This is a genomic window from Amycolatopsis sp. NPDC098790, assembly GCF_044759945.1.
Lineage (GTDB): Bacteria > Actinomycetota > Actinomycetes > Mycobacteriales > Pseudonocardiaceae > Amycolatopsis.
On the sequence record NZ_JBIWAI010000001.1, the window covers coordinates 1 to 109,969 of the forward strand.

113 protein-coding genes and 1 pseudogene are annotated in these 109,969 nt (G+C 70.9%); 48 read left to right on the plus strand and 66 right to left on the minus strand.

Annotated elements, in window-relative coordinates:
- Window positions 1–275 precede the first annotated feature (275 nt).
- Window positions 276–1,082: a uroporphyrinogen-III synthase gene (locus tag ACIQWX_RS00005; protein WP_400863389.1), complete on the minus strand. Its 807-nt coding sequence runs from the start codon at window positions 1,080–1,082 to the stop codon at window positions 276–278.
- A complete protein-coding gene (locus ACIQWX_RS00010; protein WP_400863392.1) occupies window positions 1,075–2,043 on the minus strand; it encodes a helix-turn-helix transcriptional regulator in 969 nt (322 codons plus the stop codon). The genes ACIQWX_RS00005 and ACIQWX_RS00010 overlap by 8 nt, the downstream gene beginning before the upstream one ends.
- Before the next feature lie 63 nt (window positions 2,044–2,106).
- Here ACIQWX_RS00010 and ACIQWX_RS00015 point away from each other — a divergent pair, with 63 nt between their 5' ends.
- Window positions 2,107–2,502, plus strand: a complete 396-nt coding sequence (locus ACIQWX_RS00015) for a DUF3224 domain-containing protein (RefSeq protein ID WP_400863395.1) — start codon at window positions 2,107–2,109, stop codon at window positions 2,500–2,502.
- A gap of 9 nt (window positions 2,503–2,511) precedes the next feature.
- The gene (locus tag ACIQWX_RS00020; protein WP_400863398.1) at window positions 2,512–3,615 is read left to right on the plus strand and encodes a DNA glycosylase AlkZ-like family protein; all 1,104 of its coding nucleotides are present in this window, start codon (window positions 2,512–2,514) and stop codon (window positions 3,613–3,615) included.
- Between the two features lie 3 nt (window positions 3,616–3,618).
- Here ACIQWX_RS00020 and ACIQWX_RS00025 read toward each other — a convergent pair whose 3' ends face one another.
- The 12 genes from ACIQWX_RS00025 to ACIQWX_RS00080 all read right to left on the minus strand — a co-directional run bounded on the left by ACIQWX_RS00025 (window position 3,619) and on the right by ACIQWX_RS00080 (window position 18,327).
- On the minus strand, window positions 3,619–4,284 hold the full coding sequence (locus ACIQWX_RS00025) for a DUF4097 family beta strand repeat-containing protein (RefSeq protein WP_400863401.1): 666 nt from the start codon (window positions 4,282–4,284) through the stop codon (window positions 3,619–3,621).
- A gap of 98 nt (window positions 4,285–4,382) precedes the next feature.
- Window positions 4,383–5,486: a uroporphyrinogen-III synthase gene (locus ACIQWX_RS00030; RefSeq protein ID WP_400863404.1), complete on the minus strand. Its 1,104-nt coding sequence runs from the start codon at window positions 5,484–5,486 to the stop codon at window positions 4,383–4,385.
- Entirely contained in the window at window positions 5,483–5,824 is a 342-nt protein-coding gene (nirD, locus tag ACIQWX_RS00035; RefSeq protein WP_400863406.1) for a nitrite reductase small subunit NirD, read from the minus strand. The genes ACIQWX_RS00030 and nirD overlap by 4 nt, the downstream gene beginning before the upstream one ends.
- Entirely contained in the window at window positions 5,821–8,343 is a 2,523-nt protein-coding gene (nirB, locus tag ACIQWX_RS00040) for a nitrite reductase large subunit NirB (protein ID WP_400863408.1), read from the minus strand. Before nirB ends, nirD begins: the two co-directional genes overlap by 4 nt.
- 1 nt (window position 8,344) lies before the next feature.
- Window positions 8,345–9,736: a nitrate/nitrite transporter gene (locus tag ACIQWX_RS00045; RefSeq protein ID WP_400863411.1), complete on the minus strand. Its 1,392-nt coding sequence runs from the start codon at window positions 9,734–9,736 to the stop codon at window positions 8,345–8,347.
- A complete protein-coding gene (locus ACIQWX_RS00050) occupies window positions 9,733–11,160 on the minus strand; it encodes an FAD-dependent oxidoreductase (RefSeq protein ID WP_400863414.1) in 1,428 nt (475 codons plus the stop codon). The genes ACIQWX_RS00045 and ACIQWX_RS00050 overlap by 4 nt, the downstream gene beginning before the upstream one ends.
- Entirely contained in the window at window positions 11,157–13,199 is a 2,043-nt protein-coding gene (locus ACIQWX_RS00055; RefSeq protein WP_400863417.1) for a molybdopterin oxidoreductase family protein, read from the minus strand. The genes ACIQWX_RS00050 and ACIQWX_RS00055 overlap by 4 nt, the downstream gene beginning before the upstream one ends.
- A 194-nt stretch (window positions 13,200–13,393) precedes the next feature.
- Window positions 13,394–13,819 carry a hypothetical protein gene (locus ACIQWX_RS00060; protein ID WP_400863420.1) on the minus strand — a complete coding sequence of 142 codons (426 nt, stop codon included), beginning with the start codon at window positions 13,817–13,819 and terminating at the stop codon, window positions 13,394–13,396.
- A gap of 51 nt (window positions 13,820–13,870) precedes the next feature.
- Window positions 13,871–14,668 carry a TIGR02569 family protein gene (locus tag ACIQWX_RS00065; protein WP_400863422.1) on the minus strand — a complete coding sequence of 266 codons (798 nt, stop codon included), beginning with the start codon at window positions 14,666–14,668 and terminating at the stop codon, window positions 13,871–13,873.
- A gap of 132 nt (window positions 14,669–14,800) precedes the next feature.
- The gene (gene moeZ, locus ACIQWX_RS00070) at window positions 14,801–15,976 is read right to left on the minus strand and encodes an adenylyltransferase/sulfurtransferase MoeZ (protein WP_400863425.1); all 1,176 of its coding nucleotides are present in this window, start codon (window positions 15,974–15,976) and stop codon (window positions 14,801–14,803) included.
- 93 nt (window positions 15,977–16,069) lie between these two features.
- Window positions 16,070–17,233, minus strand: coding sequence for a DUF3152 domain-containing protein (locus ACIQWX_RS00075; protein ID WP_400863428.1), 1,164 nt, complete (start codon window positions 17,231–17,233; stop codon window positions 16,070–16,072).
- A gap of 80 nt (window positions 17,234–17,313) precedes the next feature.
- Window positions 17,314–18,327 (minus strand): alpha/beta hydrolase, encoded by a 1,014-nt coding sequence (locus ACIQWX_RS00080; RefSeq protein ID WP_400863431.1) that lies wholly within the window; start codon window positions 18,325–18,327, stop codon window positions 17,314–17,316.
- Between the two features lie 77 nt (window positions 18,328–18,404).
- On the opposite strand from ACIQWX_RS00080, the gene ACIQWX_RS00085 reads away from it, so the two are divergent.
- Window positions 18,405–19,031, plus strand: a complete 627-nt coding sequence (locus ACIQWX_RS00085; RefSeq protein ID WP_400863433.1) for a TetR/AcrR family transcriptional regulator — start codon at window positions 18,405–18,407, stop codon at window positions 19,029–19,031.
- Window positions 19,032–19,087: 56 nt separating this feature from the next.
- On the opposite strand, the gene ACIQWX_RS00090 is transcribed toward ACIQWX_RS00085, so the two are convergent.
- Together ACIQWX_RS00090 and ACIQWX_RS00095 are read right to left on the minus strand one after the other, a co-directional pair.
- Window positions 19,088–19,999: an alpha/beta fold hydrolase gene (locus tag ACIQWX_RS00090; RefSeq protein WP_400863436.1), complete on the minus strand. Its 912-nt coding sequence runs from the start codon at window positions 19,997–19,999 to the stop codon at window positions 19,088–19,090.
- The gene (locus tag ACIQWX_RS00095; RefSeq protein WP_400863438.1) at window positions 19,996–20,904 is read right to left on the minus strand and encodes a diiron oxygenase; all 909 of its coding nucleotides are present in this window, start codon (window positions 20,902–20,904) and stop codon (window positions 19,996–19,998) included. Before ACIQWX_RS00095 ends, ACIQWX_RS00090 begins: the two co-directional genes overlap by 4 nt.
- A gap of 55 nt (window positions 20,905–20,959) precedes the next feature.
- On the opposite strand from ACIQWX_RS00095, the gene ACIQWX_RS00100 reads away from it, so the two are divergent.
- Window positions 20,960–21,727 (plus strand): TetR/AcrR family transcriptional regulator, encoded by a 768-nt coding sequence (locus ACIQWX_RS00100; protein WP_400863441.1) that lies wholly within the window; start codon window positions 20,960–20,962, stop codon window positions 21,725–21,727.
- Window positions 21,724–22,041: a DUF4873 domain-containing protein gene (locus ACIQWX_RS00105; protein WP_400863444.1), complete on the plus strand. Its 318-nt coding sequence runs from the start codon at window positions 21,724–21,726 to the stop codon at window positions 22,039–22,041. The genes ACIQWX_RS00100 and ACIQWX_RS00105 overlap by 4 nt, the downstream gene beginning before the upstream one ends.
- Here the strand turns inward: ACIQWX_RS00105 and ACIQWX_RS00110 are convergent.
- The 3 genes from ACIQWX_RS00110 to ACIQWX_RS00120 all read right to left on the minus strand — a co-directional run bounded on the left by ACIQWX_RS00110 (window position 22,038) and on the right by ACIQWX_RS00120 (window position 23,276).
- Window positions 22,038–22,487, minus strand: a complete 450-nt coding sequence (locus ACIQWX_RS00110) for a pyridoxamine 5'-phosphate oxidase family protein (RefSeq protein WP_400863446.1) — start codon at window positions 22,485–22,487, stop codon at window positions 22,038–22,040. The two genes, ACIQWX_RS00105 and ACIQWX_RS00110, sit on opposite strands and share 4 nt — an antisense overlap.
- Before the next feature lie 151 nt (window positions 22,488–22,638).
- Entirely contained in the window at window positions 22,639–23,079 is a 441-nt protein-coding gene (locus ACIQWX_RS00115) for a hypothetical protein (protein WP_400863448.1), read from the minus strand.
- Complete coding sequence (locus tag ACIQWX_RS00120; protein ID WP_400863450.1) at window positions 23,076–23,276, minus strand: hypothetical protein; 201 nt, start codon at window positions 23,274–23,276, stop codon at window positions 23,076–23,078. The genes ACIQWX_RS00115 and ACIQWX_RS00120 overlap by 4 nt, the downstream gene beginning before the upstream one ends.
- 472 nt (window positions 23,277–23,748) lie before the next feature.
- Here ACIQWX_RS00120 and ACIQWX_RS00125 point away from each other — a divergent pair, with 472 nt between their 5' ends.
- A complete protein-coding gene (locus tag ACIQWX_RS00125) occupies window positions 23,749–24,048 on the plus strand; it encodes a ribbon-helix-helix protein, CopG family (protein ID WP_400863453.1) in 300 nt (99 codons plus the stop codon).
- A 459-nt stretch (window positions 24,049–24,507) separates the two neighbouring features.
- Here the strand turns inward: ACIQWX_RS00125 and ACIQWX_RS00130 are convergent, their stop codons facing one another.
- Both ACIQWX_RS00130 and ACIQWX_RS00135 read right to left on the minus strand, forming a co-directional pair.
- The gene (locus ACIQWX_RS00130; RefSeq protein WP_086670813.1) at window positions 24,508–24,738 is read right to left on the minus strand and encodes a DUF3107 domain-containing protein; all 231 of its coding nucleotides are present in this window, start codon (window positions 24,736–24,738) and stop codon (window positions 24,508–24,510) included.
- A 119-nt stretch (window positions 24,739–24,857) separates the two neighbouring features.
- Window positions 24,858–25,511 (minus strand): ferritin-like fold-containing protein, encoded by a 654-nt coding sequence (locus ACIQWX_RS00135; protein ID WP_400863455.1) that lies wholly within the window; start codon window positions 25,509–25,511, stop codon window positions 24,858–24,860.
- A 553-nt stretch (window positions 25,512–26,064) separates the two neighbouring features.
- Between ACIQWX_RS00135 and ACIQWX_RS00140 the strand changes: the two genes are divergently transcribed.
- Window positions 26,065–27,531 (plus strand): DEAD/DEAH box helicase, encoded by a 1,467-nt coding sequence (locus tag ACIQWX_RS00140; protein ID WP_400863458.1) that lies wholly within the window; start codon window positions 26,065–26,067, stop codon window positions 27,529–27,531.
- A 24-nt stretch (window positions 27,532–27,555) separates the two neighbouring features.
- The gene (locus ACIQWX_RS00145; protein ID WP_400863461.1) at window positions 27,556–28,896 is read left to right on the plus strand and encodes a hypothetical protein; all 1,341 of its coding nucleotides are present in this window, start codon (window positions 27,556–27,558) and stop codon (window positions 28,894–28,896) included.
- Here the strand turns inward: ACIQWX_RS00145 and ACIQWX_RS00150 are convergent.
- The 7 genes from ACIQWX_RS00150 to ACIQWX_RS00180 all read right to left on the minus strand — a co-directional run bounded on the left by ACIQWX_RS00150 (window position 28,889) and on the right by ACIQWX_RS00180 (window position 35,456).
- On the minus strand, window positions 28,889–29,563 hold the full coding sequence (locus tag ACIQWX_RS00150) for a hypothetical protein (protein ID WP_400863464.1): 675 nt from the start codon (window positions 29,561–29,563) through the stop codon (window positions 28,889–28,891). The two genes, ACIQWX_RS00145 and ACIQWX_RS00150, sit on opposite strands and share 8 nt — an antisense overlap.
- 83 nt (window positions 29,564–29,646) lie before the next feature.
- A complete protein-coding gene (locus ACIQWX_RS00155) occupies window positions 29,647–30,498 on the minus strand; it encodes a RecB family exonuclease (RefSeq protein WP_400869322.1) in 852 nt (283 codons plus the stop codon).
- Between the two features lie 82 nt (window positions 30,499–30,580).
- On the minus strand, window positions 30,581–33,043 hold the full coding sequence (locus ACIQWX_RS00160) for an alpha-L-rhamnosidase C-terminal domain-containing protein (RefSeq protein WP_400863467.1): 2,463 nt from the start codon (window positions 33,041–33,043) through the stop codon (window positions 30,581–30,583).
- A 125-nt stretch (window positions 33,044–33,168) separates the two neighbouring features.
- On the minus strand, window positions 33,169–33,798 hold the full coding sequence (locus ACIQWX_RS00165) for a MarC family protein (protein ID WP_400863470.1): 630 nt from the start codon (window positions 33,796–33,798) through the stop codon (window positions 33,169–33,171).
- 1 nt (window position 33,799) lies between these two features.
- Window positions 33,800–34,663: a PHP domain-containing protein gene (locus ACIQWX_RS00170; protein WP_400863472.1), complete on the minus strand. Its 864-nt coding sequence runs from the start codon at window positions 34,661–34,663 to the stop codon at window positions 33,800–33,802.
- 47 nt (window positions 34,664–34,710) lie between these two features.
- Window positions 34,711–35,271, minus strand: coding sequence for a PH domain-containing protein (locus ACIQWX_RS00175; protein ID WP_285999764.1), 561 nt, complete (start codon window positions 35,269–35,271; stop codon window positions 34,711–34,713).
- Window positions 35,272–35,291: 20 nt separating this feature from the next.
- Complete coding sequence (locus tag ACIQWX_RS00180; RefSeq protein WP_167379843.1) at window positions 35,292–35,456, minus strand: hypothetical protein; 165 nt, start codon at window positions 35,454–35,456, stop codon at window positions 35,292–35,294.
- A gap of 195 nt (window positions 35,457–35,651) precedes the next feature.
- Here ACIQWX_RS00180 and ACIQWX_RS00185 point away from each other — a divergent pair, with 195 nt between their 5' ends.
- A complete protein-coding gene (locus tag ACIQWX_RS00185; protein ID WP_400863476.1) occupies window positions 35,652–36,065 on the plus strand; it encodes an NUDIX hydrolase in 414 nt (137 codons plus the stop codon).
- A 542-nt stretch (window positions 36,066–36,607) separates the two neighbouring features.
- On the opposite strand, the gene ACIQWX_RS00190 is transcribed toward ACIQWX_RS00185, so the two are convergent.
- Both ACIQWX_RS00190 and ACIQWX_RS00195 read right to left on the minus strand, forming a co-directional pair.
- Complete coding sequence (locus ACIQWX_RS00190) at window positions 36,608–37,702, minus strand: DUF2332 domain-containing protein (RefSeq protein WP_400863478.1); 1,095 nt, start codon at window positions 37,700–37,702, stop codon at window positions 36,608–36,610.
- Window positions 37,703–37,709: 7 nt separating this feature from the next.
- Window positions 37,710–38,213: a MaoC family dehydratase gene (locus ACIQWX_RS00195; protein ID WP_400863481.1), complete on the minus strand. Its 504-nt coding sequence runs from the start codon at window positions 38,211–38,213 to the stop codon at window positions 37,710–37,712.
- A gap of 310 nt (window positions 38,214–38,523) precedes the next feature.
- On the opposite strand from ACIQWX_RS00195, the gene corA reads away from it, so the two are divergent.
- The 3 genes from corA (at window position 38,524) to ACIQWX_RS00210 (ending at window position 41,265) form a co-directional block, all read left to right on the plus strand.
- Window positions 38,524–39,606 (plus strand): magnesium/cobalt transporter CorA, encoded by a 1,083-nt coding sequence (gene corA, locus ACIQWX_RS00200; protein WP_400863483.1) that lies wholly within the window; start codon window positions 38,524–38,526, stop codon window positions 39,604–39,606.
- A gap of 172 nt (window positions 39,607–39,778) precedes the next feature.
- Entirely contained in the window at window positions 39,779–40,429 is a 651-nt protein-coding gene (locus ACIQWX_RS00205; RefSeq protein ID WP_400863485.1) for a metallophosphoesterase, read from the plus strand.
- On the plus strand, window positions 40,426–41,265 hold the full coding sequence (locus ACIQWX_RS00210) for a chromosome partitioning protein ParB (protein ID WP_400863488.1): 840 nt from the start codon (window positions 40,426–40,428) through the stop codon (window positions 41,263–41,265). Before ACIQWX_RS00205 ends, ACIQWX_RS00210 begins: the two co-directional genes overlap by 4 nt.
- Before the next feature lie 135 nt (window positions 41,266–41,400).
- Here ACIQWX_RS00210 and ACIQWX_RS00215 read toward each other — a convergent pair whose 3' ends face one another.
- The 3 genes from ACIQWX_RS00215 to ACIQWX_RS00225 form a co-directional block, all read right to left on the minus strand.
- Window positions 41,401–41,787 carry a hypothetical protein gene (locus ACIQWX_RS00215; protein WP_400863491.1) on the minus strand — a complete coding sequence of 129 codons (387 nt, stop codon included), beginning with the start codon at window positions 41,785–41,787 and terminating at the stop codon, window positions 41,401–41,403.
- 95 nt (window positions 41,788–41,882) lie between these two features.
- Window positions 41,883–42,344 (minus strand): SigE family RNA polymerase sigma factor, encoded by a 462-nt coding sequence (locus ACIQWX_RS00220; RefSeq protein WP_400863493.1) that lies wholly within the window; start codon window positions 42,342–42,344, stop codon window positions 41,883–41,885.
- 66 nt (window positions 42,345–42,410) lie between these two features.
- Window positions 42,411–43,910: an MFS transporter gene (locus ACIQWX_RS00225; RefSeq protein WP_400863495.1), complete on the minus strand. Its 1,500-nt coding sequence runs from the start codon at window positions 43,908–43,910 to the stop codon at window positions 42,411–42,413.
- Window positions 43,911–44,029: 119 nt separating this feature from the next.
- On the opposite strand from ACIQWX_RS00225, the gene ACIQWX_RS00230 reads away from it, so the two are divergent.
- The 3 genes from ACIQWX_RS00230 to ACIQWX_RS00240 all read left to right on the plus strand — a co-directional run bounded on the left by ACIQWX_RS00230 (window position 44,030) and on the right by ACIQWX_RS00240 (window position 45,816).
- Complete coding sequence (locus ACIQWX_RS00230; RefSeq protein ID WP_400863497.1) at window positions 44,030–44,695, plus strand: TetR/AcrR family transcriptional regulator; 666 nt, start codon at window positions 44,030–44,032, stop codon at window positions 44,693–44,695.
- Between the two features lie 83 nt (window positions 44,696–44,778).
- Window positions 44,779–45,615, plus strand: coding sequence for a helix-turn-helix domain-containing protein (locus ACIQWX_RS00235; RefSeq protein ID WP_400863499.1), 837 nt, complete (start codon window positions 44,779–44,781; stop codon window positions 45,613–45,615).
- A gap of 15 nt (window positions 45,616–45,630) precedes the next feature.
- Window positions 45,631–45,816, plus strand: coding sequence for a DUF397 domain-containing protein (locus ACIQWX_RS00240; protein ID WP_400869324.1), 186 nt, complete (start codon window positions 45,631–45,633; stop codon window positions 45,814–45,816).
- Here ACIQWX_RS00240 and ACIQWX_RS00245 read toward each other — a convergent pair.
- Window positions 45,800–45,994, minus strand: a complete 195-nt coding sequence (locus ACIQWX_RS00245; protein WP_372672240.1) for a PspC domain-containing protein — start codon at window positions 45,992–45,994, stop codon at window positions 45,800–45,802. The two genes, ACIQWX_RS00240 and ACIQWX_RS00245, sit on opposite strands and share 17 nt — an antisense overlap.
- Before the next feature lie 286 nt (window positions 45,995–46,280).
- Here ACIQWX_RS00245 and ACIQWX_RS00250 point away from each other — a divergent pair, with 286 nt between their 5' ends.
- Both ACIQWX_RS00250 and ACIQWX_RS00255 read left to right on the plus strand, forming a co-directional pair.
- A complete protein-coding gene (locus tag ACIQWX_RS00250) occupies window positions 46,281–47,144 on the plus strand; it encodes a hypothetical protein (RefSeq protein ID WP_400863501.1) in 864 nt (287 codons plus the stop codon).
- Window positions 47,145–47,230: 86 nt separating this feature from the next.
- A complete protein-coding gene (locus ACIQWX_RS00255) occupies window positions 47,231–47,800 on the plus strand; it encodes a dihydrofolate reductase family protein (protein WP_400863503.1) in 570 nt (189 codons plus the stop codon).
- 59 nt (window positions 47,801–47,859) lie between these two features.
- On the opposite strand, the gene ACIQWX_RS00260 is transcribed toward ACIQWX_RS00255, so the two are convergent.
- The 6 genes from ACIQWX_RS00260 to ACIQWX_RS00285 all read right to left on the minus strand — a co-directional run bounded on the left by ACIQWX_RS00260 (window position 47,860) and on the right by ACIQWX_RS00285 (window position 54,538).
- Window positions 47,860–49,041 carry an ABC transporter ATP-binding protein gene (locus ACIQWX_RS00260; protein ID WP_400863505.1) on the minus strand — a complete coding sequence of 394 codons (1,182 nt, stop codon included), beginning with the start codon at window positions 49,039–49,041 and terminating at the stop codon, window positions 47,860–47,862.
- 2 nt (window positions 49,042–49,043) lie between these two features.
- A complete protein-coding gene (locus tag ACIQWX_RS00265; RefSeq protein ID WP_372672243.1) occupies window positions 49,044–49,883 on the minus strand; it encodes a carbohydrate ABC transporter permease in 840 nt (279 codons plus the stop codon).
- Window positions 49,883–50,848, minus strand: coding sequence for a carbohydrate ABC transporter permease (locus ACIQWX_RS00270; protein WP_400863508.1), 966 nt, complete (start codon window positions 50,846–50,848; stop codon window positions 49,883–49,885). Before ACIQWX_RS00270 ends, ACIQWX_RS00265 begins: the two co-directional genes overlap by 1 nt.
- On the minus strand, window positions 50,845–52,167 hold the full coding sequence (locus ACIQWX_RS00275; RefSeq protein WP_400863511.1) for an ABC transporter substrate-binding protein: 1,323 nt from the start codon (window positions 52,165–52,167) through the stop codon (window positions 50,845–50,847). Before ACIQWX_RS00275 ends, ACIQWX_RS00270 begins: the two co-directional genes overlap by 4 nt.
- A 243-nt stretch (window positions 52,168–52,410) precedes the next feature.
- Window positions 52,411–52,935: a general stress protein gene (locus ACIQWX_RS00280; RefSeq protein WP_400863513.1), complete on the minus strand. Its 525-nt coding sequence runs from the start codon at window positions 52,933–52,935 to the stop codon at window positions 52,411–52,413.
- A gap of 406 nt (window positions 52,936–53,341) precedes the next feature.
- Window positions 53,342–54,538 (minus strand): acyl-CoA dehydrogenase family protein, encoded by a 1,197-nt coding sequence (locus ACIQWX_RS00285; protein WP_400863516.1) that lies wholly within the window; start codon window positions 54,536–54,538, stop codon window positions 53,342–53,344.
- Window positions 54,539–54,671: 133 nt separating this feature from the next.
- Here ACIQWX_RS00285 and ACIQWX_RS00290 point away from each other — a divergent pair, with 133 nt between their 5' ends.
- Complete coding sequence (locus ACIQWX_RS00290) at window positions 54,672–55,067, plus strand: DUF4190 domain-containing protein (protein ID WP_400863519.1); 396 nt, start codon at window positions 54,672–54,674, stop codon at window positions 55,065–55,067.
- Window positions 55,064–55,624, plus strand: a complete 561-nt coding sequence (locus ACIQWX_RS00295) for a DUF4190 domain-containing protein (protein WP_400863522.1) — start codon at window positions 55,064–55,066, stop codon at window positions 55,622–55,624. The genes ACIQWX_RS00290 and ACIQWX_RS00295 overlap by 4 nt, the downstream gene beginning before the upstream one ends.
- Here ACIQWX_RS00295 and ACIQWX_RS00300 read toward each other — a convergent pair.
- The gene (locus ACIQWX_RS00300) at window positions 55,621–56,508 is read right to left on the minus strand and encodes an SPFH domain-containing protein (protein ID WP_400863524.1); all 888 of its coding nucleotides are present in this window, start codon (window positions 56,506–56,508) and stop codon (window positions 55,621–55,623) included. The two genes, ACIQWX_RS00295 and ACIQWX_RS00300, sit on opposite strands and share 4 nt — an antisense overlap.
- 97 nt (window positions 56,509–56,605) lie before the next feature.
- Here ACIQWX_RS00300 and ACIQWX_RS00305 point away from each other — a divergent pair, with 97 nt between their 5' ends.
- From ACIQWX_RS00305 to ACIQWX_RS00320, 4 genes are read left to right on the plus strand one after another with little or no spacing between them, the layout of a single operon-like run.
- Window positions 56,606–57,514 carry an aminoglycoside phosphotransferase family protein gene (locus ACIQWX_RS00305; RefSeq protein WP_400863527.1) on the plus strand — a complete coding sequence of 303 codons (909 nt, stop codon included), beginning with the start codon at window positions 56,606–56,608 and terminating at the stop codon, window positions 57,512–57,514.
- A gap of 10 nt (window positions 57,515–57,524) precedes the next feature.
- Window positions 57,525–58,802, plus strand: coding sequence for a magnesium transporter MgtE N-terminal domain-containing protein (locus tag ACIQWX_RS00310; protein ID WP_400863529.1), 1,278 nt, complete (start codon window positions 57,525–57,527; stop codon window positions 58,800–58,802).
- Window positions 58,795–59,295 (plus strand): DUF1003 domain-containing protein, encoded by a 501-nt coding sequence (locus ACIQWX_RS00315; protein ID WP_400863531.1) that lies wholly within the window; start codon window positions 58,795–58,797, stop codon window positions 59,293–59,295. Before ACIQWX_RS00310 ends, ACIQWX_RS00315 begins: the two co-directional genes overlap by 8 nt.
- Window positions 59,296–59,305: 10 nt before the next feature.
- The gene (locus tag ACIQWX_RS00320; protein ID WP_400863533.1) at window positions 59,306–60,451 is read left to right on the plus strand and encodes an Mrp/NBP35 family ATP-binding protein; all 1,146 of its coding nucleotides are present in this window, start codon (window positions 59,306–59,308) and stop codon (window positions 60,449–60,451) included.
- 4 nt (window positions 60,452–60,455) lie between these two features.
- Here the strand turns inward: ACIQWX_RS00320 and ACIQWX_RS00325 are convergent, their stop codons facing one another.
- The 5 genes from ACIQWX_RS00325 to sigE all read right to left on the minus strand — a co-directional run bounded on the left by ACIQWX_RS00325 (window position 60,456) and on the right by sigE (window position 65,315).
- Complete coding sequence (locus tag ACIQWX_RS00325; RefSeq protein WP_400863535.1) at window positions 60,456–61,514, minus strand: hypothetical protein; 1,059 nt, start codon at window positions 61,512–61,514, stop codon at window positions 60,456–60,458.
- Between the two features lie 163 nt (window positions 61,515–61,677).
- Entirely contained in the window at window positions 61,678–62,112 is a 435-nt protein-coding gene (gene tatB, locus ACIQWX_RS00330) for a Sec-independent protein translocase protein TatB (RefSeq protein WP_400863537.1), read from the minus strand.
- A gap of 77 nt (window positions 62,113–62,189) precedes the next feature.
- Window positions 62,190–63,695: a trypsin-like peptidase domain-containing protein gene (locus ACIQWX_RS00335; protein WP_400863540.1), complete on the minus strand. Its 1,506-nt coding sequence runs from the start codon at window positions 63,693–63,695 to the stop codon at window positions 62,190–62,192.
- A gap of 376 nt (window positions 63,696–64,071) precedes the next feature.
- Entirely contained in the window at window positions 64,072–64,719 is a 648-nt protein-coding gene (locus tag ACIQWX_RS00340; protein ID WP_400863543.1) for an anti-sigma factor family protein, read from the minus strand.
- Window positions 64,716–65,315: an RNA polymerase sigma factor SigE gene (gene sigE / locus ACIQWX_RS00345; protein ID WP_208608424.1), complete on the minus strand. Its 600-nt coding sequence runs from the start codon at window positions 65,313–65,315 to the stop codon at window positions 64,716–64,718. The genes ACIQWX_RS00340 and sigE overlap by 4 nt, the downstream gene beginning before the upstream one ends.
- Before the next feature lie 209 nt (window positions 65,316–65,524).
- Between sigE and ACIQWX_RS00350 the strand changes: the two genes are divergently transcribed.
- Entirely contained in the window at window positions 65,525–66,169 is a 645-nt protein-coding gene (locus ACIQWX_RS00350; RefSeq protein ID WP_400863546.1) for an O-methyltransferase, read from the plus strand.
- A 526-nt stretch (window positions 66,170–66,695) separates the two neighbouring features.
- On the opposite strand, the gene ACIQWX_RS00355 is transcribed toward ACIQWX_RS00350, so the two are convergent.
- The gene (locus ACIQWX_RS00355) at window positions 66,696–67,883 is read right to left on the minus strand and encodes an MFS transporter (protein WP_400863549.1); all 1,188 of its coding nucleotides are present in this window, start codon (window positions 67,881–67,883) and stop codon (window positions 66,696–66,698) included.
- Window positions 67,884–67,945: 62 nt separating this feature from the next.
- Here ACIQWX_RS00355 and ACIQWX_RS00360 point away from each other — a divergent pair, with 62 nt between their 5' ends.
- Complete coding sequence (locus ACIQWX_RS00360) at window positions 67,946–68,842, plus strand: LysR family transcriptional regulator (RefSeq protein ID WP_400863551.1); 897 nt, start codon at window positions 67,946–67,948, stop codon at window positions 68,840–68,842.
- An 892-nt stretch (window positions 68,843–69,734) separates the two neighbouring features.
- Here ACIQWX_RS00360 and ACIQWX_RS00365 read toward each other — a convergent pair.
- Window positions 69,735–71,189 carry a leucyl aminopeptidase family protein gene (locus ACIQWX_RS00365; protein WP_400863553.1) on the minus strand — a complete coding sequence of 485 codons (1,455 nt, stop codon included), beginning with the start codon at window positions 71,187–71,189 and terminating at the stop codon, window positions 69,735–69,737.
- 89 nt (window positions 71,190–71,278) lie between these two features.
- On the minus strand, window positions 71,279–71,446 hold the full coding sequence (locus ACIQWX_RS00370; RefSeq protein WP_013222969.1) for a DUF3117 domain-containing protein: 168 nt from the start codon (window positions 71,444–71,446) through the stop codon (window positions 71,279–71,281).
- A 197-nt stretch (window positions 71,447–71,643) separates the two neighbouring features.
- On the opposite strand from ACIQWX_RS00370, the gene ACIQWX_RS00375 reads away from it, so the two are divergent.
- Entirely contained in the window at window positions 71,644–72,438 is a 795-nt protein-coding gene (locus tag ACIQWX_RS00375) for an enoyl-CoA hydratase-related protein (RefSeq protein WP_400863556.1), read from the plus strand.
- Window positions 72,439–72,475: 37 nt separating this feature from the next.
- On the opposite strand, the gene ACIQWX_RS00380 is transcribed toward ACIQWX_RS00375, so the two are convergent.
- The 5 genes from ACIQWX_RS00380 to ACIQWX_RS00400 are packed head-to-tail and all read right to left on the minus strand — an operon-like array spanning window position 72,476 to window position 74,795.
- The gene (locus tag ACIQWX_RS00380; protein ID WP_400863559.1) at window positions 72,476–73,045 is read right to left on the minus strand and encodes a DNA-3-methyladenine glycosylase I; all 570 of its coding nucleotides are present in this window, start codon (window positions 73,043–73,045) and stop codon (window positions 72,476–72,478) included.
- The gene (locus ACIQWX_RS00385) at window positions 73,038–73,496 is read right to left on the minus strand and encodes an SRPBCC family protein (RefSeq protein ID WP_400863562.1); all 459 of its coding nucleotides are present in this window, start codon (window positions 73,494–73,496) and stop codon (window positions 73,038–73,040) included. Before ACIQWX_RS00385 ends, ACIQWX_RS00380 begins: the two co-directional genes overlap by 8 nt.
- Window positions 73,493–73,816 carry a DivIVA domain-containing protein gene (locus tag ACIQWX_RS00390; protein ID WP_086681665.1) on the minus strand — a complete coding sequence of 108 codons (324 nt, stop codon included), beginning with the start codon at window positions 73,814–73,816 and terminating at the stop codon, window positions 73,493–73,495. Before ACIQWX_RS00390 ends, ACIQWX_RS00385 begins: the two co-directional genes overlap by 4 nt.
- Window positions 73,813–74,481 (minus strand): permease prefix domain 1-containing protein, encoded by a 669-nt coding sequence (locus ACIQWX_RS00395; protein WP_400863565.1) that lies wholly within the window; start codon window positions 74,479–74,481, stop codon window positions 73,813–73,815. The genes ACIQWX_RS00390 and ACIQWX_RS00395 overlap by 4 nt, the downstream gene beginning before the upstream one ends.
- Window positions 74,478–74,795 carry a helix-turn-helix transcriptional regulator gene (locus tag ACIQWX_RS00400; RefSeq protein WP_400863567.1) on the minus strand — a complete coding sequence of 106 codons (318 nt, stop codon included), beginning with the start codon at window positions 74,793–74,795 and terminating at the stop codon, window positions 74,478–74,480. The genes ACIQWX_RS00395 and ACIQWX_RS00400 overlap by 4 nt, the downstream gene beginning before the upstream one ends.
- A gap of 60 nt (window positions 74,796–74,855) precedes the next feature.
- Here ACIQWX_RS00400 and ACIQWX_RS00405 point away from each other — a divergent pair, with 60 nt between their 5' ends.
- Genes ACIQWX_RS00405 through cydC form a run of 5 tightly spaced genes read left to right on the plus strand, consistent with a single transcriptional unit; the run spans window position 74,856 to window position 80,684 of the window.
- Window positions 74,856–76,016: a cytochrome ubiquinol oxidase subunit I gene (locus tag ACIQWX_RS00405; RefSeq protein WP_400863570.1), complete on the plus strand. Its 1,161-nt coding sequence runs from the start codon at window positions 74,856–74,858 to the stop codon at window positions 76,014–76,016.
- 3 nt (window positions 76,017–76,019) lie between these two features.
- Window positions 76,020–76,988, plus strand: a complete 969-nt coding sequence (locus ACIQWX_RS00410) for a cytochrome d ubiquinol oxidase subunit II (protein WP_400863573.1) — start codon at window positions 76,020–76,022, stop codon at window positions 76,986–76,988.
- An 8-nt stretch (window positions 76,989–76,996) separates the two neighbouring features.
- On the plus strand, window positions 76,997–78,556 hold the full coding sequence (cydD, locus tag ACIQWX_RS00415; RefSeq protein WP_400863576.1) for a thiol reductant ABC exporter subunit CydD: 1,560 nt from the start codon (window positions 76,997–76,999) through the stop codon (window positions 78,554–78,556).
- Window positions 78,556–79,041 (plus strand): hypothetical protein, encoded by a 486-nt coding sequence (locus tag ACIQWX_RS00420; protein ID WP_400863578.1) that lies wholly within the window; start codon window positions 78,556–78,558, stop codon window positions 79,039–79,041. The genes cydD and ACIQWX_RS00420 overlap by 1 nt, the downstream gene beginning before the upstream one ends.
- 50 nt (window positions 79,042–79,091) lie before the next feature.
- A complete protein-coding gene (gene cydC / locus ACIQWX_RS00425; RefSeq protein WP_400863581.1) occupies window positions 79,092–80,684 on the plus strand; it encodes a thiol reductant ABC exporter subunit CydC in 1,593 nt (530 codons plus the stop codon).
- Here cydC and ACIQWX_RS00430 read toward each other — a convergent pair.
- Window positions 80,620–81,522 (minus strand): glucosyl-3-phosphoglycerate synthase, encoded by a 903-nt coding sequence (locus ACIQWX_RS00430; protein ID WP_400863583.1) that lies wholly within the window; start codon window positions 81,520–81,522, stop codon window positions 80,620–80,622. The genes cydC and ACIQWX_RS00430 overlap by 65 nt on opposite strands.
- Before the next feature lie 51 nt (window positions 81,523–81,573).
- Between ACIQWX_RS00430 and ACIQWX_RS00435 the strand changes: the two genes are divergently transcribed.
- Window positions 81,574–82,248 carry a lysophospholipid acyltransferase family protein gene (locus ACIQWX_RS00435; protein WP_400863586.1) on the plus strand — a complete coding sequence of 225 codons (675 nt, stop codon included), beginning with the start codon at window positions 81,574–81,576 and terminating at the stop codon, window positions 82,246–82,248.
- Window position 82,249: 1 nt separating this feature from the next.
- On the opposite strand, the gene ACIQWX_RS00440 is transcribed toward ACIQWX_RS00435, so the two are convergent.
- Window positions 82,250–82,966, minus strand: coding sequence for an SDR family oxidoreductase (locus tag ACIQWX_RS00440; protein WP_400863589.1), 717 nt, complete (start codon window positions 82,964–82,966; stop codon window positions 82,250–82,252).
- A gap of 70 nt (window positions 82,967–83,036) precedes the next feature.
- Here ACIQWX_RS00440 and ACIQWX_RS00445 point away from each other — a divergent pair.
- Window positions 83,037–83,828 (plus strand): annotated as a pseudogene (locus ACIQWX_RS00445) (LysR family transcriptional regulator); the annotation flags it as partial.
- A gap of 19 nt (window positions 83,829–83,847) precedes the next feature.
- Here the strand turns inward: ACIQWX_RS00445 and ACIQWX_RS00450 are convergent.
- Genes ACIQWX_RS00450 through ACIQWX_RS00460 form a run of 3 tightly spaced genes read right to left on the minus strand, consistent with a single transcriptional unit; the run spans window position 83,848 to window position 87,059 of the window.
- A complete protein-coding gene (locus ACIQWX_RS00450; RefSeq protein ID WP_400863591.1) occupies window positions 83,848–84,432 on the minus strand; it encodes a TIGR00730 family Rossman fold protein in 585 nt (194 codons plus the stop codon).
- Window positions 84,432–85,217 (minus strand): TIGR00730 family Rossman fold protein, encoded by a 786-nt coding sequence (locus ACIQWX_RS00455; protein WP_160698159.1) that lies wholly within the window; start codon window positions 85,215–85,217, stop codon window positions 84,432–84,434. Before ACIQWX_RS00455 ends, ACIQWX_RS00450 begins: the two co-directional genes overlap by 1 nt.
- Before the next feature lie 9 nt (window positions 85,218–85,226).
- Entirely contained in the window at window positions 85,227–87,059 is a 1,833-nt protein-coding gene (locus ACIQWX_RS00460; protein ID WP_400863594.1) for a glycoside hydrolase family 9 protein, read from the minus strand.
- Window positions 87,060–87,154: 95 nt separating this feature from the next.
- Here ACIQWX_RS00460 and ACIQWX_RS00465 point away from each other — a divergent pair, with 95 nt between their 5' ends.
- The 6 genes from ACIQWX_RS00465 to ACIQWX_RS00490 all read left to right on the plus strand — a co-directional run bounded on the left by ACIQWX_RS00465 (window position 87,155) and on the right by ACIQWX_RS00490 (window position 97,563).
- Window positions 87,155–88,447, plus strand: coding sequence for a helix-turn-helix domain-containing protein (locus tag ACIQWX_RS00465; protein WP_400863597.1), 1,293 nt, complete (start codon window positions 87,155–87,157; stop codon window positions 88,445–88,447).
- A 301-nt stretch (window positions 88,448–88,748) separates the two neighbouring features.
- Window positions 88,749–90,764 carry a M4 family metallopeptidase gene (locus ACIQWX_RS00470; protein ID WP_400863600.1) on the plus strand — a complete coding sequence of 672 codons (2,016 nt, stop codon included), beginning with the start codon at window positions 88,749–88,751 and terminating at the stop codon, window positions 90,762–90,764.
- A 74-nt stretch (window positions 90,765–90,838) separates the two neighbouring features.
- Window positions 90,839–92,104: a helix-turn-helix domain-containing protein gene (locus ACIQWX_RS00475; protein WP_400863603.1), complete on the plus strand. Its 1,266-nt coding sequence runs from the start codon at window positions 90,839–90,841 to the stop codon at window positions 92,102–92,104.
- 305 nt (window positions 92,105–92,409) lie between these two features.
- Window positions 92,410–94,674 (plus strand): M4 family metallopeptidase, encoded by a 2,265-nt coding sequence (locus ACIQWX_RS00480; protein WP_400863606.1) that lies wholly within the window; start codon window positions 92,410–92,412, stop codon window positions 94,672–94,674.
- Between the two features lie 85 nt (window positions 94,675–94,759).
- Window positions 94,760–96,364, plus strand: coding sequence for a M28 family metallopeptidase (locus ACIQWX_RS00485; RefSeq protein WP_400863609.1), 1,605 nt, complete (start codon window positions 94,760–94,762; stop codon window positions 96,362–96,364).
- Window positions 96,365–96,510: 146 nt separating this feature from the next.
- Complete coding sequence (locus tag ACIQWX_RS00490) at window positions 96,511–97,563, plus strand: chitinase (RefSeq protein WP_400863612.1); 1,053 nt, start codon at window positions 96,511–96,513, stop codon at window positions 97,561–97,563.
- 50 nt (window positions 97,564–97,613) lie between these two features.
- Here the strand turns inward: ACIQWX_RS00490 and ACIQWX_RS00495 are convergent, their stop codons facing one another.
- From ACIQWX_RS00495 to dapE, 3 genes are all read right to left on the minus strand, one after another.
- The gene (locus ACIQWX_RS00495) at window positions 97,614–97,757 is read right to left on the minus strand and encodes a hypothetical protein (RefSeq protein ID WP_400863615.1); all 144 of its coding nucleotides are present in this window, start codon (window positions 97,755–97,757) and stop codon (window positions 97,614–97,616) included.
- A 9-nt stretch (window positions 97,758–97,766) separates the two neighbouring features.
- On the minus strand, window positions 97,767–98,567 hold the full coding sequence (locus tag ACIQWX_RS00500) for a DUF3152 domain-containing protein (protein WP_400863617.1): 801 nt from the start codon (window positions 98,565–98,567) through the stop codon (window positions 97,767–97,769).
- A 118-nt stretch (window positions 98,568–98,685) separates the two neighbouring features.
- Complete coding sequence (gene dapE / locus ACIQWX_RS00505) at window positions 98,686–99,756, minus strand: succinyl-diaminopimelate desuccinylase (RefSeq protein ID WP_400863620.1); 1,071 nt, start codon at window positions 99,754–99,756, stop codon at window positions 98,686–98,688.
- Window positions 99,757–99,779: 23 nt separating this feature from the next.
- Here dapE and ACIQWX_RS00510 point away from each other — a divergent pair, with 23 nt between their 5' ends.
- The 4 genes from ACIQWX_RS00510 (at window position 99,780) to ACIQWX_RS00525 (ending at window position 102,459) form a co-directional block, all read left to right on the plus strand.
- Window positions 99,780–100,208: a hypothetical protein gene (locus tag ACIQWX_RS00510; protein WP_400863623.1), complete on the plus strand. Its 429-nt coding sequence runs from the start codon at window positions 99,780–99,782 to the stop codon at window positions 100,206–100,208.
- A gap of 28 nt (window positions 100,209–100,236) precedes the next feature.
- Complete coding sequence (gene dapD / locus ACIQWX_RS00515) at window positions 100,237–101,220, plus strand: 2,3,4,5-tetrahydropyridine-2,6-dicarboxylate N-succinyltransferase (protein ID WP_400863625.1); 984 nt, start codon at window positions 100,237–100,239, stop codon at window positions 101,218–101,220.
- Between the two features lie 28 nt (window positions 101,221–101,248).
- Window positions 101,249–102,178: a CHAD domain-containing protein gene (locus ACIQWX_RS00520; RefSeq protein WP_400863628.1), complete on the plus strand. Its 930-nt coding sequence runs from the start codon at window positions 101,249–101,251 to the stop codon at window positions 102,176–102,178.
- A 104-nt stretch (window positions 102,179–102,282) separates the two neighbouring features.
- Window positions 102,283–102,459 (plus strand): hypothetical protein, encoded by a 177-nt coding sequence (locus tag ACIQWX_RS00525; protein WP_400863631.1) that lies wholly within the window; start codon window positions 102,283–102,285, stop codon window positions 102,457–102,459.
- On the opposite strand, the gene ACIQWX_RS00530 is transcribed toward ACIQWX_RS00525, so the two are convergent.
- A complete protein-coding gene (locus ACIQWX_RS00530) occupies window positions 102,460–103,866 on the minus strand; it encodes an FAD-dependent monooxygenase (protein WP_400863634.1) in 1,407 nt (468 codons plus the stop codon).
- 44 nt (window positions 103,867–103,910) lie between these two features.
- Between ACIQWX_RS00530 and ACIQWX_RS00535 the strand changes: the two genes are divergently transcribed.
- Complete coding sequence (locus ACIQWX_RS00535; RefSeq protein WP_400863637.1) at window positions 103,911–104,558, plus strand: TetR/AcrR family transcriptional regulator; 648 nt, start codon at window positions 103,911–103,913, stop codon at window positions 104,556–104,558.
- Here the strand turns inward: ACIQWX_RS00535 and dapC are convergent.
- From dapC to ACIQWX_RS00550, 3 genes are all read right to left on the minus strand, one after another.
- Window positions 104,552–105,643, minus strand: coding sequence for a succinyldiaminopimelate transaminase (gene dapC / locus ACIQWX_RS00540; RefSeq protein WP_400863639.1), 1,092 nt, complete (start codon window positions 105,641–105,643; stop codon window positions 104,552–104,554). The genes ACIQWX_RS00535 and dapC overlap by 7 nt on opposite strands.
- Complete coding sequence (fdxA, locus tag ACIQWX_RS00545) at window positions 105,640–105,960, minus strand: ferredoxin (protein ID WP_086680320.1); 321 nt, start codon at window positions 105,958–105,960, stop codon at window positions 105,640–105,642. The genes dapC and fdxA overlap by 4 nt, the downstream gene beginning before the upstream one ends.
- A 111-nt stretch (window positions 105,961–106,071) precedes the next feature.
- Window positions 106,072–106,293: a hypothetical protein gene (locus ACIQWX_RS00550; RefSeq protein ID WP_400869602.1), complete on the minus strand. Its 222-nt coding sequence runs from the start codon at window positions 106,291–106,293 to the stop codon at window positions 106,072–106,074.
- A gap of 9 nt (window positions 106,294–106,302) precedes the next feature.
- Here ACIQWX_RS00550 and ACIQWX_RS00555 point away from each other — a divergent pair, with 9 nt between their 5' ends.
- The 4 genes from ACIQWX_RS00555 to ACIQWX_RS00570 are packed head-to-tail and all read left to right on the plus strand — an operon-like array spanning window position 106,303 to window position 109,952.
- Window positions 106,303–107,094 (plus strand): GNAT family N-acetyltransferase, encoded by a 792-nt coding sequence (locus ACIQWX_RS00555; RefSeq protein ID WP_400863642.1) that lies wholly within the window; start codon window positions 106,303–106,305, stop codon window positions 107,092–107,094.
- Window positions 107,091–108,080 (plus strand): 2-phospho-L-lactate transferase, encoded by a 990-nt coding sequence (cofD, locus tag ACIQWX_RS00560; RefSeq protein WP_400863644.1) that lies wholly within the window; start codon window positions 107,091–107,093, stop codon window positions 108,078–108,080. Before ACIQWX_RS00555 ends, cofD begins: the two co-directional genes overlap by 4 nt.
- On the plus strand, window positions 108,016–109,410 hold the full coding sequence (locus tag ACIQWX_RS00565) for a coenzyme F420-0:L-glutamate ligase (RefSeq protein ID WP_400863647.1): 1,395 nt from the start codon (window positions 108,016–108,018) through the stop codon (window positions 109,408–109,410). The genes cofD and ACIQWX_RS00565 overlap by 65 nt, the downstream gene beginning before the upstream one ends.
- Window positions 109,407–109,952, plus strand: coding sequence for an NUDIX hydrolase (locus ACIQWX_RS00570; protein WP_400863649.1), 546 nt, complete (start codon window positions 109,407–109,409; stop codon window positions 109,950–109,952). The genes ACIQWX_RS00565 and ACIQWX_RS00570 overlap by 4 nt, the downstream gene beginning before the upstream one ends.
- Window positions 109,953–109,969 lie beyond the last annotated feature (17 nt).

Sequence of the window (109,969 nt, forward strand, 5' to 3'; positions counted from 1 at the left end):
GGTGGTTGACTCACATCTCGATCTTGCCGAGGGCTTCACCCATGTCCCGGTCGCCACGCTGGTCCCAGCGGCAGTTGCTCCTGTGTAAGGACAACGGTCCGGCCGCGCCATGCTGACCAGCCACAACCAGGTTGAAACAACCCCAATGTGGCCTTGGTTGCGTTGAATCGGCACTGCGGCGCGAAGCGCCTCCGTTGAGGCGGTGGTGGGGGCATGGGAGGAGCACCGAAGGCCACCTTGGGTGCGTCACACGCACCGAAGGCCGCCTTGGGGCGCTAGCCGCTGAGGCTCGTGACCAGCAACTTCACCAGGGCGCCGAGTCGCTGGCGTTCCGGCTGCAGCGTCTCCACGCCGACCGCTTCCAGCGGCGCCGCCGTCACCGGGCCGACGCACGCGACCACCAGCGGGCCGCGCAGGGCGGCGAGCAGCTCCTCGTACCGGCCGTACTCCCGGGCCAGCGTCAGCAGGTTCGCCGCCGCCGGGGCGCTCGTGAAGGCCAGCGCTCCCAGGTCGCCGGCCACCGCCGCGTCGATCAGATCGTGCACCGGCGTCACGTCGGGCGGCGACATCCAGCGGTACGGCTGCAGCTCGACCAGCGAAGCCCCGGCCGCGACCAGCGGCGCGGTGTGCTCCGGCAACGGCGTCCCGTGCAACTGGACAGCGATCCGCGCCCCCGAAACACCCGCCGAAGCCAGCGAACCGAACAGCTCCGAATTGGTCTCCGAAGAGGCCGAAAAGGACTCGCGCAGCCCGGCGCCGCGGACCGCGCCCACCGCCTTGGGCCCGCGCGCGTAGATCCGCGACTCGCGCAGGCGAACCACCAAGGACTCGGCGAGGCCCCAGCCCGAAGCCGCGTCGAGCCAGCCGCGGAAGCCCGCTCCCGTCGTCACCACCGTGAAGTCGATCGGTTCCGCCACCAGCGAAGCAGTGGCCGCGCGCAGCTCCGGGTCGCTGTCCAGGGGCACGATCGTGATCGTCGGGGCGTGGCGGACCTCGGCGCCGTGGCGTTCGAGGGTCGCGATGAAGTCCTCGGCGCGGCGCTCGGCCGTCACCCCGATCGCGATCCCGCTCAGCTCACCCATAGAACGCGCCCATCTCCTCGATCGCTTCCGCCAGCTCCGCACGCAGGTCCGCCGGTTCGAGGACCTCCAGGTGCGGCCCGAACCGCAGCAGCTCGCCGATGGCCGGTTCGCCCGGCTCCACCGGCAGCTCGACGGTGAGCCAGCCGTCCGCGTCGGGCTCGCCGGTCGCCGCACTCAGCGCGCGGGCGCCGACCGAACCCGCGTAGAACGGTACGAGAGCCTGCGCCCGCGGCGACAGCCGCACCACCGCCACCCGCGGGAACATCCGGCGTTCGAACTGCTCGGACCACTCCTGCCAATAAGCAGCGAGGTCGAACCCCGCCGGCCGCTCGAACTCCTCCCCCAGGTCGGTCAGCTCCAGCACCCGCGAGATCCGGTAGGTACGGTCGGTACCCTCGCAGCGCCCGGCGAGGTACCAGTTGCCCGCCTTGAGGATCAGGCCCAGCGGCTCGACGTCCCGCTCGACCACGCGCTGCCCCCAGCGTTCGTAGCGGATCCGGATCCGGTGCGACGACCAGACGGCGTCGGCGATCCCGGACAGCGTCGGCAGGCTTTCGATACCGCGGTGCCAGCCGGGGACGTCCAGGTAGAACCGCTCGGCGACGCGGCCGGCGCGGTCACGCAGCTCCGACGGCAGCGCCGCGTAGAGCTTGAGCTGCGCCGCGGCCAGGACCGTGCCGAGCCCCAGCTCGACCGCCGCCACCGGCAGCCCGGCCAGCGACAGCGACTGCGCCTCCTCCTCGGTCATCCCCGTGAGCCGCGTGCGGTAGCCGTCGACCAGGCGGTACCCGCCGGTCCGGCCGCGGTCGGCGTACACCGGGACGCCGGACGCCGACAGCGCGTCGATGTCCCGGTAGACCGTGCGCACCGAGACCTCGAGCTCCTCGGCCAGCTCGTCGGCCGTCATCCGGCCGCGGTTCTGCAGCAGCAGGAGGACGGAGAGGAGCCGGCTGGCGCGCATGAAATCCAGTTTGGCAGAAAAACCTGACACAAGCTGACAGGTATGCCCGGCAGGGTGACTCCCATGAACGGATTCACGACGAAGAACTGGGAAGAGAAGATCGTCAGCGGCACCGAAGGCGGCCCGCGGGTGGCCTACGCGCACGCCACGTTCGCGTACGACGGCGTCATCGAGGGTGAGTCGATCTGCGACCTTCTGCTGTACTACGCGGGCGAAGGCTACGACAGCGGGCAGACGACGTCGCCGAGCTTCGAGCGCATCGAGGGCAAGGTCGACGGTCGCGAAGGGACGTTCATCGTGCGGCACGAGTACACGTTCGACGCCAAGGGCATCGCCTCGACGTTCACCGTCGTCCCCGGCTCGGGCACCGGCGACCTGGCCGGGCTGACCGGCAGCGGGACCGCCGGCGGCGCGCTGGGCGAGGACAAGGTGGGCTACACGTTCGAGTACGCGTTCTAGGAGTCGCAAGTGGACCGTCGTCAGGTACTCGCCTACCGCATCGCCGAGCACGGGCTGCACCGCACCGCGCGGGACGTCGCCGATCTCGCGGTCGTCCGGGCCGGGCTGCAGGACAGCATGCGCGACACCGCGTTGCTCGCCCTCGCCGCCCGGCTCGGCGGCGACGTGTCCCTTGTGGACGACGAGCGCCTGGTGCTCGCGTGGACGTTGCGCGGCGCGCCGCACTACCACCTCCGCACGGACCTGCCCGAGGTGATCCGGGCGCTGGTCCCGCTGGACGACGCGGACGCGCTGGCCCGGATGCTCTGGCAGCGCAAAGAACTGGCGGCAACCGGCCTCGCGGCGTCCGAAGTGGTCTTCACGGCGGCGGCCGCGATCCGCGCGGTGGTCAAGGAGCCGATGACGAAGGGGGCGGTGTCGGCGGCGGTGACGAAGAAGCTGCCCCCGGAGTTCGCGCGCTGGTGCCGCGGCTGCAACGCGACGCACATCCACGAGCAGCTGATGCGCATCGCGACACCCCACGCGGGCGTCCGCCTGGTGGCCGGCGCGTCCCCGGCGACGCTGGCACCGCTCGAAGGGCGCGGCCGGGCGCGCCGCACGCCGGACCCGGCGGCCGCGGAGAAGGTGGTGCTGGACTACCTGCGGTTGAACGGCCCCGCGTCCCCGGGCGAAGCTGCGGAGTACGTGGGGACGGCCCGCGCGGTGGTCGACAAGACATGGCCTGCCGATCTGGCGTCGGTGCAGGTCGAGGGCAAGACGCGCTACCTGCCCGCGGATCGCTTGGCGGCGCTGGAGAACCCACCGGAGCCGGAGGTGGTGCGGCTGCTGCCACCGCTGGACCCGTTCATCCAGGCCCGCGACAAGGCGTTGCTGGTCCCGGACCCGGCGCGCCGCAAGGAAGTCTGGAAGATGCTGGGCAACCCGGGAGTGCTGCTCGCGGACGGCGACATAGCGGGCACGTGGCGCACGAAGGGCAGCGGTGCGAAGCTGACGTTCACGGTGACGGCGTTCGACCCGCTCCGCCCGGGGATCCGCGAGGAAGCGGAAGCCGAGGCGGCGCGGGTCGCGGCGGCGCGGGGGTTCGAGAAGCACGCCGTCTCCTGGGTCGGCTGACGGTCACCGCCCGGCGGCGTCGATGTCGCCGTACGCGGTGGTCGCGCGGATGGTCAGGTCCGCCGCGCCCTCGGTGTTCTTGAGCGAGTTGCGGATCCGGCCGTAGGTGGTGCCGGCGTCGAGGGACGCGGAGACGCCGGCGGCCGCGCCGACCGTGATGTCCCCGGCCTGGGTGCTCAGCACGAGGTTGCCGCTCGTGGCCTCGGCGATCCGGATGTCACCCTTGCCGGTGCTGATCTCCGCCGGGCCGGTGAGGCGCCCGACCGAGACGTCGCCGGCGTGGGCGGTGAGGTGCAGGCTCGCGGCCTCGTCGAACACGGCCTCGCCGTGCGCGCCTTCGACGGTGACGTCCCCGAGGCGGCCGACGCCCCGCAGTTCGACACTGGCGGCCTTGGCGCGGACGTCCGACCCGGCGGGCAGCTGGACGGTCACGTCCAGCGAGCCGGACGGGCCGAAGTACTGGTTCTTGGCCGCGCCCTCGATCCGCAGGACACCGTCCTGGAACTCGACCTCGACCTGCTCGGCGGCCTTGACGTCCCGGCTCTTCGCGGGATCGGCGGGCAGGACCTGCACGGTGGTCTCGGCGAGTTCGGAGGCGACGAGCCGCACGCGGCCGGCGGGGATGTCGAGGACGGTGGTGATCGGGGCGGTGGTGGCGAAGTTCTGCATCGTGTTCTCCTGTGGCTCGGTTCCGGTGATGAAGCCACCATCGCGGGCCGGGCTGACACGGAAAGGCCACCACCCTGACACGGCCGCTGACACGCCGGTCAGGCGTCGACGGCCAGCCGGTACCCCCGCTTGACCACCGTCTGCACCACGCGACCGCCCCCCAGCGAAGTCCGCAACCGCCCGATCGCCGTCTCCACCGCGTGCTCCTCCCCGCCCCCAGGCAACGCCGAAATCAACTCGCGCCGCGACACCACTCGCCCCGGCGAAGCCGCCAACGCCCGCAACAACGCCATCGGGGCCGGGGCCACCTCGCGCCACTCGCCGTCCACCACCGCGGCCTGGCCTCGCAGCTCGATCGACAACCCGCCCGCCGAAAAACGCGGCGACCGAGCCAGCAACGTCTCCGACACCGTCCGCGCCAACGCGCCGATCCGCGCCCGGTGCGGCTGGACCGTCGGGACCCCCAACGCCGCCAGCGGAGCCGCCGTGATCGGCCCGACGCACGCCGCGACGCACGGGCCCGACAACGCCGAAACCAACCCCGGCAGCCGGCCCGTTCGGCGGGCCAACGCCAGCAACGATGCCACCGCCGGTGCGCTCGTGAACGGGAGCGCGTGGATCGATCCGTCCAATACTCCGTCCAGCAACCGGTCCACCGGGCCCGGGTCCGCCGGGCCGACCCAGCGGTACACCGACACCTCGATCACCTCCGCCCCCGCCGCGCGCAGGGCGTCCACGAAGTACGGCAACGGCTCGCCGTGCAGCTGCACCGCGATCCGCTTGCCCGTCACGTCCGACGAAAGCAAGTGCTGCAACAACTCCGCGTTGCTCTCCGACGCCGGCGAGTACGCCTCCGACAACCCCGCCGCTCGCAGCGCACCCGTCACCTTCGGGCCGCGCGCCAGCAGCGTGGCCGATGCCAGCCGGGACAGCAGCGCGTCGCCCAGGCCCCAGCCCTCGGCCGCCTCGAGCCAGCCGCGGAAGCCGATGCCCGTCGTCGCCACCACCGCGTCCACAGGGGACTCCAGCAGCCTCGACGTCGCCGCGTGCAGCTCCGTGTCGTCCGTCAGCGGGACGATCCGGATCGCCGGTCCATAACGGACACTCGCCCCCTTGCGCACCAGCAGCGCGCCGAGCTCGTCCGCCCGGCGCGCCGCGGTGATGCCGACCACGAACCCGGTCAGCGGGAGAACACCGGTCACGGGCTCTCCACTTCGACCACGCCCCCTCGCACGCGCACGCCGTACACCGGCACTGTCACGCCGGAATCGTCCAAGCACTGTCCACTGTCGAGCGCGAACCGTTCTTTGTAGACCGGCGACGCGACGACCGGGACCCCGCCCGCGTCGCCGACGATGCCGCGCGAAAGCACCGCCGCGCCGCTGCACGGGTCCCAATTGGACAGTGCGTACCAGCGGTCGCCCGGCAGGTGGAAGATCGCCACCTGCACGCCGTCGAGCAGCGCGGCGACCCCCGCGTACTCCGGCACCGCTTCGGCGGCGCAGACCGCCGTCCAGGTCCGTTCGATCGACGTCGTCATCGGCGCACCTCGCTGTTCGAAAAGCCCGGGACTCCCAGCATCACGGGCACTTTCTGCTCCCGCTCCGAGCGGAACGAGATCGCCGGGTCGGGCGTGCCCGGCGCGTTGACGAACGAGGTGAACCGGGCCAGCTTCTCCGGGTCCTCCAGGACGCCCTTCCACTCGTCGGCGTAGTTGTCGACGTGCTTGGCCATCGCCGCGTCGAGGTCCTCGCAGATGCCGAGCGAGTCGTCGACGATCACCGCGCGCAGGTGGTCGAGGCCGCCGTCGAGCTCCTCGATCCACGGCGCCGTCCGCTGCAGCCGGTCGGCGGTGCGGACGTAGAACATGAGGAACCGGTCGATCGTACGGATCAGGGTGGCGGTGTCCGCATCGGACACGAGCAGGTCGGCGTGGCGCGGGGTCGTGCCTCCGTTACCGCCGACGTAGAGGTTCCAGCCGTTCTCCGTGGCGATGATACCGAAGTCCTTGCTCCGCGCCTCCGCGCACTCGCGCGCACACCCCGACACCGCCGACTTGAGCTTGTGCGGCGACCGCAGGCCGCGGTAGCGCAGCTCCAGCTCGATCGCCAGCCCGACGCTGTCCTGCACGCCGTAGCGGCACCACGTCGACCCGACGCACGACTTGACCGTCCGCAGCGCCTTGCCGTACGCGTGCCCGGACTCGAAGCCCGCGTCGACCAGCCGGCGCCAGATCAGCGGCAACTGGTCCACAGTGGCCCCGAACAGGTCGATCCGCTGCCCGCCGGTGATCTTGGTGTACAGCCCGAAGTCGCGGGCCACCTCACCGATCACGATCAGCTTGTCCGGCGTGATCTCGCCGCCCGGGATCCGCGGCACGACGGAGTACGTGCCGTTGCGCTGGAGGTTCGCCAGGTACCGGTCGTTGGTGTCCTGCAACGTCATCTGCTCGCCGCCGAGGACGTGCCCGTTGCCGAGGGTGGCCAGGATGGACGCCACCGCCGGCTTGCAGATCGCGCAGCCGCTGCCCGAGCCGTAGCGGCCGATCAGCTCGCTGAACGTCGTGATCCGGGTGGCCTGGACGATCTCGAACAGCTCCGCGCGCGACTGCGGGAAGTGCTCGCACACGGCCTTCGACTGCTCGACGCCGGCCGCGCTCAGCAGCTTGCCGAGCAGCGGGACGCACGAGCCGCACGCGGTGCCGGCGCGGGTGCACGCCTTGAGCTTGGGAACGGTGTCGCAGCCGTCCTCGTGGATCGCGCGGGTGATCGCACCCTTGGAAACCGCGTTGCACGAACAGATCTGCGCCGCGTCGGGCAGCGCGTCGACGCCGACCGCGGCGCCGCCGCCCGCCGGGGCGAGGATCGCGCCCGGCTCCGCGGGCAGCGGACGGCCGACCAGCGCACGCAGGGTGTTGTACTCGGTCGCGTCGCCGACGAGCACACCGCCGAGCAGCGTCTTGCCGTCGTCGGTGACGACGAGCTTCTTGTACGTCCCGGCCACCGCGTCGTTGACGGCGACCTCCAGCGCGCCTTCGGTTGTCGCGTGCGCGTCCCCGAACGACGCCACGTCGACGCCCATCAGCTTCAGCTTCGTCGACGTGTCCGGCTCCGGGAACTCGCCGGACCCGCCGGTGATCTGCGCCGCGACGATCTCGGCCATCGCGTAACCGGGCGCGACGATGCCGTACACGCGCCCGTCGACCGCCGCGCACTCGCCGATGGCGTACACCGAGGGATCGCTGGTGCGGCACGACAGGTCGGTCAGCACACCACCGCGTGGACCGACGTCCAAACCGGACTGGCGAGCCAGGTCGTCGCGCGGCCGGACGCCGGCGGAGAACACGACGAGGTCGACGTCGAGCTCGGTGCCGTTGCCCAGCTTGGCCAGCAGCCGCGAGCCGTCGGCCTCGATGGCGTCGGTGGACGTTCCCGTGTGGACGGTCACGTCGAGGTTCGTGATGAGCCGCCGCAGCAGCGACCCGCCGCCCTCGTCGACCTGCAGCGGCATCAGCCGCGGTGCCATCTCGACGACGTGCGGGGAGAGTCCCATGTCCCGCAACGCCTTCGCGGCCTCCAGGCCGAGCAGGCCGCCGCCGATGACGACGGCCGACCGCCGCCCGCGGCCCGGCTTGTCGACCGCGGCCGCGCGGATCGCGTCGAGGTCCTCGATGGTCCGGTAGACGAAGCAGCCGGGCAGGTCGTGGCCCGGCACCGGCGGCACGAACGGCCGCGAGCCGGTGGCCAGGACCAGCGCGTCGTACGAGATGACGTCGCCGGATGCCGTGGTGACCGTCTTCGAAGCTCGGTCGACCGACGTGACCAGCGAACCCAAGCGGAGATCCACAAAGGAATCGCCCGCGTAGTCCGAGCCGGGTAGCGCCAGCGAAGCGGGGTCCCAGGTGTCCACGTAGGACGTGAGCGCCACCCGGTCGTACGCCGGGCGCGGCTCCTCGGACAGGACGACGACGTGCCAGTTGCCGGCGGGGTCTTCCGCGCGCACCGCCTCCACGAGCCGGTGGGCGACCATGCCGTGACCGGCGACGACCAGGGTGGGCATCTCAGACCTCCGCTCCCGCGAGCGCCAGACCGCGCTCACTCGTGGGCTGTTCGGCGGGCTTGCGCAGGTAGACCGCCCAGGTGACGGCGAAGCACAGCCCGTAGAAGACCAGGAATCCGATGAACGCGGGGACGCCGCTGTGCGCGTCGGCGAACGACTGCCGGAAGGCGAGGTTGATGAACAGCCCGCCCACGGCGCCGATCGCGCCGGCCAAGCCGATCAGCGCGCCCGACAGGCGCCGCGCCTTCAGCAGCTCGGCCGCCTCTTCCGCACCGCTCGAGATCGCGATCTTCGCCTTGGCGCGGAAGATCGCCGGGATCATCTTGTACGTCGAGCCGTTGCCGACCCCGGCCAGCACGAACAGCACGATGAACGCGACCGTGAACAGCACGAGGGACTCCGACGTCGAGGCCAGGATCAGCACGACCGTCGCCAGCGCCATCCCGATGAACGTGACGAACGTGATCCTGCCGCCGCCGATCCGGTCGGCCAGCCAGCCGCCGGTGGGCCGGGAGAGCGAGCCGAGCAGCGGGCCGAGGAACGTCACCGCGGCCGCCTGCAGCGGGGTGCGGCCGAACTGGTTCTGCAGCACCAGGCCGAAGGCGAAGCTGTAGCCGATGAACGAGCCGAACGTGCCGACGTAGAGGAACGACATCACCCAGGTGTGCGGCTCCTTGACGACCTCGCGCATCGCCTTCGTGTCACCGCGAACCGTGGCGAGGTTGTCCATGAAGAAGTACGCGCACACCGCGGCGACGACGATCAGCGGGAGGTAGACGTAGAGCACGATCCGCGGTGCGGTCGCGCCCGCCGTCCCGATCACCAGCAGCCCGATCAGCTGGATCGCGGCGACGCCGAGGTTGCCGCCGCCCGCGTTGAGGCCGAGCGCCCAGCCCTTGTGCTTCTCCGGGTAGAAGGTGTTGATGTTCGTCATCGACGACGCGAAGTTGCCGCCGCCGACCCCGCCGAGCGCCGCGACCAGCAGGAACGTGCCGAGCGACGTGCCGGGGTGCAGCACGACCGCCGCGAGGATCGTCGGGATCAGCAGCAGGGCGGCGGAGACGACCGTCCAATTGCGACCGCCGAACTTCGCCACGGCGAACGTGTAGGGCAGCCGCATCAGGCCGCCGATCAGCGTCGGCGTCGAGACGAGCAGGAACTTGTCGGCGGCGGAGAAGCCGTAGTCCTTGCCCATGAACAGGACGATGACCGACCACAGTGTCCAGACCGAGAATCCGATGTGCTCGGCCAGCACGGAGAACCAGAGGTTCCGGCGCGCGATCTTCTTGCCGGTCGCCTCCCAGAACTGTTCGTTCTCCGGCTCCCAGTGCTCGATCCAGTGCTTTCCTCGGTGTGCCACGGGGTTCTCCTCAGAGCGGGTCGGGTCGGTCATTGCGCCGCGAGCCAGTTGGCGATGCCGCCGACGGTGTCGGTGCACCCGCCGCAGCCCGTCGTGGCTCGCGTGGCCCGCGCCAGTGCGGGAGTGTCGGTGGCCCCGGCCTTCCACGCCTCGATCAACCGGCCCTTGGTGACGTTGTTGCAGCGGCAGATGACCGCCGCCGCGGGCAGGTCGGCCGGGCTGGCCGCCGGGGCGCTGCCGCTGGGCAGTGCGCGGCCCAGCAGGACCGCCAGCCGGTCGTCGGGCAGCGGCGTGCCGCGGTCGTGGAACTGGGTGATCGACGCGGCCGCGTCGGGCAGGCCGAGCAGGATCGCCCCGGTGACGCGGTTTTCGCGGACGACGAGCTTGCCGTACCGGCCGCCGGTGGGGTCGTTGAAGGTGAGTACCTCGGCGTCCGGAGTGCCGGCCTCAAGCTGCGTTTCGCCCAGCGCGGCGAGGTCGATGCCGCGGGCCTTGAGCCGGGTGACGGCCGTCGTGCCGCGATAGCGGGCGGCCGCGTTGGTGCCGGTCAGGACGTCGGCGAGGACCTCGGCCTGCTCCCACGCCGGCTGGATCAGCCCGGCCGGCGCGCCGGGGTGGCGGGCGCAGTCGCCCAGGGCGTGGACGCGGCCGTCGCTGGTGCGCAGGACGTCGTCGACCAGGATGCCCATGTCGACGTCGAGGCCGGCGTCGGCGGCCAGGCTCGTCTCGGCGCGGACGCCGGCGGCGACCACGACGAGGTCGGCCGGGACGAGGGTGCCGTCGTCGAGCTTGAGGCCGTCGCCGGGCAGGTAGCGGGCGGCGGTGGCGCCGAACTTGAACGTGACGCCCATGTCGGTGAGCTGACGGGCCAGCACGTGCCCGGCGGCCGGGTCGAGCTGGCGTTCCATGACGTGCCCGAGCGGGTGCACGACGGTCACCTGGTTGCCGCGCCCGGCCAGCCCGCGGGCGGCTTCGAGGCCGAGCAGGCCACCGCCGAGGACGGCGACCGGCGCGCCGAAGCGGGCGGCGTCGAGGATCTTGGCGCAGTCGTCGAGACTGCGAAAGGCGACGACGCCGGGCCCGGCTTCGAGGCCTTCGACGGGTGGGATCCAGGGGTTGGCGCCGGTGGCGAGCACCAAGGCGTCGTAGTCCACAGTGGAGCCGTCGCCGAGTTCGACGCAGCGCTTCTCACGGTCGATGCGGATGACGTCGACCCCGAGCCGCAGGTCGATGTTGTGGCGCGCGGCCCATTCGTCGTCGTGGAGCCGGACGCTTTCGGCACTCATCCCGCCGGCCACGACGGCCGAGAGGAGGACGCGGTTGTAGGCGGCGTGCTTTTCGGCACCGAGGACGGTCAGGCGGACGCGTTCGGCGATCGGGTCGCGGCGGCGGATCTCGTCGGCCAGCCGGGCACCGGCCATGCCGTAGCCGACGACGACGACTTCACGGGGGGTCATGCGGCACCATCCACAGTAGACAGAGACACGGCACACACCTTGAACTCCGGCATCCGGCTCACCGGGTCGAGCACCGGGTTGGTGAACAGGTTGGCGCGCTGCTCACCGGGGAAGTGGAACGGCAGGAAGACGAGATCGGGCCGCAACGACTGGACGAACCGGACGCGCGCGAGCGTCTCGCCCCGGCGCGACCGGATCCTCGCCTGGTCGCCTTCTTCGAGTCCGGCCCGCTTGGCCGTGTCGGGATGGACTTCGACGAACGCTTCGGGGACGACGTCGTTGAGTTCCTTGATCAGCCGCGTTTGCGCGCCGGACTGGTACTGCTGCAGGACGCGTCCCGTGGTGGCCTGCAACGGGAACTCGTCGTCCGGCAGCTCGGCCGGGCCGGTGTGCTCGACGGGCACGAACCGCGCACGGCCGTCGGGGTGGGCGAACGATTCGAGGAACATCCGCGGGGTGCCGGGGTGGTCGTCCGAGGGCACCGGCCAGTGCAGGGCCTCACCGTTGCGGAGGCGCTGATAACTGACGCCGGAGTAGTCGGCGATCCCGCCCTTGGACGCGATCCGCAGCTCCTCGAACACCGTCTCCGGGTCGGTCGGAAAGCCCGGCGTTCCCAGCCGGTTCGCGAGTCCGTTGAGGACGTCCAGATCGGACCGTACGCCCGGCGGCGCGTCGATCGCCTTGCGCCGCAGCAGGACACGACCTTCGAGATTGGTGAGCGTGCCGTCTTCCTCGGCCCACTGCGTGACCGGGAGGACGACGTCGGCCAGCGCGGCCGTCTCCGACAGCACGAAGTCGGCGACGACCAGGAAGTCCAATGCGGACAGTCGATCTTGGACGCGCTCAGACCGTGGCGCCGAGACGACGACGTTGCTGCCGAACACCATCAGTGCCTTGGGGCCGTCGTCGGTGCCGAGCGCGTCGAGGAGTTCGACGGCACTTCGGCCAGGCCCGGGCAGGCTGTCCGGTTCGACGCCCCAGACGCCGGCGACGTACTCGCGCGCGGCGGGGTCGTCGAGCTTGCGGTAGCCGGGCAACTGGTCGGCCTTCTGGCCGTGCTCGCGGCCGCCTTGGCCGTTGCCCTGGCCGGTGAGGCAGCCGTAGCCGGCGCCTTCGCGGCCGGGCAGGCCCAGCGAGAGGGCCAGGTTGATCCAGCCGCCGACGGTCGCGGTGCCGGTGGCGTGCTGCTCGGTGCCGCGCGCGGTGAGGATGTAGACGTTGCGGGCGTTGGCGAGCTTCGCGGCGGCGAGGCGCATGTCGGCGGCCGAGACACCGGTGACGCGCTCGGCGCGTTCCGGCCACCAGTTCGCGGCGATCCGCCAGGCGTCTTCGAACCCGGTCGTCCGCGCGTCCACATAGGACTGGTCGAGGTGGCCGCCTTCGACGACGGCGTGCAGGATGCCCAGTGCCAGCGCGAGGTCCGTACCGGGCGCGGGGGCGAGGTGCAGGCTCGCCAGCTCGGCGGTGGGGGTGCGCCGCGGGTCGACGACGATCAGGTCGGCCCCGCGCAGGTGCTGGGTGAACGGCGGCATGGTCTCGGCCGGGTTGGCCCCGGCGAGCAGCACGACGTCGGCGTTCTTGAGATCGGTGACGGGGAAGGGCATCCCGCGGTCGGCCCCGAAGGCCTTGGTCCCGGCGGCGGCGGCCGAGGACATGCAGAAGCGGCCGTTGTAGTCGATCTGCGAGGTGCCGAGCGCGACGCGGGCGAACTTGCCGAGCAGGTAGGCCTTCTCGTTGGTGAGGCCGCCGCCGCCGAAGATCGCGACGCCGTCCGGGCCGTGGTTCTCTTGCGTTTCCCGCAGCTTGCGCGCGACGAAGTCGAGGGCGAAGTCCCAGCTGACGGGCTCGAGGGCGCCGTCGACGCGGATCATCGGGGTGGTTAGGCGCTTCGGCGACCCGAGGAGCGAGCCGGAGGTCCAGCCCTTCTGGCAGAGGCCGCCGGCGTTGACGGGGAAGTCCCGCGGCGCGACGCGGGAGCCGTCGAGGGTCATGCCGCACTGCAGCGCGCAGTACGGGCAGTGGGTGTCGACCTGCGGCACGGGCACCTCCTCGGCGGTTCGGGGATGCCCTGACGCTAAGGAGGCCGTGTTAAGCGGATTCGACGGAATGTTTCAGGCAGTTGACATTGCGGCGGTGTGTCCGCCGCCCGGCCGGTGAGATCCGCGTCCGAGGTGTGGGAGTAGGGAGGTCAGCGGCGCCTCTCCTGTTGTGTCCGGCGATCTTGCGACCTCGGTCACAAGGGCCCCCAGCCCTCCTGCTCGAACAGCCGCCGCTCGAACCACCACGGCGACGAGTTGAGCGGGTCGGGCAGCGTCCGCGCCGCGAACCGCCGGTCGACCCGGGACAGCACGACGCCGACCAGCGCCCGCTCCCGGCGCGGCAGGTCGGCCAGCACCTGGGCGAGCATCCAGCGGGTGCCGACCGGATCGCACGCGGGGGCGGAACAGGCCGGCAGCGTGAGCCGGAACGGCGGCCGCGTCGCTCTCTCCCAGTCCTGAAGCAGGTCGGCGACGAAACCGGGTGAGCCGCCTTTGGCCGCTTCGGCGAAGGCGAGCTGCCGCTGGGCGCGGCGGGAGAGACAAGGGATCTTGGCCGGCGGCGGCCCCGCGACATCGAGTCGCCGGGGGTGGCGCAGGCTTCCGGGGCGCCTACGCGGCATGGCCCTTTCGGTAGCTGATCACCAGACCATCGTCCCGGAAGTGCACGGCCATCACAAGACGCCGGAGACTTCGCGCGCCGCAGCTCGAAGCCCGTCCAGCGACGCCTGCGTCGAACGAGGGTTCAGCGCGTTGGACGCCAACCGGAACAGCACCGCCCGCAACAGCAACTGCGGCCACTCCGGCAGATGCGCCCACCGCTCCAGCAACTCCCGCGACGCCCCGCCCCAAGCCAGCGCGTCCACCGCCACGATCGCCGCGCCGTACTCGCCCGGGCGGTAGTACGGGACGAAGTCCACCACCCCCGGCGCACCCTCGCCGTCGAACAGCAGGCCCGCCAGGAGCTCTCCGTGCGCCACCTGCAACGGCAGCTCGATCGGGCGGCGGGCGCCGGCCAGTACCTCGAACCAGCGGCCGCCCTTCGTTTCCTCCAGGGGGACCTCGAGTTCCTCCCACGCCACCCGGTCGGCGGTCGCGTCGACGTCGCGGCGGCTCGCCAGGAACTCCGGGCGGGGCAGGCCGATCGTCGCGCGGTGCAGCTTCACCGCCGCCAGTACCGACTCGTCGCCGCGGTGCTCGGGGGTTCCCGGCACGAACCGGGACGCCGTCCAGCCGCCGACGATCCAGCGGCCGTCGCTCGAGCGGACCGGCTTCGCCACCCGCAGGCCCGGCTCGTCGACGTAGTCGAGCGCGCGGGCCGTCCACAGTGTCCTGGCCTTGTCCGTCACCGGCTTGAACACGAGGTCGCCGCTGCGCCACGCCGTCGAGTCCGGCAGCGGTTCGGCGGCGTCGCCGGGGCCGCCGAAGGCCGCGCAAACGTGCGCCGGAGGGCGCCCGAGGGTTGTCCGCACAACTGCCGACGGTACCCGGCCCGGTGTTTCACGAACGAGAAGACGCGCTGGTCACAGAGTGTTTTAGAACTCGGACGAAACGTCGTGAAGGCCGCCTCCGAAGCCGGAGGCGGCCTTCACGGACAACCACTGTCAGTAGGTCGGCAGGCTCGGGTCGATCTGCTTGGCCCAGGCCAGCACGCCACCGCCGAGGTGCGTCGCGTCCTTGAAACCGGCCGCGTGCAGGGCCGCCAGCGCCTCCGCCGAACGAGCGCCCGACTTGCAGTGCAGGACGATCGGCTTGTCCTGCGGCAGCTCGGCCAGCGCCTCGCCCGAAAGGATGCGGTCCTTCGGGATCAGCGTCGCGCCCTTGATGTTGACGATCTCGTACTCGTGCTGCTCGCGGACGTCGATCAGCGCGAAGTTCTCGCCGCTGTCGAACTTGGCCTTGAGCTCCGCCGGCGTGATCGTGCTGCCGGACGCCGCGGAAGCCGCCTCGTCGGAAACCACACCGCAGAACGCCTCGTAGTCGATCAGCTCGGTGATCTTCGGGGTCTCCGGGTCCTTGCGGATCTTGACCTCGCGGTACTTCATCTCCAGCGCGTCGTAGCTGATCAGCCGCCCGAGCAGCGGCTCGCCGATGCCGGTGATGAGCTTGATCGCCTCGGTAACCATGATCGAGCCGATGGACGCGCACAGCACGCCCAGCACGCCACCCTCGGCGCAGGAGGGGACCATGCCCGGGGGCGGCGGCTCCGGGTAGAGGTCGCGGTAGTTCAGGCCCTTGCCGTTCGGCGCGTCCTCCCAGAAGACGCTGACCTGGCCCTCGAACCGGAAGATCGAGCCCCAGACGTACGGCTTGCCGAGGAGCACCGCGGCGTCGTTGACCAGGTAGCGCGTCGCGAAGTTGTCGGTGCCGTCGACGATCAGGTCGTACTGCTCGAAGATCTCCAGCGCGTTCGACGAGTCCAGCCGGTCGGTGTGCAGGTGCACCTTGACCAGCGGGTTGATCTCCGCGATCGACTCCTGCGCGGACGCAGCCTTGAGCTTGCCGACGTCGGACTGGCCGTGGATGACCTGGCGCTGCAGGTTCGACTCGTCCACGACGTCGAAGTCGACGATGCCGAGCGTGCCGACGCCGGCCGCGGCCAGGTACAGCAGCGCGGGGCTGCCGAGGCCGCCAGCCCCGATCACCAGGACCTTCGCGTTCTTCAGCCGCTTCTGCCCGGTCACCCCGACGTCCGGGATGATCAGGTGACGGCTGTACCGGGCCACCTCTTCCTTGGTGAGCTCGGCAGCCGGCTCGACGAGCGGCGGCAGTGCTGACATGGGTCCTCCATCTCGCGCGCGTATCGCGTCCATCCCACTATGCACAACGCGCGCAGGCAAATAAGCCTTCCCATGTCCGCATGGTGGGAAGGACTACGGCTTCGGCGTGGGATTCGGCCAGGCGTTGGGCAGGCAGGTGCGGCCGTCCTTGGCCACCTTCCCCTTGTCGCCGCCGGGGATGTCGTTGAGCATCGACACGTAGTTGTCGTCCACGCCGAAGGACTGCTGCATCATCACCGGCGCGGGCTGGCCGTTGCCGCCGCAGCCGACGTGCTGGTTGCCCAGCGCGTGGCCGACCTCGTGGTTGATGGCGTACTGCCGGTAGCCGGTCATGTCGGCGTTGAACGCCTTCGCGCCGCGCACCCAGCGGCCCAGGTTGATCAGCACCCGGCCCAGGCTCTTGCGGTAGCAGGACGCCTCGAACTTGATCTGGAAACCGCAGGCGTCGGCCCGGTGGGTGGTCTCCGGCGTGGTGAGGCTCACCCTGAACGACGGGTTCGGGAAGTTGGCGTCGACGCGCTGCAGCGCGATCTTGCCGTCCCAGGTCCACCCCTTCTTGGGGTCGGACAGCGTGCCCTGGACGGCGGCCGCGAAGGCGTCGTCGCCGGCGTAGCTCGCCGGGTCGATGCCGTCCTCGACCTCGACCGTGTAGGTGTAGAGCTTCCCGGTGCCGACCTTCGGGCCGCTGCCCGGCACGACGTGCCACTTCCCGGCGCCGGCCTGGGTGAACGGGGTGCCCTCGGGCAGGTCGGCGGTCGGCACCTTGAGGTCGACCGGGGTGGCCGGGTTCTCCGGGATGGTCTGCTCGCCGTCGCCGTCGATCGCGCCGCCCGCCGCGTCGCCGCCCGCCGATTCGACGCCGGCGGGCGCGCCCTGCTCGGCGATCGGCTCGGCCGGGCTGTTCGCGGTGTTGACCACGACGAGCACGGTCAGCACGACGAGGATCGGCAGGGCGTAGACGCGCCAGCCATAGGTCTTCGTGAGCTTCGCGATCCCCGTCTTCTGCGGTGGCGCGGCCTGCTCGCGCGAGGCCTCGACGCGCGGCTTCCACGACGCGCTCAGCGGCTCGGCGCTGGTGCGCCGCCCACCGGGGCGGTAGCGGTCCTCGCCGACGCGCTGGGCGGGCTGCTTGGCCGGGCGGTACTGCCCGGTCCGCGGGGCGTCCTCGGGCTCGGGGCTGCCGGTCGTGCGGCGGGCCGACGCGCGGTGGGGAGCCCGCCGATCGTCGCCTCGCGCGTCCTGCTTCACCCGATCCACCGCACCAGGGTGCCACAGCGCCACCGAACCGTTATCGGCGACTGGCGGTCCGCCCGGGGATTTGTTGTCACCCGATCGGACTACCAAGTGCCGTCTTCGACGTGCTCCCACATGCCCAGGACGGCCTTCGCTACGACGATCGGGCGTTCCATCTGCGCCACGTGGCCGGTCCGCGGCAGCACGAGCAACCGGGCCTTCGGGATGACCCGCGCCGTCCGCATGGCGCGCCTCACCGAAATGACGCGGTCTTCGCGCCCCCAGACCACCAGCGTCGGGGCCTGGACCCGCGGCGCCGCCGACCAGAGCGACGCCTTCCCGAGCGTCGACCACGCGCGGAAGATCGCGAACGTGCTGCGCGCCATCGCCGGCGCGGCCCAGGCGAACCCGGCGCGGGCGCCGTGTTCCTCGGCCAGTTCGTCAAGCCGTTCGGCCGGGAAGCGCGACGGGTCGGCGAAGCACAGCTTGATCACCTGCGCGGCGCGTTCGCGCGGGCCGAGGGCGGCCAGCTGGGCCCGCACCCGGGCTCCGACCAGCGGGAGGTACGCCAGCGCCATCCGCGGGTCGGACAGCCGGCGCGGGTCGAGACGGCGGTCCGGCATGGCGGGCGAGATGAGCGTCAGCGTCTTGACCAGCTCCGGGCGCCGCTCGGCGATGAGCAGCGCGATGGCGCCGCCCATCGAGTTGCCGAGCAGGTGGACGGGCGCGCCGACGTCCTCGATGTGCCGCGCGACGACTTCGGCGTGGGCCTGGAGGCTGAAGTCGAAGCCTTCCTCGGGCTCGGACCAGCCGAAGCCGGGCAGGTCGGGCGCGGTGCCGCCGGCGACCGGGGCGAGCAGCGCGGCCAGGTCGGTCCAGTTCGTCGACGAGCCGCCGAGGCCGTGCACGTAGACCGCGGGCACGCCGTCCGGGCCCGGCGTGCGGCGGACGTGGAGGCGGGCGGTCCCGACCTCTTCGAACGCCGCGGGCCACGGCGGTTTCAACGGCTCGAGGGGCGGCAATTCCCTGGTCGACAGGGGCACGTGCGTCAGCGGCGCCCGCGTGGTCGCGGCGGTGTTCACGGATTCAGGATGCCCGACCCGTGGCAAGGCATACATACCGGCGAGTAATCTTCAGGTCGACTTCACGCGGTGGCGACCCCGCCCGTCGAAGAAGCGATGACGGGAGGACGGGCATGACGGAGATGACGCGGCTGCAGCAACGTGGGGTGCGCCTGCCCCGGACGGAACGGCGGGCCCAGCTCCTCGCCGCGGCGCAGCGGGTCTTCGCCGAGAACGGCTACCACGCCGCCGCGATGGACGAGATCGCCGAAGTGGCCGGTGTCAGCAAACCGGTGCTCTACCAGCACTTCCCCGGCAAGCTCGACCTGTACATCGCGCTGCTGGAGAGCCACGTCGACGAACTCGTGAAGCGCGTGCAGACGGCACTGGACTCGACGACGGAGAACCGCCAGCGCGTCCCGGCGACGGTCGGGGCGTTCTTCGACTTCGTCAGCGAGGACGCGGGCGCGTTCCGGATGGTGTTCGAGTCCGATCTGCGCGGCGAGCCGGCGGTCCAGGAGGCGGTCGACCGGGCGACGTCGGCGAGCGTGGACGCGATCACCGAGACGATCACGGCGGACGCGGGCCTCGACGAGGACAAGGCGCGGCTGCTGGCGGTGGGCTTGGTCGGGATGAGCCAGGTCAGCGCGAGGTTCTGGCTGCAGCACCACCAGTCGATGAGCCGCGAGGAAGCGGTTGCTTTGACGGCCAACCTGGCTTGGCGAGGCATCGGCGGCGGCTTCCCCCTCAAGGACGCCTGACACTCACTGCCAAAAGCGGTACTTTCACGTGAAAGTACCGCTTTTGGCAGTGGCTGTCAGTTCGAGGCGGCGGTGCGGACCAGCGCGGAGATCCGGCGGGCCACCTCGAAGGGACGCTCCTGCGGGAGCATGTGCCCGGCCCCGGGGAACCGGACGAACTCCGCGTGCGGCAGCTCGTCCGCGATCACCTTCGCGTGCGCCAGCGGGCACAGCCGGTCCCGCTCCCCCGCCAGCACCACCGAAGGCACGTCGCACAACGCGCCCAACCCGCCCACCCCACGGTGAGCCGCGATCGCGTCCAGGAACATCCCCGCGCTCGCCGGGTGGGCCGCCAGCAGCTGCTCGACGACGCTGTCCACCTGCTCACGTCCTGGACGCACGCCGAACACCAGCCGGCGCGCGCCCGAGCGGACCATCCCCGGCCGCAGCCGCAGCGTGTCCGACTTCAGCCGGGCCAGCAGGCGGGCCACCCGCGGCTCGAAGCGCGTCACGCCCCGGCCGACCAGGCCCGGGAACCCGAGCGTCAGCTTGTCCATGTCGCCCGACGACGTCGCCACGAACGCCGCCCCGGCCAGCCGATCCCGCACCAGCGCCGGGTGCCGCTCGGCGAGCACCATCAGCGTCATGCCGCCCATCGAGTGCCCGGCGAGGACGAGAGGCCCGGAAGGGACGCGCGAAGCGATGAGCTCGGCGAGGTCGTCGGCCAGCCGCGCGATCGTGGCGCCGTCGCGCCGGGCGTGCGCCGAACCGCCGTGGCCGCGCAGGTCGTAGCGCAGCACGCGCACGCCGGGGTCGAGGTGCGGCAGCACGAAGTCCCACGTCCGGTGGTCCTGCGTCCAGCCGTGCACGAGCACGAGCGTCACCGCCGAGTCGGCCGGCCCGGACTGCGAGACGTGCAGCGCGGCGCCGTCGCTCGTGACGAACCGGTGCTCGATCGAGGGGTCGCGCAGCCGCGACGCGGTGGTCACCGGCCCGCCGGGAGCAGGAACGACTTGCGCCAGAAGTACTTCCCGGGCAGCCCGACCAGGCCGGACTCCTGCAGGAACGGCATGATCTTCTCCCCGGCCCACGCGATCGTCCCCTGCCAGTGCGGGTTGTTCAGCGCCGCTTCGACGCCGTCGCGCGGCCGGATGCCGACCGCCTTGTAGACGTTCGGGTTGATGAACGCCCGCGTCACGAAGTACGAGATCAGCGCGATGACGAACTGCTGGTAGGCGATCTCGGCCTTGGACAGCTTCGCCATGCCGCGCGTGACCTCTTCGCGGGCGAAGGTGACGTGCCGGGCCTCTTCGAGCACGTGGATCCGGTTGACCATCCGGACCAGCGGCTGGACGCCCTCGTCGTTCATCTGCTCGCGCTGCAGCCGGTCCAGGACCTCCTCGGCGACCAGGATCGCGCCGTAGCGCGCCGGGCCGTAGGAGATCGACGGCATCAGCTTCGCGAGCTTCCGCAGCCACGGCACCGGGCCGTACGCGGGGCAGCCGATCCGCGACGCCATCCGCGCGAACATCGTCGAGTGGCGGCACTCGTCGGCGATCTCGGTGAGCGCGAACTGGGCGTGCGCGGACGTCGGGTCCTCTTCGTAGACCTCCTTGAGCAGCATCTGCATCAGGAGGATTTCGAACCACAGCCCGGTCGTCGCGACGCTCGCGACCTCGTGCTTGCCCAGCTCGATCCGCTGCTCGGGGGTCAGCTTCTCCCAGAGTTCGGTGCCGTAGAGCGAGGAGCGTTCGTCCAGGATGAAGCGTTTGCCCTCGACCAGCGGCGCCGTCCAGTCGATGTCGACGTCGGGGTCGTAGAACTTGTTCGCCGACGACTTCAGCAGTCGGTCCGCGGTCTTTTCGCGATCCGGTTCCTTCAGCGTCCGCGTCATTGCCGACACCCCTTCCGCAATGTGTAACTTGAGGTAACAGTTACCTGTGCGTAGCATGAGCCTCGTGATCGAACGTGTCAAGCGCTCCGGCAAGCAGCCCAGGTCCTCGTCGCGCGACGAGGAGGCGACCGGCGACGCCCGCCGCGACCGCTGGCGCAAGCACCGGATCGCGCGGCGCAAGGAGTTCGTCGAGGCCGCGCTGCGGGCGCTCGACACGCACGGCCCCGACCTCGGCATGGAGGACGTCGCCGCGGAGGCCGGCGTCACGAAACCGGTGCTGTACCGGCACTTCGACGACAAGGCCGACCTCTACGTCGCCCTCGGCCAGCGCGGCACCGAGATCCTCTTCGAGCGGCTGATCCCGGCGATCAACGCCGAGCTGGCGCCGGTCCCGCGGATCCGGATGGCCCTGGACGCGTTCTTCACCGTGATCGAGGAGCACCCGAACCTGTACCGGCTGCTGGCGCACGGGCGGCCGGACAAGCCGGTGTCGTCGGACGTCGTGGCCGAGGACAAGGAACTGATCGCGACGGCGCTGACGGCGCTGCTCGGCGACTACATGCGGATGTTCAACATGGACTCCGGCGCGGCCGAGCCGTGGGCGCACGGCATCGTCGGCATGGTCCAGAACACCGGCGAGTGGTGGCTGGACCGCCGCTCGATGGGCCGCGACGCGGTCGTGGAGTACCTGACGCAGATCATCTGGGCGGCGATCGACGGCCTGACCCGCCAGCACGGCGTGGTCATCGACCCGAACCTGCCCCTGGAAGCCAACAAGGTGGTCCAGCTGGGCCGCGCGGAAGGCCTGGAGGAAACGTCATGAGCGAGCACGACGAAGACGGCTACAGCGGCGAAGCAACCCTGGTGGTCGACGGCGTTTCCCTGCCGGTGACGGTCGAGCTGCGCGGCTACTTCCAGCCGATCGACGGCTTCTACCGCTGGTACGGCCGGGTGGCGGTCGACGAGGAGCTGACCCGCCTGGCCGGCGGCAAGAAGAAGCCGGTGACGATCCAGGCGGGCCAGTACACGGCGACGGGCGAGCTGTCGGACCCGGACCCGTGGGGGCGCTACCGGATCACGGGCTCGAGCACCCCGCCGTTCCACGTTCCGACGACGTTGGAAGAGCTGAACGCCTAGGGCAGGCGCGGGGCCGGCAGTTCCACGCCGGGCAGCAGGCCGTTCGCGATGTCCGTCGCGCGCCACTTCCGCACGGTCAGCCGGACCGCCGTGACCGGCTGGGACAGGAACGGCGCCGCCTCCGGGACCTTCGCCACGAGCAGCTCGCGCACCTTCGCGTCTTCTTCGGCGCCGACGACCTCGGCGAGCGCCTGGGCCTGCAGGAACGGCTGCATCGGCGAACCGGTCGAGACGACCACCGACACCACCGGGTTCTCCCGGATCGCGGCCAGCGTCCGGCCGCGGTCCTCGAGGACGAGGTTGAGCGTGAACTCGCCGGTCTCGGCGAAGTACACCCCGCCGACCCACGGCCCGGTGCTGCCCGAGGTGGCGAGGAACAACGACTTGTGCGCGGAGAGGGTGCTCCGCACGAGGTCCGCGACGGCGGCCTGTTCGAGAGTGGTCACCGGGCGAAGCTAGGCAGCCCGGCGGCGACACACCAAGGAACCGGAGCCGATCCGGTGAAAAGTGCCGCCCACCAGGGGGACGACGTCTCGTACACCAGAGCAGCTTCCCTGCGATTCAACTCCCGCAGAGGGACCACTCTGGCGTGCGAGCTCAGGGATCCTTGCGGCTTCCGTTGATGAACAGCGCGCCCACGATCGTCGCACCCGACCCCACCAGTGACGGTAGCACCAGCCGGCCGAGTTCGAGGGCGTACTCGGGGGTCACTCCGTGGTTCCACACCGCGACGAGCGTCAGCGCGAACACCACCAGGAGCACGGTCGCGACCCCGATGAGGACCCACTGCTGCATCCGCTCGGTCGCTTTGCGCTGCTCGGATTGTTCCCGTTGCTGGAAGGTCGCGGTCAAAGGCTGTGTCACGTTGCTCGGAGGCACCACCTCGTGCGCCAGGACCGGGCCCGAGCCGGGGATTTCGTCGGACCACGCTTCGAGCGAGACCCCAACGTCGCCCGGTGTGGAAGCCGCCGCGCCGGCCGGAACCAGGTCCTCGGCCGGCGCGGCGCCCTCACTCGCTCGCCCCTCAGTTGGGCTCATGACTCCTTGCCCGAGTCGTTCGAGACGTACGGGATCGCGAACGCCACCGGTCCGTCCGCCACGTCCCGCTGGTCTTCCTTGCCGCGGGCGACCAGTCCGTTCTCCGCCGGGGTGGTGTTGGCCGTCGCGCTCCGGAGAGGCGGATGTCGAAGGCTGACGGGCTCGGGATCTTCGGGCTGGCGCTTTGTTCTGGTCATGGTGATCTCCCTTCGAAGCGGGGGAAGAGGAACGCCCGGATGCAGCTTCAGGTCGTGAAGCGACAACGCCGGCCGGGGCATGACTGGGGAGGTGCGACCTTCCTCACGGAGGGTACATCGGATGTGGCTCTGGTGTGTGACCTAAGAGCCTGTGAAGTGTCTGAGATACACGTTTTTTGAACCTGAGAAGCGACTAAGACGTGTGAGTGACGCGCGTCGGCCGTACCAACCTGCACCGGTTACACTGAAAATTCTTAGCTTGACCTTTGTAACGCCGGGCGCTGAGATGTCGAGTTATGTGGCAAGACACGAGAGCGGGATGGACGCTATGTGTGGCATGATCGTTTGCAGGAGTCAGCGGTGAGTCACTTCCAGCCCACATGTGGCCCACCTTCAGCCCAGCGGTCGCACCCGTGTCCGCAAGCGTGTTGTACGTCGGCCATCTGAACGCCACTGACGAGAAGAGGGACCCATGCCCAAACAGCCGAGCTCATCAGCCGCCACCCGACGCGACGTCCAGACTCCCGAGCAGCGCCAGGACTCCGACGGAGCCAATCCGGCCACTCAGGCCCCGAAACGGATCAACGTTGCCGTCAACGCCGAGACGATCGAGGCATTGCAAAAGGTCATCGAACGGGAAGGCGTCACCCTCACCGAGGCGGTTCGCCGCCTGATCGGCTACGGCGAGGTGCTGTACCGCGCCGTCAAAGAAGAGAACGCCGAAGTCCTTCTCAAAAGCGGACAGAACACCAAGCAAGTGATCATCCTGTGAGCCGGTTCTCCACGGCAGCACTCTGCTCTCAACTCTGTTCGGTTTTCAATGATCTCTGAGGTCCCGCCGAACCTCGACACTCGTCGGCAATGCACATGCATCTGCATGTGCAGGTTGCTAACTCATGACTACTGCCCTCCGTCATTTCGAACACAAGGTGTGTTCGCGCAGCTTTAGTCGTCACTGGCCGGTGTAACCGTTACACCCCGCTACGTACCGTTGTAGGGCCATAGGACCCGGGTACTTCACAGGGTTCCACCACACCGACGCCGCCACGAGGACGACGTTGCCTCAGCACGAGGTTTTCGCCCGATCAGCGGCACAACCGGCCCCGGACGGCCAGCCAGACTCTCGGTCGTCACGCGCCCTCGACCGCTTGTCGCAGTAATGTCGCCGAAGCACGCGGGCATGCGAAAGGCCACCCCGGGAACGTCCCGGAGTGGCCTTGGCCGCGATGGGTCAGTCGCCGACGCCGAAGCCGACCTTGCGGACGTCGGACGGGGCGATCTCGACGTACGCGATGCGGTCGGACGGGACGAGGTACTTGCGCCCCTTCTCGTCGTTGATGCGGAAGAGCCCGTCACCGGCCGTCAGGGCCTCGGCGACCAGCTTCTCCACCTCTTCGGGAGACTGGCCACTGGACACCACCAGCTCGCGCGGCGTGTCCTTGATGCCGATCTTGACCTCCACGTGGGACCTCCGCTGGAAATTCGTAAGGGATGTGCCGGCCAAGGCTAACCGAACCGGCTCGTTCCGGTGGCGCATGTCCGCGCCCGACCGCGTCGTCACTTCCGGGTACTCCATCGGGTTCAGCCCAGGCCGAGCGCCTGCATGCGCTTCGTGTGCCCCTGTTGCAACCGCCGGAACAGCGCCGCAATTCCGGAGAGGTCACCCGAACCGCCGATGATCAGCTCGGCCAGCCCGTCGCGCTCGGCGACGACGTACTGGGCCTGCGTGAGCGCCTCGCCGAGCAGGCGGCGCCCCCACAGAGCGAGCTTGTCACGGGTCTTGGGGTCGGCTTCGATGCCGGCGGCGACTTCGCGTTCGGCGAACGCGGAGTGGCCGGTGTCCGCGAGGACGGTCAGCACGAGGTCCTTGGTCTCGGCGTCGAGCCAGCTGGCGATCTCGCGGTAGAGGTCGGCGGCCAGCCCGTCGCCGACGTAGGCCTTGACCAGCGACTCGAGCCACGACTTCGGCGACGTCGAGCGGTGCCACGCGTCGACCTGGGCCACGAACGGCGTCATCGCGTCTTCGATCTTGACGCCGTGGGCGGCCAAGTGGTCCGCCAGCAGGCCGTAGTGACCGATCTCCGCGGCCGCCATCCGCGCCAGCGCCGCCCGCCCGGCCAGCGTCGGGGCGCTGCGCGCGTCTTCGGCCATCCGGTCGAACGCGGAAAGTTCGAGGTAGGCGATCACACCCAGAAGGTCGACTACGCCCTCTGAGATCTCTTTCGGCTCGGTCACCCGGGCAGGGTATCGCCGAAGCACCCGGGCGTGCCGCGACGAGACCGATCACACTGGTTCCGGCGCGCCGGGTACTGTCGAAAAACTGCTGACCAGGTACACTGCGAATGGTATAGAAGCTTCCGTACGCCATACCGGCGTCGGGGACAGGCAGGTCACGAGGCCTGCCGACGTACTGCAATGTGCGTGCACGCCTCTTCCGGCATTCCCGGGACGGACCGGTTCCGCGCCTCAGATCAGCGCCAGGGACCAGGGTTTACTCCCGGTCGAGTGTCGAGCGGACCCACGGCTGTGCGCGCTGGTCACGAGAGAGGCGATCACCCTGACCGCAGAAATTCCCACAACCGAACAGACCCCCGCCGTCGCGCTGGAACACAGCGAGACCGGCCCGGCCGCGCTCGACACGTCGCACCCGCTGCAGGCGGGCGTCGAGGTCGAGCCCGAGGCCCCGACCTTCGCGTCCTTCGGCGTCAAGCCGGAGATCGTCAAGGCCCTCGGCGAGGCCGGCATCGAACGGACCTTCGCGATCCAGGCGCTCACGCTGCCGCTCGCGATGGCCGGCGACGACCTCATCGGCCAGGCCCGCACCGGCATGGGCAAGACGCTGGGCTTCGGCGTCCCGCTGCTGCACCGCGTGCAGGTCCCCGGCGACGGCACCCCGCAGGTGCTCGTCGTGGTCCCGACCCGCGAGCTGTGCATCCAGGTCGCGAACGACCTCAAGGGCGCCGGCAAGCACCTCGGCATCCGCACGCTGGCCATCTACGGCGGCCGCCCGTACGAGCCGCAGATCGAGGCGCTGCGCAAGGGCGTCGACGTCGTGATCGGCACCCCGGGTCGTCTCCTCGACCTGGCCGAGCAGCAGCACCTGGTGCTGGGCAAGGTCCGCGGGCTCGTGCTCGACGAGGCCGACGAGATGCTCGACCTGGGCTTCCTGCCCGACATCGAGCGCATCCTGCGGATGGTGCCGGACGAGCGGCAGACCATGCTGTTCTCGGCCACCATGCCCGGCCCGATCATCACGCTGGCCCGCACGTTCCTGCGCCAGCCGACGCACATCCGCGCCGAGGAGAACGACGCGAGCGCGATCCACGAGCGCACCGCCCAGTTCGTCTACCGGGCGCACTCGATGGACAAGCCCGAGGTCGTCGCCCGCGTGCTGCAGGCCGAAGGCCGTGGCCTGACGATGATCTTCAGCCGCACCAAGCGCACCGCCCAGAAGGTGGCCGACGACCTGGTGGAGCGCGGGTTCGCCGCGGCCGCCGTGCACGGTGACCTGGGCCAGGGCGCCCGTGAGCAGGCGCTGCGCGCGTTCCGCTCGGGCAAGGTCGACGTGCTGGTCGCGACCGACGTCGCGGCTCGCGGCATCGACATCGACGACGTCACCCACGTGATCAACTACCAGTGCCCGGACGACGAGAAGACCTACGTCCACCGCATCGGCCGCACCGGCCGCGCGGGCCGGACCGGCGTCGCCGTCACGCTCGTCGACTGGGACGAGGAGCCGCGCTGGAAGCTGATCTCCGACACCCTGGGCCTCGACAAGCCGGAGCCGGTGGAGACGTACTCGTCGTCGCCGCACCTGTTCAGCGACCTGGGCATCCCGGAGGGCACGAAGGGCCGGCTGCCGCTGGCCAACCGCACCCGCGCGGGCCTGGCCGCCGAGGAGGAAGAGGACCTGGGCGGCAAGAAGCGCGGCCGCGGCCGTGGCAAGCCCGGCGAGTCTTCGGAAGAAGCGGCGCCGCGCAAGCGCGCCCGGGCCCCGCGCAAGCGCACCCGCGGCGGGTCGCGGGCGGCCGAAGCCGTCGAGGCGGCGGACAAGGCCGCGGCTTCGTCGTCGGAAGACGCTCCCGCTGCTTCGGAAGGCCGCACCCGGACGCGTCGCCGCACCCGCGGCACCGCGCCGGAAACGACCGGTCCGGTGGCCGAGAAGGAAACCGGCGAGAACGCCGAGCGGCCGGCTCGGCGGCGCCGCCGTCGCCGTCCCGCGGCGACGTCTGATACACCTGCGTCGGCAGACTGAGGCCTACGCACGGGGGTCGGGTAAGTGAGCGAAGACGAGAAGGCGCCCGAAAGCGCGCCTGAAGCGGTCCCGCCCGCGGCAGAACCGGCCCCCGAGTACGGCTCCGAGGACGTCCTGGAGGACGTCGCTCCCACCCCGCCCGCCCCGCGCGTCAAGGCCCGGCGATCGCCGTGGAACCGCGGGCGGGACCGGGTGCTGGCCGCGCTGATCGCGGTCGCCGTGGTCGCCGTCGCGCTGGTCATCGGCGTGACGAGCGACAGCGCGGCCACCGACCGGACGGAGGCGGCGGCGCCCCCGCCGTTGCCGGCGGCGCCGGAGAAGGTGCCCGGTTCGCTGACCGAGATCTGGAGCGCCCGCAGCGGCGCGACGCCGGTCCCGGTGGTGGCGGGCGACACGGTGGCGACGGCCGACGGCGGCGAAGTCGACGCCCGCGACCCGCTGACCGGCCAGGTCCGCTGGCACTACACGCGCGACCTCCCGCTCTGCACGGTGAACGAGACGTGGGGGCGGCTGAACGCCGTCTACTCGAAGACTTCGTGCAGCGAGGTCACGCAGCTGGACCCGGGCACGGGCCGCATCACGGCGCAGCGCAACGGCAACGCGGAGCTGGGCACGCAGCTGGTCAGCGACGGCTCCCACGTGACGGCGACGGGCAAGAAGCTCCTGACGACCTGGCGCGACGACCTGGTGCAGAGCGCCGAGTACGGCCAGGTCCCGGCGCTGGTGAACGCGGGCAAGCAGCCCAGGACCGGGTGCACGTACGGCACGGTGGCGGCGGCGTCGGGCAAGGTGGGCGTGATCGAGCGCTGCCCGGGCGACCCGGCGGACCGGCTGACGGTCTACAAGGCGGCACCGGAGAAGGACGACGAGCCCCAGGTGGCGTTCAGCAGCGTCCTGGCGGGCAAGCGCGCGCGGGTGATCGCGATGTCGGGCGAGCTGACGGCGGTGGTGTTGCCGGACCAGAAGCTCCTGGTCGTCTACAACGGCGACGGTTCCCAGCGCGCGGCGTACCCGCTGGACGTGCCGGCTTCGGATCTGGCGACGGACCCGCCGGCGGGCGTCGAGGCGACGACCCAGACGACGCAGAACGTGTACTGGTTCAGCGGGTCGAAGGTGGTGGCGTTGTCACGTGACGACTTGTCGCCGCGGTGGACGTTGAGCAGCGCTTCGGGGCCGGGGATCGTGTTCGCCGGGCAGCTGGTGGTGCCCATCAAGGGCGGGCTGGCGGTGCTGAACGAGAACGACGGGTCGACGATCCGGACGGTCGGGGTGGACCGCCGCGGTTACGCGGGTCTGGTTCGGCTGGGCGCGGCGGGCCCGGTGCTGCTGGAGGAGCGCGGCGGGGTGCTGACCGCGCTCAAGTGAGCCAGAAGAGGGTCAGGGCCGAGACGGTGAAGAGCCCGACGGCCAGACCTGCGCCCGCCGCTGTGGCGCCGTTGCGGCGATCGGCGACCCGCTGGGCCAGTAAGGCGAGAGCGGCCGCGACGGGGTGGCCGATGAGGAGCGCGGGCCCTGGACCTGGGGCACCGGTGTAGAGATCGATGCCGGCGACGGCGAGGACCCCGACGGCGAGGACGGTCAGGCCGGCGGCGAGGGACCCGGTGAGGCCCCGCCACCAGCGGCCGCGCGGCTTTCCCGGCTCGGCGGCCTCTTCGGCGGCTTCGGTCGGCTCGATCCGCTCGGGTTCGACGCGCTCTTGAGGAACGGTCTGCGCCTCGGCGGCGGTGGGTTCGGTGGCGAGCGGCTCGGTCTGCTGCGCCTCGGCAGCCGCCGGCTTGGCCTGCTCGCGCACGCCGGCAGCAGCGAGCGGCTCGGTCGGCTGCGCCCCGGCAGCGGCCGGCTCAGCCCGCCCCGGCGCCTTGTGCCCGGCGCCCAGCGGCGCAGCCGCTTCGGGCTTGGCAGCCCCCGGCTTGACCTGCCTCCGCGCCCCGCCCCCGGCGACCAGCGGCTCGGTCGGCTGGGCCTCGGCGGCGGCGGGCTCAATGGCAAGCGGCTCGGTCCGCTGCGCCCCGGCGGCCTCGGGCCCAACCACACCTTGCCCCCGGGCCGGCGCCCCGGCCGTCCCCAACTCCAACTCTTCCGTGTCCGGTGAAGCCAACCTCTTCCTCTCCCCTGTCAAGGCGCGAGCAGCTCCCACGGCTGCGCCTGCGGGGCGGCTTCCTGGCCGACCGCGCAGCTCGGCCGGAAGTCGCACCAGGCGCAACGGCGGTCCGGGCGGGCCGGGAACAGCACGTCCGCGTCGCCGCCCGCGTCCAGGGTATCCGTGGCCAGCCTCAGGTCCGCGGCGGTCTCGCCCGCGCGTTGCAGGTGCCGCTGGAGGCTCTCCGGCGTGTGCTCGGCCGCCGCGATCGTGCCCGTCGGGAGGTGGTGCAGCTCCACCGTCGTGCACGGCATCCGCAGCGTCCGGGCCGCCGCCACCGCGTACAACGCCAGCGCCTGCGACGCCCGCGCCTCGTACTCGTCCGGTGGCCGCTTGCCCGTCTTGTAGTCGACGATCACCAGCGAACCGTCCCGCGCGTCGATCCGGTCCGCGCGGCCCTCGATGATCATCGACGGCTTCTCCCCCGGCGACGGGCTCACCGGCGCCGACACCCACCGCTCCAGCCCGACCGGGTCGTGCGTGACGTCGTTGTCCTCGACGTACTCCGCCACCCACCCCTTCGCGCGCGCCCGGTAGCGGGCCGCCTGCTCGTCGGTCTCGAAGCCCGCGTCCTTCCAGAACTCCGCCACCAGCGCCACCGCCCGCTGCGGCACCCGCTTGAGCACCGGCAGGTCGAACAGCGCCCGCAACGCGTTGTGCACCACCGCGCCGAGCGTGCTGTGCGCCCACGGCCCCGTGCGTTGTGGGGTCGGCCGTTCGAGGTACGCGAGCCGATACCGGCGCGGGCAATCGTCGAAGGTGGCCAGCCGCGCCGGCGACACCTTCGTGAGCCGCACCGGTTGTGCGACGCCGAAGTCGAACCCCATCTGCTCCTTCACGGCGCCCACGCTACGCACCACCACCGACACTTTCCGCGCGGGGCGCGACCACCCCGCGCGGAAAGTGCGGCTACTTCACCACGAGCACCGTGTGCGTACCACCGGAAACAGCCAGGGAACCACCGGCACGCAGCGGGCGCCCGTCCAGCAGCACCAGCTTGCCCGACGGCACCACCAGCGAACCCGAAGTCCCGCGGGGCGCCGTGACCGTCAGCGAGAACACCGGACCCGTCTGAGTCCACGAAGCCGACAGCGCCCCCCGAGGCGTCGGCACCGCGCCACGCGCCCACGAAACCGAACCCGGGTGCGGCGCAACAGTCCACGTCGCGAAACCAGGCGAAGCAGGCGAGACGCCCAGCAGCTCGTTCGTCAACGCCGGCACGACACCCGTCGACCAGCCGTGCGCCGCCGACGTGTACCCCTGCTCGTAGTGCGAACCGCCCTCACCGATGCCTTCCCACGCCGTGATACCCGGGTCGTGCGAGGCCATCCAGCCGTACATCCGCTTGATCTGGTCGATCGCCGAGTCCGGCTGCCCGCTCCGGAACCGCGCCTGCAGTTCAGGGAACGACGTGAACGCGTACACGCGCTTGGTGCCATCGGAAACCAGGGTGTCGTTGTCCATGAACGGGTTCCCGTACGGCAACGCACCCGCCGCGAGCCGCGCCAGCGCCGACGTGGCCTGCGAAGGCGACGCGATACCGGCGAGAATCGCCTGGCTGTTGCCGTCCTGGCCGTGGCGCACCGCGCCCGTCCCCGAGTCGAGGTACGCCCCCGCCGCCGGGTCCCACAAGTACGTGTTCACGGCGGAAGCGACACCGGAAGCCCGTGCGAGCCACCGATCGGCGTCCGCGGGGTGCCCAGTCGCCCGAGCCAGCCCGGCCGCGCCCTGGAGCGCCCGGACGTACAACGCGTTGTAGTACGTCACTTCGCCCGTACGCGGCAGGAACGCGTAGTCGCCGTAGCCGCCGGTGCCGTTGAGCCCCTTCGCGAGCAACCCGCGCGAATCGGTGACCGACGGGTACCACGAGTCCAGCGTCTTCACGAGGTGCGAGTAGTACGAAGACGCGTACGCGGTGTCGCCCGTGTAGAGCACGTAGTCCCAGCTCGACGTCACCCACCAGAGCGGATAGTCGAACAGCGGCAGCGTGTAGTTGTTGATCGACGCGGGCGGGATCCAGCCGTCCGCGCGCTGGTGGTCGGCGAGGTCCGCGAGGACGTTCTTCGCCGCCGTGCCGTCCTGGTGCGTCAGGTACTGCGTCAGCCCGGACACCGCGACGTCGCCGACGTACGGGTCCCGGTCGCGCTTCGCGCCGTCGTGCAGCACCAGTTTCCCGTCCAGCGACGGCGAGAACGCGCCGCGCGGGTCCACATCGGACTCGCGGAACGTGTCCATGCCCAGCTCGTTCGTGTACGAAGCCGCGTACCAGTACTTGTTCAGCTCGGCGTCGGACGACTCGAACCAGCCGCGGTAGGTGTCCGGCGTGCCGAGGAACGGCGTGAAGTCGAGCGAGACGCCGTTGATCCGCACCTCGCCGGACGGCTGCGTGAGCGGCGCGTCCGACGCGAGCGCGTCGAGGCTGATCCGCAGGTAGCGGAAGCCGCGCAGGCCGTCCGCGCACACCTGCGTACCGGAAGCACAGCCCTTCGTGTCCCGCCAGACGGTCGGTGCCGCGGGCACCGCGATCTGGTCGCTGCCCGGCCCGCCGGAGAAGTCCGAGCGCGAGAAGTCGGACCGTTCGCCCAGGTACTGCTGGGTTTCCGAGGTCGACACCCGGACGCCGGGGTGGTTCGCCGACGCGCCCGCGAACGAGATCTTCGGGTACCCCGCGACGACCTTGCCGAAGTCCACGACCGCGACCGGCACCGGCGGGTCGGCGACCACGCCCGGCCAGACCTCGGTGACGCGGCTGAACTCGCCGGACGGCGTGTTCTGGTCCTTCGAGACGGTGATCCGGACCTGCGTGGTCGTCACCGGCCGGTCGAACGCGACCGCGCGCTGCACGGCCGTGTTGCCGCTGACCGTGGCCGCGACGCGCCACGCGCCCGCGTCCAGCACCTCGACGGTGTAGTCCTGCGGCACACCGTCCACACTGGACAGCAGCGTGACGCCCGGCAGCGCGACCGGCGCGGCCGAGGTGATGGTCAGGACGTCCGGGTAAGCGCCGATCGTGTCGTCGTTCCAGAACGTCTCGGTGTTGCCGTCGACGGCGTTGCCGGGGTCGTAGGTCCGCGGCTGGCCGTTCCCGCCGTTGTTCGGCGCGTGGAACGACGACGCGGCCGCGGTCGTCCCCGCGGGCCAGGCCGGCTTGGGCGGCGGCGCCTGCCGCTTGAACGTCGTGACACCCCGGCCGAGCAGGCCGGCCGGGTTGGTGACGTCGCCGGTCGTGGACAGCACCTTCACCGGCCGGACATCGCGCGACGACGGCGCGACGACGTACTTCTGCCAGCTGGGCGCGGCGTCGGCGGGCGCGGCGACCACGCCGCTCGCCACCAGCACCGTGACCGGCAGGAATGCTCTGAGCCACTTCATCGAGGCCTCCGCAAGGCGTTTGAATCGTTTCAACCGCTGAGCTGAGGTTCAGGCTGCGCGAGCGGTGCCAACGATGTCAACGGACGCGGGCGTTCCTGTCCGGCAGGACAACCCGAAAGGCGGGGTCAGCTGCCGCCGTCGATGAAGCCGCGCACGGAGTTCGCGACGAGCTCGACGGCGATGGCCGCGAGCAGCAGGCCGGCCACCTTGGCCAGCAGCGTGATGCCGCTTTCCTTGATCAGCCGGATGACGACGCCGGAGTAGCGCATGCAGATGTAGATCACGAAGTGCGTCGTGACGATCGCCAACGCCAGCGCGATGTACGCGCCGATGTGGCCGTCGGCCTGGCGGACGAACACGATGGTCGCGGCGATCGCGCCCGGCCCGGCCAGCAGCGGGGTGCCGAGCGGGACGAGCGCGACGTTGACGTCCTCCGCGGCCGCCTCGGGTTCGTGGCCACTGCCGGTGAGCAGCTGCAGCGCGATGAGCAGGAGGAGCAGGCCGCCGGCGCCCTGCAGCGCCGGGATGCCGATGCCGAGGTAGGCGAGGATCGCCTGACCGGCGACCGCGAACAGGCTGATGACCAGCAGCGACACGAGGACGGCCTGGCGCGCGGCGCGGGCGCGGACGGCCATCGGCTTGCGCCCGACCAGGCTGAGGAACACCGGCACCGTGCCGGGCGGGTCCATGATGACGATCAGGGTGATCGTCGCACTCATGAAGAGCTTCGCGTCGAAGACGTCGGCGATGGCCATGTCAGCCCTTCACGACCTGGAACCCCGTCGCCCGCGAAACGAGCTCCTCGAGCTGCCCCGGGTCGGTGGTGCACTCGCCGAGCGCGATGGTCTTGTTGGTGCCGTGGTAGTCGCTGGACCCGGTGACGAGCAGGCCGAGCTCGCCGGCCAGCTCGCGGGTGCGGGCCCGCGTCGGCTCGTCGTGGTTCGGGTGGTCGGCCTCAACGCCGGTGAGGCCGCGTTCGGCCAGGCCGGCGAGGGTTTCCTCGCTGATCGTGGCGCCGCGGCTGAAGGCGAACGGGTGCGCGATGACCGTGACGCCGCCGGCCGCGGCGATCATGTCGATGGCCTCTTCGACCGGGGTGTCCCGGCGGGCGACGTAGTAGCCGCGGCGCGGGCTCAGGTAGTCGGCGAAGGCCTCGTCGACGGACTTGACCAGCCCGGCGCGGACCAGCGCCTGGGCCAGGTGCGGGCGCCCGGGCGGGGAGTCCTCGGGCAGCAGGCCGAAGATCTCGTCGGCGTCGATCGGCAGGCCGTCGGCGGCCATCCGCTCGGCCATCCGGCGCAGCCGCGTGCGGCGCTCGACGCGCAGCCGGGTCTGCTCGGTGACGACCGGCTCCGACGTCGGGTCGAAGAGGTAGGCGAGCAGGTGGACGCTGATCTGGCGGCCGGTCTCGGGGTTGATCGACACCGTGGAGAGCTCGGCGCCGGGGACGAGCGTCAGGCCCGGCGGAATGGCCTCGGTGGCGGGCGCCCAGCCCGCGGTGGTGTCGTGGTCGGTGATCGCGACGACGTCGAGCCCGGCTCTCGCCGCCGCGGCGACGAGACCGGCCGGCGTGTCGGTGCCGTCGGAAGCGGTGGAATGGGCGTGCAGGTCGATGCGCATCTCGTCCATTGTCGACGATGCGCTGCGTCACACGCTCGGCGGGACTCTCAGCCGACGGGCTTCTTGCCCCGGGCCGCCCGCTGGGCCTTGATCATGGAGAAGCGTTCGGCCTGCTTCTGCTTGTCGCCGAAGACCAGCTCCGAGATCGTGTCGTAGAACTCTTCGGGCCGCGGCAGGTAGTCGATCCGGTTCAGCGCCTGGATCTGACCGGCGGACTCGACGACCATCGTGCCGTAGCCCATCATGCGGCCGGTGGCGGTGCGCACGTAGCTGAGGTCGGTGACCTTGCTGATCGGCATCATCAGCACTTTGGTCGTGAACACCCCGGTGGTCATGACGAACCGCTTGTCGGTGACGACCAGCCGCTCGACCCACCACTCCATCACCACGTAGGCGAACCGCAGCACGACGAGCAGCGCGACGTACCAGAGGATGTTCTGGCCGATGTACAGCGCCGGTGGCAGCAGGTAGGACACCAGGACGCAGACGGCCAGCAGTGCGGCCGCCTCGAAGGTGTCCCACAGCAGCACCGCCCAGTGGCGGCGGATCCGGATGACCCGCCGCTCGGTGTCGAGGAGGTACTCGTCGGGGTCGCGTGGCGCGAACATGGTTCGAGGGTAGCCCCCGATCAGCCCTTGAACACGTTGCTGACGAAGGTGATCACCGATTCGGCCGAGCTGCGCAGGAAGTCGACGATGTTGCCGACAAGGCCCGCGGCCTGACCCGGCTGGGCAATGACGAAGAACAGCACCAACGCGATACCGGCGAGGCCCGCAATCTTCTTCACGTTCACCGCGATCAAATCCCGTCTCTTACGGTGACACCGGACAACAGCAAAAATCCTGACTTTTTACGTTGTACCGCACTGAACAGGCGCGGGGGAGGTAAGTCCCGCGCTTGGGTCAGCACGCGGTCCGAAGTGTACCGTACGGCTACTCTCCGTGTACAGGACATCGGTTTTCAGTTCGGTCACGTCTACCCTTCGGGCATGGACGGCGCCACGAGCACCACTATCCGCTGCGTAGGCGGCATCGCGTACGACGCAGCCGGCCGCTTGCTGCTCATCCGCCGCCGCAACGACCCCGGTTCGGGGCAGTGGTCGCTGCCGGGTGGCCGAGTCGAACCCGGCGAAACGGACAAAAAGGCTGTCGTAAGGGAGCTTCTCGAGGAGACGGGCCTCGACGTGATTCCCGGCACACTGGTGGGGTCGGTGACCAGGGGCCCCTACGAAATCTTCGACTACGGCTGCGAAGTGGCCGGCGGCGTGCTCACAGCGGGTGACGACGCGACGGACGCGCGTTGGTCCGATGCGGCAGACCTGAAAGCGCTCGAGGCGGCGGGGGAGCTGGTGGATCTCCTGTATGTGACGCTGCGCGACTGGAACGCGCTACCCCGCGCCTGACTACAGCGGCAACCAGGTCATTCTTCGCCCGTGCGGCGGGGTTCAGCCTGTTTCGGCAGCCGCTCGGGCGCCCGGAGAGCCGCTCGCCTCGGCAACAGCTCGCTTGGCTCGGCAACCGCTTGCCCGGCTCCGGCATCAGCACGCCCGCCCGGACAGCAGCTCGCCCGGCTCGGCGACAGCACGGCCGCCTCGACGACAGCACGCCCGCTCGGCGACGGCACGCCCGGCCCGGCACCAGCACACCCGGCCGGCACCAGCACGCCCGGCCCGGCAACCGCTCACCCGGCTCGGCACCAGCACGCGCCGCCCAGACAGCAGCCCGCCCTCCCTGGGGGCCGGTCCCGACTCCAGCGTATCGGCGGGGTCCGACGGAAACCCCGGCGAAAGCCGCAGCCGAGGCCGGTTGTCCACATCGCGGCCGTGATGTGGACAACCGCGGGCGAGTCATCGGAAGGCAGGTAACCCGCGCTGCGGGCCGCGCACCCGAGCCGGAAACCCGTGACGGCACCTTCCCCGTCGGAAAGGCCGGCAACCCGAACCGCTCAAAGCGGCAACCAGGTCATCCGCTGCCCGTGCGGCGCGGTCCGGGCCAGCGCGTGCGCCTCCGCCTTCCCGTCCTCCCACCGCACGACGCCCAAAGTCGCGAGCCCATCGGCCCCGGAGAGATCCGACCGGCCAGGCAAAACCGTCTCGAGCCCAGCCCCGTAGAACTCCTCCGAAACCCACCACAGCGGCCGCGAAGCCGCCAGCGAAGCCAGCTCGTCGACGAACGCCGCCCGCTGCGAAGCCGGGAAATAAGCCAGCGCGTGGCTCGTCACCACGACCAACGGCCCCTCCAACGTGGCAGCCGCCGAGGCCAGGTCGGCGACCCCGTCGCCCGCGATCAGCCGCGGCCGGTGCTTCGCCTGCTCCGCCGCCGCCGTGCGCAGGAGCCGGATGCGGTCCGGCTGGTCGGCCCAGACGCACGCCTCCAGCCACGCCAGCTCGTCCTCGTCCGAGAGGTCCACCGGCGCCCGGTCCAGCCCCGCCCGGTCCAGCAGCGCGAGCTTCTTCGGCAGCTTCGGCGCCACCGCGCCCGGCGCGAGGTCCAGCGCGCAGTGCAGCCCGACCGCGGACTTCGCCGGCCCCGCCGTCAGCTGCTCGCCGCCGTCGCACTGGTAGCGGTAGCCGAAGCGGTCCAGACCCAGCAGCAGCCCCGCGCTGCAGCCGACCTCCAGCAGCGAGACCTTCCCGCCCGCCTCGCGCGCCGCCCGCGCCACGCCCGGGTACAGCAGCGCCGCCCGGCGGACCTCGTTCGTCTGCGTGTAGCGCGACGAAATCAGGGCCCGGGCCTTCTCGGCGCGTTCCAGCAGGAACGACCGGAACAGCGGCCAGGTCTCCGAGTCGACGCCGTCGAACCCGCCCAGCGACGGGTAGTACCGCGACAGCGGGTGGATCGGATCGGCCTGGACCAGCCGGTGCGCGGTCGCCATCAGCAGCGTCCCGCGGACTTCGCCGTCGCGCGCGGCGGAAAGCAGTCCCGCCACGTCGTCGTCGGCGGCCGCTTGCAGCGCCAGGTGCTCGTACAGCGGCGACACCCCGCGCGCTTCGACTTCCGCGAACGTGCGCAGTACGTCCTTGATCCCGTCCAAGTCCATCAGAGCCTCATTCGTGCGGCACCGGCCGGCCCGGCTGCTCGCCGCCCCGGGTCTCGCCGTAGGAACGCTTCGGCACCATCACCTTCCGGCGGAACGTGCACACGATCAGGCCATCCTGCTTGTAACCGCGCGTCTCGACATACACGACGCCGCGGTCGTCCTTGGACTTCGACGGCGTCTTGTCCAGCACCTCGGTCTCGCCGTAGATGGTGTCGCCGTGGAACGTCGGCTTGACGTGCTTGAGGGACTCGACCTCGAGGTTCGCGATGGCCTTGCCGGAGACGTCGGGCACGGACATCCCGAGCAGCAGCGAGTAGACGTAGTTCCCGACCACGACGTTCTTGCCGAAGTCGGTCGTCTCCCCGGCGTAGTGCGCGTCGAGGTGCAGCGGGTGGTGGTTCATGGTGAGCAGGCAGAACATGTGGTCGTCGTATTCGGTGACCGTTTTGCCCGGCCAGTGCTTGTAGACCGCACCGACCTCGAACTCCTCGTAGTAGCGCCCGAACTGCACTCGTTCTCTCCTGTCCCCGCGTAACACCGCGTGAGGCTGGTACGACACGCATCGGTAGTGAGGAGTACCCTCAACCATTGGTTCTCGCGCGTCAACGCGAGCCCCACCACTCTGCACCCGGCCCGAAGGAGGTGAGGAACCCCGATGAGTAGTGGCGATAGTCCGCTCCCTAGTAGTCCCAGCGTTCCCACCTCACGGGTCGTCTCCAGGTAGGCCTTTCTCTCCCCGGGAACGCTGGTGTCGCCGGGCGGACGCGTTCCGCCCTGGTCAGTCGTCTCGCACGACCAACGCACGACGCCCAGGAGATCCCATGCCTGCCATTCCCTCGCTCGGCGGCCTGCGCGGCCGCGGCAACAAGGGCGCCGTACCCGTCCGTCCGGTCCCGGTCCCGCTGTCCGCGTACGTCGTGGACTGCGCGGTGTACGTCGCGGGCGAGCGCCTGCCCGGCCGCTGGACGCACACCGAAGCGATCAAAGAGGTCCGGAAGCGGCACGAGGGGTTCGTCTGGATCGGGCTGCACGAGCCCGACTCGAACCAGATCCAGGGCATCGCGGAGACGTTCGGGCTGCACGAGCTCGCCGTTGAGGACGCGCTCGAAGCGCACCAGCGGCCGAAGCTGGAGCGCTACGACGACACGCTGTTCCTCGTGGTGAAGACCGTCCGGTACGTCGAACACGAATCACCCACCACGGCGAACGAGATCGTCGAGACCGGCGAGCTCATGGTGTTCCTCGGCCGGGACTTCGTGATCACCGTCCGCCACGGCAACCACTCGGGCCTGGCGCGCCTGCGCCGCGAGCTGGACGACGACCCCGAGCGCCTGCAGCTGGGGCCGGCCGCGGTCGTGCACGCGATCTCCGACCACGTCGTCGACCACTACCTCGACGTCACGGGCCGGATCGAGAACGACATCGACGTCATGGAGGCGCAGGTTTTCGCGCCGCGCTCGCAGATCAGCGCGGAGCAGATCTACCTGATGAAGCGGGAGGTCCTGGAGCTGCGCCGCGCGGTGATGCCGCTGGCGACGCCGGTCCAGCGCCTGGCCGAGGGCTACACGCGGCTGGTGCCGGACGAGGTCCGTTCGTACTTCCGCGACGTCGCCGACCACCTCACGACCGTGTCCGAGCGGGTGGCGGCGTTCGACGAGCTGCTGTCCACCTTGGTCGACGCGACGGTCGCGAAAATCTCCCTGCAGCAGAACACCGACATGCGCAAGATCACGTCGTGGGCGGCGATCATCACCGTGCCGACGATGATCGCGGGCATCTACGGCATGAACTTCGACTACCTGCCCGAACTGCACTGGAAGTTCGGGTACCCGCTGGTGATCACGGTCATCCTCGGGATCTGCCTGTTGCTGTACCGAATATTCCGGAAGAACGGCTGGCTCTAGGTCCCCCTCTTCCCCCACTGGAGTGTTCGTGATGCCCCGCATGCTGTCCAACCTGAAGTTCTGGGCGCTCGCGCTCAGCCTCGTCTGGATCTTCGTCATCACTTTCGTCATCGTCGCCGACCCGGGTTTCGCGCACGGCATGAAGTAGTCCCGGGCGTCGTACCCTGGGTGCGTGCCGAAAGCGCTGGTCGTCTCCGACGAGGTCGACGAGCGGTTGTGGACCGACGCGGTCCGCGCCGTCTCCGTCGACCTCGTCATCGGCGCCGGCGACCTCCCGTACGACTACCTCGCGTTCCTGGCCGGCGCGCTCGACGTGCCGTGCGTGTTCGTGCCCGGCAACCACGACCCGGACCTGAGCGGCTACACGCGCTACGGCGGGCTGTCCATGAAGGACGGTTTCCCGACGCCCTGGCCGGGCCCGGCGGGCGGCATCAACGCCGACGGCCGCGTCGTCGACGTCGCCGGCCTGCGGTTCGCCGGGCTCGGCGGTTCGATCCGCTACAACGACGGGCCGAACCAGTGGACCCAGCGCCAGCAGGCGCGCCGGGCCCGCGGTTTGGTGCGGCGCGCTCGCTGGCGGCGTCGTCGCGACGGCCGTGACGTCGACGTCCTGCTGACGCACTCGCCGCCACTGGACCTCGGCGACCGGGCGGACCCGCCGCACCGCGGGTTCGCGTGCCTGCACCGCACGATCGACGTGCTGCGGCCGAAGTGGCTGCTGCACGGGCACATCCACCCCCACGGCGAGCCGGTGCCGGACCGGGTCGTCGGCGAAACCCGGATCCGCAACGTGGTGGGCCACCGGATCATGGAGTTCTCATGAAAGAGACGGGGTTCCCCCGAGCCGACGCGGAGAACGACTTCCTCCGCGCGCGCCGGGGCCAAGTGCTCTCGCGGCTTTCGACGTGGCTGCGTCGCGAGCCCGACGACGTCAACATCATGCTGCCGTTCCACGAGGTGGTGGAGGCGCTCGGTTACCTGGGCGAGAGCCGTATCGGCCTGCGAGTGATCAAATTGGACTCGATCGCGGGCACGGTCGACCGCAGCCGCGACTTCGACCGCCGCTTCCGCCCGACGACGGCCCGGGTGCGCGAGCGCTGGGAGCGCTTGGCACTGGCGGCCCGCCGCGGTGAAGAGATCCCGCCGATCGAGGTGTACCGGGTGGGCGAGCTGCACTTCATCATCGACGGCCACCACCGCGTGTCGGTGGCGATCGCGCAGGGACTGTCCACAATAGAGGCATCGGTGACGGTGGTCCGGACCAAGCTCAACCCGAGCGGCATCCGGCACCGCGGTGACTTGATCGTCAAGGACTACCGGCGGCTGTTCCTGGAGAGGGTGCCGCTGACGGGCCACGCGCGGGCGTCGGTGATCGTGACGGACCCGTGGGACTACGCGAAGCTGGGCGAGCACGTGGAGGCGTGGGGATTCCGGTTGATGCAGGACGAAGGCAGGTTCTGCGACCGCGCGAGTGTGGCGCAGCGGTGGTTCGACGAGGAGTTCGTGCCGGTGGTGGGGATGTTGCGGCAGGCGGGGTTGATCGGGGATCGGACCGACGCCGAGGCTTACATGTCGCTGGCCGCGGAGCGGTACCGGTTGATCCGGACGCACCGGTGGGACGACGAGGTCATCGAGACCCTCCGCTCCCGCCGGTCGTGAGTGAGAAACAGTGTTCTAACACTGTTTCTCACTCACGACCGCTGCGTCAGGATTCGACCAGAACTGGACCAGCGCGTCCGGTGCCGCCAGCGCCACCCGGTTCTTCACCGCGTCCCCCGTGCGCAGCGTCGACAGCTACAGCCCGCCCTGCGGTGTCTGCTCCGATCGGCAGCTGATCTCGTCCACCTCGCCGCACGGGGGGCCGCCCGAGCCGCCCGGCAGGATCAGCACGTACACCGATCCCGAGCCGCGGGCGTCCGTCACCCGGACCCCCATGTGGAAGATCGCCTCGCGGGGCGCGGGGCCGATCTCGTCGGCGATCAGGTGGAACGGATCCGACGGCGGCGTCTCCCCCGGGATCGTCAACCGCGAAATCTCGACGTCGGAAGGCAACAGCGCGCGTACCGCGTTGCCCACCAGGCAGCTCAGCCGGTCGACCAGCGCGAGCCGATGGGACGAAGCAATGCGGCCACCCGGCCCTCCCGGCAAACGGCCCCCGCCCTCCCAGGGGGGCGTCCCCACGTCCATTCTATCGACCGGCCCCGACAAGCCTCGCCGAAAACCTTTGGTGGGGCTCGATTGTCCACAAGTCGACCGCCCTGTGGACAACCGATGGCTCAAGCGTCGAAGCCAGCCGTGGTCGCCTTCGAGACCGGGCATGGCCGCCACATGCGCCGCCGTCGGCGCCGACAGGACGCTGCGCGCAGGGCGCCCACGCCGCGGGCCGTCTGGGACTTGACCGTGCCTTCGGCGATGCCGAGCAGCGACGCCACTTCCGCCACCGGGAGGTTTTCGAGGAACCGGAGCACGACCATCGCGCGCTGCCGGGGCGTCAACTCCGAAAGCGCGCGCTCGACGTCGAGGCGCAACGGCGTGTCCCGCCCCGGCGGTGACTCCGTGTCCGGAACAACCGCCGTCACGTACTCGCGGCCGGACCTGCGCCGCCCGGCGAGGAACAGGTTCAGCAGGATGCGGCGCGCGTACGCGTCCGCCGTGTCCGGGCGGACGCGTCGCCAGCGCCGGTACAGCTGCACGAACATGGCCTGGACCAGGTCCTCGGCCTCGTGCCACGCCCCCACCCGGCCCTCCTTCGCACGGTTTCAGTCTTACTAGTGCGCGGAGGGCCGGGAAGGTTCAAGTGAGACTCACATGTGGATGGCGCCGGGAGCGGCTTCGCCCTTCGGAACCCCCGGGCGCAGCAGCAAGCCGCTGATCAACGCGCCGGCCGCGAAGATCACCGCCGCCCACGTGAACGCCGTCGTGTAGCTCTCGATCGCCGCCTCGGCCGCCAGCTGCGGGGTCGGGACCTTGCCCTCCAGGTACGACGTCGCCGCGTTGCCGGCCAGCGTCGACAGCAGCGCCGTGCCGATCGAACCGCCCACCTGCTGCATCGTGTTGACCGCCGCCGATGCCACCCCCGCGTCGTGCGCCTCGACGCCGAACGTCGCGACGCTCATCGCCGGTGCCATCGCCAGCCCGATGCCGAAGCCCATCACCAGCAGCGGGCCGAGCACGCCGGACGCGTACGTGCTGTCCAGGCCGATGCCGCTCAGCCAGAACAGGCCGACCGCCGCGATCGCCATGCCGGTCGGGACCAGCGGACGCGGGCCGAAGCGCGGCAGCAGCACGGCCGTCGCCGTCGTCGCCGACAGCATCAGCGTCGCCACCATCGGCAGGAACCCGACGCCGCTCTGGATCGGCGTGAACTGCAGGTTCTGCTGCACGTAGAACGTCAGGAACAGGAAGATCGCGAACATGCCGATGGCCAGCAGGAACATCGCCAGGTAGGAGCCGCCGCGGTTGCGGTCGAGCAGGACGCGCAGCGGGAGCAGCGGGTGCGAGACGCGCTGCTGCAGCCACACGAACACGCCCAGCAGCACGACCCCGGCCGTGAGGAAGCCCCACACCGAGACCGACGACCACGAGTCCGACTCCGCGTTCGCGAAGCCGTAGACCAGCGCGAACAGACCGGCGGACGCGGTGATCGTGCCCGGCAGGTCGAGCTTCGGGCGCGGGCCGGCGTCCCGCTGGTTCTGCAGCAGGACCGAGCTGCCGACGAACGCGACGACGGCGAAGACGATGTTCACGAACATGCACCAGCGCCAGTCGAGGTACTCGGTGAGCACGCCGCCGAGCAGCAGCCCGACCGCCGCGCCGCCACCGCCGATGGCGCCGAACACGCCGAACGCGCGGCCGCGTTCCTTCGGGTCGGTGAACGTCGTGGTGAGCAGCGAAAGCGTGGCGGGCGCGAGCAGCGCGCCGAAGACACCCTGCGCCGCGCGGGCAATCAGCAGCATCTCGATGTTGGTCGCGAAGCCGCCGAGAGCGGACACCGCGGCGAAGCCGGCCAGGCCGACGAGCAGCGCGTTCTTGCGGCCGAACAGGTCGGCGAGACGCCCGCCGAGCAGCAGCAGGCTGCCGAACGCGAGCGCGTACGCCGTGACGACCCACTGGCGCGCGTCGTTCGAAAAGCCCAGGTCGACCTGCGCGGACGGCAGCGCGATGTTCACGACGGTCGCGTCCAGCACGACCATCAGCTGCGCGATGCCGATCATCACCAGGATCAGCCATCTGCGGCTGTGGTGCGGGTTCTCGGCGGCGCGCACGTCCCCCGGCGGCGCGACCTCGAGAGTGGATTCGGACATGGGTGTCCCCTCACTGGGAGTGATCAGGAGGCTATGTGGAGTAGGTATCTCCCCTTACGCGACCCAAGGTACACACAAACCGGAGAGGGTGCCTCTACTTTGTGAGCTAGACTGGGGGGATGGCACGGGACGCTGGTCCCGCCGCACCGGCGCGGCCGCTGCGGCGTGACGCTGAACTCAACCGCCGTCGCATCCTGGCGTCGGCCCGCGAGGTGTTCGGCCGGCGCGGGCTCGAGGCCACGCTGGACGACATCGCGCACCACGCCGGCCTCGGCGTCGGCACGGTCTACCGCCGGTTCCCCAGCAAGGAACACCTGGTCGAGGCCATGTTCGCCGAACGGATGGAAGAAATCGGCGACCTCGCGGAAGAAGCGCTGAAGGCCGACGACCCGTGGCAGGCGTTCGTCGACTTCACCTGGAAGTCGATCGAGCTTCACTCGGGCGACCGCGGGCTGCGCGAGATCATGCTGTCCAACAAGTTCGGCCACGAGCACGTCGCCGAGGCGAAAGCCCGCATGGTGCCGTTGATCACACGGCTCGTCGAACGGGCCCAGGACGCGGGCGGCCTGCGCCCCGACTTCGCCCCGACGGACATCCCGCTCCTGCACATGATGATCGGCTCGGCGATCGAGTTCACGTCCGCGGTGGAGCCGGACCTGTGGCGCCGCTGCCTGGGGATGCTCCTCGACGGGCTGCGCGCACAACCAGGCAAGCCGACGAAGCTGTCCCACCCGCCGCTCGGCGTGGACGAGGTCGACGAAGCGATGTCCTGCTGGCGCCCCTGATGGGGTGATCGGCACGGGATCCCGGCGCCGCCCTCCCGCCCGGACACTGCACCCCGCGCGATCATGGCGACGGGGAGGTGCGGGTGGCGTACTACAGCGTTCCGGCGATCAGGCGGTTGCAGCTCGGACGGGAGCTGAAGGCCTGGCGGGAGAAGGCCGGACTGACGCTGGAACAGGCCGGCGGCGACTTGGACATCTCCAAGAGCACGCTCTCGCGGATGGAGAAGGGGCAGGGGGCCATCCATCCGTTACATGCGCGGGCGATGGCGGAGCTGTACCGGTTGCCCGAGGACGATCTCGTGCGGGTGGTCGACATCGCTCGCGAGGCGAAGCGGCCGAACCAGAACCGGATCGAGGGGGTGTCGGTCAACAGCTACCCGGCGCTCGAGGCGGAGGCGGTTTCGGTCCGCAACTTCGAGCTCGCGTTCGTGCCGGGGCTCCTCCAGACCGAGGAGTACGCGAGCGCGCTGTTCGCCGACCTGGGCACCCGCCAGCGCAACCACCAGCTCCACGTGCGGATGCGCCGCTGCGAGCGGCTCACCAGCGAGAACCAGATCACCGTGCAGGCGATCGTCGACGAGAGCGCGCTGACCCGGCGGGTCGCCAAGCCGCACGTGATGATCGCCCAGTTGCTGCACCTGGCGGATGTCTCCCTGCTGCCCAACGTGACCTTCCAGATCACACCGATGAGCGCGGGAGCCTACGAAGGGCTGCGTGGCCCGTTCACCGTGCTGCGATTTCCACCGGACACCATCGGCGACCTCGGCTACGTGGATCACGCGGGCGGCAACCTGCAGTTGGTGAAGCCATCCGCGGTCTCCGCTCTCGCCAGGCAATTCGCGGTCCTCAGTAGGATGGCTCTTGGCGAGAGCGAGTCACGCGACCTCGTTCTGCAGCTCGCCGACCTGCTGAGCTCATGAGGTGGAACCGTGGTCGTGAACCAGTGGCACAAGAGCAGCTACAGCGGCGGGGAAAACTCCGCTTGCGTCGAGGTTGCCTTCGCTTCCCGCACTTCCCCGGCCGTAGCGGTGCGGGACTCGAAAGATCCTTCCGGCCCGCACCTCACCGTCGCCCCCTCTTCGTGGCTGGGCTTCCTCACCTCCGTCACTCGGACGGGATGATCGCCCACATGATCAGGTAAGCCACGAACTGCGGGCCGGGCAGCAGGCACGACAGCACGGCCAGCAGCCGCACGGTGCTCGTCTTCATGCCCCACCTCTGGGCGAGACCCGCGCACACACCGCCGATCATGCGGCCGTAGCGGGGACGGGACAGCCGTCGCGTGACCGGTGCGCTCATCGTGATTTCCCTTTCCTCGAAGTTCCGATATCTCCACTTCACCACCGGAGTACCCGCTTCCGCATCGCCCGCGGGAAGGATCGCTCCCTTAGGGGACGGTAAAAGCGAAAAACGTTCGGAAGCCCGCGGGAAACCCGGGAAACCGGGCCGTACTCCGATGACCTGCGCGTTCTCCGTCCGAGGCTGGGAAAACGCTGAGAGATGTCCCCGTCAGGGCTGGTTTTTCCGCGCGATGCGGTGATACTGGCTCACCGTGTACCCGCGCCCGAAATCGTTGGTCGTCGCGATGCTCTGCACCCTCCTCACCGCCGGGTGCGCGACCACCCAGGCCGCTCCCGAGCCGTCTTCGGGGCCGACGCCGCTGACCGCGTCCGCCGCGCTCGGGGACTACGCGACCGTCGACTACTGCAGCCTGCTCGACGTGCCCGCCGTCGCGCCCGGCGCCGTCGAGACCCCGACCTTCGAGACCTGCCGGGCCGACGCCGGCGGGCGCACGATCCTCGTCGGGCCGCTGGCCTTCGACTCCGACCCGAACCTCCGGCCGTACCCCTACCCCGGGCCGGTGCCGGACGGCGTCGCGGTGCAGCAGTCGATGTTCAACGACCGCAGCGCGTGCACCCGCGCGGTCACCTTCGCCGACGGCAACCGGCTCGACCTGTCGGTCACCGACGCCGGTGACGACCAGGCCGCGCGCTGCGAAGTCGTGGACGCGGCCGTCGGCTCGGCGCTGGCCGCCATCACCGCGGGCAAGGTCGGCCGGCTGGCGTTCCCGGACCGCTCGTGGGGCCAGGTCGCGCCGTGCGTGATGCTCGACAAACCCGACCTGGACGCGGTCGCGGGGCCGGGCAGCCGGCCGGCGACGGACCTGTCCGGGCACAGCTGCATCCGCGGCAAGCTGAGCTTGAAGCTGACGGTGCAGACGGTCGAGCCGTCCACCCCGCCCGAAACGCTCGGCGGGCGCCCGGCCGCCGTCCGGCTGTCGGGCGCGTTCTGCTTGGTGGACACGACGCAGCCGGCGCCGGGGCTGCCGGGCCGTCGCGAGCTGGCGGAGCTCAGCGTCGTGGAGACGGCGGGCACCGCCGGCGACGGCACGTGCGCCCAGGCCCGCACCGCGGCGAACACGATCTTCCCGCTGCTCCCGACGCCGTAGGAAGTTTTTCCGCGGCGGTTGTCGGATCGCGCCCGGCCGGTTCGTAGCCCAGGTGAGAACACCCCCTGAGCCGAAACGGAGTCACCATGACCGCGACCTACACCTTCGACGTCTTCGCCAGCCTCGACGGCTTCGGCGGCCACCACGGCGACTGGGGCGGCTACTGGGGCAAGCAAGGTCCCGAGCTGCTCGCGCACCGCCTGGCCCAGTACACCGAAGACCAGCGGATGGTCTTCGGCGCCACGACCTACCGGGAGAACGCGGAGATGCTCGCCGGGGACGACGAAGCGTTCGACCCGTGGGTCCGCCGGCTGCGCGCGCTGCCGGCCACGGTCGTCTCGAACACGCTCCACGGCCCGCTGGACTGGCCGGACGCGACCGTCGTGAACGGCGACGCCGCCGAGGCCGTCGCGCGGCTCAAGGAGGAGTCCGCCGTGCCGCTGCGGTCGCACGGCAGCCTGTCGCTGAACCGGGCGCTGCTGGCCGCCGGGCTCGTCGACCGCGTCCAGGTGACGCTCTTCCCGGTGCTCACCGGCAAGACCGGCGCCGCACCGGTCTTCGCGGGCGCGGAGGACTTCGACCTCGAGCTCCTCGAGACCCGCACGCTCGACGGCCACGTCCAGGAGCTCGTCTACCGCCCCACCCGCCACCCCTGAAACGCCGTGAAGGCCTCCTCGCCGGGCAAAGCCGGCGAGGAGGCCTTCACGGACTTCGGTCAGCCCTCGTAGGTGAGGTTCTTGCCGTTCGACGGGTCGAACAGCTTGATCTTGTCCGCGTCGTACCAGACCTCGAGGTCCGCGTTCTCCGTCGCGGAGGATTCCGCGGAGAGGCGAGCCACGATCTGGGACTCCGCGCCCGGGACGTCGGACGAACCGCTGTCCGCGGCCAGCTCCGCCAGCTCCTCGGACGTCGCCGCGTCGCCCTCCAGCGTGAAGTGGGCGAACTTCTCCGAACCCATCGACTCCAGCACGTCGATGTGCGCGGTGAACGTGGCTCCGCCGGACTTCTGGCCGGCTTCGACCAGGCCTGCGTCCTCGAAGTGCTCCGGCCGGATGCCGACGATCAGCTCACGCGGGGCGTTCGCCTTCTCCACCAGCTGGCGGACGCGGTCCGTCAGCGGCGTCGTGCCCAAGGCGCTACGCAGCTCGTTGTTCTCCAGCGTCGCCGGGACGAAGTTCATCGACGGCGAGCCGATGAACCCGGCCACGAACAGGTTCGCCGGGTTGTCGTAGAGGAACTGCGGCGCGCCGATCTGCTGCACGTACCCGCCGCGCAGCACCACGACCCGGTCGCCCAGCGTCATGGCTTCGGTCTGGTCGTGCGTGACGTACAGCGTCGTCGTGCCGAGCTGCTTCTGGATCTTCGACACCGACGTCCGCATCTGGCCGCGCAGCTTGGCGTCCAGGTTGGACAGTGGCTCGTCCATCAGGAACGCCTTGGGGCTGCGGACGATCGCCCGGCCCATCGCGACGCGCTGCCGCTGGCCACCGGAGAGGTTGGCCGGCTTGCGGTCGAGGTGCTGGGTCAGGTCGAGGATCTGCGCCGCCTCTTCGACCTTCGCCCGGACCGTCTTGTCGTCGACCTTCGCCAGCCGCAGCGGGAACGCCATGTTCTCCCGGACGCTCATGTGCGGGTAGAGCGCGTAGGACTGGAACACCATCGCGATGTCCCGGTCCTTCGGGGCCTTCTCGTTGACGCGCTTGCCGTCGATGCGCAGCTCGCCGGAGGAGATGTCCTCCAGGCCGGCCACCATGTTCAGCGTCGTCGACTTCCCGCAGCCGGACGGGCCCACGAGAATGATGAACTCGCCGTCGGCGATGGTGATGTCCACTTCGGACACCGCGAGCGCGCCGTCGGGGTACTTCTTCGACACCTTGTCGAGGACGATTTCTGCCATGACTACCCCTTCACCGCACCGGAGGTCAGCCCCGCCACGATGCGACGCTGGAAGAACAACACGAACACAATGATCGGGATGGTGATGACGACCGCGGCCGCGCTCACCTGCCCCGTCGGGTCTTCGAACTGCGAAGACCCGGTGAAGAACGACAGCGCCGCCGGCACCGTGCGCGACGCCGTGGTCGACGTCAGCGAGATGGCGAACAGGAAGTCGTTCCAGCAGAAGATGAACACCAGGATCGCGGTGGTGAACACGCCCGGCGCGGCCAGCGGCGCGATCACCCGCCGGAAGGCCTGGGCCGGCGTCGCGCCGTCCATCTTCGCCGCCTTTTCCAGCTCCCACGGGATTTCCCGGAAGAACGCCGACAGCGTGTAGATCGACAGCGGCAGGGCGAACGTGATGTACGGCAGGATCAGGCCCGGCCAGGTGTCGAAGAGGCCCAGGTTCCGCTCGATGTTGAACAGCGGCGTCACCAGCGACACCTGCGGGAACATCGCGATCAGCAGCGAGAGCCCGACGAGCAGCTGCTTGCCGGGGAACTCCAGCCGCGCGATCGCGTACGCGGCCATCGTGCCCAGCACCACCGCGATCAGCGTCGAGATGATCGCGATGCCGATCGAGTTCACCAGCGCCAGCAGGAACTCCGACGTCTGGAAGATGTCCGCGTAGTTCTGCCAGGTCCACGACTGCGGGATGAACGACCCGTCGGTCAGCGTGTCCTTGGTCTTGAACGACAGCGAAACGACCCAGAGCACCGGCACCAGCGCGAACACCAGCACGAGGATGTCGACCAGGCCCCAGCGCACTTTGCGGCCCGTCGTGACGGTTCCCATCACCATCAGCGCTTACCCCCGTCGTCCGAGCCAGGTGCGGCCGTGCCGAACACCTTGATGAAGATGAAGGCGATGATCGCCACGGTGATGAAGATCAGCACCGCCATCGTCGACCCGATCCCGAGGTTGAGGCCCTTGACCAGGTTGTCGTAGGTCTGCATGGACACCGAGCCGGTGTCCTGCGCGCCGCCGGTGAGCACGTAGATGTTGTCGAAGATCCGGAACGCGTCGAGCGTGCGGAACAGCAGCGCCACCAGGATCGCCGGCTTCATCACCGGCAGCATCACCTTCGTGAACCGCTGCCACGCGCTCGCGCCGTCCATCGCCGCGGCCTTGAGCAGGTCGTCCGGCACCAGCGCGAGGCCGGCCATCAGCAGCAGCGCCATGAACGGCGTGGTCTTCCACACCTCGGCGCCGATGATGATGAACATCGACGGCCACTGGTCGGTCAGCGGCGCCGCGTCCGCGGCGAGCCAGTTGGCCAGGTAGCCGGTCTTCGGCGTCCACGCGTAGTACCACGAGAACGCCGCGACGACCGTGACGATGCCGTACGGGATCAGGGCGACCGTGCGGACCAGGCCGCGGCCGACGAGCGTCCGGTGCATGATCAGCGCCAGCGCCATGCCGAGCACGAACTCGATGGCCACCGACACGACGGTCAGGAACATCGTGGTGCCGAACGCCGTCCACCAGTACGAATTGGACAGCACGGCCCCGTAGTTGTCGAAGCCGACGAACTCCTGCTGCGCCGGGAAGCGCAGGTCGTAGCGCTGCAGCGACAGCCAGATCGAGTAGACGATCGGGTAGCCGGTGACCGCGATCATCACGACGAACGCGGGCGCGCACAGCCACAGCCCGAGCCGCCGTTCGGCCTTCTTCCCTTCGGAGAGGGCGGGTTTGCCCTTCTTGGTGTGCGACACGGGTTCCGGTGCCGCGGTGGCTCCCGCCGTGGTCGGGTCCTGGACGGTCACGGGATCACTCCCTTCGACTGGAGAGCGTCGTTGAGCTGCTCGCGCAGCTTCGAAGCGGTGGCCTGCGGGTCGATTTCACCCGGCGGGGAAAGGACTTTCGACATCACGGTCGACATGTTCTGGTACGCCGGGGTCAGCGGCCGCACCGCGGAGTCCTTGATGGCGTCGATGATCGAGTCGCGCATCGGGTACTTCAGCGCCATGTTCGGGTTGTCGGCGCTCGCCGGCTTCGACGGGTCGAGCGGCGTGTCGTTGTGGTACACCGATTCGATGGTCGGCGGGACGCCGTCGTTGATCGCCGAGAACTTCTGGTTCTCCGCGTTGCGCAGGCACAGCGCCGCTTCGAACGCCTCGGGCTTGTGCTGCGACAGCGAGCTGACGGCGAGGTCGTACCCGCCGATCGTCGTCTTCGCGGGCGTGCCCGCCTTCGCCTCGGGGTAGACGGCCCACTTGAAGTGCGAGACGTCCTGCGGCTTTTCCTTGGCGTAGGAGGCGTAGACGAACGGCCAGTTGAGCTCGAACGCGGCGTCGCCGCGCTGGAACGTCTGGCGGACGTCGTCCTCCTTCGAGTTGGTCAGCGACGGGTCGGTGATGCCCGACGACGCGATCTGCTTCAGCAGCGCGAGCGCCTGCACCGCGCCGTCGTCCAGGACGACGCTCTTGCCGTCCTCGGACAGGATGTGCCCGCCCATCGACTCCACGAGCGTGTTGTAGAAGACGACGAGGCCTTCGTACTGCGCGCCGGTGAACACGATGCTGTAGGGCTTGCCCTGCGCCTTCAGCTCCTTGGACTTGGCGATCATCTCTTCCCACGTCTTGGGCGGCGTGGGCGTGATCCGGTCGTCGTACCAGAGCAGCTGGACGTTGGTGTTCTTCGTGGCCGCGTAGAGCTTCCCGTTGTAGGTCGCCGTCTCCAGCGGTCCTTGCAGGACGCCTTCGGTGGCGGCCGTCTTGCTCTGGTCCTTCCACTCCTCGACCCAGCCGGCTTCGGCGAACTCCGAAACCCAGGTCACGTCGAGGCCGAGGACGTCCATCGCGGTGTCACCCGCGGCGAGCCGCCTCGCCATCTGCAGGCGCTGGTCGTCCGCGCCGCGCTGCAGCTTGTTGTAGACGATCTCGTACTTCCCGTTCGCCGCCGCGTTGCAGTTGTCGACGACTTTCTGGAAGCTGTCCTCGGGTGCGTAGTAGACGTTGATCTTCAAGCCACCGCTCGAACCGCAACCGGCCAGCATGCCGGTCACCAAAGCCCCTGCCCCCAGCAGGACCGCGGTACGGCCGGGCGAGCGTCCCCGTTTGCCCGCGCCGATCCTCTTCCCCATAAGGCCTCCTCACCCGCGTGCACGCCGGATACCGCGGTGCCCGGCGGGCACCACGACGCGATGAGGCGAACCGCGCCAGCACCCCGACGTGCTAGTGCTCGGGCCGCCGCGCTGGTTGGGCGAGGCCGCCCGACTGGTGTCGGACAACTTATGCCGGGCGATCACACCCCGCAAGCAGTATCGGTAACGATTCAGCCCACTGCAGCTCGAACTGTGATTTTCCCCTGATAATGGCGGCTTTTTTCAGGTCGTCGCCGGCGGTGGTTTGAGAGCGAGCTTGGCGAGCAGCTCGCGGCCCTGTTCGGCGGTGCGCGGCTGGCACAGGACGTCGTAGCGGCCGGCGACGAGCTGGCTCGCCGAGGAGAAGTCCCGCCGCCCGCGCGACATGCTGTACCCGATGGCGGCGAACATCAGCCCGGACAGGACGCCGAGCACGAGCCCGGTCAGCAGCTGCAGCGCGAAGCCCTGGTTGACGAACAGGCCGAGCAGCAGCCCGGCGAAGAGGCCGAACCAGGCGCCGGAGACGGCACCGGTGCCGAGCACGCGGCCCCAGCTGAGCTTGCCGATGACGCGTTCGACGAGCATCAGGTCGACGCCGACGATCGTGACGTCGCTGACGGAGAACTCGCTGTCCGCGAGGAAGTCGACGGCCTGCTGCGCCTCGCCGTAGGTCGCGTACGACCCGATCGGCCAGCCGGACGGCGGGGTCGGCAGCCGTGGCAGGTTGCCGGGCGCCCGGCTCCCGCCGAAGGGACTACTCACCATCATCACCTGCGCACTCGTGGGTCTGGGCGTCCATCTTGTCAAGAACGCCCGGACCGTGCGAGCCGCTTACCCCGAAAGGCCGGAGCCGGTCGTCGCCGGCGGCCGCCGCGGGTCCGGAGGTCTTGAATGAGTCATTCAGGACCTCCCACGTCTTGAATGACTCATTCAAGACCTCGGGCAGGCCACGACGACCGGGCGCACCTGCCCGGGCTTGGCCGAAGCCCTGTCCTCCACCGCAAACCCGACGCGCGTCCGCTACCCCGGCGGCCGAGAATTGTCGCCGTATCGACAATCGATGACCGCCAACTCTGCCGCCGGCGACCGGCTCACCAGTCGTCCTGAATGAGTCGTTCAGGTCCTCGGAGGTCCTGAACGACTCATTCAAGACGTCTGTGGCCGGCGGAAGACGTCAGCCGCGGGACTTGTACTCGCGCAGCAACCCGCGGGAGATGATCGTCTTCTGGATCTCGCTCGTGCCCTCGCCGATCAGCAGGAACGGCGCCTCGCGCATGAGCCGCTCGATCTCGTACTCCTTCGAGTACCCGTAGCCGCCGTGGATGCGGAACGCGTCCTGCGTGACCTCCGCGCAGTACTCCGACGCGATCAGCTTCGCCATCCCCGCCTCGACGTCGTTGCGCTCGCCCGAGTCCTTGAGCCGGGCCGCGTTCACCATCATCAGGTGGGCCGCCTCGACCTTCGTCGCCATCTCGGCCAGCTTGAACGCCACGGCCTGGTGCTCGGCGATCGCCTTGCCGAACGTCTTGCGCTGCTGGGCGTACTCCACCGCCAGCTCGAACGCGCGGATCGCGATGCCGCACGCCCGCGCCGCGACGTTCACGCGGCCGACCTCGACACCGTCCATCATGTACGCGAACCCGCGGCCCGGGGCCTCGCCCAGCACCATGTCCGCGCCGATGCGATAGCCGTCGAAGACCGCTTCGGTCGTGTCGACGCCCTTGTAGCCCATCTTGTCGATCTTGCCCGGGATGGTCAGGCCCGGCGCCACCTCGCCGAAGCCCTCCGGCTTCTCCACGAGGAACGTCGTCAGGTTCTGGTGGGCCTTCTCGGCACCCTCGTCGGTCTTGACGAGCAGCGCGATCAGGTTGGACGAACCGCCGTTCGTCAGCCACATCTTGGAACCGTCGATGACATAACCGTCGCCGTCGCGGCGCGCGCGGGTCTTGATCGCCGCGACGTCCGAACCGAGGTCCGGCTCCGACATCGAGAACGACCCTCGCATCTCACCGGTCGCCATCCGCGGCAGGAAGTGCTGCTTCTGCGCTTCCGTGCCGTGGCGGGAGATCATGTGCGCCACGATGAAGTGCGTGTTGATCACGCCGGACACGCTCATCCAGCCGCGCGCGATCTCCTCGACGACCAGCGCGTAGGTCAGCAGCGACTCGCCGAGCCCGCCGTACTCCTCCGGGATCGTGATCCCGAACAGGCCCATCTCCTTCATGCCCTCGACGATGTCCGCCGGGTAGGTGTCGGAGTGCTCGAGCTCCTGCGCGTGCGGGATGACCTCCTTGTCCACGAACGAGCGGACGGTCGCGAGGATCTCCGACTGGACGTCGGTGAGGCCGGCGGTCTGGGCGAGACGGGCCATCACGGCTCCCTTTCCGATTGCGACGCCGGCTCCCGGCGCTGGGTTACCGGTGAGTATGACCCGAATCCCCCAACCCTGCTATGAGGGCGCTCACGCTCCGCGTCGTACAGTGCTGGTCGACAGGGGAGGGCACATGACGTATCCGCAGGACCCGAACAACCCGTACGGCCAGCAGCCGCAGTCGGGCGGCTACCAGCAGCCCGGTTACGGCCAGCAGTACCCCAGCGGCGGCTTCCCGCAGTACCCGCCGCAGTACCCCGGCGGCATGCAGGGCCCGCCGCCGGAAGGGTCGGGTCTCGCTGTCGGCGCGCTGGTCTGCTCGATCCTCGGCGTCTTCCTCTGCGTCCTCGTGACGATCGCGGGCATCGTGATGGGCCACATCGCCCTCGGCAAGGCCAAGCGCGGCGAGGCGGAAGGCCAGGGCATCGCGCTGGCGGCGGTCATCGTGGGGTACATCGGGATCGGCCTCAACATCCTGGCGGTCGTCCTCATCTTCGGGTTCGGCTTCGCCCACGAGCTCTTCCGATGACCGACCCGGCCAAGGACGACGACCGTCCGGCCGTGTCGTACGACCCGCCGCCCACCGCGGACCCGGCGCCGTACACGCCGGAGAACTACGACCCGCCGGCGAGCGACAGCACGCTTCCCGAGCCGCCGGCGCCGGAGCCGGTCGCCCCCGAGCTGCCGCCCGGGTCGTTCGAAACCCCGGCCGCGCACATCCCCGGCACGCCGTACGCGGCGCCGGGGCAGCCGGTCTACCAGCCGTACCCGCCGGCGTACAGCCAGCCGTACGGCAGCCCGGCACCCTACGTCCAGCCGCCGTACGTGCCGGGTCCGCCGCAGCGGCAGGACAACGCGCTCGCGATCGGCGCGCTGGTCTGCTCGATCCTCGGCCTCTGCTCCGGCATCACGGCGATCGCGGGGCTGATCATGGGCCACGTCGCGCTGAGCAAGACGAACCGCGGCGAAGGCGGCGGCCGGGGGATGGCGACGGCCGCCGTGATCGTCGGCTACGTCGTGATCGCGCTGTGGTTCAGCTTCTTCACGACGATGATCATCCTGGCCGCGAACGGCCAGCTCGACTAGTCGGCGGGCAGCACCGCGTCACCGGGGGTGCGCGGTGACGGCGTCGCGTGGCCGTTCGCCTCCGGTTTGGCCTCGACCGCCTCGGGTTCCGGCTCGGCCGGCGGCGCCGGCTGGGCCGCGGGGGCCGCGGGCTTGGGCGTCTGCGCGTCCAGGAACCGCAGCAGCTCCACCGGGAACGGCAGCACCAGCGTCGAGTTCTTCTCCGACGACACCTGCACGACCGTCTCCAGCAGCCGCAGCTGCAGCGCCGCCGGGGTGTCGGCCATCTGCGCCGCGGCCTTCGAGAGCTTGTACGACGCCTGCAACTCACCGTCGGCGGAGATGACGCGCGCGCGCCGTTCCCGCTCCGCCTCGGCTTGGCGCGACATCGAGCGCTTCATCGCCTCCGGCAGCGCGACGTCCTTGATCTCGACGCGGTCGATGTGGATGCCCCAGTCCAGCGCCGGGCTGTCGATCATCAGCTCCAGGCCCTCGTTGAGGCGCTCGCGGTTGGAGAGCAGGTCGTCGAGGTCGCTCTTGCCGATGATCGAGCGCAGCGACGTCTGCGCGACCTGGCCGACCGCCGACCGGTAGTCCTGGACGTTGACCGCCGCGACGACCGGGTCGATCACCTTGAAGTAGACGACGGCGTCGACCCGGACCGTGACGTTGTCGCGGGTGATGCCGTCCTGGGCGGGCACCGGCATCGTCACGATCTGCATGTTGACCTTCTGCAGCCGGTCCGCGAACGGCACGAGCACCATCAGGCCGGGTTCCGCGACCCGCGACCGCACCCGCCCGAACCGGTAGACCAGTCCGCGTTCGTACTGCTTGACGACGCGCACGCTCGACGCGAGCCAGGCTCCACCCGCGATGACGACGGCGCTGAGGATCTCCACCAGCATGGCTGCCTCCGGGGGTCTGCGTTTACCCCTGAAATCCCAGCGTACGCCCGTGACGACCGTGACGAAACGCGCTGGACGCGGCCGCCAGACTGAGGGGGTGAACGATCTCCGCGTCCCGCCGCTGTTCGCCGCCCGCGCGCCCCGGGTGCTCGGCGCCGAGGCCGTCCCTTGGCTGGCAGCCCTGCCGGACCTCGCCGCCTCCTACGCGCGGAAGTGGGGCCTGGCGTTCGAGGGCGAAGCGATGCACGGGTACGTCGGCGTGGTGCAGCCCGCGCGGCTGCCCGACGGCACGCCGGTGGTGCTGAAACTGGGCTGGCGCGACGAAGAATCCGCCGACGAGCCGCTCGCACTGTCCACATGGGCCGGCCGGGGTGCGGTGCTGCTGCTGGAGTCCGCGCCGGACGACGGCGTCCTGCTGCTCGAACGGCTCGACGCCGGCCGCACCCTCGACGACCTCCCGCTGCGTTCGGCGATCCCGCTCATCGGTGGCTTGGCGCGGCGCCTGGCCGTCCCCGCGCCGGCGTCGATGCGACGGCGGTTGCGCGCCGAAGCCGAGGAGCTGGTCGAGGAACTCCCCCGCCGCTGGGCCGAGCTCGGCGAGCCGTTCGAGAAGCGGCTGGTCGACGACGCCGTGGCGATCTGCCGCGAGCTGGGGCCGTCGGCGGGTGAGCTGCTGGTGAACGAGGACCTGCACTTCCAGAACGTCCTGGCGGGCACGCGCGAGCCGTGGCTGGTCATCGACCCGAAGCCGCTCGCCGGTGACCTCGAGTGGGGCGTGATCCCGTTGTTCTGGAACCGGTTCACCGAGTCCACACTGGACGAACGGTTCGCGCTGATCGTCGCTTCGCACGAACTGGACGCGTCCAAGGCGCGCGCGTGGACGCTCGTGCGGGCCGTGCAGAACTGGATCTGGATGGTCGAAGAGCACCTCGAATCCGGCGAGGACAGCGACGACCCGGCGTTCGTCACAGTGGCGGAAATCGCTCCTTGGGCAGCCAGCCGATAGTGTCAGCCCCATGGCCGCGGTCAACAGGGTTTTCGCAGCTCAGCTGTCCGGGTTGCCGGTGTTCGGGCCGGACGGCGAGTCCATCGGCCGGGTCCGCGACCTGGTCGCCGGACTGCGCCTCGACGCCCAGCCGCCGCGGATTCTCGGCCTGGTCGTCGAGCTGGCCACCCGGCGCCGGGTCTTCGTGCCGATGCTGCGCGTCACCGCGATCGAGCCGAGCGCCGTGACGCTCGCGACCGGCTCGGTCAACATGCGCCAGTTCAACCAGCGCCCCAACGAGGTACTGGTGCTCGGCCAGCTGCTCGACGCGCACGCGACGCTGGCCGGGTCGGACACGCGAATCACCGTCGTCGACGCCGGGATGGAACCGACCCGCACCCGCGACTGGGTGCTCGCCAAGCTGGCCATCCGCGAACGGCGCGTCGGGCTGGGCCGCCGTCGCGCGGCGATGCAGGTCCTGCCGTGGTCGGAGGTCGCCGGGCTGGGCCTGGCCGACCTCGGCGCGCAGCCGCAGGGCGCCGGCCAGCTGCTCATGCTCTTCGACACCATGCGCCCGGCCGACATCGCCGCGACCGTGCGCGACCTGCCGCTCAAGCGCCGCCACGAGGTCGCCGACGCGATGGACGACGAGCGCCTCGCCGACGTCATCGAGGAGCTGCCGGACGACGACCAGAAGGAGCTGCTGGCTTACCTGGCCGAGGAGCGCGCGGCCGACGTCCTCGAGGCGATGAACCCCGACGACGCCGCCGACCTGCTGGCCGAGCTGGCCCCGGCCGAGCAGAGCCGGCTGCTGGAGCTGATGGAGCCGGAGGAGTCCGCGCCGGTCAAGCGGCTGCTGGAGTACTCGTCGGACACCGCGGGTGGCCTGATGACGCCGGAGCCGGTGGTGCTGACCCCGGACACGACGATCGCCGAGGCGCTGGCCCACATCCGCAACGCCGAGCTGCCGCCGGCGCTGGCCAGCATGGTGTTCGTCTGCCGCCCGCCGACGGCGACGCCGACCGGGCGCTACGTCGGTGTCGTCCACTTCCAGCGTCTCCTGCGCGAGCCGCCGGCCGAGCTGGTCGCCAGCGCCGTCGACACCGGGCTGCCGCCGCTGAAACCGGGTGCGTCGCTGGCCGAGGTCACGCGGTACTTCGCGGCCTACAACCTGACCTGCGGGCCGGTCGTCGACACCGAGGACCACCTGATCGGCGCGGTGACCGTCGACGACGTCCTCGACCACCTGCTGCCGGAGGACTGGCGCGAGACCGGGCTGCACGACACCTTGGAGGAAGACCGTGCCTGAACCGACTTCGGGACGGCGGCTCGACCAGCCCCGCAGCCAAGCGCGGTTCCGGCTGAACATCGACCCGGACACCTTCGGCCGGTTCACCGAGCGGATCGCCCGGTTCCTGGGCACCGGGAAGTACCTGTTCTGGCAGACGCTGATCGTCATCGTCTGGATCGTGCTGAACCTCACAGCGCTTTCGCTGCGGTGGGACCCGTACCCGTTCATCCTGCTCAACCTGGCCTTTTCGACCCAGGCGGCGTACGCGGCGCCGCTGATCCTGCTGGCGCAGAACCGGCAGGACGACCGCGACCGCGTCTCCCTGGAGGAGGACCGGAACCGGGCGTCGCAGACGAAGGCGGACACGGAGTACCTGGCCCGCGAGCTGGCGGCACTGCGGCTGGCGGTCGGCGAGGTCGCGACGCGCGACTACCTCCGCAGCGAGCTGGACCGGCTGCGGGAGGACCTCGACGTCAAGCCCAGGAAGCCGCGCACTCCTACCGGCTCGTAACATGGACGGGGTGACCAGTACGCAGCAGCTCCCCAGCGTCGACGACGTCCGCAGCGCGCTGAAGAGCGTGCAAGACCCCGAGATCCGGAAACCCATCACGGACCTGGGGATGGTCAAGGACGTGGCCGTCGCCGACGACGGCGTCGTGACGGTCGGGATCTACCTGACGGTGGCCGGCTGCCCGCTGAAGGCGACGCTGACCAACGACACCCGCGAGGCGGTTTCGAAGCTGCCGGGCGTGGTGGACGTGCGGGTCGAGCTGGACGTGATGAGCGACGAGCAGCGCTCCGAGCTGCGGAAGTCCCTGCGCGGCGACGCGGCCGAGCCGGTGATCCCGTTCGCGCAGCCGGGCTCGATGACGCGGGTGTACTGCGTGGCGTCGGGCAAGGGCGGCGTCGGCAAGTCGTCGGTGACGGTGAACCTGGCGGCGGCGATGGCCGCGCGCGGGCTGTCGGTGGGTGTCGTGGACGCGGACATCTACGGCCACTCGATCCCCCGCATGCTCGGCGCGCGCGAGAAGCCGACCAAGGTCGACACGATGATCATGCCGCCGCAGTCCCACGGCGTGAAGGTGATCTCGATCGGCATGTTCACCCCGGGCAACACGCCGGTGGTGTGGCGCGGGCCGATGCTGCACCGCGCGTTGCAGCAGTTCCTGGCGGACGTCTTCTGGGGCGACCTGGACATCCTGCTGCTGGACCTCCCGCCGGGCACGGGCGACATCGCGATCTCGGTGGCCCAGCTGATCCCGAACGCGGAGATCCTGGTGGTGACGACCCCCCAGCAGGCGGCGGCCGAGGTGGCCGAGCGCGCCGGGGCGATCGCGTTGCAGACGCGTCAGCGCGTCGCCGGGGTCATCGAGAACATGTCGTGGCTGGAACAGGCTGACGGTTCACGGCTGGAGCTCTTCGGCGCGGGCGGCGGCCAGACGGTGGCCGACTCGCTGACGAAGTCGATCGGGTCGGAAGTGCCGTTGCTGGGCCAGGTCCCGATGGACCCGCGCATGGTCGCCCAGGGCGACGCGGGCGAGCCGCTGGTGCTGACCGAGCCGGAGGCGCCGGCGTCGGTGGTGCTGAAGGACGCGGCGAAGAAGCTGACGGTCAAGGCCCGCGGCCTGGCCGGGATGATGCTGAACGTCACCCCGGCCGGCCGCTGAGTTCCTACTCGCAGCGCCAGAGGTAGGCGGTCGAGTGCCGCGTGGCGGAGTCGTAGCGGTAGCCGCCCGCGGTGCCGTCGTCGCCGATGACCACGGGCAGATCCGCTTTGAGGTCGCCGAACGTCGAGACGAAGGTGCCCTGGTCCCAGACGCCGTAGCCGGTGCCGGCGAGGTCGTCGCCGCCGTCGGCCTCGTCGAGCCGGCCGGTGATCAGGCCGCTGGAGTTGATCGAGAACCCCGGGTTGCCGTTGGAGAGGTTGTAGCTGGACTTCGGCAGAACGTGGGCGGCGCGCTGCTGGTCCCAGTAGACGCCGACGTTCTTCCCGTTGTAGACGCCGTAACCGACGACGCGGCCGTTCTTCATGGCGTCGGGCCAGGCGTACTTCAGGCCGGGCAGGGTGCCGAGGTGGGTCAGGGTGCCGTCGCGCCAGAGGTCGCCGTTGGCGAAGGCGATCGAGCCGTCGGTGTCGACGGCGGCCACGCCGACTCCCTTGGGTACGCCGAGCAGCAGCGTCACGGTGCCGGGTTGGCCGGCGGGCCACCGGACGGCGGTCAGCCCGGAGCCGTCTTGCTTGCGGACGACGCCGATGACGTCCCCGGAGCCGGTGATGCCGACGGCGGCGGAGCGCGTGTAGCCGGCGGGCAGCTGGCTCGACGTCGGGGAGGGCAGCTGGACGAGGGTGCCGCCAGCGCTTTTGAAGGCCTTTTCGAAGATGAAGCCGGACCCGAACATCGTGCTGTAGGCGGTCCCGGCGACGGCGCCGGAGCGGTTCTCGGCGGTGACGGCGGCGCCGTTCGTTCCGGCGGTGCCCAGGTCGGTGTAGGTGCCGTTGGTCCAGGAGGCCGCGCGGACGGTGTCCCCGAACTGGTCGGTGGGAAGCGCCCAGCCGGCGAAGTTCCCGTTGCCGTCGGTGGCGGTCACCTTGGCACTGACGGAGGTCCCGGCGGTCAGCGCGGTCGGCTTCCAGCTACAGGCGGCGGTGGTATCGGCGGCGGCCGCGGTTTGGCCTGAGGCCAGCAGGCCCGCCGCGAGCAGTGCGCAGCACAACGATCCGAGTTTCATCGTCCCCCCAGTTGTCGGCCGGGGCGCAGAAAGCAGCCCCCGCCCTCTCCGGGGGTCCGGCCCCACGTCGATTTTATCGGGGGCGGCACACAGGAAATCCCTAAATGGCGCGAGAACGGCCGAGTTGTCCACATTGCGGCCGGGCTGGGGACAACCGCCGAGACTACGTGGCGTCCGGGTCGATCGGCGGACGCTCGCCCGGCTTCAGCGGCTCCGGCGTCTGCGTCTGGCCCACCGGGTGCCCGTTCGAGCCGTTCGTCCCGTTCGAACCGTTGGCACCGCCCAGGTTCGGGCTGCCGTTCGTGATGCCCTTGATGCCGAGCGGGTCCGCGTCGCCGTCGAACAGGTGCTGCGTCACCACTCGCTTCGGGTCGAAGTTGCGCAGCCCGCGCAGGTCTTCGAGGGGCTTGCGCAGCTGGTCGAACTCCGGCCCCATCTCCTCGCGGAGCTGTTCCCTCGCACCCGTCGCGAAGTCGCGGACCTTCTTCACGCTCTTCGCCATCCAGGACGCCGCTTCGGGGAGCCGTTCCGGGCCGAGGATGAAGAGACCGGCGATGATGAGGACGAGGATTTCCCCCCATCCGACACTGTCGAACACCCGTCTACCTCCGCTCGGAACCTACCCGCCCAGGGTACCCGCCCCGGCCCGCGCTCCGGCAGGCCGAACGCGGGAACTCAGTCGGAAGCCAGGGTTACGTCGACGACGAAGCTCGCGCCGTCGCGGACCAGCTGCACCGGCACCACCTCGCCGACGTCGTGGGCGCGGACGGCGACCGTCATCTCGGCCGAGTCGCGCACCAGGCGGCCGCCGATCTTCGTGATGACGTCGCCCTCCTTGATGCCGGCGTTCGCGGCCGGGCCGCCGGGGGCGACGTTCTTCACCTGGGCGCCCATGGTCGAGGAGCCGGCGACCGTCGACGACGCGTTGATGCCGATGTCGGCGTGCTGGACCTTGCCGTCCTTGATCAGCGCCTTCGCGATCTTGATCGCGTAGTCGCTCGGGATGGCGAAGCCGATGCCGATGCTGCCGCCGTCGGCGCCGGAGGAGCGGATCGAGGAGTTGATCCCGACGAGCGCGCCGGTGGCGTCGACGAGCGCGCCGCCCGAGTTGCCGTGGTTGATGGCGGCGTCGGTCTGGATGGCTTCGTAGGTGACCGGCGGGGCGCCGTTGTCGCCGCCCGCGGTGATCGGCCGGTTGAGCGCGCTGACGATGCCGGCGGTCACGGAGTTCTGCAGCGCCAGCGGCGAGCCGATCGCCATCACGGTGTCGCCGACCTGCAGGTCCGCGGACTTGCCGATCTGCAGGACGGTCGGGTTGGTGACGTTGACCTTGACGACGGCGAGGTCGGTCTTCTGGTCGGAGCCGACGAGCTTGGCCTCGGTGCGGGTGCCGTCGATGAAGATGGCGGTGACCTTGACGCCCGGGTCGGCGCTCGCGGACGAGATGACGTGCTCGTTGGTGAGGATGTAGCCCTGCGGGTCGATCATGACGCCGGAGCCCTGCTCCCCCGAGTCGGCGCCGGGCTTGTAGACCTCGAGCGAGACGACGGCGGGCGCGACGCGCTTGGCGATTTCGGCGACCGAGCCGGCGGGGCGTTCCTTGGCGGCCTCGGCTTCGGAGATGGTGGCGGAGCCGGTGAGCTCGTTCCCGGTGTCGGCGACCCACCACCCGACGAGCCCGCCGACGGCCCCGACGAGCAGCGCGACGACGCCGAGCAGCGCGAGCGCCTTCGGCTGCACGCGGCGGCCGAAGAGCACCTCGGGCAGGCTGAGCAGCGCGCCGGGTGGGCGTTTCGCGGGCTTTTCCTCGTCTTCGGCGGGCATCGCGGGCCCGGCGAGGACGGCTCCGGCGCCGGGATCGCGCCAGGGGTCGCTGGTGCTGTTCCAGAGGGGCGGATCCGGCTCTTTCGGGTCCCCGGTGGCTTCCCGCGGCCGTTCGAGCAGGACGCCTTCGGCCCCGGGCGGCCGCCGGAAGGCCTCGGCCAGCGACTCGGGAGCGGGCGGCGCGAGACTGACGCCGTTGGGCCGCTGCGGGGTGTAGAGCTTGTCGAACGCGCCATCGACCCCGGTGGGCCTGCCGAAGACGGCGGCCTGAGCGGGATCGACGGCAGGGCGCGCGAGCGGCCGCGGCCCCAGCCGCTCGCCATCGCGCTCGGGATTCACGTTCGGCTCGGTCATCATTCCCCGGTGCAGAAGATCAGGTGGCTGGGCGTGACGATACCCAAAGCCAGTGCTCCGAGTCTGCCGGTCCGCCGGTGAAATGGCTGTTGCTTGGGATCTGTCCACAGGCTGGGCGCAATGTGGACAGCCCGGCGGCTCAGGTCGGCTGCGGGCCGGTTTCGTCGGTACCCACCGATAGACTGGAGCCGGGGCAGCCCCCCAGGGAAGGGCGGGGGTCGCCTGGCGGCAGGGCGGGGGTCGCCCGGCGGCAGGGCGGGGGTCGCCCGGCGGCAGGGCGGGGGTCGCCCGGCGGCAGGGCGGCTTCGAGATCCGCCACCACGCATGCCGAAGGCCGCCACGAGGAATCCCTCATGACGGCCTTCGTGGGAACAAAGTCTCAGCGAATACCCGCGGGCACCGCGACCGGCGTCGTGCTGACCGGGGTCGACGTCGGCACCACCGGCTGCGGCACCGCCATCTGGGCCGGCAGCAGGTTCGCCTGCTGCGGCGCCCCTCCGCCGGTCTCCGGGGCGCCGTCACCGCTGTCCGCCGTCGTCCCGACCAGGGCCAGCGCGCTCAGCACCAGGCCCGACACCACCACGCCTGCCCCCTGCGCGGCGCGGCGCTTGAACCCGCCCACCACGTTCGGGGACTGGCCCAGCGGCGCCGATGATCCCAACGGCGCCACACCGCCCAGCACGCCCGTGTCGCGCAGCCCCGCCACCCGGTCCGGGCGCTGGACCGCGACCAGCTGGCCGTCGGCCGTGATCGCCAGGTTGTCCGGTGTGCTCGGGAGCTCCGTGTGCTGCGGGATCGACTGCAGGCTCGCCAGGAACCCCGCCGACATCGACGGCGCCGACGCACGGCGGATCGCCTCCACCGTCTGGCGCTGGGCGCGCACCTCGGCGGCGCACGCCGCGCAGCGCGTGATGTGCGACGCCGCGCGGTCGCGGGCGCCGTGGGACAGCTCTCCGTCGACGAACGCCACCACGGCGTCCGGCATCAGGTGCGACTCGGGGAGTCCCCAGCCTCGCGGTGCGGTCATACCGACACCTTCGCAGACTCCGGTGCGTAAGCGCGCCGGCGCTCGAGCGACGCCCGCAGCGCCTGGCGCCCGCGGTGGATGCGGCTGCGGACGGTGCCCAGCTTGACGCCGAGCGTCGCGCCGATCTCCTCGTACGACAGCCCCTCGACGTCGCACAGCACGACGGCGGCGCGGAACTCCGGGGGCAGCTCGTCGAGCGCCGCCTGCAGGTCCGGGTCCAGGTGGGTGTCGGAGAAGACCTGTTCGGGGCTCGGGTCGTCGCCCACGATGCGGTCGGTGTCCTCCGGCAGGCCTTCCATCCGCACGCGCGAGCGGCGGCGGGCCATGTCGAGGAACAGGTTGGTGGTGATCCGGTGCAGCCAGCCCTCGAACGTGCCGGGCTTGTAGGACGCCAGCGACCGGAAGACCCGGATGAAGGTCTCCTGGGTGAGGTCCTCGGCGTCGTGCGTGTTGCCGGTCAGGCGGTAGGCGAGCCGGTAGACCCGGTCGCTGTGCTCGCGGACGACCTCGTCCCAGGACGGCGGCGTCCAGACAGCCTCGTCCAGGGACACGGGCTGAGCCGCGTCGGCGTCGTTTTCGGCAACGGCGTTCTGCATCGCGGGAGCAGGCACCTCCATCTGCGTAACTCCTGTCTGCTCCACCCAACGCGGGTCGTCGGCACGGTGTTCCCGTGTTCCTCACTGAGTCTGTCCGGACTCCTTATGGTTCTAGTGAGACTGGACTGAGAGCAGGCTGAGAACTTCTCCCCGGGTGCTTACCAGGGAGCCTGCGCGGATTTATCGACAACCAACGCTAACCTCCGTGCGTGAACACGCCCACCCCTGCGGCCGCACCGGCCGATTCCGGGTTCGTCGACGGGTACCTGCCCGACGACGAGGTGCTGTCCACGGCCCGGGCGCGGGCCGAGGACCTGGGCTGCACCCCGCTCAGCGCGGGTGCGGGTGCGACCTTGCGCTTCCTGGCCGCGACGCTGTGCGCGAAGGCGGTCGTCGAGGTCGGCACGGGGGCCGGGGTGAGCGGGCTGAACCTGCTGCGCGGCATGGCCCCCGACGGCATCCTGACCTCGATCGACGTCGAGCCGGAGTACCAGCGTGCGGCGCGCGCGACGTTCCGCGAGGCCGGCTACGCACCGGGCCGCACGCGGCTGATCATCGGGCGGGCGCTGGACGTGCTGCAGCGGCTCACGCCGGGCGGGTACGACCTGGTGTTCGTCGATTCGGCGCACATCGAGTACCCGGGGTGCTACGAGCTGGGGGTGTCGCTGCTGCGGCGGGGCGGGATCATCGCGTTCCACAACGTTTTGGCTGGTGGACGCGTGATCGACCCGTCGCACCGGGATCCGGAGACGCTGGCGCTGCGCGAGGTGGCGCGGGCTTTCCGGGAGGACGAACGGCTGGTCCCGGCGCTGCTCCCGGTGGGCGGCGGACTGCTGGTCGCGGCGGCTGTTTGAGCAGTTGTCCACAGGTTGCTGCGCCTGTGGACAACTGGGCTCGGGCGGGCTGGTTCGTCGGTGGGGGCCGATAGACTGGATCGGGGACGCCCCCCGGGAAGGGTGGGGGCAAAGTCGCGCGTGCTCGTTCCCTGTCTCTGCTCAGGGCGCACTGAAAAGGCCCCTTCAGCTCGCGCTTCAAGCCGAACGACGCTCGTCCTCGAGGCCCGGAGGCCGCGGCGATGCCGCGAATGTCGCATTCGGGACCTTCCACGTCCCGAATGCGACATTCGCGACCTTCGAGTCCCGACTGCCCGGCTGGATCGCGTCGCTCAGGACCCGGCGAAAATTTTCGAGCGGGCGTAGGTCGGTTGGCCGCGGCGCCGGGACCGTTGAGTTGAGCGACTTTGCCGGGGCCCTGCCGGAAATGGTGCGGGCTGTCTGTCTTGGTCATGCGGGGTGGGCGCACAACTGTGGGGCTGCGGCTTCTGTAAGTCCGCCGCCGGCCGTTGCGGATGGCCACGAAGGCGCGCCTACCGCCCCTTCCTTAGGCGGCGTTCACCAGCTCGCGACGCTCTTCGCGGGCCCGCGTCCCCACGCCGACCGCGGCCGCTGCCAGGAGCAGCCACGCCGCCACCAGCGCGATCAGCCACGGCCAGCCCGCGTGGCCGTACACCCACGCTCCAGCCGCGCCGCCGACGCTGCTGCCCAAGTAGTACGTCGCCGTGTACATGCCGCCCACCTGGCCGCGCGCGTCCTCCGACGCGTCCGCCGCCGCCCAGCCGTTCGCCACCGCGTGCGCCGCGAAGAACGCGCACGTCAGGACCAAGAATCCCGCGATCACCAGCGGCAACGAGTCCGGCAACGTCAGTGCCGCGCCGACGGCCGTCAGCAGCAGCGCGCCGATCAGCGCGCGGCGGCGACCGACGCGGGCCACCAGCCGTCCGGCCGCCGCCGAGGACACCGAGCCCGTCGCGTACGCCAGGAACACCAGGGACGCGATCGCCGGCGACAGGTCCAGCGGGTCGCCCGTCAGCCGGAACCCGGCCGCGTTGTAGAGCGCGACGAACGAGCCCATCGCCAGCAGCGCGACCGCGTACTGGGCCAGCAGGACCGGCTTGCTCAACGCCGTGACCAGGCCTTTCGCGACGGCGCGAAGCTGCGCGTCGCCGCGGGGGCGGGTGCCCGGCGGCAGCGTCACGACGGTGATCGCCGAGCAGATCGCGCCCACCCCCGCGACGACGTACAGCGCGCCGCGCCAGCCCAGCGGTCCGGCAGTGAACCCGCTGGCCAGCCTGCCGAGCATGCCGCCGATCGTGTTGCCCGCGATCATCGCGCCGACGGCCGCCGCGACGCCCGCGCGGCCGAGCCGTTCGGCCAGGTACGCCGCCGCGACGCCGGGGAAGCCCGCGATCGCGACGCCCTGCAGCGCGCGCAGGACGAGCAGCGCCGGGTACGTCGGCATCAGCGGCAGCAGCAGCCCGAAGACGACCGACGCGATCACCGACGTCACGATCACCGGCCGCCGGCCGACGACCTCCGACAGCGCGGCGATCGGCAGGACGGCGACGGCGAGCGCGCCGGTCGCGACGCTGACCGCGAGCGCCGCGCCACCGGGGTCGAGGTGGTACTGCGCGGCGAGCTGGGGCAGCACCGGCTGCGGCGCGTAGAGCAGGGCGAAGGAGGAGATCCCGGCCGCGGCTACGGCGGTCTTGACTCGGCGCGTGGAGGTCACGTTCCGAAAGTAAGTAACGCTAACCAATACGTCCAATGCGCTGATCTGGCAGGATCAATGCGGTGACGTATGACTTGCTAACGGCGCAGGTGGCGCCGCACCTGCCGTTGCTGGCCGCGCTGCGAGAGACGAGGAACGTCACACGCGCGGCCGAGCTGCTGGGCGTTCCGCAGCCGACGGTGAGCCGCCGTCTCGCGGCGCTGGCCGACGCGCTGGGAGCGCCGCTGACGGTCCCGGACGGCCGCGGCATCCGGCTCACGCGCGCGGCGGAACTGCTGGCGGAGGCGGCCGAACGCGGTTTGGCGGCGGTGGAGAGCGGCGTCCGGCTGGCGCGCGAGGAGGTGGCACCGGAGTCGGGGCACGTGGTGCTGGGCTTCCTGCACTTGCTCGGGCGGTCGCTGGTGCCTTCGCTGCTGCGCGGCTACCGGGCGCGGTTCCCGGGGGTGCGGTTCACGCTGGTCCAGGGCTCGCGGCAGGAGATGGTCGGCAGGCTGGCGGGTGGCGAGCTGGACTTGGCGCTGGTGGCGCCGCTGCCGTCGGTGCCGTCGCTGGCGTCGGCGGGGCTGGTGGACGAGGAGATCCTGCTGTCGGTCCCGGCAGGTCACCACCTGGCCGGGCGACGCTCGGTGCGCGTGGCGGAGCTGGCGGCGGAGGAGTTCGTGCTGCTGGAGCAGGGGTACGGGGTCCGGACGCTGACGGACGAGCTGTGCGCGGCGGCGGGTTTCACGCCGCGGATCGCGTTCGAGGGGCAGGAGTCGGACACGGTGCGCGGCCTGGTGGCGGCGGGGTTGGGGGTGGCGCTGCTGCCGAGGTTCGGCCCGGGGACGCCGGCGGGGGTGGCGGAGGTGCCGCTGGAGCCGCGGCCATTTCGGACGATCGGGTTGGTTTGGCGGGCGGACGAGCCGATGACCCCGGCGGTGGCGGGCTTTCGCGACCACGTGCTGGCGACCGAGGGCTGAGCCACCGGAGCCGGGCTCGATGGGGCCGGCGTGCTGCGCGGACGTCTGGCCACGCCGATGAGGTGAACGACTCGTTCACCACGTCGGACGAAGTGAAAGAGTCGTTCATGACGTTCGGGCCGACCTGCCCGACCTCTGCAGCGCCCCGGCACGGCCAGGTCCCGCCATTGCGTGCCGGCGACCGCTGCCGAGAGCTGAGCCACCAGGCGCCGCCGCCGGACAAGCCCCCGCCCAACCCTGGGGGGCGTCCCTGCTCCAGTCTATCGGCCCCCACCGACAACACCGGCCCTGAAGGGCCAGTTGTCCACAGCCCAACCGACTTGTGGACAACCCTCTCAACCCAGCGAAGCTGCTTGCGGAAGCGGGTCGAAGCGGCAACGCACTCGACCAGGCGACGATCGTTTTGTCCAGGTCGAAAAAGCAAGGCTCGGTCGCCGGATTTGTGCAGGTCGCCGGCGGGTGGCTGTACCAGTACCACCGCGGAAGCAGGCAAAGCGCCCGGAAGAAACCGTTGTGTTGCACCAACTTCGGATGCGGGCCCCTACCCTGAAGTTGCACCGGCGGGCTTCGGTGTGAACCACCTGGCTGCCGGCGTTGTCAGTGCACTGGCGAACGAGAAGAGAGGAGCAACGCAAAGGAGCGTGACTCGTGGCGAACGAGCACGGCGATCGCGACAGCGATCGGGATGACGACGAGAACGATCATCCCCGCTGGGAACAATGGGGTCGCCAGGCGAGGGACGTAGTAGTGACCGCTACCGCGCCCCTCATGGCCCTGGCGCACCTGGTCCATGAGCTGCGTGAACTCTTGGCCCGGTAATCCTAGCGCGCTCGCAGAGGCGGGGCCGGCACGCAGCCGCCCCGCCTCCTGCACACCTGGCCGGACAACCCTCTCAACCCAGCGAAGCCGCCAGCTCGACCAACGTCCGGGCCGCGAACCCCGTCGCCCCCGGCACCACGTCGTCGTAGTTCTTCTCCGACCGCGCCGGCCCCGCGATGTCCAAGTGCGCCCACGGCAAACCCTCCGTGAACTCCCTCAAGAACAACGCCGCCGTGATGCTGCCCGGGCCCGCCGGGGTCTGGCGGACGTCGCCGAACTCGCCTCGGACGTTCTCCGCGTAGTCCTCCACCAGCGGCATTCGCCACCACGCCTCGCCGACCCGCGCGCCCGCCGCCACGACCGAGGCGGCCAGCGACGCGTCCGATGCGAAGAACCCGCCCGTCCGCAGCCCCAGCGACACCTTCATCGCGCCCGTCAGCGTTGCCGCGTCCACCACCACGTCCGGGCCGTACTTGCGGATTCCGTACGCCAGCGCGTCCGCCAGGACCATGCGGCCCTCCGCGTCCGTGTTGCCGACCTCCGTCGTCTTGCCGCCGTAGTGGCGGACGATGTCGCCCGGCCGGTACGACGAGCCCGACACGTGGTTTTCCGCGCAAGGCACCAGAGCCGTCACGCGGATCGGGAGCCCGAGCGCCGCGATCGCCCGGGTTGCCGCGATCACCGCCGCTCCGCCCGCCATGTCCGTGCGCATCAGGTGCATCCCGTCGGCCGGCTTGATCGACAGGCCGCCCGTGTCGAACGTGATGCCCTTGCCCACCAGCAGCAAGTGCTTCGCAGCCCCCGACGGCTTGTAGGCCATCTCGATCAGCCGCGGCGGCCGCGCCGAACCGCCGCCGACCGCCAGCACGCCGCCGAAACCCTGCGTCGCCAGCCACTTCTCGTCGCGGACCGACACCTCGACGCCCGGGCCGGCCACGCGGGCCGCCGTGTCCGCCAGCCACGCCGGCGTCTTCACGTTGGACGGCGTGTTCGCCAAGTCCCGCGTCAGCGCCGTCGCGGCCGCCAGCACCGAAGCGCGGGAAACCAGCTCGCCGAACGCCAAGTTGTCCGTCACCAGCCGGACCGTCCGCACGGACGGCGAGGGATCGGAACCCGTCACCTTGAACTTGTAGCCACCCAGCAGCAGGCCCAGCGCCAGCTCGGTGACGTGCTCGCCGGACGCCTCCTCCGGCAGCTCCAGCTGCACCGCGCGGAACGCCTTGCCCCCGCTGTCGACGTCGTCCGCCAGCGCCGCGTTGACCGCGCGGACCAGCGCCGCGCCCGCCTTCCGGTACTGCTTCGGCTCGCCGTCGCCGAGACCCGCGACCCAGCGGGGACCGTCGGCCGGGACCGTCTGCACGTCGCCCGCCTTGCCGGTGATCCGGACGCCGCCGATCTCCAAGGGCTCGGACTCGACGTCGGCGGCGGGCGCCGTCACGAGCCGGGCCGTCGGGGTGCCGCGGCGGAGGTCGCCCGCGACCTCGATGTCGAGCAGGTTGGTCGGAACGGGGGGTAGCGGATTACGCACAGTGAGCAACCTTCGGGCGCAGAGGAACCGCGACCCCGGCCTCCGAAGGGAGACCGGGGTGCGACGGAAGGACGGTTCGGGGGGATCGGCTAGCCGGTGACCTCCGCCAAAGCGGCGCCGAGGTCCTTCGCTTCTTCCGCGGAGAGTTCGACGACGAGTCGCCCACCACCCTCGAGCGGTACGCGCATCACGAGGCCCCGCCCCTCCTTAGTCACTTCGAGGGGACCATCTCCGGTCCGGGGCTTCATGGCCGCCATAGCGTGCTCCCTCCGTCTCAACCGGCGCGCCCGGGTCGCGCTCGCGTGAAAGCCAGCCGGGTCTGGTGTCCATTGTCCCTCATCAGCGGCCGGGCGCATCAGCGGACCGATCTTTTGCCGCCGTATCGGTGCTGGTATGCGGCTCGCACCGGATGAAAGACTGTCGGACGACCGACGTTTCCGCGCAAGGAGAAGACGTGACCACATCCGACGTCCTGTTGACCGCCGACGCCGACGGGGTGCGCACCCTGACCCTCAACCGGCCGCAGGCGTACAACTCGCTGACCGTCGAGCTGAAGGAAGCACTGCTCGCGGCGCTGCGCGAGGCGTCCGGCGACGAGGCCGTCCGCGCGGTCGTGCTGACCGGTTCGGGCAAGGCGTTCTGCGCCGGCCAGGATCTGAAGGAACACGTGGGGCTGCTCCAGGCAGGTGACCCCGCGCCGCTACACACGGTGAAGGAGCACTACAACCCGATCGTCCAGGCGATCGTGTCGATGGAGAAGCCGGTCATCGCGGCGATCAACGGCACCGCCGCCGGCGCCGGGGCCGCCTTCGCCTACGCCAGCGACCTGCGGATCGCCGCCGAGTCGTCGTCGTTCCTGATGGCGTTCGCCAACGTCGGGCTCGGCCCGGACTCGGGCGCGTCGTGGACGCTGCAGCGGCTGGTCGGCTACGGCCGCGCCGCCGAGCTGATGCTGCTGGCCCGGACCGTCGACGCGGCGGAGGCGCTGCGCCTCGGCCTGGTCGGCGAGGTCGTGCCGGACGAAGAGCTGCCGGCCCGCGCCCAGAAGGTCGCCGCGAAGCTCGCGAACGGGCCGACGGTCGCCTACGCGAAGATCAAGAGCGTGCTCAACCTGGCCGCGCAGTCGACGTTCGAGGAAGCCCTCGACGCCGAGGACGCCGCCCAGACCGCGCTCGGCGCGACCGCCGACCACACCGAGGCCGTCGAGGCCTTCGTCGGCAAGCGCAAGCCGAACTTCCAGGGCAAGTGACGCTCGTGAGTGGGAAACAGTGTTCTAACCCTGTTTCTCACTCACGACCGGCCCGGAAGCAGCCGGAGACGTGGTCGTCGACCATGCCGGTGGCCTGCATCAGCGCGTAGCACGTGGTCGGCCCGAGGAAGACGAACCCGCGCTTCTTCAGCTCCTTGGCCATCGCCTTGGACTCGTCCGTGATGGCCGGGACGTCGGCCATGGTGCGAGGACGGCGATGAGAAGCAGGCGCGAACGACCACAGCAGGTCGTCCAGTGGCGTGTCCAGCGCGGCGATCGCCTGCGCGTTCTTGATCGCCGCCAGGATCTTCGCCCGGTTCCGCACGATCGACGCGTCCTGCATCAGCCGTTCGACGTCGGCGTCGCCGAACTTCGCCACCTTCGCCGGCTTGAACTGCTTGAACGCCTTCCGGAAGCCCTCCCGCTTGCGCAGGATCGTGATCCACGAAAGCCCCGACTGGAACGACTCGAGGCACAGCCGCTCGTACAGCTCGTCCCGGCCGTGGAGCGGGACGCCCCACTCCTCGTCGTGGTAGGCGACGTAGTCCGGCGTCGAATTGCCCCAGCTGCACCGCGCGACGCCGTCGGCGCCGACAAGCTCACTCATCCCCACCCACCGAATAGTCCTCCGCGAACCGCGCGAACCGCCGCAGCGACAGGCGCACCCCCAGCGCGAACGCCGGCCGCACGACCGGCCAGCCGAGCCGGCCCAGCGGCCCGAACGGCAGCCGCAGGTGCTCGGCCCAGACGAACGTCGAACGCTGCGCGCCCTTCGGCACCACCTGGAACGTGCCCGTGCCCTGCACGACGCTGCCGAGGTGGCGGACCGCGCACCGCACCGGCGGCTCCCAGCTGGTGATCTCCATCGTGTCCGTGAACCCGAGGCCGGCCAGCCCGGTGAACGCCGAGATCCGCGAGCCGACGCTGCGGCCGTTGCCCTCGACGACCTCGACCTCGGTGCCGAGCATCCATTCGCCCTGGCGCGTCCAGTCCGTGAGCGCGAGCCAGGTCGTCCCGGCCGGCGCGCGGACGTCGACCGACAGGATCAGGTCCGTCACTGAGCGCCTTCCGGCGAGCTCTCCCGCTCGCGTTCGCGCTGCTCCAGCTCGGCGACCCGGGTGCGCAGCTCGTCGAGCTCGACCCCGAGGCGGCGCATCACCCAGTCCACTTCGGACATCTTGTAGCCGCGCAGCACCAGCTGGAACCGGACCTCGGTCAGGTCCTCGCCGGTGATGTCCTCGGCGGGCAGCCGCGTCGGCGAACTGCCCGGCGGCAGCGGGGCGAGCTCCTCACCCCGGCCGAACACGACCGCGGCGAGCAGGAACACCACGGCGGCCACCAGCAGCATGACTACGAGGTAGATCAGCGCGGTCGTCACGCGACGATCGTGGCATACCCGCCCCACGATCGTCTCGCGAGCACGACGAGCCGCAGCGAAAGCAGCACCCAGGCGACCATCAACAGGACGCACGGGACGCTCAGGAACAGCCGCGAAACGTCGACGAGGCCGGTCGAGCCGATCACCAGCCCGACCGAGGCCAGGTTGATGCCGACGGCCAGCGCGATCAGGGCGCCGCAGAACCGGGCGAGCCGGACGGCGTCGAGCCGGCGCGACAGCCACCGGATGCCGACCAGGGCGAGCACGCCGATCACCGGCACGACGAACACGGCGCCGTGCGTGGCGTGCGCGATCACGCGGTACCACTCCGGCGTCGGCGTCGACAGCTTCGTCCATTCGCCGAAGGTCAGGATCCGGGCGTAGTCCCAGGAGATTTGCATGAGCGGGACGCCGATGACGAGCTTCCACAGCGTCCGGACGCCGCTGAGCATGCCGAGCTCGGCCTGGTAGTCGCGGGCGACGACGGCCGCCGGGCCGAAGTCGGCGACCGCGCGGCGCTCGGCGTCGGTGTCGCTCCAGCCGCCCGCGCGGTAGGCGTCGGCGGCGTCGTGCAGCCCGTCGCGGGCCTCTTCCAGCAGGTCGGCCTTGAACTTGCCGCAGCCGTGCAGTCTGCGGTCCAGGTCCCCCAGGTATTCGTCGATCATGTCCCCAGCACTCCCCCGATGACCGTGGTGAACTCCCGCCACTCGGCGCGTTCGGCAGCCAAAGCCTGCTCTCCGGAGCGGGTGAGGCGGTAGGTCCGGCGCTTGCGGCCGGACACGACGTCCCATTCGCTGGCCAGCCAGCCGGCCCGCTCCAGCCGGCGCAGCGCCGGGTAGACGGTGCCGGTGGGCAGGTCGAGCGCGCCGTCGCTGCGCAGCTGGAGCGCCTCGATGATCGCGTAGCCGTGCAGCTTGCGGCCGTCGAGCACGGCCAGCAGCAACGCGTCGAGGTGGCCGCGCAGGGAGTCCGCCTTCATGGGTACGCAGTCTACACGTCGCCTTGCTACATGTAGGCAGGCTATGTGTAGCCTGGCTACATGAACGCACTCCCGGTCGCGAGACTCCAGTTCGCGACGACGACTTCGTTCCATTTCCTGTTCGTGCTGCTCACCCTGGGGTTGGTCACGCTGGTGGCCGTGATGCAGACGCGGTGGACGCTCGGCGGCAAGCCGGAACTGCTGCGGATGACGCGCTTCTGGGGCCGCCTCTACGTCATCAACTACGCGCTCGGGATCGTCACCGGCATCGTGATGGAGTTCCAGTTCGGGCTCACGTGGACCGGGCTGTCCACCTTCGCCGGCGACGTCTTCGGGGCGCCGCTGGCCATCGAGACGCTGGTCGCGTTCTTCCTCGAGTCGACGTTCCTCGGCCTGTGGATCTTCGGCTTCGGGCGGATGAACAAGTGGCTGCACCTGGCGCTGCTGTGGCTGGTGACGCTGACCGCGTACGCGTCGGCGCTGTTCATCATGCTGGCCAACTCGTTCCTGCAGAACCCGGTCGGCAGCCGGCTCGACGGCGGCACGCTGCACCTCGACGACTTCGGCGCGCTGTTCTCGAACCCGGCGCTGGTCGCGTCGCTGCCGCACGTGCTCAGCGCCGCGCTGGTGACCGGCGGGTTCTTCGTCGTCGGCGTCAGCGCGTGGCACTTCCTCAAGCGCACCGACGAGATCGAGTTCTTCCGCCGCTCGATGCGGATCGGGGTCGTGGCGGCGCTCGTCGGCTCGATCTTCGTCGTCAACCAGGGCTTCGCGCAGTTCGGCGAGCTGAAGGTGTACCAACCGGACAAGCTCGACGAGAGCGCGGTCGGCGCACCGCTCGGCGCCATGATCGGTCTCGGGTTCGTCATGTTCCTCTTCGCGATCCTCGGCACGCTGCTGCTCTTCCGGAACTGGCTCACCCAAGCGCGGTTCCTGCACTACCTGATGGTCGCGGCGATCCCGTTGCCCTTCGTCGCGGCGATCATGGGCTGGCTGGTGCGCGAACTCGGCCGTCAGCCGTGGCTGGTCTGGGGGAAGCTGCGCACCGCGGACGCGATCGCGGGCGTCCCGGCGGGCCAGATCCTGTTCTCCTTCATCGCCTTTTCCGTGCTGTTCGCCGCGCTCGCGGTCGCCGACTGGGTGCTCATGGCGCGCGTCGCCAAGCGCGGCCCGGACCCGGTCGACGAGCCCGCCGAACTGCCCGTCCTGAGCGGAGTCTGACCGATGGTGACCTTCTGGTGGTGCGTGCTCGGCCTGCTGACCTGCGGGTACTTCGCGCTGGCCGGCTACGACTACGGCGTGGGCATGCTGCTGCCCGCGTTCGAGGCCGACGAGCGGAAGCGGCGGCAGACGCTCGGCGCGCTCGGGCCGTTCTTCCTGGCCAACGAGGTGTGGCTGGTGGCCGCGGTCGGCCTGCTCTTCGGCGCGTTCCCGCACCTGGAGGGCAAGGTGTTCAGCGGGGCGTACGTCCTGGTCGTGACGCTGCTGCTCGGCCTGGTCACGTTCACGGCGTCGATGCAGCTGCGCAGCCGCCGCCCGGACGCGCGGCGCGGCGCCTGGACGGCCGGCATCGTCGGCGGCGCGCTGGTGACGGCGCTGTCGTGGGGCCTGTTCCTCGGCAACCTCGTGCTCGGGCTGCCGCCGATCGCCGACGTGCTCGCGTTCTTCGACCCGTACGCGGTGCTGTGGGGGCTCGGGTTCGTCGCGTTGTTCTGCTTGCAGGGCGCGGCGTTCCTCGCGGTCCGGGCCCCGGCGGAGCTGACCGGCCGCGCGGTGCGGCTCGCGCGTTCGTTCACCGCGCCCGTGTTCGCGTTCCTCGTGATCGCGACGGGCTGGGGGTTCTTCGCGCTGGACGGCGTCACGGCGCTCGGCGCGGGTGTGGCCGCGCTGGCGTTCGGGTCCTTCGGCGTCTGCTGGCTGGGGTTGCGGCTCCGGCGGTACCGGGTGGCGCTCGCCGGGTCGATGGTGCTGTCGGCGTGCCCGGCGTTGCTGGCCGGGACGCTGCGCTTCCCGACGGTGCTGGTGTCGTCGGGATCGTCGCTGACGGTCGGCGACGCGGCGACGGCGTCCGGGACGTTCACGCTCCTGGGCTGGTTCGCCGTGCCGGCGCTGCTGGTGCTCCTGGTGGTGCAGTGGCTGACCTGGCGCGCGCACCGGCACCCCGTCGACCAGCGCTCGCTGCTGCACTTCTAGGAGTTCCCGTGCCTGCTCTACCTGGACTCCGGCGGTACTTGGCCGCGCTGGCCGCGCTCGGGGTGCTGTCCGCTGTCGCGGTGCTGCTCCAAGCCGAAGGGCTGGCGACGCTGCTCACCGGCGGCGGGTTATCGGCGTTCCTCGTCTTGGCCGTTCTCGGGCGGGTCGTGCTCACCTGGGGCCAGGGTGTCCTCAGTGGACGGTTCGCGGCCGGGGTGCGCGGCGGTCTCCGGCGGCGCCTGCTCGACTCGGTTTCGGACCGCGCCGGCGTCGTCGCGACACAGGTCACGCGGGGTGTCGACGCGACGGACGGCTACCTGACGGGGTACCTGCCGTCGCTGGTCGTCTCGGTGGTGGTGCCGATCGCGGTGGTCGTGCGGCTGTTCACGACGGACCTGGTGTCGGCGCTGGTCGTGACGGCGACGCTGCCGCTGATCCCGGTGTTCGCGATCCTCGTCGGGAAGCACACGGCCGCACGGACTTCGCGGCAGTGGTCGTTGCTGCTGAAGCTGGGCGGGCACTTCCTCGACGTCGTGCGCGGGCTCGGGACGCTGCGGGTCTTCGGACGGGCAGCTGCCCAGGCTTCGCAGGTCCGCGCGATGGCAGCCGCGCACGCCGACGCGACTTTGAAGACGCTGCGGGTGGCGTTCCTGTCGTCGTTGGTGCTGGAGCTGGTCGCGACGCTGTCGGTCGCGTTGGTGGCGGTGCCGATCGGGTTCCGGCTGCTGTCCGGTTCTCTCGACGCCCGGACGGCGTTGCTGATCTTGGTGCTGGCACCGGAGGCGTACTTGCCGCTGCGCGCGGCGGGCGCGAAGTTCCACGCGGCGGCCGAGGGGTTGACGGCGTTGCGGGAGGCTCTTGCGGTGCCGGTGGTTTCGCCGCGCTCGGCCGTCTCTACCCGGCGGCGGGGTGCGCCTTCGGTGGTCTTCGAGCGGGTTTCTGTTCTCTATGATGGTGTTCCGGCTTTGTCCGAAGTAGACTTTTCGGTTCCTGCTGGTTCGCGGGTAGCTCTGGTCGGGCCCAGTGCGGCGGGGAAGAGCACGGTGCTGGCTGTCCTGCTGGGGTTCGTGACGCCGGTCTCGGGGCGGGTGCTCGTGGACGGTGTGGACCTGCGTTCCTTGTCTCCCGCGGATTGGCTGGCGGACGTCGCCTGGGTGCCGCAGCGGCCGACGTTGTTCCGGGGATCCTTGGCGTCGAACATCTCCCTGGGCTCGTCGGCCGACGTTCCCGCGGCGGCCCGGGCGGCCGCGCTCGACTCGGTGGCCGCGGGGCTGCCGTCGGGTTACGCCACTCAGGTGGGCGAGTTGGGCGAGGTGCTGTCGGCGGGGCAGCGTCAGCGGGTCGGGTTGGCCCGGGCGCTGGCGCGGACTTCGGCGGGGTTGGTGCTGTTGGACGAGCCGACGGCCCGGCTGGATTCCCGCACGGAGTCGGCGGTGCTGTCGGCCACGCGGCGGTTGCTGCCGGGGCGCACGGCGGTGCTGGTCGCGCACCGGCCGGCGATGGTTTCGCTGGCGGACCGGGTGATCGAGCTGCGCGATGGCCGGGTCGGCGCGGAGGTGGCGGCTTGATGGGTTTGTCAAATTTCTTGTCCACAGGGGAGCAGCAAGCGCCGGCCCGCCTCGGCGCCGCGATCAGCGGCTGGATCGACACCAGCACAGCCACCCCGACGGCGATCGCGGTGGACGGCAGATCACTGCGCGGCACCTTCGCCCGCGCCGGAGTCCACCTCCTGTCCGCAGTAACTCATCAGAGCGGGATCGAGCCGGTTCAGCAGCAGGTCACCACCGGGACCACCTCGATGCAGCCGCTGCCGAACCTCCCCGACCTCGCCGGCGCCCTGCACACCACCCGCGGTCTGGCCCGCTACTTCGCTCGCCGCGACGCGCACTACGTGTTGACCGTCAAAGCGATCCAGCACCGGCTCAGCGCGCTGCTGCTCCGGCCCCAGCCCGCAGGCACCGGCCATCAGCGCCGATACCGGCACCTCGAGAACCGGCTGCGCCGGGTTCGCGACACCACCCCGCCGCTCACCCTCTACGGAATCACCCTATGACCAGCACAAAAGACTTTGTCAGAACCCTGCCGGGAAGGGTGGGGGCTGCCTTGGGGGTCTGGGGCTCCTCCCCCAAAGACGTCTTCCGGCTTCTCCGCGCCGCGCTCCTCGGGGCCGGCGCCGAACTCGCCGCCCTCGCGCTCATGGCCACTGCCGCGTGGCTGCTCCTCCGCGCCGCGGAACAGCCTCCGCTCGGCGCCCTGACCGTTGCCATCGTCGGCGTCCGGACCCTCGCCCTGCTCCGCGGCGGGCTCCGGTACGCCGAACGGCTCGCCGGGCACGAAGTCGTCCTGCGGTGGCTCGGTTCGCTCCGGACTCGCGTCTACCAAGCGCTCGTGCCGGGCGGCCGGTTCTCCGGCGGCGACCTCGTCACCCGGCTCGTGTCCGATGTGGACTCCCTGCAGGACGCCGTCCTGCGGTGGCTGCTGCCCGCGGGTGTCGCCGGGCTGGTCGGGACCACCGCCGTCGGGGTTACCGCCACCGCGTCGGCACCGGCCGCGGCGGTGCTGGCGGGCGGGCTGCTCGTCGCTGGCGTCCTGGTGCCGTGGCTGGTCGTCCGGGTCACCCGGCAGGCCGCCGCCGGGGATGCGGCGAATCGGACCGAACTCGCCGAGCGCGCTGTCGAACTCGTGACCGGGCGCCGCGAACTCGTCGCCGCCGGTGCGCTCGACGACCACCGTGACCAAGCGACCGCGGTGGTCGACGAGATCGCCGCGAACGATCGGAATGCGTCGGTCCGGACTGCCGCGCTCACCGCCGCCGGGACGCTCGTCCACCTGATCACCACCGTCGCCGTCGCCGTGCTCTGCCACGCCTCCGCGCCGTGGACCGCCGCCCTCGCCCTCGCCGCCTTGACGAGCTTCGAGGTCGTCCTCCCGCTCATCGGGGCGGCTCGGCGGGTCCCCGAGATCCAGGCGTCGGCCGCGCGCGTCAAGGCCGTTCTCGAAACGCCCGCGCCCACCCAAGGCACCCGGCGAGTCCAAAATGGACACCTGAAGCTCGAGAACGCCGGTGTCCGGCATCCGGGTAGAGCGCCCGCGTTGCAGCGCATCGACCTCGACCTGCCGCCCGGCAAGCGCGTCGGGATCCTCGGCCCCAGCGGCGCCGGGAAGACGACCCTCCTGCGGCTCCTCCTCGGCAGCGAGACCCCGACGGACGGTCAAGTCCTCCTCGACGGCTGTCCGCTCACCGAGTACGCGGACTTATCAAAGATCATCTCGGGCGCCGAAGCCGACGCGCACGTCTTCCACACGACCGTCCGCGAAAACCTGCTGCTCGCCAAACCGGACGCGACCGACGACGAGCTGACCGAAGCCTGCGCGACCGCCGGTCTCGACCTCGGGCTGGACCGCGAGACCGGCCCGGACGGCGACGCGCTCTCCGGCGGTCAACGGCAGCGGCTGATCCTCGCCCGGGCCGTCCTCGCGGCCCCGGAGGTGCTGGTCCTCGACGAGCCGGTCGAAGGCCTCGATCCCGCCCACGGCGACGCCGTCCTCGCAAAAGTCCTGGCGAAAGCAAAGGGCACGGTCGTCCTCGTCACCCACCGGCCCGAGCACCTGGCCGGCTTCGACGAGGTCCTCACCCTCGAGGACGGGCGAGCACGTCCCGCATCGGCGGCCGGTCGGCGACCCGGACCTCCGTGACGTCCGGCAGCCACTCCTCGTCGACCTGCACGAACTGGGTGAACGGCGCGTCCGCGGCCGGGACGCCGCAGCGGTCCAGCGCCGTGCCCAGGATCTGCCGGGACATCACACCCAGCTGCCGCAGCGACCGGTTCCGGTGCTTGCGGACGCCCAGGTTGACCTGCGCAAGCCCGTCGAGGCCGTAGCGCGCCTCGGCGTCGAGCAGCAGCCCGATCTCGACGCCGTAGCCGGCCGCGAACGGCACCGACCCGAGGAACTCGCGCGTCCCCGCGTACTCGCCGCCGAGGGGCTGGACCAGCCCGCCGAGCGCCGGGCGCAGCGCCGAGAGCACCGGCCGCGCGAGCAGCTCCGTGACGCGGCCGCCGCCGGTGCTCTCCAGCCGCAGCGGGCGCCGGTAGAAGCCCTTGACCAGGTGGACGCCGCTTTCGGTGACCAGCGGGCCGAGCAGCGACGGCACGAACGCCGGGTCCGGGTCGACCAGGTCGGAGTCGAGGAACACGACGAGGTCGCCGCTGGTCGCGGCCAGCGAGCGCCACAGCACCTCGCCCTTGCCGGGCACCGGCGGCAGGTCCGGCAGGACGTCCTCGCGGCGCACCACGCGGGCGCCGGCGGCTTCGGCGGTCTTCACGGTGGCGTCGGTCGAGCCCGAGTCCATGACGATCAGCTCGTCGACGACACTCCCGACGAGGGGACGGACCGACGCGACGACGTCGCCGACGGTCCGCTCTTCGTCCAGCGCCGGTAGCACGACCGAAACCGTCCGGTCACCCTTCGCGGTCACGATGTCCCCGGGCGTCCACCCGGGCTCCTGCCACGTACGCCGCTCGAACCAACTCACGGGTAACGATCGTGCCATGCTGGTGGCACCGCACCCGAGGAGGAGGACCACTTGATCGCGCTGCTTGTCCGGTTCGTGCTGGGCCCGCTGGCCAGGGCGGTGTACCGGCCCGAGGTGCGGGGCGTGGAGAACGTGCCCGCCGACGGCCCGGTGCTGCTGGCCGCCAACCACCGCGCCGCGCTCGACACCGGCGTGATCACGTTCGCGACGCCGCGGCAGGTCAAGTTCCTCGGCAAGGCGGAGTACTTCACCGGCAAGGGCCTCAAGGGCAAGCTGATGGCCGGGTTCGTCGGCGGCCTCGGCTACATCCCGGTCGAGCGCGGCAACGCCCAGGCCGGGCTCGCCGCGCTGGAGGCGGCCCGCAAGGTGCTCGACGCGGGCGGGGTGTTCGCGATCTACCCCGAGGGCACGCGCTCGTTGGACGGCCGGCTCCACCGGGGCCACACGGGCGTCGCGGCGCTGGCGCTGGCGACGGGCGCGAAGGTGGTCCCGGTGGCGCTGACCGGCACGGAAGGTCTCCAGCCCGGCGGCGCGCGCGTTCCGCGTCTGGCCAAGATCGGCATCACGTTCGGCAAGCCCCTCGACTTTTCGCGGTACGAGGGGCAGGACTACGCGCCGGCGATCCGCCGGTCGGTGACCGACGAGGTCATGTACGCGATCTTGGAGATCTCCGGGCAGGAGTACGTGGACACCTACCACAAGCGGCCGAGCGAGGGCGTCGCCTGACTCACCAGGGCACCGGGCCCTCGTCGTCGACGAAGGTGCCCGTCGGGCCGTCCGCTCCGATCGTCGCCATCCCGACCGCCGCGACCGCGCCCTGCGCCGGCGTCCGGAACCCGGCGTGGCCGTTCAGGTCCGTCGCGCAGTAGCCCGGGCAGACGGCGTTGACCAGGATGCCGTCGCCGCGCAACTCCCTCGCGTACTGCAGCGTCAACGACGTCAACGCCGTCTTCGAGGGGGTGTAGCCCGCGGAGATCGGCAGCTGCGCGTCCGGATCGGCGTTCCTGGCCAGTGACGCGCCGCTGCTGGAGACGTTGACGATCCGCGGCGCGGCCGACCGGCGCAGCAGCGGCAGCAGGGCGTTCGTCACCGTGATGACGCCGAAGAAGTTCGTCTCGAAGATCGTGCGCAGCGTGCCGAGGTCGGCGGTGCTCGGGCTCTGGTGCGCCAGGTCGGTGCCCGGCGGGCGCGCGACGGCGGCGTTGTTGACCAGGACGTCGAGCCGGCCGTAGCGCTCTTCGAGGCGTGACGCGGCCGCGGTGACCGACGCCGGGTCGGTCACGTCGAGGACCACCGAATCCGTGCCCAGCTCCGCGGCTGCCTTTTCGCCGAGCTCCGCGCTGCGGGCGCCGATGACGACGGTGTGCCCGAGAGCGGCGAGCCGCGCGGCGATCTCACGGCCGATGCCCTTGTTCGCGCCGGTGACCAAAGTGATGTCGTTCATGGCTCCAGCACACCAGCGCGGGGTTCACGCGAGCCAACACCGATGCCGCATCGGCCGATACTCTGGCGGTATGGAGACGCGGGAGCTCGCTTACTTCGTCGCCGTCGCCGAGGAGCTGCACTTCGGCCGCGCGGCCCAGCGGCTCGGCATCGCCCAGCCCCCGCTGTCCCGCGCGATCCAGCAGCTCGAACGCCGCATGGGCGTGCCGCTGCTGAACCGCACGAGCCGCGGCGTGAGCCTGACACCCGCGGGCGCGGTTTTCCTTGCGGAGAGCCGCAAAGCGCTCGACGCGGTGGACGCCGCGGTCCGCCGGGCGCAGCGCGCGGGGCAGGAGGCGCCGAAGCTGCTCGTGGCGATGAAACCGGACGGCGACGCCGGTCTGCTCGAGCGGATCCTCCCCGGTTACCGGGCCGACCCGGACGCGATCGAGGTCGAGGTCGTCGTGGGCGGGGTCGGCGAGCAGTCCCGCATGCTGCGCGACGGCCGCGTCGACCTGGCGTTCCTGCACGGCCCGCACGACGACACCGCCGGGTTCGACACCGAGCTGCTGCTGGAGCAGGACCAGGTGGCGATGCTCGCGCGCGGGCACCGCCTGGCCGGCCGGTCGGCGCTGGTCCTGGCCGACCTCGATGGCGAGCCGTTCCCGCGGTGGCCGGGCAGCGAGGTGCAGGGGCCCGAGGTGCGGGACGCGGGGCAGCTGCTCCAGCTGGTGGCGCTGGGCCAGGTGGTCGCGGTGGTCCCGGAGTCGGCCCGCCGCCACGTGCGGGCGGACGTCGTGTGCGTGCCGGTGCTCGACGCGCCCCGGACGTCGGTGCTGCTGGCGTGGCCGGACCGGACACGCTCGCGGGCGGTGGCCGCGTTCGTCCGCGCGAGCACCGACGTCAGATCCCCGGCGGTTCCGCAGCCCACTTCGGCGGGGCCGGCGGCTCGTACGTCTCGAACGCGTCCAGCAGCGCCGCCGGGTCCGCGTCCGCCATCAACAGCTTCCGGTAGTCCGCCTTGACGAACCCCTCCGTCACCATGTGGTCGGCGAACGCCAGCAGCGGCCCGTAGTACCCGTCGACGTCGACCAAGCCGATCGGCTTGCCGTGCAGGCCGAGCTGCGCCCACGTCCAGACCTCGAACAGCTCCTCCAGCGTGCCCGCGCCGCCCGGCAACGCCAGGAAACCGTCGGACAGCGCCGCCATCTTGGCCTTGCGCTCGTGCATGTCCTTCACGACGTGCAGCTCGGACAACCCCGCGTGCGAGATCTCCACCGACGACAGCGCCTCCGGGATCACGCCGATCACCTCGCCGCCCGCCGCCAAAGCCGCGTCCGCGACCACGCCCATCGTGCCGACGCTCGCGCCGCCGTACACCAGGCCGATGCCGCGCTGGGCCAGGAGCTTGCCCAGCGCCGCCGCCTGCTCGGCGTAGCGCGGGGAGAACCCCATCGACGAACCGCAGAACACGCAGATCCGGCTCATCAGTGGGTGTCCTCCCACGCCTGGTAGGACTCCTGGACCACGCGGACGGCGTCGTCGATGTCGTCGGTGACGTGCAGCAGGTCCAGGTCGTGCGGGCTGATCTTGCCCTCGGCCATGACCGAGTTCTTGATCCAGTCGTACAGGCCGCCCCAGTACGCGCTGCCGAACAGCACCACCGGGAACTTCGTGACCTTCTTGGTCTGCACCAGCGTCAGCGCCTCGAACAGCTCGTCGAGCGTGCCGAAGCCGCCGGGGAGGCAGATGAAGGCCTGCGAATACTTGATGAACATCGTCTTGCGGGCGAAGAAGTACCGGAAGTTGACGCCGAGGTCGACCCACGGGTTCAGGCCCTGCTCGAACGGCAGCTCGATGCCCAGCCCGACGGAGAAGCCGCCGGCCTCGGCCGCACCGCGGTTGACCGCCTCCATCGCGCCCGGGCCGCCGCCGGTCATCACGGCGAAGCCGGCGTTGGCCAGCGCGCCGCCGATCTTGCGGCCGAGCTCGTACTCCGGGTTGTCGCGCTTGGTGCGGGCCGAGCCGAACACGGTGACCGCGCGCGGGACCTCGGCGAGCGCGCCGAAGCCCTCGACGAACTCGGCCTGGATCCGCAGGACGCGCCACGGGTCGGTGTGCACCCAGTCGCTCGGGCCGCGCGAGTCCAGGAGCCGCTGGTCGGTGGTGCTGCCCTGGTCGCGGCGGTCGCGGCGCAGCACGACCGGGCCCTTGTGCCGCTCCACCGGGCGTTCGGGGTACTGGCCGTCCGGCCATTCAGACTGTTCGCTCACTTCCCCATGCTACGGCCTGGCCGCCAGTGAAAATGCGAGCAGCGCCGTGGAGGTGAAGTCGATGGCGGGCTCGTTGCTGGGCCATGAACTGAGGTCGTCGGCGTAGCGACTTCCCTGGCCGTCGAAGGATTCATACGGACGGGTGCATTCCTTCGCGCCCGCCGGGAACGGCAGATCGGCGAAGTTGTCCGCGCCGTTCGGGCCGTTGACGACCGCGCCGTACAGCACTTTCGAAGGTCCGGCGAGGTTCGCGGCCTGGTGGTGCGGGCACTGCGGGAACGTCGTGCCGACGCCGACCACGAGCGACACCCCCCAGGCGTTCGCGCCGAGCGTGAAGTCACGTTGTTGCGCGCCGAAGGCGGCGTAGCGGGTGTCACCGGTGACGCGCTGGTAGAGCCGCGCGGTCGCGGCGAAGCCGAAGCTCTTGCTGGCGGCGTCGAAGTCGGTGAGGTCGACCGCCGTCCGGAATGGACTCTTCTTCGCCTGGTCGACACCCGCGTCCAGCTGACGGCGGAGGTCCGCGGCCAGCTCCCGGACGCCGAGCGCGGCGCCGGGGACGCCGGTGCGCAGCAGCCCGGCGAGGTCGGCGTGGGCCAGAGCGCTGGTGTCGTAGAGGTTCAACGTGCTCGTGTCGTCGCTGCCGATGTACGCCTTCGCCCACTTCGCCGCGTCGCGGGCCCAGCCGTTCGCGCGGGGGTCACCCAGCTTGCGCGCGGCCAGCGCGAGCTGCGTCGCACCGAGTTCCAGGTCGTCTTCCCAGGACGACTCCGGGTAGTAGGCGTGCGGGAACGCGCTGACCAGCTCGCCGACGTCCGCCGTCTTGGCCTGGGCGAACACCGACGCGGCCTCGGCCAGGTAGTGCCGGGCCAGGCGCGGGTCGCGGTGAGCCTGCACCTGCGCGCCGAGCGCGAACGCGGCGGCGACGCGGCCGGCGAGGTTCGGCGACAGCGGCGCGCCCGCCGGGCCGGCCGGGAACACCGGGCGGTACTTGACGAAGTACGCGGGGTCGCCGGGCTTGACGTCGAGCGCGTCGTCGTCCTGGGGGTTGCGCCAGACGTCGTGGTCGCCGAGGAAGCCGAACTCCTCGCTGCCGGTGCCGATGCCGACCTGGGCGTAGAGCGTCCTGGTCCGGCCGTCCCACATCTTGTCGAGCCAGTCGAGCCCGAACCGGACTTCCTTCGCCAGCACCGGATCGGGGTCCTCGCGCAGCACGAAACCGAGTTCGGCCAGCGAATACGCGGTGTTGGACGTGAACTTGACGAAGTCGCCGGCGTCGACCCAGCCGCCTTCGACGTCGACCGGGCCGCCCTGCGGCTTCAGCGGTTCGACGATCTCGTCGCCGCCCTCGCCCGCGAACTTCGGCTCGGCGTAGACGGTGGCTTTCGTGTCGGCGAGGTGCGACGGCTTGCGGTCGAGGCGGCCGGGGACGACGTCGTGGCCGTCGCGCTGGGCCTGGAAGAACTCGGTCGTGGCGCGCACGAGCGGGCGGAACAGCCGTCTCGCGGTGTCGATCCGAAACGGCGGCGACGTCGCTCCCGCGGCCTTGACGCGGTAGGTGCCCGGACGGTCCAGAGTGGACAGATCGAGGTCGAAGACGTTCGGGTAGCGCGTGTTCCAGGCACCGAGGCTCGCGCCGGTGCGGCCCTCCCGGACGGCGCGGCCGCGCTCGTCGACGACCGTGAACTTCCCCGCGGCGCCGCCGAGCAGGTATGCGTGCTTCGCCTCGCCGAGAGCGTAGCCGACTTGGTCGACGCGCACCTCGGCCGGCGTCGCGGCTTCGGCCGGGGTGGCGGCGAGGGGCACGGCGAGCGCGGCCGCCGTCGCGAGGGGAAGCAGGCGCATGATCGGCCTCCGCTTTGTTAGGAAAGTTTCCTATTTAACGCTAGCCTGGCGACGGCTCGGGCGTCAATATGTCCGTTTCCGCGACTTCACGGGCGATGACCTACCGTGGGGAGATGACCGAACCGCTCGGCGCGCGGATCCGGCGGCTGCGCACCGACCGGGGGTGGACCCAGCGCGAGCTGGCCGAGCCGGGGTACGACCGGGGTTTCCTCGCGAAGGTCGAGACGGGCAGCCGTCCGCCGTCGGAGGAGATGCTGGGCTACCTGGCGCGACGGCTCGGGCTGACCGTCGACGAGCTGCGGTTCGGCCGGCCGCCGGGCATCGCCGAGGACCTGCGCGCGGCGCTCGACGAGGGGTACCGCGACCTCGAACAGGGCCGGGTCGCGGCGGCGGAAGAGCGGTTCGCGACGGTGGCGCGGCAGGCCGCGGGTTACCACCTCGACGACGTCGAGTGCTACGCGCGGTTCTGCCAGGCCGAGGTGAAGTGGCAGCTCTTCGACGTCGCGGGCGCGCAGAAGGAGCTGGAGCACGCTTCGGAGCTGGAGGAGGCGGCGCCGCCGTGGCTGCGGGCGATGATCGTGCACCGCTGGTCGGGCTGCCGGTACCTGAGCGGCGACGCCGGGACGGCGATCGCGCGCGTCGAGTCGGCGCTGACTTCGCCCGACCTCGACGCCGACGCCGAGTTGTGCCTGCTCAGCGCGTTGATCCACCCGTTGATGGAGATGGGCGGGCTGCACCGGGCCGAGCGTGCGGCACTCGACGGCGTCCGGCTGACGCGGGTGGCTTCGCGGCCGGACTTCGTGGCGCGGTTCCACCGGCAGGCGTCGCAGGTGTGGCAGGCGATCGGGCAGTCCGGCCGGGCGGAGCAGGACCTGATCGAGGCGTGCCGGCTGTTCGCTTCGGTGGGGTTCGACCGCGACGCGGCCCGTTGCCGGTGGGCGCGGGGGTACTTGCTGCGCCGGCTGGGGCGGTTGGAGGAGGCACGCGCGGAGCTGACGGCGGCGCGCGACCAGCTGGCGGCGATCGGTTCGGAGGAGGGTGTCGCGGGGGCGACGGTCGAGCTGGCCGAGGTCCTGCTCCGCCAGGGGGCGACCGAGGAGGCGGCTTCGCTGGTGTCGGAGGTGTGGCCGCTGCTGGCGCACGACGTGGAGGGACTGGGGGAAGCGACGGGGTTGCGCGGGCAGATCGCGCAGGCCGAGGGGGACCTGGAGACGGCGACGTGGCTGTTGCGCGAGGCGGCGGAGATCCAGACGGGGGCGTCGCTGCACGGGGCGGCGGTTTCGACGGCGCTGCGGCTGGGTGACGTGCTCCGACAACGTGGTCATCTGGCGGAGGCCATCGAGGCGTACCGGCGCGGCCTCGACTCGGCGGCGGGCGGCGAGGGATAGGAGGCCGGGCGGCGAGCCCACTCGGGCAACGCCCACCCCACCCCTTGACGCCGGACCACTGGGCTCAGTGGTCCGGACCAAACCGAACTCCCTACCAAAGTTGGTGAATTGGTTCAGACCAGTCGCCAACCCCGCCGCTTCCTGCGGTTTCGTCCGCACAGCCGTGATCTTCACCCCGCCCCGCTAGGCCGTTCGGCCCATTGACCAGCACACGAGCGGAACCTTTACTCGGACGCGTCCGGCGCAATAACAGTAGTTATTCCGCCGGTCACACTCCCCGCGTTCCCCGGAAAGGTGCCCCATGAGATCCCCACGAGGGCTGGCGGCGATCGCCGGCCTGGCCCTGACCTTCGCGACCGCGCCGGCGATCCCGGCCGCCGCCGCACCCGCGCCCGCCGCCCCTCCCGAAGCGCTCGCCGCCCAGGCCGCCGACCAGGCCGCGCTCAACGGTGTCGACCGGCTTGCCAAGGGCCCCGGCGAAACCTTCGTCCGCACCGGCGTCACCCCCGGTGGCGGCGGCCTCTACTACGCCTCCTACCAGCGCACCTACCACGGCCTGCCGGTCGTCGGCGGGGACGCCGTCGTCGTCGCCGACGGGGCCGGCCGGGTTCGCGGTACCGAAGCCGCCCGCACCGCGCCCATCGCAGTGCCGACCCAGGCCACGCTCAACGCCGATCAAGCGAGCAAGATCGCCGCGAGCAAGGTGTCCACAGTAGACAGCACCACACAACCGAAGCTCGTCGTCCTCGCGGGAGACTCCCCGAAGCTCGCCTACGAAGTCGTCGTCTCCGGGCACAACCAAGCCCATCCGACCAAGCTGCACGTCTTCGTCGACAGCGCGACCGGCAAGGTCCTCGACACCCGCGACGACATCCGCGAAGCCGGCACCGGCAACTCCTACTACGCCGGCCAGGTCTCCATCGACACCTCCGGCTCCGGCAGCTCCTACTCGATGACCGACCCCGCCCGCCGCGGCATCGCCTGCGGCCGCGAGGGCGGCTCGATCTTCACCAAGAGCAGCAACACCTGGGGCAACGGCTCCGGCACCGACCTGGAAACCGCCTGCGTCGACGCGCTCTACAGCGTCCAGACCGAGTGGAAGATGCTCGGCGAGTGGCTGGGCCGCAACGGCATCGACGGCGCCGGCGGCGGCTTCCGCGCCAGCGTCGGCCTCAACGACGTCAACGCCTACTGGGACGGCTCCTCCACCCACTTCGGGCACTCGCAGGACAACCGCCGCCAGGCGACGCCGATGGACGTCGTCGGGCACGAGTTCGGGCACGCCATCTTCCAGACCACCCCGGGCGGCGCCGGCTCCGGCAACGAAAACGGCGGGCTCAACGAGTCCACCGGCGACATCTTCGGCGCGCTGACCGAGTTCTACGCCAACAACCCCAAGGACACGCCGGACTTCTCCGTCGGCGAAGGCGTCAACCTCGTCGGCCAGGGCCCGATCCGGTACATGGACCAGCCGTCGAAGGTCGGCGACCCGAACTGCTACTCGGCGTCGATCCCCAGCACCGAGGTGCACGCCGCCGCGGGCCCGCAGAACCACTGGTTCTACCTGCTTTCCCAGGGCAGTGCCGCCAGCCCGACGTGCAACAACTCCACCGTCACCGGCGTCGGCATCCAGAAGGCCGGCAAGATCTTCTACAACGGCCTGCTGAAGAAGACCTCGTCGTGGAACCACCGCGCGGCCCGCAAGGCCACGCTGGAAGCCGCGATCGCGCTCTTCCCGGGCAGCTGCACCGAGTTCGCCGCCACCAAGGCCGCGTGGGACGCCGTGAGCGTCCCGGCCGTCAGCGGTGAGCCGACCTGCAGCGGCCAGCCGCCCGCGGGCAACGACTACTCGCTGACGCTCTCGCCGACGTCCGCGTCCGTCCAACCCGGACAGACCGCGACGACGACCATCACCACGCGGGTCACCTCGGGCAACGCCCAGACCGTCCAGCTGCTGGCCACGGGCCTGCCCGAGGGCGCGAAGGCGACGATCAGCCCGGCGAGCGTCCAGTCCGGCGGCACCGCGACGCTGACCATCACCACCTCGGCGACCACGCCGAACGGCACCAGCCAGGTGACGGTCACCGGCGACGGCACCGAAGCCGACCACACCGCGCAGTTCTCCCTCACCGTCGGCACCGGCACCCCGCCGACCGGCTGCGACGGCCTCGCCGAGTGGGACTCCGCGAAGGCGTACGTCCCCAACGACGTCGTCGGCCACAACGGTCACAAGTGGACGTCCACGTGGTACTCGACCGGTGCCGAGCCCGGCGCGCCCGGCTCGTGGGCCGTGTGGAGCGACGCCGGCGCCTGCTGATCCCGGCCGCGCGGCGGCGGGCGACTCCCCCGCCGCCGCGCGGCCTACCCTGAACCGGTGGAAGGGCGACCCGAGTGAGCGACAGCGTCGGCGAACGCCTGCGTGAGCTGCGCACCGAGCGCGGGCTCACGCAGCGCGAACTGGCCGGACCGCAGTACTCGGCGGCGTACGTGTCGTCGGTGGAGACCGGCGCGCGGACGCCGTCGGGCGATGCGCTGCGGTTCTTCGCCCAGCAGCTGGGCATCGACCCGGACGAGCTGCTCGGCGGCAGCTCCCCGCGCGAGCTGATCGAGCTCGACCTCGAACTGATCGAGACGGCGGAACGGTTCCTGGCAGGCGACGCCCGCCGCGCGGTCCCGCGGATGCAGCGGATCCGGCGCCAGGCCGAACGCCTCGACCGGCCGCGGCAGGCCGGGATCGCGTTGCTGTGGCTGGCCGGGTACTCGACCGGCGACGTCCGCACGAAGTACGTCGCGGAGGCTGAAACGACGTTGTCGGGCGAGCCGCCGCCGGTGCGGGCGATGGTCGTGCCGCTGCGCGCGGCGGTGCTGTCCGGCTGGGGCGAGGCGCAGTATTCCTTGCACCTGCTGGAAACCTGCCACGCGGAGCTGCTGCGCGACGGGTACCCGCAGCCGTCGATGCTGCTGACGCTGCGGGCGTGCCTAGCTGAACGGCACCTGCGCCAGGGCGACCTGGAACGGGCCGCGGAGTACGCCGAGTCGGCGCTGCGGCTCGCCAGGGGCGGCCCGGCCGTGCTGGCCGAGCTGACCCGCAGCCACCTCGAGGTGTGCCGCAGCCACCTGGCCGCCGACCGGTTCGCCGACGCGACCGCGTCGATCACCGCGGCCTACGACCTGATGCAGGAACGGGCGCTGCACCCGGCGATGGCGCACTGCCTGCTGGCCAGGGCCCGGATCCGCGGCCGCGCGGGTGACGTCGAGGGCGCGCTGGCCGACCTCGGCGCGGCGCGGGAGACGGCGTGGCCGGACGACGTCCCGGCGATCACCGTCGAGCTGGCGGCCGAGTACCTGGCGGCGGGCCGGCTGCAGACGGCGTCGGCGCTGCTGGACCAGGTCCGCCCGGCCGTCGTCGCGGGCACGGCGCTGGCGGCGGAACTGCGGCTGCAGCTGGGGTCGCTGGCGCGGGCGCGCGGCGACGCCCGTGGCGCGGCGGAGTATCTGCGGGCGGCGGTCGAGCTCGCCACCGGGCTCGGCGCGCGCGGTGTGCTGGTGCGCGCGTTGCGGCCGTTGAGCGAGCTGCTCGGCGAGATCGGGAAGCAGGAAGAGGCCGCCGACGTGCTGCGGAACGGCCTGATCGCGCTGGGCGCCGAAACCGGCTGACATCGTTTTCCTGAGCAATACTAACGATTCCCGATGATCGAGATCGTCCGGCGTTCGGATGGTGTCCGGGACAGTCCCTACGAAAGTCGTTCCGGTGCGGAATGCGTGGCGAATCCCCTGCACGGGCGGGCTTTGTACGAATTGACCGGCGAATCCGGAACGCGGTGTTGGTCCGTTCGGCGCATTGACGCCCGGAACCGCTGATCCTTTACTCGGATGCGTCCGGACGCATACCTCCTGTTAGTCCCCGGGACACGTCCCCTTTTTCCTTCACCGCACCCATCCTTCGTGGAAGGAAGACCTCGATGACCCATCGTGGGTTCAGAACGGGCTTGGCGGCCGCCGCCGGGCTCGCCATGTCGCTCGCGCTGCCGGTGACCCCGGCGAGCGCGGCCCCGGCGGCCCAGCCCGCCGCCCCGGACGTCGCCGCGGCTCGCGCGGCCGACCAGGCCGCCGCTTCCGGGCTCGACGCCCTCAAGCGGGGCCCGGCCGAGTCGTTCCAGCGCATCGGCCTCACGGCCGGTGGCGGTGGCCTCTTCTACGGCGCCTACCAGCGCACCTACCAGGGCCTCCGGGTCGTGGGCGGGGACGCGGTCGTCGTCGCCGACGGGGCCGGGCGTGTGCGCGGCACCAGCGCCGCCGAGACCGCGCCGATCACCGTCGGCACGCGGGTGACGCTGGACGCCGCGAAGGCCGCGGCCACCGCGCGCGCTCAACTGCCCACTGTGGACAGTGTGAGCACGCCGGAGACGGTCGTGCTGGCCGGAGCGAACCCGAAGCTCGCGTACGAGGTCGTCGTCGCCGGGCGCACCGCCACGGCGCCGAGCAACCTGCACGTGTTCGTCGACGCGGCGACCGGCGCGGTCCTGGACAAGCGGGACGACGTCCGGGTGTTCGCCTCCGGGGCGAAGGGCCAGGCCCAGCCGGCCGCGGTGAACGTCGTGGGCACCGGCAACAGCTACTACGTCGGCCAGGTCTCCATCGACACCACGCAGTCCGGCAGCACCTACACGCTGCGCGACCCCGCCCGCACCGGTCTCAGCTGCGGCCGCGAAGGCGGGTCCGTCTACAGTGGATCGGACAACACCTGGGGCAACGGCTCCGGCACCGACCTGGAAACCGCCTGCGTCGACACGCTGTTCGGGTCCCAGACCGAGTGGAAGATGCTCGGCGAGTGGCTGGGCCGCAACGGCATCAACGGCAACGGCGGCGGCTACCCGGCGTCGGTGGGCCTGTCCGACGTCAACGCCTATTGGAACGGATCGTCGACGCACTTCGGCCACTCGCAGGACAACCAGCGCCAGGCCACGTCGATCGACGTCGTCGCCCACGAGTACGGGCACGCCATCTTCCAGACCACCCCGGGTGGCGCGGGTTCCGGCAACGAGAACGGCGGCCTCAACGAGTCCACCGGCGACATCTTCGGCGCGCTGACCGAGGCGTACGCGAACAACGCCAAGGACCGGCCGGACTACGAGGTCGGCGAGGGCGTCAACCTGGTCGGCCAGGGCCCGATCCGCTACATGTACCAGCCGTCCAAGGTCGGCGACCCGAACTGCTACTCGTCGTCGATCCCGAGCACCGAGGTGCACGCGGCCGCCGGCCCGCAGAACCACTGGTTCTACCTGCTCGCCGAGGGCTCGAACCCGGGTGGCGGCAAGCCGACCAGCCCGACCTGCAACAGCTCGACCGTCACCGGCATCGGCATCCAGAAGGCCGGCAAGATCTTCTACAACGGCCTGCTGAAGAAGACCTCGTCGTGGAACCACCGCGCGGCCCGCAAGGCCACGCTCGAAGCCGCGATCGCGCTCTTCCCCGGCAGCTGCACCGAGTACAACGCCACCAAGGCCGCGTGGGACGCCATCTCCGTGCCGACGGTCAGCGGTGAGCCGACTTCGTGCAGCGGCGGCGGGCCGGACTTCTCCGTCGCGCTGAACCCGGCTTCGGGTTCCGTGCAGCCGGGCGCCTCGGCGACCACCACCATCAGCACCGCGATCACCTCCGGCGCGGCGCAGTCGATCACGCTGTCCGCCTCGGGCCTGCCCGCCGGCGCGACCGCGACGTTCAACCCGGCGACGATCCAGTCCGGTGGCAGCTCGACGCTGACCATCGCGACGACCTCGTCGACCCCGACCGGCAGCTACCCGATCACCATCACCGCCGACGGGGCCAGCACCGACCACACGGCGTCGTACACGCTGGGCGTCGGGACCACGGGCTCGTGCGCCCCGGTGACCAACTCGACGCGGCTGAACATCCCGGACTACCCGGCGAGCGCGGTCAACAGCCCCAACACCGTCGGCGGCTGCGCGCGCAACGCGTCCAACGCCACCAAGGTCGAGGTGCACATCACCCACACCTACCGCGGTGACCTGGTCCTCGACCTGGTCGCGCCGGACGGCACCGCCTACCGGCTGAAGAACTCCAGCAGCGACTCCACCCCGAACATCGACACCACCTACACCGTCAACGCTTCTTCGGAAGCCGCGAACGGCGCGTGGCAGCTCCGCATCCGAGACGTCGGCCCCGCCGACACCGGTTACCTGTCCACCTGGACGTTGACCGTGTAGCACTCCCCACCCCGTGAAGGCCGCACCAGCCCGGTGCGGCCTTCACGGTCGTTCTCCCCAACCCCCACCGAAGGAACTCACCGCCATGAAGTGGAAGACCAGATTCGGAGCCGGGGTCACCGCCCTGGCCGCCGTCTTGGGCGTCGTTTCCGTGCCCGCGGCGACCGCCGCGCCCGCCACGGCGCTCGCCGCGCCGGACATCTCGCTGGCCAACATCAAGACCCACCTCAACCAGCTGCAGACCATCGCGAACAACAACGGCGGCACGCGGTCGCCGCGCGGCGGTGGCTACGCGGCGTCGGTGTCCTATGTGGAAAACCTGCTCAGGAACGCCGGCTACACCACGACCCGCCAGACCTGCACCAGCTGCATCGGGCAGTCGCAGAACCTGATCGCCGAGTGGCCGCAGGGTGACGCGAGCCAGGTCATCATGCTCGGCGCGCACCTCGACTCCGTCAGCGCCGGCCCCGGCATCAACGACAACGGCTCCGGCAGCGCGTCGATCCTCGAGGTCGCCCTGACGCTGGCCCGCACCAACCCGGCGATGGCCAAGCGCGTCCGGTTCGGCTGGTGGGCCGACGAGGAGTCCGGCCTGGTCGGCTCCAAGTACTACGTCAACAACCTGCCGAGCAGCGAGCGCACGAAGATCAAGACGTACCTCAACTTCGACATGATCGGCTCGAAGAACTGGGGCTACTTCGTCTACGACGACGTCGCTTCGGTCAAGGCGGTCTTCGACGAGTACTTCTCGTCCATCGGCATCCAGACCGAGGGCGACAGCGAAGGCGACGGCCGCTCCGACCACGCGTCCTTCAAGAGCGCGGGCATCCCGGTCGGCGGCCTGGCCACCGGCGCCGGCGACATCAAGAGCTCGGCGCAGGCGCAGAAGTGGGGCGGCACGGCGAACTCGCCGTTCGACAACTGCTACCACCGCGCCTGCGACACGACGGCCAACATCCCGGACACCCCGCTGGAGAAGAACTCCGACGCCATCGGGTACGCGCTCTGGAAGCTCGCCGTCGCGACGACGACGGGCAACGACTACTCCGTCGCGCTCAACCCCACGGCCGGGACTGTCCAACCGGGACAGTCGCTGCAGGTCGCGGTGAACACCACGACGACGTCGGGCAGCGCGCAGTCCATCTCGCTGTCGGCTTCGGGCCTGCCCGCGGGGGCGACGGCGTCGTTCAGCCCGGCCACCATCTCCTCGGGCGGGTCGTCGACACTGACGATCTCGACTTCCTCGTCGACGCCGACCGGCACGTTCCCGGTCACCGTGACGGCCGACGGCGCGAACGTCGACCACACGGCGTCGTTCTCGCTGGGCGTCGGGACGTCGTCGTGCGCGCCGGTGACCAACGGGACGCGGCTGAACATCCCGGACTACCCGGCCGCCGCGGTGAACAGCCCGGCGACCGTCGGCGGCTGCGCGCGCAACGCGTCCGGCACCACGAAGGTCGAGGTGCACATCACCCACACCTACCGCGGTGACCTGGTCATCGACCTGGTCGCCCCGGACGGCACGGCGTACCGGCTGAAGAACTCGAGCAGCGACTCGACGCCGAACCTCGACACCACCTACACCGTCAACGCTTCCTCGGAGGCCGCGAACGGGGCCTGGCAGCTGCGGATCCGGGACGTCGGCCCGGCCGACACCGGTTACCTGTCCTCCTGGACGCTGACCGTCTGAACCCCGGGGGCGGCACTTTCACGTGAAAGTGCCGCCCTCCCAAATTTGTCTAGACCACCACCCGATCGTAGGTAGTCAGCGGTTCCCGTCGGCCCCTATCGTGATCGGACACGCCGCGTTCGCCCTCAACGACGATGGGAATCGGTATGTCCGGTCGCAGAAACCGCCTGTTCGGAACCCTTCTGGCAGCGGCTTTGGCCGTCCCGCTGCTCGTGTCGGCCCCCGCGCAGGGGGCGGTGCAGGCCGACACGTGCGCGGTGAAACCGCGGCCCGCGGGCAAGGTCCTCCAGGGCTACTGGGAGAACTGGGACGGCGCCGCGAACGGCGTCCACCCCGGGATGGGCTGGGTCCCGATCACCGACAGCCGCATGGCCCAGCACGGCTACAACGTCATCAACGCCGCCTTCCCGGTGATCCGGTCCGACGGGACCGTGTTGTGGGAGAACGGGATGGACGCCGGCGTCAAGGTGTCGACGCCCGCCGAGATGTGCGCGGCGAAGGCCGCGGGCGCGACGATCCTGATGTCCATCGGCGGCGCGGCGGCTGGTATAGACCTGTCGTCGTCGACGGTGGCGGACAAGTTCGTCGCGACAGTCGTGCCGATCCTGAAGCAGTACAACTTCGACGGGATCGACATCGACATCGAGACCGGCCTGACCGGCAGCGGCAACATCAAGACGCTCTCGGCGTCGCAGTCGAACCTGATCCGCATCATCGACGGCGTGCTCGCGCAGATGCCGGCGGGCTTCGGGCTGACGATGGCACCGGAGACGGCGTACGTGACCGGCGGCAGCATCACCTACGGCTCGATCTGGGGCGCGTACCTGCCGATCGTCAAGAAGTACGCGGACAACGGCCGGCTGTGGTGGCTGAACATGCAGTACTACAACGGATCCATGTACGGCTGCTCCGGCGACTCGTACCAGGCCGGGACCGTGCAGGGCTTCACCGTGCAGACACAGTGCCTGAACAACGGCCTGGTCGTGCAGGGCACGACGATCCGGGTGCCGTACGACAAGCAGGTCCCGGGGCTGCCCGCGCAGCCCGGCGCCGGTGGCGGGTACATGTCGCCGAGCCTGGTTTCCCAGGCGTGGCGGTCGGTCCCGGGCCTGAAGGGCCTGATGGACTGGTCGATCAACTGGGACGGCTCGAAGGGCTGGACGTTCGGCAACAACGTCAAGTCGTTGCAGGGCCGCTGAGGTGTCGTGAGTGGCAATTCGGGTCAGAACCCTGGATTGCCACTCACGAATCAGCGTCCCGCCAGTTCCGAGCACACGAGGCTCCGGGCTTCGCGGCCGTGCTCGACGGCGGAGATCCGGTCGCCAAGCGTCGTCGTCGGTGGACTCCCGGCCGTCGTGCACGACCGCCGCCGGGTCGGAGTGGTGTCCGGCATGCGGCGAGCCTACGAGTCGCCGGCCGGGATCGGGTCGTCGTACTCGCCGGACGGGCCGGCGTAGGACCTGCCGTTCGGGAACGGCCACGGGTTCGGGACGCAGCCGTGCAGCCCGAGCGTCTGCTGCTCCATCACCGGCGCCGGCCGGCCCGCGCCCGGGCACAGCTCGTGGCCGTGGCCGAGCCGGTGCCCGGTTTCGTGGGTGACCATGTACTGGCGGTAGACGTCGAGCGGGGCGCCGTAGTTCGGCACGGCGTTGGCCCAGCGGGCGACGTTCAGCACGACGTTGCTGCCGTTGCGGCAGGACGTGTAGCCGTCCGCGGTGCCGCCGCACAGCTTGTCGCGGCTGGCGGGGGTGGCCAGGTAGATGGTGAAGTCGGCGTCGTCGTCCGGGCCGACCTGCTGCAGCCGCCACTCGCCGCCGCCGGTCCAGCCGCGCGGGTCGCCGAGGATGCCGCGGATCTCCTTCGCGAAGGATGCCGGCCCGACGCCGTCGATGTCGGTCTCGAGGGCGATCCGGTACCGCATGAGCTTGCCGGACTTGCCGGCCACTTCGTCGCTGCCGGGGGTGAACATCCACTGGCCGGAGCCGGTGCGCGGGAAGGTGATGGCGACCTCGACGGGCGCGGCCTGGGTGACGGGCGCGGCTTCGGCGGGCGGCGGCGGAACGGAGGTGGCCTCCCCGATGGCCATGACGACCGGCCCGGCCGCGGGCGCGGCGACGGGCTGCTGCTCACAGGCGGTGAGCGCCCCGGCCACCGCCAGCGCGAGCACGGCGACGGCCGCGGCCCGTCTCGCGGTTTTGGGCATGACTCCTCCAGGAAGCGGCTTCACCGGGGAATACGGCCGGGAACCCGGAAAAGTTGCGGTGACGGCCGGTGCCGGAGCGTCACCGCAGCTCAGCACCGGCGGGTGTGACGAGGACCACTCAGGACAGGAACTTGCGCAGGACCTCGGCGACCTGGCGGATCTCCGCCGTCCGGACGTTTTCCTGCTTCGTGTGCGCCAGCGTCGGGTTGCCCGGGCCGAAGTTCACCGCCGGCATGCCCAGCGCCGCGAAGCGGGCCACGTCCGTCCAGCCCAGCTTGGCCGCCGCTCGGCCGCCCGCCGCCGTCACTAGTTCCGCCGCCGCCGGGGCCGACAAGCCCGGCAGCGCTCCCGGGGAAAGGTCCACAACGGACAGTTCGTACCCGTCGAACACCTCGCGCAGGTGACGTTCCGCCGCCTCCGGCGAACGGTCGGGCGCGAAGCGGTGGTTCACCGCCAGCACCGCCGCGTCCGGGACGACGTTGCCCGCCACGCCGCCGCCGATCGACGTCGCCTGCAGGCCCTCGCGGTAGGTCAGCCCGTCGATGTCGACGATCCGCGGCGAGTACTCCGCCAGCCGACGCAGGGGCTCGGCCAGCGCGTGGATCGCGTTCTCCCCCATCCACGCTCGCGCCGTGTGCGCGCGCTTGCCGGTCAGCCGCAGCTCGACGCGCATGGTGCCTTGGCAGCCGGCCTCGATCACGCCGTTCGACGGCTCGCCGACGATCGCCAGGTCGCCCGCCAGCCACTCCGGCAGCTCGCGCTCGATGCGGCCGAGGCCGTTCTTGACCGCTTCGACCTCTTCGTTGTCGTAGAAGACGAACGTGATGTCGTGCTTGGGCGACGGCAGCGTTGCCGCGAGGTGCAGGAAGACCGCGTCGCCGCCCTTCATGTCGACCGTGCCCAGGCCGTGCAGGACCTCGTCGTCGCCGGTGCCTTCGCGCCGCGAAGGCAGGTTGCCGTTCTCCGGCACGGTGTCCAGGTGCCCGGCGAGCACCACCCGCGACGCGCGGCCGAGGTTCGTGCGCGCGAGCACGGCGTCGCCGTTGCGGACCACCTCGAGGTGGGATGCCTGCTCCTGAAGCGCTTTCTGCACCGCCGTCGCGATTTCGGCCTCCGCGCCCGACACGCTGAAGGTGTCCACGAGCGCGGCGGTCAGGTCGACGGGGTCGGCGTGCAGGTCGAGGCTCATGCCCGGCACGCTACCGTGAGGGTGTGCGTAGGTTCGGAGTCGCCGCGGGCGGCGCGGTGCTGGTCCTGGTCCTGTCCGGCTGCGGCAACGAAGCCGGTCCGACGCCCAAGCAGGGCGGCGAGCCGGGTCCGGACGCGCTCCCGACGAAGCTGGACGCGCTGACCGTCGACCAGTGCTACGCGAGCCCCCGCACCCAGCTGCCGAAGGGCTGTGAGAAGTACGTCACGGAGGTCGGCAACGTCCCCGGCTCGGCCCGCAAGCGCGCGAACGACCGCGACCCGCAGCTGGTCGCCGAAGCGGACAAGCTCGACACCGCCGTGAAAGCCTTCCGGAGCGCGGGCTGCACGACCGTGCCCGATCCGGGCGGCGCGTGCACCCAGGCGCTCGTCGACATCGCCGGCGCGCTGAGCGACCTGAAGAAGCAGGTGGCGGCGCGGCCCACGAGTGGTTGATCCGCGTCACTCGACTACCGTGTCGGGCGTGAGCGAGCAGAGCCCGAACCCCGAAACGACCGGCGCCAGCGGCGTCGGGCTGGCCACCGTCGCGACCGACGGGACGGTCCTCGACACCTGGTACCCGCACCCGAAGCTGACCGAAGGCGGCACCGCCGGCACGGAACGCCTCGGCGCGGACGAGGCGAAGGAGCTGCTCGGCGAAGCCGCCGCGGCGCTCCTCGGCCCGGACACCGACCGCGGCGTCGAGGTCGTCGCCGTCCGCACCACGATCGGCAAGCTCGCCGACGCGCCCGCGGACACCCACGACATCTACCTCCGCCTGCACCTGCTCTCCCACCGGCTGGTCCGCCCGCACGGCCAGAACCTCGACGGCATCTTCGGCCTGCTGGCCAACGTCGTGTGGACCAACCACGGCCCGTGCCCGGCCGAGGGCTTCGAGACGACCCGGCTGCGGCTGCGCTCGCGCGGCGCGGTGACCGTCTACAGCGTCGACAAGTTCCCGCGGATGGTCGACTACGTCCTGCCGTCCGGCGTCCGGATCGGCGACGCGGACCGCGTCCGGCTCGGCGCGCACCTGGCGTCCGGCACGACCGTGATGCACGAGGGCTTCGTGAACTTCAACGCCGGCACGCTCGGCGCGTCGATGGTCGAGGGCCGGATCTCGGCCGGCGTGGTCGTCGGCGACGGCTCGGACGTCGGCGGCGGCGCGTCGATCATGGGCACGCTCTCCGGCGGCGGCAAGGAGACGATCTCGCTGGGCGAGCGCTGCCTAATCGGCGCGAACGGCGGCGTCGGGATCTCGCTGGGCGACGACACGGTCGTCGAAGCCGGCCTGTACGTCACGGCCGGAACGAAGGTCGTCGTCGAGGGCAAGGTCGTCAAGGCCCGCGAGCTCAACGGCATCTCGGGCGCGGTCTTCCGCCGCAACTCCGCGACCGGCGCGGTCGAGGTCGTGCCGCGGACCGGCTCCGGCGTCGAGCTGAACTCGATCCTCCACGCCAACGACTGAGCCCGTTTGTTCACTTAGTATTCATGGGGTGACGACCGAAACGTTGCCTCGCACCCCGGCGGAGCTGGGCCTCCCGGAACTGCCCGTGGAGGCCCGCCCGGCCGATCCGGCGGCCCACCACGTGCGCGCCAAGCTCGACCGGGAGATCCGCGCCCTGCTCGCGCACGAACCCGGCACGCGCTCCGGCGCCGACCCCGAGGACCTGCACCAGATGCGCGTCGCCCTGCGGCGGATGCGCAGTGTGCTGAAGCTGTCGGGCCGGCTGGTCGGGGACGGCGCCGAGCCGGTGCGCGCCGAGCTGGGCTGGCTCGGGCAGTCGCTCGGCGAGGTGCGCGACCACGACGTCCTGATCGGGCACCTGCGCGAGGTCATCGCCGACTTCGAGGTCCGCGACCAGCCGGCCGGCCGCCGCCTGGTGTCCCGGTTCGTCACCGAGCGCGCTGCGGCGAAGCGGCGGCTGACGCGGGCGCTGTCGAGCGCCCGCTACTCGACGTTGCTGCGCGAGGTCAGCCTGCTGACCCGGTCGTCCGGCGACGCGGCCGGCGAGCCGCACGACCTGGTGACCGGGCTGGCGAAACCGCACCGCAAGCTGGCCAAGGCCGTCCGCGCGCTGCCCGCGGACCCGCCGGACGACGACCTGCACGCGCTGCGCATCCACGGCAAGAAGCTGCGGTACGCCGCCGAGCTGGCCCAGACGTCGGCGAAGAAGAAGCGCGCGAAGCGGCTCAAGAAGCTGATCAAGGCGACGAGGGACTTCCAGACCGTGCTGGGCGACCACCAGGACGCGGTGATCGCGGCCGAGCGGATGCGCACGGTCCTGGCGAACGCCGACGGCGAGATGGGGTTCGTGGCCGGTCGGATAGCCGAGCGCGAGCTGGCCCGCCGCGCCGAGGCCCGCGCGGCTTGGCAGGACGCCTGGGCCCAGGTCGACAAGGCGGCCCACGCCCTGCACGCCTGACCCGATGACGTGAATGACTCATTCATGTCATCTGGCGACAGGAATGAGTCATTCACGTCATTTCGGCCGCCCCGAGCCCCGGCCGCCGACCGTAAGCTCGCCCCATGGAGACGGCGCTGACCCTGGCCATCGGCGGGGTGATCCTGCTCGCCTTGACCATCCTCACGATCGGCGTCCTGGCCGGCCGCCGGGTGCGGCGCGGGCGGAAGCTCGGCCGCTACCCCTACCGCGCCAAGCCGAACGGCACCTACGACAACTCCACGCACAGCGGGATGTCGTGATCAGGCGATGGACCAGACGTAACCGTCCGGCCGCACCAGCACCTCGGCACCCGGCTTGACGTCGTAAGCCGCGTACGCGAACCCGCCCTCGTCGACCAGCGCGCCCGGCTCCGGGACGCTCCCCGCCGGCAGGATCCGGACCCCCTCCGAAGGCCCATCGCCGAAGACCAGGCGCGTCGCGTGCGGGCCGCGGAACAGCTCGAAGAGCCGGACCCGGGTGCCGTCGGCGGCGACCAACGGCGAGTCCGGCGCGCGGTCGCCGGGTCGCAGCGCGCCCTCACCCGAAGGGGACAGCGGGCCGCCGCGGTAGCTGATGTCCAGCTGCTGCGTCTCCTCGCCGCGGTGGTGGGCGTCGTCGTCGCCGTCGACGTACTTCTGCATCAGCCCGGTCGAGACCCCCAGCACGCGTGCCGCCACCGTCCGGCGCTCGGCCTCGTAGCTGTCGAGCAGCTCGGGTGAGCCGTCCGCGAGCTTCCAGCCCAGGTTGTAGGCGTCCTGGACGCCGGTGTTGAGGCCCTGGCCACCGGTCGGCGGGTGGACGTGCGCGGAGTCGCCCGCCAGGAACACCCGGCCGTCGCGGAACCGCGCGGCCAGCCGGACGTTCGGCCGCCACACCGTCGACCACGCCAGGTCCGACAGCGTGATCCCGCCGCCGCTCAGCGCGTCGAGCCTCGCCTGGACCGCCGGCAGCGCCGTCTCGGCCTCGAGGTCGCCGTCGCCGAGGGCCGAGCCGAACTGGAACCACGGCGTGCCCGGCAGCGGGCTGAACATCATGCCGCGCATCGGGTTCTCCGCGTCGCCGAACCAGTGCCCGTAGGCGCGGTCGAGGCCCTCGGCGTGGACGTCGCCGAGCAGCATCCGGATCGACTCGTCGGTGGTGCCCTCGAACGCGATCCCGAGCGCCTTGCGCACGAAGCTCTTGCCGCCGTCGGCGCCGACGAGGTACCCGGCGCGGACGGTCTCGCCGGTGCTCAGCGTGGCCGTGACGCCCTCGTCGTCTTGCTCGAAGCCGGTCAACGCGGTCGCCAGCTCGACGTGCACGCCGAACTCGGCCAGCCGGTCGCGCAGGATGCCCTCGGTCTGCGACTGGCCGAGGAACCAGCCGGTCGGGTACGGCTTCTCCGGGGTCGGCTCGACCAGGTCGAACATCATCCGCTCGTCGACGACCCGGCCGCCCACGTGGATCTGCATCGGTACCGGCGCGGCCCCCTGCGCCAGCACCGCGTCGAGCACGCCGAGGTCCTCGAAGACCTCCAGCGTGCGCGGTTGCATCCCGTCGCCGCGCGAGCCGACGAAGAAGGTCTCGGCCTTGTCGATGATCCGCACGGCGACGTCGCGCCGCGCCAGCTCGATGGCCAGTGTCAGCCCGGTCGGTCCCGCCCCCGCGATCAGCACCCGTGTGTCCATGTCGCCCTCCCAGTGAATTGTCATTCAGTGAATCTGGATTCAGAATGACACTGCTAGCGTCCCGCGTCAAGGAGGTACCGGTGAACCGCAAGGAGAAGGCCGCCGAGACCGAGGCCGCGCTGAAGGCGGCCGCTCGGCGCGTGTTCGCGCGCAAGGGCTACCTGAACACCAAGATCACGGACATCACCGCCGAGGCGGGCCGGGCCGCGGGGTCGTTCTACAACCACTTCGCGAGCAAAGAGGAGCTGCTCGAGGCGCTCCTGGCCGACATAGCGACGTCCGGCGACGAAAGCGCGCTGTCCGAGGGCCACCTGTCGGACTTCAGCGACCCCGCGGCGGTGCGCTGGCACGTGGCCCAGTACTGGGACTTCTACCGCGAGCACGCGTCGACGATGCAGGCGCTGCGCCAGGCGGCGATGGTGAACGAGGCGTTCGCCCGCACGCTGGCGAGCTTCGGCGCGACCCAGGCGGCGGACCTGAACGGCCACCTCGCCCAGGTGACGGCCGCCGGACTGCGGCTGCCGGCGCGCACCGAGCTGTCGATCGCGATGATGTACCAGCTGGTCGACAGCTTCGCGCAGATGTGGCTGCTCGACCCGGTGCCGGCGGGGTGGACCCCGCCGACCGACGAAGAGGCGATCGAGGCGCTGACGAGGTTCGTCTACCGCGGCTTCACGGGCCGGGACTACTGAGCCAGGCGCTCCACGGCCGCGTCGATGCGCTCATCGGTCGCGGTCAGCGCGACCCGGACGTGCCGGCCGCCCTTGGGCCCGTAGAACGTGCCGGGCGCCACCAGGATCCCGCGATCGGCCAGCCATTCGACCGTCGCCGGGGCGTCCTCGTCCCTGGTCGCCCACAGGTACAGGCCCGCCTCGGAGTGGTCGATGCGGAACCCGTTGTCCTGCAACGCCTTCCGCAGCGACAGCCGGCGCCGGGCGTACCGCTCGCGCTGGGCTTCCAAGGCCTCGTCGTCGGTCAGGGCGGCGACCATCGCCTCCTGGACCGGGCGCGGCACGATCATGCCCGCGTGCTTGCGGACGTCGAGCAGCTGCTTGATCAGCCGCGGGTCACCGGTCAGGAAACCGGCGCGGTAGCTGGCCAGGTTCGCCGACTTGGACAGCGAGTGGACCGCGATCAGGCCGTCGGTGCGGCCGTCGCAGACGTCCGGGTGCAGGACCGACAGCGGGGACGTCTCCCAGCCGAGCGCCAGGTAGCACTCGTCGGACACGACCACGACGTCCCGCTCGCGCGCCCACTCGACCACCTTGCGCAGGTGCTCGACCGGCAGGACCTTGCCGGTCGGGTTGGACGGCGAGTTCAGCCAGATCATCGCCGGCCGCTGCGGGCCGAGCGCGACCGTGCTGTCGGCACGCAGGATCGACGCGCCCGCCAGGAGCGCCCCGACCTCGTACGTCGGGTAGGCCAGCTCCGGGATGACCACCAGGTCGCCCGGGCCGAAGCCGAGCAGGCGCGGCAGCCAGGCCACGGCCTCCTTCGACCCGATCGTCGGCAGGACGGCGTCCGGCTCGATGCCGGTGACGCCGTGCCGGCGGCCGAGGGCGGCGATGGCCGCCGCGCGCAGGGCCGGGATGCCGTGCGTCGTCGGGTAGCCCGGGATCTCCGAGACCGACGCGAGCGCGTCGCGGATGCCGGCCGGGACCGGGTCGACCGGCGTGCCGATGGAGAGGTCGACCACCCCGCCGGGATGCGCCTGCGCCTTGGCCTTGACCTCGGCGAGCGAATCCCAGGGGAAGTCGGGCAGCGCGACCGGGCTCATTCGCCCTGCGGGGGCAGCGCCTTGATGAAGCCCGGGTCGTGCGCGGTCTTGCCCACCTTGGAGGCGCCGCCGGGCGAGCCCAGCTCGTCGAAGAAGTCGACGTTGGCCTTGGTGTAGTCCGACCAGTTGTCCGGGACGTCGTCCTCGTAGTAGATCGCCTCGACCGGGCAGACCGGCTCGCAGGCGCCGCAGTCGACGCACTCGTCCGGGTGGATGTACAGCATCCGCTCGCCCTCGTAGATGCAGTCCACGGGGCACTCGTCGATACACGCCTTGTCGAGCACGTCGACGCAGGGCTCGGCGATCACGTAGGTCACTGCGCACTCCTGCTTTTCTCCGCTAACAGCCAGTCGTGGCCGACACTACGCGGTTCGGCCACCCGTTCGGTTGGTGAGGCAAGCCTTAGCCATACCCGGGGTATGGCGTGTTCACCTCTGCCGACGGCGCGGGGGCGGGGTGGCCCGGGCGTCGCCGGTGATGACGAAGCGCGGCTTGGGGGCTTCGTCCTCGTCCTTCTTCTCCCCCACGGCGCGGTTAAACCCCTCGGAGATCTCGTCGACGAGCTTCTCGTTGTGCCGCTCGTCCTTGCGCTGGATGCCCACGGCCACCTCCTCGGAAATCCGCTCCGCGCCGTTCACGGCCTCGGTCACAATCTAGTCGTGAACGCACGTGAAGCGCTCGAAATCGTCTGCAGCAGAGCATGGCCTCCCCTGGTGGAGGAACCCCTGAACGACTGGCGGCTGCGCTGGGCAGGGGGCTTCACGGGCCGCGCGAACAGCGCGCTCGCCGTCGGCGACCCCGGCGTGGAGATCCCGGAGGCGCTGCGCGCGGTGTGTGACTTCGCCCACGATCGGGGGATCCAGCCGATGGTGCAGGTGATCCGCGACAGCCCGAACGAGCACGCGGTCATCGCCGAAGGCTGGTTCCAGGCGACGCGCCACCACCGCGGCCACGAGGTCGTCGTCCTGACCACCCCGCTCACCCCAGACCGCCACTTTCCCTATGAAAGTGGCGTCCCCGGCCTCCCAGACGCAACTTTCCCTACGAAAGTGACGGACCAGCCGACGCCGGAGTGGTGGGAGCTGACGCTCGGGCCCGGGGAGGACGTTCCGGCCGCGCGGAGTGTTCTGACCGGCGGGAAAGTCGGCTACGGCGTCGCGACGCTCGACGGCGCCACCGCCGGCGTCGTCCGCGGGGCCCTGGTCGACGGCTGGCTGCACGTCGGCCGCCTGGAGGTCGGCCCGGCCTTCCGCCGCCGCGGGCTCGCGAAAGCCCTGATGGGCGCGCTGCACGCGTGGGGCGTGGAACACGGGGCCGACCACGCGGTGTTGCAGGTGGCGGAGGGGAACGCGGGCGCGCTCGCGCTCTACGCGGGGCTCGGCTACGCCCCGCACCACAGATACCGGTACTGGGTCCCTGAACCCGGCTCGTGCGAGGATTCGACGTCGTGAAGATCGTGGTAGTGGTCGGCGGAGTGGGCGGGGCCCGCTTCCTGCTGGGTTTGAAGTCGGCGCTGGGCATGTCCCCCGAAGGCGCGAGCGAGTCGGAGCACGAGGTGACGGCGCTGGTGAACACCGGCGATGACGTCTGGATGCACGGCCTGCGGATCTGTCCGGACCTGGACACCTGCATGTACACGCTCGGCGGCGGGATCGACAAAGAGCGCGGCTGGGGGCACTCGGGCGAGACCTGGGTCGTCAAGGAGGAGCTGGCGGCCTACAGCGCCGAGCCGACGTGGTTCGGCCTCGGTGACAAGGACATCGCCACCCACCTCATCCGGTCGCGGATGCTGCGCGCGGGCTACCCGCTGTCGGCGGTGACCGAGGCCCTGTGCGACCGCTGGCAGCCCGGCGTCCGGCTGCTGCCGATGTCCGACGACCGCGTCGAGACGCACGTCGTCATCGACGACCCGGAGCAGGACGGCCAGCAGAAGGCGATCCACTTCCAGGAGTGGTGGGTGCGCTACCGCGCCGAGCCGAAGGCCCACTCGATCGTCGCGGTCGGGGCCGACGAGGCCAAGCCGGCGCCGGGCGTGCTGGAAGCTCTGAAGGACGCGGACGCGGTGCTGTTCGCGCCGTCGAACCCGGTCGTCTCGGTCGGGACCGTGCTGGGCGTGCCGGGGGTCCGGGACGCACTGCGCAAGACGTCCGCGGGTGTCGTCGGGGTGTCGCCGATCATCGGTGGCAAGGCGCTGCGCGGGATGGCCGACGCGTGCCTGACCGCGATCGGCGTCGAGACGTCGGCGGAGGCGGTGGGCCGGCACTACGGCTCGCGCAAGGACGGCGGCGTCCTCGACGGCTGGCTGATCGCCGAAGGCGAGACGGCGGACGTGCCGGGCGTGACCGTCCGCGACGTGCCGCTGCTGATGTCCGATGTGGACGCGACCGCGGCGATGGCCCGCGCCGCCCTCGAGCTGGCTGGAGCTCCCCTTGCATGACCACGCCTCCCCCAAGCTGGAGATCCTGCCCGTCACCGGGCTGCCGGAGTTCCGCCCCGGCGACGACCTGACCGGCGCGATCGTGAAAGCCGCGCCCTGGCTGCGTTCGGGTGACGTCCTGGTCGTGACCAGCAAGATCGTCTCGAAGGCCGAGGGCAGGCTCGTCAAGGTGCCCGCCGACCCCGAGACCCGCGACGCCGAACGCCGCAAGCTCGTCGAGCGCGAGGCGATCCGGGTGGTCGCGCGGATCGCGCGCACGGTGATCACGCAGAACCACCTGGGGATCGTGCAGGCGGCGTCGGGCATCGACGCGTCGAACGTCGAGGGCGACGAGGTCGCGCTGCTGCCCGCGGACCCGGACGCGTCGGCGCTGGCGCTGCGGGGCGGCCTGCGCGAGCGGCTCGGCGTCGAGGTCGCCGTGGTCGTCACGGACACGATGGGCCGCGCGTGGCGGGTCGGGCAGACCGACGCCGCGATCGGCGCGTCCGGCCTGCGCGTGCTGCACGCCTACCGCGGCGAGGTCGACGGGCAGGGCAACGAACTGGCCGTCACCGAGGTGGCGATCGCCGACGAGCTCGCGGCGGCCGCCGACCTGGTCAAGGGCAAGCTCGGCGGGACGCCGGTCGCCGTCGTGCGCGGGCTCTTCCTGGAAGACGACGGTTCCACCGCGCGGGACCTCGTCCGGCCGCTGGAGGAGGACCTCTTCCGGCTGGGCACCAACGAAGCCATCGAGCAGGGCCGGCGGGCGGCCGTGCCGTCGCGGCGGTCGGTGCGGCAGTTCGCGGACGAGCCGGTGGACCCCGCGGCGATGCGGCGCGCGGTGGCGTCCGCGCTGACCGCGCCCGCGCCGCACCACACGCACCCGGTGCGGTTCGTCTGGCTGCGCGACGCCGGTTTGCGGCACAAGCTGCTCGACGCGATGCGCGAGTCGTGGCGGGCCGACCTGTCCGGCGACGAGTTCACCCAAGAGCAGATCGCGAAGCGGCTCAGCCGCGGCGACATCCTTTACCGGGCCCCGGAAGTCGTCATCCCGTTCCTGGTCCCGGACGGCGCGCACACCTACCGCGACGAGCGCCGCAACGACTGCGAGAAGACGATGTTCACCGTCGCCGGCGGCGCGGCGGTGCAGGGCCTGCTGGTGTCGCTGGCGGCCGAGGGGCTCGGCTCGTGCTGGATCGGGTCGACGATCTTCGCCGCGGACGTCGTCCGGGACGTCCTGGGCCTCGACGAGGGCTGGCAGCCGCTGGGTTCGGTCGCGATCGGCGTCCCGGCGTCGGATCCCGGGCCGCGCGGGCCGATCACGCCCGGAGAGGGGCTGCTGGAGCTGTGAGCCTGCACGCGGACGCCGTCGCGACGCTGGGTGCGTGGCGGCCATCGGTTTCTTCGCAGGAGTCGCTGCGCCAGGCGTTCCTCGGGTTCTTGGCGGCGCGCGAGGACTCGTGTCAGCGGTCGTGCGCGGCCGGGCACCTGACGGCGTCGGCGGTGGTCCTGGACCACACCGGGACGCAGGTGCTGCTGACGCTGCACCCGCGCGTCGGCCGGTGGTTGCAGCTGGGCGGGCACTGCGAGCCCGAGGACGCTTCGCTGGCCGAGGCGGCGTTGCGGGAGGCGACCGAGGAGTCCGGCATGGCCGGGCTGCGGATCGGCCCGGAGCCGGTGCACCTCGACGTCCACCCGATCACGTGCTCGCTCGGCGTGCCGACGCGGCACTTCGACGTCCGGTTCGCGGTGCACGCGCCGGCGGGGGCGTCGCCGGTGCGCAGCGACGAGTCCGACGACCTGCGGTGGTGGCCGGTGGACGCGCTGCCGGCGGGGTCGGCAGATCTCGCCGATCTGGTGAAAGCGGCCGTTCCTGTCGGTGCCGGGCACTAGCCTGGGGTGCGGACAGG

Bases quoted from the DNA above. Each gene is read 5' to 3' on its own strand.
- ACIQWX_RS00005 (WP_400863389.1), bottom strand. From the start codon at position 1,082: ATGGGTGAGCTGAGCGGGATCGCGATCGGGGTGACGGCCGAGCGCCGC.
- ACIQWX_RS00010 (WP_400863392.1), bottom strand. From the start codon at position 2,043: ATGCGCGCCAGCCGGCTCCTCTCCGTCCTCCTGCTGCTGCAGAACCGC.
- ACIQWX_RS00015 (WP_400863395.1), top strand. From the start codon at position 2,107: ATGAACGGATTCACGACGAAGAACTGGGAAGAGAAGATCGTCAGCGGC.
- ACIQWX_RS00025 (WP_400863401.1), bottom strand. From the start codon at position 4,284: ATGCAGAACTTCGCCACCACCGCCCCGATCACCACCGTCCTCGACATC.
- nirD (WP_400863406.1), bottom strand. From the start codon at position 5,824: ATGACGACGTCGATCGAACGGACCTGGACGGCGGTCTGCGCCGCCGAA.
- nirB (WP_400863408.1), bottom strand. From the start codon at position 8,343: ATGCCCACCCTGGTCGTCGCCGGTCACGGCATGGTCGCCCACCGGCTC.
- ACIQWX_RS00045 (WP_400863411.1), bottom strand. From the start codon at position 9,736: ATGACCGACCCGACCCGCTCTGAGGAGAACCCCGTGGCACACCGAGGA.
- ACIQWX_RS00050 (WP_400863414.1), bottom strand. From the start codon at position 11,160: ATGACCCCCCGTGAAGTCGTCGTCGTCGGCTACGGCATGGCCGGTGCC.
- ACIQWX_RS00060 (WP_400863420.1), bottom strand. From the start codon at position 13,819: ATGCCGCGTAGGCGCCCCGGAAGCCTGCGCCACCCCCGGCGACTCGAT.
- moeZ (WP_400863425.1), bottom strand. From the start codon at position 15,976: ATGTCAGCACTGCCGCCGCTCGTCGAGCCGGCTGCCGAGCTCACCAAG.
- ACIQWX_RS00080 (WP_400863431.1), bottom strand. From the start codon at position 18,327: ATGTATGCCTTGCCACGGGTCGGGCATCCTGAATCCGTGAACACCGCC.
- ACIQWX_RS00085 (WP_400863433.1), top strand. From the start codon at position 18,405: ATGACGGAGATGACGCGGCTGCAGCAACGTGGGGTGCGCCTGCCCCGG.
- ACIQWX_RS00095 (WP_400863438.1), bottom strand. From the start codon at position 20,904: ATGACGCGGACGCTGAAGGAACCGGATCGCGAAAAGACCGCGGACCGA.
- ACIQWX_RS00100 (WP_400863441.1), top strand. From the start codon at position 20,960: ATGAGCCTCGTGATCGAACGTGTCAAGCGCTCCGGCAAGCAGCCCAGG.
- ACIQWX_RS00105 (WP_400863444.1), top strand. From the start codon at position 21,724: ATGAGCGAGCACGACGAAGACGGCTACAGCGGCGAAGCAACCCTGGTG.
- ACIQWX_RS00115 (WP_400863448.1), bottom strand. From the start codon at position 23,079: ATGAGCCCAACTGAGGGGCGAGCGAGTGAGGGCGCCGCGCCGGCCGAG.
- ACIQWX_RS00120 (WP_400863450.1), bottom strand. From the start codon at position 23,276: ATGACCAGAACAAAGCGCCAGCCCGAAGATCCCGAGCCCGTCAGCCTT.
- ACIQWX_RS00125 (WP_400863453.1), top strand. From the start codon at position 23,749: ATGCCCAAACAGCCGAGCTCATCAGCCGCCACCCGACGCGACGTCCAG.
- ACIQWX_RS00140 (WP_400863458.1), top strand. From the start codon at position 26,065: ATGGCCGGCGACGACCTCATCGGCCAGGCCCGCACCGGCATGGGCAAG.
- ACIQWX_RS00155 (WP_400869322.1), bottom strand. From the start codon at position 30,498: ATGGGGTTCGACTTCGGCGTCGCACAACCGGTGCGGCTCACGAAGGTG.
- ACIQWX_RS00160 (WP_400863467.1), bottom strand. From the start codon at position 33,043: ATGAAGTGGCTCAGAGCATTCCTGCCGGTCACGGTGCTGGTGGCGAGC.
- ACIQWX_RS00165 (WP_400863470.1), bottom strand. From the start codon at position 33,798: ATGGCCATCGCCGACGTCTTCGACGCGAAGCTCTTCATGAGTGCGACG.
- ACIQWX_RS00170 (WP_400863472.1), bottom strand. From the start codon at position 34,663: ATGCGCATCGACCTGCACGCCCATTCCACCGCTTCCGACGGCACCGAC.
- ACIQWX_RS00175 (WP_285999764.1), bottom strand. From the start codon at position 35,271: ATGTTCGCGCCACGCGACCCCGACGAGTACCTCCTCGACACCGAGCGG.
- ACIQWX_RS00185 (WP_400863476.1), top strand. From the start codon at position 35,652: ATGGACGGCGCCACGAGCACCACTATCCGCTGCGTAGGCGGCATCGCG.
- ACIQWX_RS00190 (WP_400863478.1), bottom strand. From the start codon at position 37,702: ATGGACTTGGACGGGATCAAGGACGTACTGCGCACGTTCGCGGAAGTC.
- corA (WP_400863483.1), top strand. From the start codon at position 38,524: ATGCCTGCCATTCCCTCGCTCGGCGGCCTGCGCGGCCGCGGCAACAAG.
- ACIQWX_RS00210 (WP_400863488.1), top strand. From the start codon at position 40,426: ATGAAAGAGACGGGGTTCCCCCGAGCCGACGCGGAGAACGACTTCCTC.
- ACIQWX_RS00225 (WP_400863495.1), bottom strand. From the start codon at position 43,910: ATGTCCGAATCCACTCTCGAGGTCGCGCCGCCGGGGGACGTGCGCGCC.
- ACIQWX_RS00230 (WP_400863497.1), top strand. From the start codon at position 44,030: ATGGCACGGGACGCTGGTCCCGCCGCACCGGCGCGGCCGCTGCGGCGT.
- ACIQWX_RS00245 (WP_372672240.1), bottom strand. From the start codon at position 45,994: ATGAGCGCACCGGTCACGCGACGGCTGTCCCGTCCCCGCTACGGCCGC.
- ACIQWX_RS00250 (WP_400863501.1), top strand. From the start codon at position 46,281: ATGCTCTGCACCCTCCTCACCGCCGGGTGCGCGACCACCCAGGCCGCT.
- ACIQWX_RS00255 (WP_400863503.1), top strand. From the start codon at position 47,231: ATGACCGCGACCTACACCTTCGACGTCTTCGCCAGCCTCGACGGCTTC.
- ACIQWX_RS00260 (WP_400863505.1), bottom strand. From the start codon at position 49,041: ATGGCAGAAATCGTCCTCGACAAGGTGTCGAAGAAGTACCCCGACGGC.
- ACIQWX_RS00265 (WP_372672243.1), bottom strand. From the start codon at position 49,883: ATGGTGATGGGAACCGTCACGACGGGCCGCAAAGTGCGCTGGGGCCTG.
- ACIQWX_RS00275 (WP_400863511.1), bottom strand. From the start codon at position 52,167: ATGGGGAAGAGGATCGGCGCGGGCAAACGGGGACGCTCGCCCGGCCGT.
- ACIQWX_RS00280 (WP_400863513.1), bottom strand. From the start codon at position 52,935: ATGATGGTGAGTAGTCCCTTCGGCGGGAGCCGGGCGCCCGGCAACCTG.
- ACIQWX_RS00285 (WP_400863516.1), bottom strand. From the start codon at position 54,538: ATGGCCCGTCTCGCCCAGACCGCCGGCCTCACCGACGTCCAGTCGGAG.
- ACIQWX_RS00290 (WP_400863519.1), top strand. From the start codon at position 54,672: ATGACGTATCCGCAGGACCCGAACAACCCGTACGGCCAGCAGCCGCAG.
- ACIQWX_RS00295 (WP_400863522.1), top strand. From the start codon at position 55,064: ATGACCGACCCGGCCAAGGACGACGACCGTCCGGCCGTGTCGTACGAC.
- ACIQWX_RS00300 (WP_400863524.1), bottom strand. From the start codon at position 56,508: ATGCTGGTGGAGATCCTCAGCGCCGTCGTCATCGCGGGTGGAGCCTGG.
- ACIQWX_RS00310 (WP_400863529.1), top strand. From the start codon at position 57,525: ATGGCCGCGGTCAACAGGGTTTTCGCAGCTCAGCTGTCCGGGTTGCCG.
- ACIQWX_RS00325 (WP_400863535.1), bottom strand. From the start codon at position 61,514: ATGAAACTCGGATCGTTGTGCTGCGCACTGCTCGCGGCGGGCCTGCTG.
- ACIQWX_RS00335 (WP_400863540.1), bottom strand. From the start codon at position 63,695: ATGATGACCGAGCCGAACGTGAATCCCGAGCGCGATGGCGAGCGGCTG.
- ACIQWX_RS00340 (WP_400863543.1), bottom strand. From the start codon at position 64,719: ATGACCGCACCGCGAGGCTGGGGACTCCCCGAGTCGCACCTGATGCCG.
- sigE (WP_208608424.1), bottom strand. From the start codon at position 65,315: ATGCAGAACGCCGTTGCCGAAAACGACGCCGACGCGGCTCAGCCCGTG.
- ACIQWX_RS00370 (WP_013222969.1), bottom strand. From the start codon at position 71,446: ATGGCGGCCATGAAGCCCCGGACCGGAGATGGTCCCCTCGAAGTGACT.
- ACIQWX_RS00380 (WP_400863559.1), bottom strand. From the start codon at position 73,045: ATGAGTGAGCTTGTCGGCGCCGACGGCGTCGCGCGGTGCAGCTGGGGC.
- ACIQWX_RS00395 (WP_400863565.1), bottom strand. From the start codon at position 74,481: ATGATCGACGAATACCTGGGGGACCTGGACCGCAGACTGCACGGCTGC.
- ACIQWX_RS00400 (WP_400863567.1), bottom strand. From the start codon at position 74,795: ATGAAGGCGGACTCCCTGCGCGGCCACCTCGACGCGTTGCTGCTGGCC.
- ACIQWX_RS00405 (WP_400863570.1), top strand. From the start codon at position 74,856: ATGAACGCACTCCCGGTCGCGAGACTCCAGTTCGCGACGACGACTTCG.
- ACIQWX_RS00410 (WP_400863573.1), top strand. From the start codon at position 76,020: ATGGTGACCTTCTGGTGGTGCGTGCTCGGCCTGCTGACCTGCGGGTAC.
- ACIQWX_RS00420 (WP_400863578.1), top strand. From the start codon at position 78,556: ATGGGTTTGTCAAATTTCTTGTCCACAGGGGAGCAGCAAGCGCCGGCC.
- ACIQWX_RS00440 (WP_400863589.1), bottom strand. From the start codon at position 82,966: ATGAACGACATCACTTTGGTCACCGGCGCGAACAAGGGCATCGGCCGT.
- ACIQWX_RS00450 (WP_400863591.1), bottom strand. From the start codon at position 84,432: ATGAGCCGGATCTGCGTGTTCTGCGGTTCGTCGATGGGGTTCTCCCCG.
- ACIQWX_RS00460 (WP_400863594.1), bottom strand. From the start codon at position 87,059: ATGCGCCTGCTTCCCCTCGCGACGGCGGCCGCGCTCGCCGTGCCCCTC.
- ACIQWX_RS00465 (WP_400863597.1), top strand. From the start codon at position 87,155: ATGACCTACCGTGGGGAGATGACCGAACCGCTCGGCGCGCGGATCCGG.
- ACIQWX_RS00470 (WP_400863600.1), top strand. From the start codon at position 88,749: ATGAGATCCCCACGAGGGCTGGCGGCGATCGCCGGCCTGGCCCTGACC.
- ACIQWX_RS00480 (WP_400863606.1), top strand. From the start codon at position 92,410: ATGACCCATCGTGGGTTCAGAACGGGCTTGGCGGCCGCCGCCGGGCTC.
- ACIQWX_RS00485 (WP_400863609.1), top strand. From the start codon at position 94,760: ATGAAGTGGAAGACCAGATTCGGAGCCGGGGTCACCGCCCTGGCCGCC.
- ACIQWX_RS00490 (WP_400863612.1), top strand. From the start codon at position 96,511: ATGTCCGGTCGCAGAAACCGCCTGTTCGGAACCCTTCTGGCAGCGGCT.
- ACIQWX_RS00495 (WP_400863615.1), bottom strand. From the start codon at position 97,757: ATGCCGGACACCACTCCGACCCGGCGGCGGTCGTGCACGACGGCCGGG.
- ACIQWX_RS00500 (WP_400863617.1), bottom strand. From the start codon at position 98,567: ATGCCCAAAACCGCGAGACGGGCCGCGGCCGTCGCCGTGCTCGCGCTG.
- dapE (WP_400863620.1), bottom strand. From the start codon at position 99,756: ATGAGCCTCGACCTGCACGCCGACCCCGTCGACCTGACCGCCGCGCTC.
- ACIQWX_RS00525 (WP_400863631.1), top strand. From the start codon at position 102,283: ATGGAGACGGCGCTGACCCTGGCCATCGGCGGGGTGATCCTGCTCGCC.
- ACIQWX_RS00530 (WP_400863634.1), bottom strand. From the start codon at position 103,866: ATGGACACACGGGTGCTGATCGCGGGGGCGGGACCGACCGGGCTGACA.
- ACIQWX_RS00535 (WP_400863637.1), top strand. From the start codon at position 103,911: ATGACACTGCTAGCGTCCCGCGTCAAGGAGGTACCGGTGAACCGCAAG.
- dapC (WP_400863639.1), bottom strand. From the start codon at position 105,643: ATGAGCCCGGTCGCGCTGCCCGACTTCCCCTGGGATTCGCTCGCCGAG.
- ACIQWX_RS00565 (WP_400863647.1), top strand. From the start codon at position 108,016: ATGTGGACGCGACCGCGGCGATGGCCCGCGCCGCCCTCGAGCTGGCTG.